Here is a 114246-nt window from a genome sequence, read left to right as displayed (position 1 = left end):
GCGTCCAACTGTTCGGCGGCCTGCCGGGCCAGTGCGTGGACGGTCGTGCCGAGTCCGGCGACATACGTCTCGATCTCCGCGCCGTCGTACGGCATCCCCCGCGCGGCATGACCGGCCCGTACCCGGGACTCGCTCAGCCCGTGGTCGACGGCGATCTCCCGCGGGCTCGCCCCGGCGAGCCGGAGCAGAACGAGGGCGATGATCCCGGTGCGGTCCCGGCCCAGACCGCAGTGGAAGGCGACCCCGCCGGGCGGGGCGTCGGCGATCGTCCGGGCCACGTCGGCGACGCGGTCGGGGAAACGGTCCAGGAAAGGCCGGAAATACGCGGGGGTTCCGAAACCCGGGGTCCCCCACCACACGTCCCAGAAGTCCCGGTGCTCCAGCCCGTCCAGGGGTATCCGCACCGTGGTCAGGAGGTCCGGGCGGGGCGCGCGGTCCACCTCCACCTCGTCGTCATTGCGCAGGTCGACGACGGTCCGCACGCCGTGGGCGACCAGGGTGGTCCAGCCCTGTCCGGTGAGCCCGTCGAGCCGGTCCGCGCGCACGGCCGCCCCCGGCGCGACCTGCCCCACGCCCCCCAGGTCACGCGCGTTGAAGCAGCCGTCCCACTCGAGAAATCGTCCGGCCCCTGCCATGTTCATAGCCCCCCTGTCAGTACACATCGGACAGAAGCTCATGACGCGGCCCTGGCGGCGATCGGTTCCGCGCGTGAAGATCTGCCCATGTCGCCTGAGACCCAGCAGTGGACCCCCACCCATGGCCGTCCCCATCGGCCCGTCCCGTACCGCCCCGCCCGCATGCCGGGCGCGGAATCCCTCGCGCGCGCGGCCGAGTTGCGGGCGCGGATGGACGAGCGGCGCACCGTCCGTCACTTCTCTCCCGACCCGGTGCCCGAGCAGGTCGTGCGGGACGCCGTCGCGTGCGCCGCGACGGCTCCGTCCGGGGCACACCAGCAGCCCTGGACGTTCGTCCTGGTCAAGGATGCCGGGATCCGCCGGCAGATCCGCGCCGCGGCCGAGCAGGAGGAGCAGATCTCCTACGACGGCCGGCTCGGCGACGAATGGCTCGCCGCGCTGCGTCCCCTCGGCACCGACGCGGTCAAGACCCACTTGACCGACGCTCCGGCCCTGATCGTGGTCTTCCAGCAGCGGTACTGGCTGGGGCCGGACGGCACGAAGCGCAAGCACTACTACGTGGACGAGTCGGTCGGCATCGCCGTCGGCATGCTCCTGTCCGCCCTCCACCTGAGCGGGCTCGCCGCGCTGATCCACACGCCGAGCCCGATGCGGTTCCTCAGCCACGTCCTGAACCGCCCGGAGAACGAGAAGGCCTTCGCGGTCATCCCCGTCGGCTACCCGGCCGACGACTGCGAGGTTCCCGATCTGCTGCGCAAGTCCCTGGACCAGGTCATCGTCGAGGTCTGAGACCGGTCCCGGAACCTGGACCGCCCCCGCTCCGGACTTGGGGGTACCGGAGCGGGGGCGGGGTTCGGCAGGGCAGGGAGGTCAGCCCATGTGCGGGTACGCGTAGTCGGTCGGCGGGACCAGGGTCTCCTTGATGGAGCGGGTCGAGGTCCAGCGCAGCAGGTTGGAGGCCGCGCCCGCCTTGTCGTTCGTACCGGACGCGCGGCCGCCGCCGAAGGGCTGCTGGCCGACGACGGCGCCGGTCGACTTGTCGTTGATGTAGAAGTTGCCCGCCGCGAAGCGGAGCTTCTCCATCGCGTCGGCCGCCGCGTAGCGGTCCTGGGCGATGACGGCGCCGGTCAGCGCGTACGCGGACACCGACTCCATCTGCTCCAGCATCGCGTCGAAGTCCGCGTCCTCGTAGACGTGCACGGCGAGGATCGGGCCGAAGTACTCGGTCGTGAAGACCTCGTTCTCCGGGTCGGTGCAGGCGATGACGGTCGGGCGGACGAAGTAGCCCTCCGAGTCGTCGTAGCTGCCGCCGGCGACGATCGTGCAGGTCGGGTCGGCCTTGGCGCGGTCGATCGCGGCCTTGTTCTTCGCGAACGAACGCTCGTCGATGACGGCGCCGATGAAGTTCGACAGGTCGCGGACGTCACCCATGGTGATGCCGTCGACCTCGGCCGCGAAGGCCTCCTTGAAGCCGTCGTTCCAGATCGACGCCGGGACGTAGGCGCGCGAGGAGGCCGAGCACTTCTGGCCCTGGAACTCGAAGGAGCCGCGGGTCAGGGCGGTCTTCAGGATGTCGCGGTCCGCGGACGGGTGGGCGACGACGAAGTCCTTGCCACCGGTCTCGCCGACCAGGCGCGGGTAGGACTTGTACTTCTCGATGTTGTTGCCGACGGTCTTCCACAGGTGCTGGAAGGTCTTGGTCGAGCCGGTGAAGTGGATGCCGGCCAGCTCGGGGTGGTTCAGGGCCACCTCGGAGACGGCGATGCCGTCGCCGGTCACCAGGTTGATGACGCCCTTGGGCAGACCGGCCGCCTCCAGGACCTCCATCAGCAGGACCGCGGAGTGGGTCTGCGTCGGGGACGGCTTCCACACGACCACGTTGCCCATCAGGGCCGGGGCGGTCGGCAGGTTGCCGGCGATGGCCGTGAAGTTGAACGGCGTGATCGCGTAGACGAAGCCCTCCAGCGGGCGGTGGTCGCTGCGGTTCCACACGCCGGCGCTGTTCGCGGCCGGCTGCTCGGCCAGGATCTGGCGGGCGAAGTGGACGTTGAAGCGCCAGAAGTCGACGAGCTCGCAGGGGGTGTCGATCTCCGCCTGCTGGGCGGTCTTCGACTGGCCCAGCATGGTCGACGCGGCCAGCTTCTCGCGCCACGGGCCGGCGAGCAGCTCGGCGGCGCGCAGGATGATCGCGGCGCGGTCGTCGAAGTCCATCGCGCGCCAGGCCGGGGCGGCGGCCAGGGCCGCGTCGACGGCGGCCTGGGCGTCGGCCTCGGTGGCGTTCGCGTAGGTGCCGATGACCGACTTGTGGTCGTGCGGCTGGACGACGTCGAAGCGCTCGCCGCCACCCATCCGCTTGACGCCGTCGATCGTCATCGGAAGGTCGATGGGGTTCTCGGACAGCTGCTTGAGCTGGATTTCGAGACGGGCGCGCTCCGCGCTGCCGGGGGCGTACGAGTGGACCGGCTCGTTGACCGGCGCGGGGACCTGGGTCACAGCATCCATGGGTCTGGCAACTCCTTGAGCTAGTTCTGAACCTGGTTCTGGACCTAGTTCTTGGTGATCATCGAGCGGAGGAAGAAGAGGAGGTTGGCCGGCTTCTCCGCCAGGCGGCGCATGAAGTAGCCGTACCAGTCGGTCCCGTACGCGGTGTAGACGCGCATCCGGTGTCCCTCGGCGGCCAGCCGCAGGTGCTCGTCGCTGCGGATCCCGTACAGCATCTGGAACTCGTACTCGTCGGGCTTGCGGCCGGCCTTGCGGGCCAGTTCCTGGGCGATGGCGATCAGGCGCGGGTCGTGGGACCCGATCATCGGGTACCCCTCGCCCTCCATCAGGATGCGCATGATGCGGACGTACGCCTTGTCGATCTCGGCCTTGTCCTGGTAGGCGACCTCGGCGGGCTCCTTGTAGGCGCCCTTCACGATCCGGACGCGGCTGCCGGCCTCGGCGAGCCGGTGGGCGTCGGCCTCGGTGCGGAAGAGGTAGGCCTGGATCACGCAGCCGGTCTGCGGGAAGTCCCGGCGCAGCTCCTCGTGGATGGCGAACATCGAGTCGAGGGTGGTGTGGTCCTCGGCGTCCAGGGTGACGGTGGTGCCGATGGCCGCGGCGGCCTCGACGACCGGGCGCACGTTGGCGAGGGCCAGCTCGTGGCCGCCTTCGAGGGCCTGGCCGAACATCGAGAGCTTGACCGACATCTCGACGGTCTCTCCCAGACCCAGCTCGGCCAGCCGCTCGATCAGTTCGAGGTAGGCGTCGCGCGCGGCGTGGGACTGCTCCACGGCGGTGATGTCCTCGCCGACCACGTCGAGGGTGACTTCGAGACCCTTGCGCGTGAGGTCCTCGACGATCGGGATGACCTGGCCGACCGTCTCACCGGGGATGAACCGGTTCACCACGGGCTTGGTCACCGGGGCGGCGGAGACGATTCGGCGCAGCTTGTCGCTGCGGGAAGCGGCGAGGATCGCGGGACCCAGCACGGGGCACCTCCAACGGGTGGCAGAAGCAGATTCACGATCGCGCGCCGGCATGGCGTGGACGTAAGAGAAACGCATGTAAAACCACCGTGAAACCTAAGGATCTCCACGATCCTCTGCCATCGACAGCTGTCACGCATCCGTTGTCGACATCTCATACATCTGTCTGAAGAACCGTTCCGCAGGTGGGAGAATGGCCGGGTGAAGGGCGATTACCAGGACCTGGTGGACGAGATCTCGGCGCTGCTCGGCGCCCCGGCGACCCTGGAGAACCGGGACTTCCGCCTCATCGCCTTCGGCGCGCACGACGGCGACGACGACACGGCCATGGACCCGGTCCGCACCCGCTCGATCCTGACCAGGCAGTCCACGGCCGCCGTCCGGTCCTGGTTCGAGGGCTTCGGCATCGCCCGCGCCACCGGTCCGGTGCGCATCCCGGCCGCCCCCGAGGCCGGGGTCGTCCGGGGCCGGCTCTGCCTGCCCGTGCGCTACCGGGGGATCGTCCAGGGGTACGTGTGGCTCCTCGACCCGGAGTCCGGTCCCGACGCGGGGCCCGGTCCGGCGGCGCTCACCGCCGCCATGGAGGTCGCCGAGCGCATGGGGGTGCTGCTCGCCGAGGAGGCCAAGGCCGGGGCGGACCTGTCGCGGGAGTTCCGCGCGGCGCTCACGGCCGACGGCGGCTGGCAGCGGGACATGGCGCTGACCGCCCTGCGTTCCGCCCTGGGACCGGACGGCGACGGGCTCCACGCGGTGGTGTGCGTGGCCCCGTGGGCCGGGGAGGTCCCGGGTTCGATGCCGGGCACGGCCGCGGTGTGCGTGGTGCCGTGGAGCCGGCCGGGCCGGGCGAGCGGTACGGACCCAGGCGGGTCGGGGCGGGCCACGTCGGGGCGGGGCGCTTCGGGCCGGGCCGCCGATCTCCAGGGTGGCCGCCCCGACGCCCGACCGGGTGACCGTTCCGCCGCCGGCGCCGGCGCCGGCGGATCGGACGGGACCGACGGGGACCCGGGTCCCGGTCGGACGGCTCTGGCGGTCCTGGTCAGGCTCCGCTCGGCGGACTCCGTCGCGCCGGCGGAGGCGCTGGCCTCCCGGCTGCTCCCCCGCCCCACGACGCCGCCGGGGCTCCCCGCCGCGACCGTCGGCATCGCCGAGCCCCGGCGCGGGCTGACCACGCTCGGCGACGCGTGGGCCGAGGCCGTGGCGGCGGCCAGGGCGGCGGCGGCGCAGCCCCGGCTCGGGCAGGTGGCACGGTGGTCGGCCATCGGACCGTACCGACTGTTGGCCTCGTTGACGGCGGGTCGGGCACAAGATCCCTCCACCCGGGTCCTGTTGGACGCGGCGCACCGTGAACTGGCCCGTACCGCCGAGGTGTTCCTGGACTGCGCCGGACAGGCGGGCCGGGCGGCGGCCGTCCTGGGGATCCACCGCCAGACGCTGTACTACCGGTTGGGCCGGGTGGAGCAACTGACGGGCCTCGATCTGGACGAGGGCGAGGACCGGCTGTTGCTGCACATGTCCCTCAAGGCCGCCCGCCTCGACTGACCCGCGCGCCCCTCGCCGGCCGTACGGCGGGCACGGCGCGGGCGCGCGGCGCGGCTCAGGCGGCGGGTCCCGCGTCGGGCTCTTCGACCGGCACGTCCCGCGCCGGCGCGTCGACCGGCATCGCCCCGTCGACCGGGGTCCCGGCCGCCTTCCCCGGCGTTCCCGCCCCCGCCCCCTTGCCCATGAGTTCCGCCGCCCGGCGCATCCCCTCGGTCAACTCGGCCGGGGTGCCGGCGCTCTCGGCGTCGAAGAGCCACTGGATCATGAATCCGTTGAGCAGCGCCTGGTAGAAGGTGCCCAGCGTGCGCAGATCCTCCTCCCCCAGCCGGTCCTCCGGTACGCCCGTGAACATGGAGACCAGCCCCCGGCGCCCCTCGTCCTGCGAGGCAGCGAGCAGCCGACGCAGCTCCGGAAGCCCGTCCCGGGTCAGTGCGACCTCCAGGCTCGCGGCCCAGATGGGACCCGACTCCTCGTGGCCGGCGTGCACGCCCTCCCACACCGAGCGGAAGCGTTCGAGCGAGCCGGCCTCCCCCGCGAGGCCGCCGGTGAACGCGTCGCCCCAGTCGGAGACCAGCTCGATGAACGCCTGGGTGAGCAGGGCGTCCTTCGAGCCGTAGTGGTAGCCGATGGAGGCCAGGTTGGCACCGGAGGCCTTGACGACGTCACGCGCGGTGGTGCGCACGAACCCCTTCTCGACCAGGCATTCCTTGGCGCCCCGGAGCAGATCTTCGCGATGTCCCATGCCGACACGGTAGCAAGACAACTGTCCTATACGGAAATTCCATACACTCGTACTAGACAGATGTTTATGACGCTTGTACATTCCTGCTCATGACGAACCCCGCCGCCTCGGCACCCCTCGCCGGCCGCCGCGAATGGACCGCCTTCACCGTCCTGCTGCTGCCGCTGCTCCTGGTCTCGATGGACGTCTCCGTCCTCTACTTCGCCATCCCCGCCATCACCCGGGAGCTGGACCCGAGCGCCACCCAGCAGCTCTGGATCTTCGACAGCTACGCCTTCGCCCTCTCCGGGCTGCTGATCACGATGGGTTCGCTCGGAGACCGCATCGGCCGTCGCAAACTGCTGTTGATCGGCGCGAGCGCCTTCGGCCTCGCCTCCGTCGGAGCCGGGTACGCGACCAGCGCCGAGATGCTGATCGCCTGCCGGATACTGCTCGGCATCGGCGGTGCGACGCTGATGCCGTCCACCCTGGCCCTCGTGCGGAACCTCTTCCAGGACGCCCGGCAGCGCGCCCAGGCCATCGCCATCTGGTCCGGCGCCATGACCGGCGGCATCGCCCTCGGCTCCGTGATGAGCGGTGTGATGCTGAACCACTTCTACTGGGGTTCGGTCTTCCTGATCAACGTTCCCGCCATGCTGCTCCTGCTGGTCCTGGTCCCGGTACTGGTCCCGGAGTTCAAGGACCCCGCCCCGGGCCGCTTCGACCTGCTGAGCGTCCCGCTGTCGATGGCCGCCGTGCTGCCCCTGGTGTACGGCCTCAAGGAGATCGCCGCAGAGGGCCTCGCGCCGCTCCACGCCGCCTGCGTCGCCGTCGGCCTGACCTTCGGATACGTGTTCGTGCGCCGCCAGCGGGGCCGCGACGACGCCATGGTCGGCCGGGCACTCTTCCGCAACCGCGGCTTCGGCGCGGGCATCGGCCTCCAGACCGTCTCCGCCTTCGCCATGATGGGTTCGGCCTACTTCACCACCCAGTACCTCCAATCGGTGCTCGGCCTGGGCACCTTGGAGGCCGCGCTGTGGAGCCTGGCCCCGTCGGTCGCCATCGGCGCCGCCGCTCCCATGGCCGCGGTCCTCGCCCGCACGGTGGACCGGTCCCTCGTCATCGCGGGCGGCTTCGTCCTCGGCGCCGCCGGGTTCGCCCTCATCGGCCGGGTCGGCTCGGACTCCCTGTGGCTGCTCCTCGTCGGCGCCGGGGTGCTGGCCGGCGGGATCGTCGTCGTGATGTCCCTGGTCTCCGACATCGCCCTCGGCGCGGCCCCCGCGGAGAAGGCAGGCTCGGCCGCCTCGCTGCTGGAGACGGGCGCCGAGTTCGGCGGCGCCCTGGGCATGGCCGTCCTGGGCAGCCTCGGCACCGCGGTCTACCGCTCCGACCTGGTGGGCGCCGAGCCCGCCGTCCGGGAGACCCTGGGCGGCGCGGTCGCCACCGCCGGTTCCCTCGGCGGCGACGCCGGGCAGCGGGTACTGGACCTGGCCCGGGAGGCGTTCGTGCACGGCATGCAGGACGCGGCCTGGGGCGGCACCGCCCTGCTGCTCGCGGCGGCGGCCGTCACACCGGTCCTGCTGCGCGGCATCGGCACCACCGCCCCCGCCGGGGCGGTACCGGAGCCGGAGTCGTCCGGGGCCGCCGTCACCACCCCCGTCGCACGCTGAACCACCCGTACGACGCGAAACGCGAAAGGGCCCGGGGTCTCCCCCGGGCCCTTCCCGTGCGTGCCGAAGGGTCAGCCGAGGCTGACCGTGCGCGCCGAGACGGCGCCGATCTCGGCGGCGATGTCCGCGAGGACGTTCACCGGGACCTCGGCGTCGACGGTGAGGACGCCGAGCGCCTCGCCACCCTCCTCGGCGCGGGCGACCTGCATGCCCGCGATGTTCAGACCGGCCTCGCCCAGGATGCGGCCGACGGTGCCGACGACGCCCGGACGGTCGGCGTAGCGCAGGACGACCATCTGCTCGGCGAGTGCCAGGTCCAGGTCGTACTCGCCGATGCCGACGATCTTCTGAAGGTGCTTCGGACCCGCGAGCGTGCCGGAGACCGAGACCTCCTGACCGTCCGAGAGGGTGCCGCGGACGGTGACCACGTTGCGGTGGTCCGGGGACTCCGAGCTGGTGGTCAGGCGGACCTCGACACCGCGTTCCTGCGCGAACAGCGGGGCGTTGACGTAGGAGACCGTCTCGTCGACGACGTCCTCGAAGACACCCTTGAGCGCGGAGAGTTCCAGCACCTTGACGTCGTGCTGGGTGATCTCGCCGCAGACCTCGACATCGAGACGGACCGCGACCTCGCCCGCGAGGGCGGTGAAGATGCGGCCGAGCTTCTCGGCGAGCGGCAGACCCGGTCGCACGTCCTCGGCGATGACGCCGCCCTGGACGTTGACCGCGTCCGGCACCAGTTCACCGGCGAGCGCGAGGCGCACCGACTTGGCGACCGAGACACCGGCCTTCTCCTGGGCCTCGTCCGTGGACGCGCCCAGGTGCGGGGTGCAGACGACCTGGTCGAGCTCGAAGAGCGGGGAGTCCGTGCAGGGCTCCTTCGCGTACACGTCGAGGCCGGCGCCGGCGACGCGGCCCTCCTTGATGGCCGTGTACAGCGCGGCCTCGTCCACGATCCCGCCGCGCGCGGCGTTGACGATGCGGACGGACGGCTTCACCTTGTGCAGCGCCTCGTCCCCGATGAGACCGAGGGTCTCGGGGGTCTTCGGCAGGTGCACGGTGATGAAGTCCGCGACCTCCAGCAGCTCGTCCAGCGTCAGCATCTTGACGCCCATCTGGGCGGCGCGCGCGGGCTGGACGTAGGGGTCGTACGCGACGACCTTCATGCCGAAGGCCGACATGCGCTGGGCCACCAGGACGCCGATGCGGCCGAGGCCCACGACACCGAGGGTCTTCTCGCTGAGTTCGACACCCGTGTACTTGTTCCGCTTCCACTCGCCGTTCTTCAGGGCGGTGTTGGCCTGCGGGATGTTGCGGGCCGTGGCGACGAGCAGGCCACAGGCCAGCTCGGCGGCGGTGACGATGTTGGAGGTCGGCGCGTTGACGACCATCACGCCGGCCTTGGTGGCGGCGGAGACGTCGACGTTGTCGAGGCCGACACCCGCGCGGGCGACCACCCTGAGCTTCTTGGCGGCGGCGATGGCCTCGGCGTCCACCTTGGTGGCGGAGCGGACCAGGATCGCGTCGACGTCGACGATCGCGGGCAGCAGCTCCGCGCGGTCGGCTCCGTTGACGTGCCGGATCTCGAAGTCCGGACCGAGCGCGTCCACCGTGGCGGGCGACAGCTCTTCGGCGATGAGTACGACAGGTTTCGAGCTCACGTGGGTCATCCTCACAAGTCCAGTGCGGACGGCCGTCCCGACGGCCGCAGGCGGTGGAGGGGGTAGCCGCGTGGAAGACGCACGACACTGTGGGCCTGACGCGTTGTGTTGAGCAGTGTAGTGGCGTATCCGCGGCGGATTTCCGCCCGTACGGAAGGATCACCCTTCCGTGATTGGCCGGGGTGGCCAATCCGCGCGGTCGAAGGCCACTGATCCGGCGGGCCGGACGGCCTCCAGCGGCGCGTGCGCGGCGGGGCCGGGACTTGTCGTCCCGGCCCCGCCGCGGCGAGATCAGCTCTCGTCGTTGTCGACCCAGCTCATCAGCTTGCGCAGCTTCTTGCCGGTGGTCTCCAGCAGGTGGGCCTCGTCGGCCTTCTTGTACTCGTTGTACTTCGGCAGACCGGCCTTGTACTCGGCCATCCAGGTGTTGGCGAACTCGCCGCTCTGGATCTCCGCGAGAACCTTCTTCATCTCGGCCTTGGTGGCGTCCGTGATGATGCGCGGGCCGGTGATGTAGTCGCCCCACTCGGCGGTCTCGGAGACCGACCAGCGCATCTTCTCCAGGCCACCCTCGTACATGAGGTCCACGATGAGCTTCAGCTCGTGCAGGCACTCGAAGTACGCGATCTCCGGCTGGTAACCGGCCTCGGTCAGGGTCTCGAAACCGGCCTTGACCAGAGCGGAGGCACCACCGCAGAGGACGGCCTGCTCACCGAACAGGTCGGTCTCGGTCTCCTCGGTGAAGGTGGTCTTGATGACGCCGGCGCGGGTGCCGCCGATGCCGGCCGCGTAGGAGAGCGCGAGGGCGAAGGCGTTGCCGCTGTGGTCCTGCTCGACGGCGGCGATGCAGGGCACGCCGCGGCCTTCCTCGTACTGGCGGCGGACCAGGTGACCCGGGCCCTTCGGGGCGACCAGGGCGACGTCCACGTTGGCCGGGGGCTTGATGAAGCCGTAGCGGACGTTGAAGCCGTGACCGAAGAAGAGCGCGTCGCCGTCCTGGAGGTGGTCCTTGATGGACTCCTCGTAGATCTCGGCCTGGAGCGGGTCCGGGGTCAGGATCATGATGACGTTGGCCCACTCGGCGGCCTCGGACACCGAGACGACCTTCAGGCCCTGCTCCTCGGCCTTGGCCTTGGACTTGGAGCCCTCCTTCAGGCCGACGACGACGTCGACGCCGGAGTCACGGAGCGACAGCGCGTGGGCGTGGCCCTGGCTGCCGTAGCCGATGACCGCGACCTTGCGGCCCGCGATGATGGACAGGTCGGCGTCGTTCTCGTAGAACAGCTCGGCCACTGGGATATCTCCTTGGTGCGCGTGTGTTGCTCCCACCGTACGGCGGGGAACGGAATGTGAGTTTCTCGGTCTCGCCATGCGGGCGGCCCGCCGACGCGCGGCGGGCTGCCCACGGGGGCGAACGGTCGAACGACCGGTGGAGCGGTCGCTCAGGCGCTGCGGTCGAGCGCGCGCAGGCTGCGGTCCGTGATGGACCGTCCGCCACGCCCTATGGCGATCGTGCCGGACTGCACGAGTTCCTTGATGCCGAAGGGCTCCAGCATCTTCAGCATCGCGCCGAGCTTGTCGGTGCCGCCGGTGGCCTCGATGGTGACGGCCTCCGGGGAGACGTCGACCGTCTTGGCGCGGAACAGCTGGACGATCTCGACGATCTGCGAGCGGGTCTCGTTGTCGGCGCGGACCTTCACCAGAACGAGTTCGCGCTCGATGGCGTTGTGCTGCTCCAGCTCGACGATCTTGAGCACGTTGACCAGCTTGTTGAGCTGCTTGGTCACCTGCTCCAGCGGGAGGTCCTCGACGTTCACGACGATGGTGATGCGCGAGATGTCGGGGTGCTCGGTGACACCGACCGCGAGGGAGTCGATGTTGAAGCCGCGGCGGGAGAACAGCGCGGCGATCCGGGCGAGGATGCCGGGCGTGTTCTCGACCAGGACGGAGAGCGTGTGCTTGGACATGTGAGTCGTTCTCTCTCTCAGGCTCTCTCGGCTCAGTCGTCTTCGTTGTCGCCGAAGTCGGGACGGACGCCCCGGGCTGCCAGGACCTCGTCGTTGGAGGTGCCGGCGGCGACCATCGGCCACACCATGGCGTCCTCGTGGACGATGAAGTCGACGACCACCGGGCGGTCGTTGATCGCGTTGGCCTCGGCGATGACCCGGTCCAGGTCGGCGGGGTCCTCGCAGCGCAGTGCGACGCAGCCCATGGCCTCGGACAGTTTCACGAAGTCCGGGACGCGGGTGCCCTTGCGGGGGGCGATGGACTCGCCGAGCTGGGAGCCCACGGTGGCGTGGCCGGTCTCGTCGGCGTGCAGGACCGTGTTGGAGTACCGCTGGTTGTAGAACAGGGTCTGCCACTGGCGGACCATGCCCAGCGCACCGTTGTTGATGATCGCGACCTTGATCGGGATGTTGTTCAGCGCGCAGGTGACCAGCTCCTGATTGGTCATCTGGAAGCAGCCGTCGCCGTCGATCGCCCAGACCGTGCGGTCCGGCATGCCCACCTTGGCGCCCATCGCGGCCGGGACCGCGTAGCCCATGGTTCCGGCGCCGCCGGAGTTCAGCCAGGTGCGTGGCTCCTCGTAGTCGACGAAGTGCGAGGCCCACATCTGGTGCTGGCCGACGCCGGCGGCGTAGATGGTGTGCTCCGGGGCGAGCGCGCCGATCCGCTGGATGACCTGCTGCGGCGAGAGGCTGCCGTCCGCGGGCAGGTCGTAGCCGAGCGGGTACGTCTCGCGCCAGCGGCTGAGGTCCTTCCACCAGGCGGTGTAGTCGCCCGTGTTGCCCTCGGTGTGCTCGGCCTGGACCGCCTGGATCAGGTCGGCGATGACCTCGCGGGCGTCGCCCACGATCGGGACGTCGACCTCGCGGTTCTTGCCGATCTCGGCGGGGTCGATGTCCGCGTGGATGACCTTGGCGAAGGGGGCGAAGCTGTCCAGCTTGCCGGTGACGCGGTCGTCGAATCGGGTGCCGAGCGCGATCAGCAGGTCCGACTTCTGCAGCGAGGTGACGCCGGTGACCGAACCGTGCATGCCGGGCATGCCGACGTGCAGCGGGTGGCTGTCGGGGAAGGAGCCGAGCGCCATCAGGGTGGTACAGACGGGGACGCCGGTCAGTTCCGCGAGGACCTTCAGCTCGGCGGTGGCGCCGGACTTCATGACACCGCCGCCGACGTACAGGACCGGCCGCTTGGCCGCGCAGATGAGCTTGGCGGCCTCCCGGATCTGCTTGGCGTGCGGCTTGGTGACGGGTCGATAGCCCGGCAGGTCGTGGGTCGGCGGCCACGAGAAGGTGGTCTTCGACTGGAGGGCGTCCTTCGCGATGTCCACCAGGACCGGGCCCGGGCGGCCGGTGGAGGCGATGTGGAACGCCTCCGCGATCGTCCGCGGGATGTCCTCGGCCCGCGTGACCAGGAAGTTGTGCTTCGTGATCGGCATGGTGATGCCGACGATGTCCGCCTCCTGGAAGGCGTCGGTGCCGATCGCCTTGGAGGAGACCTGGCCGGTGATCGCGACGAGCGGCACGGAGTCCATGTGCGCGTCGGCGATCGGGGTGACCAGGTTGGTGGCGCCCGGCCCCGAGGTGGCCATGCAGACACCGACCTTCCCGGTGGCCTGTGCGTAGCCGGTCGCGGCGTGGCCCGCACCCTGCTCGTGACGGACCAGGATGTGACGGACCCTCTTGCTGTCCATCATCGGGTCGTAGGCGGGAAGGATGGCGCCACCCGGAATCCCGAACACGGTGTCGCACCCCACCTCTTCGAGAGAGCGGATGAGGGACTGCGCACCCGTGACGTGCTCAACTGCGGCGGACTGGTGTCCACCCGTACGGGGCCGCGGCTGCGGATGGTGGGCCCCGGTGGCCTGCTCGGTCATCGGCATTCTCTTCTCGAAGCTGAGGGTTTTACGAGGAGCGGGGATCCTTCGGAGCAAGCTCCGAAGGCGTGTGCCAGTGCAACAAAAAACCCCTCGTGCCGGGAGGCAAGCGAGGGGAGCGCGTCGGGTGTGTGGAGCGGGGACATGCAGGTCCCAGCTTCAGCCGACGCGCTTTCCAAGTACGAGAATTCGGGTGCGCATGGCACTGACCCTCCCTCCGGCGGGAGGTGGATGTCAAGCGGGTGGGACGGGCGTCTCATCATGTGAGCCTCTACGGATGACCATCAAGCCACTGGACGAGCCTCCGGCCAAGGCCGGCTGGGCCAAACCGCCCGGTACTGGGAACGTACCGCGCACGAGGGCGCGTCGCAGCCTGTATTCGTCGAGTGGCCCGGAGAAGGCCATTCCTTGACCATGGGTGCACCCCATCGCCCGCAGGGCCGACACCTGCTCGGGCAGGTCCACACCGTCGGCCACCGACTGCATCCCCAGGTCGTTTGCGATCCGCAACAATCCTGCGGTGATCTTGTACAGGCGGGCCGATTCCGCCAGGCCCTCCACCAGACCCCGGTCCAGTTTCAGCATGTCCACGGGCAGGCGCCGGAGGGCGCTGATGGCCGCGTAACCGCTGCCGAAGCCGTCGAGGGCGATCAGGACGCCCAGCCTCCGCAAGGCCGCCAGGCGCCGCTCCAGCTCGTCGAAGGGCACCCTGGGGTCGCTGTCCGCCAACTCGATCACCAGCGCACCGGACGGCAGCCCGTGCCGGGTCAGCAGGGCGTCCAGGGAGGCGAGCGGCACGGAGCGGTCCAGCAGCCGCTGGGCTGTCATCCGGACCGCCACCGGCGCGTGATGACCGGCCCGGTGCCGCTCGGCGGCCTGCTCCACGGCCTCCTCCAGCAACCAGCGCCCCAGCTCGGCGGTGCGCGAGGCATCCGGAGCCACGCCATGGGCGGCGCCCTCGCTGTACCCGGCCACCCGCAGGAACTCGGCCGGCGTGAACAGGATCCCCTGGGCCGACCGCCAACGGGCCTGCGCGGCGACGGCCGTGACCTCCCCGGTGGCCAGCGAGACCACGGGCTGGTGCAGCAGGGTGAACTCGCCCTCGTGGAGCGCGGTGCGCAGCCGCCCCGCGAACTCGGCCTTGCGTACGACCTCGGCCTGCATCTGCGGCGCGTACAGCTCGACGCGGTTCTTGCCGCCCGCCTTGGCCCGGTACATCGCGAGATCCGCGTTGCGCATCAGGTCCGAAGGGGTGATGCCGGGGTCCGCGAAGGCCACGCCGATGCTCGCGGCGACCCTGACCTCGGCGCCCCCGATCCGGTACGGCTGGGAGAGTGTGGTGCGCAGTCGGTCGGCGATCTCGCGCACCTGGTACTCGCGGGCGCTCCGGTCGCGGCTGCCGTCGCCCGTGATCAGCGCGGCGAACTCGTCGCCGCCGAGCCGGGCCGCGGTGTCCCCGGCGCGGACGGAGTCCTGGAGTCTGCGGGCGGCCTCGACGAGCAGCTCGTCGCCGGCCTGGTGGCCGATGGTGTCGTTGACGGCCTTGAAGCCGTCGAGGTCGATGAAGAGCACGGCGGTGCCCTGGTCCCCGGCCCGGCGGCCGGTCAGCGCCTGGCGGACCCTGCGGGTGAACAGGGCCCGGTTGGGGAGGTCGGTGAGGGGGTCGTGCTCGGCGCTGTGCTGGAGCTGGGCCTGGAGCCGGACGCGTTCGGTGACGTCGCGGCTGTTGAGGATGAGCCCGCCCTGGTGCCGGTTGACGGTGGACTCGACATTGAGCCAATCACCGTCGCCCGACTCGAACCGGCACTCGATGCGGGTGGTGGGTTCCTCCGAGGGGGGCGCCGCCAGGAAACGGCGCACCTCGTGGACCACGCGGCCGAGGTCGTCGGGGTGGATCAGGGTGGCGAGCTCGGTGCCGACCAGTTCCTCCGCCTCGCGGCCGTAGACCCCGGCGGCGGCGGGACTCACGTAGCGCAGGGTGCCGGTGGGTGCGGCGATCATGATGACGTCGCTGGAACCCTGGACCAGGGAGCGGAAGTGGTTCTCCTTCTGGGCCAGTTCCTGGGTCAGTGCGATGTTGTCGACGAGCATGATGCCCTGCCGGATGACGAGGGCCAGGACGACCGTGCAGCCGGTGAAGACGACCATCCGGTCGACCTTCCGGCCGTCCACGACGTTGTACAGGATGCCGAGGGTGCAGACGGCGGCCGCGAGGTAGGGGGTCAGCGCGGGCAGCGAGCCGGAGATGGGACGGCTGTGCGGGCGCTCCGCCCGCGGGGGCCGCACCGCCTGCTGGGCGGACTCGGCCCTGCGGGCGCCCCAGGGGGCGTACGCGAGCAGCAGCGAGCCCGCGAACCAGCCGGCGTCGAGGATCTCCCCGGAGCGGTAGGTGGTGTTCAGCAACGGGGAGGTGAAGAGCGCGTCGCTCAGGACGGTCAGGGCGAGGGCCGCGATGGCCGTGTTGACGGCGGAGCGGTTGTTCGCCGAGCGGCGGAAGTGCAGGACCAGCACCATCGAGACGAGCGCGATGTCGAGCAGCGGGTACGCGAGGGACAGCGCGGCCCGGGGGACGCTGCCGGGGGCGCCCGACTGCACGGTGCGCGCGGCGTTGGCGAGGGCCAGGCTCCACGACAGCGTCAGCAGCGATCCGCCGATGAGCCAGGAGTCGAGGCCGAGGCAGACCCAGCCGGCCCGGGTGACGGGGCGCTTGGCGAGGACCAGGAGGCCCACGATGGCGGGTGGCGCGAAGCAGAGGAAGGCGAAGTCGGCGAGAGAGGGCTCCGGGACCTCCTGGCCGAGAATGACCTCGTACCAGCCCCAGACGGCGTTCCCGAGGGCCCCCATCAGGGAGGAGAACGCGAACATCAGCCAGGCGGGACGTTCGCGCCGGTCGATGGTGCGCGCGTAGTGGAAGCAGGAGACGGCGGCGAGCAGTCCCGCCGTGCTGAGCCCGAAGTCGCCCATGATCTTGGCGAGTTCGGTCGATCCCCAGCCGAGGGCGGCTCCGACGGCGTAACCACCGCTGACCACCGCGAGGAGGAGCTGCGCCGCCATTCCCTTGCCGGTGCCCGCGGTCGGGGGCCGGGTCAGGAGCGCCGCCCCCGGGGGGCTCACCGGTCCCCCTCGCCTGCCAGCTTCGGCGCACCCCATCGTCGCCTCCGGCGGCTCTGCCGCGTCGGATCCTTCGTCCATTGGCCGTGCATCGCCCGTCGCCCCCAAAGTGTCCGATCACTCCCCGGCGCCGGACGTTCCCGGCGCAGCCCCTTGTTCCGGACGATACACCACTTTCGTCACTCAGCGACATAGCTCCTCTACTCTCCGTCACCGCCTGAGGGGTTGTCGACACCGCGCGCACTCGGGTGAATACGGAACGTGCTCACATCGGGTCACCCCGTGGTCAACACCGTGTTCTCCAGGGGCTCGCCGGCGGCGAACCGGGAGAGCTGCCGGGCCAGGAGTCGCTTGGCCCGCGGCTCGAACGCCGAGCTGCTGCCGCCCACATGGGGCGTGATCAGGACGTTCGGGGCGTGCCACAGCGGATGGCCCGCGGGCAGCGGTTCCGGCTCGGTCACGTCGAGCGCCGCCCGCAACCGTCCGGATTCCAGTTCCGCCACCAGGGCCGCCGTGTCGACGACCGGACCGCGCGCCACGTTCACGAGCAGGGCGCCGTCCTTCATCCGGCCGAGGAAACGGGCGTCGACCAGGCCTCGGGTGGCGTCCGTCAGCGGGGTCGAGAGGATCACCACGTCGGCGTCCGGGAGGAGTCGGGGAAGGTCGGCCAGGGCGTGCACCGGCCCGTGCGCGGTGGTGCGCGCGGAGCGCGCGACCCGTGTGACGCGCGCGCACTCGAAGGGGATCAGCCGGTCCTCGATGGCGGCGCCGACCGACCCGTGGCCGACGATCAGGACCGACTTGTCGGCGAGGGCCGGGTAGAAGCCGCCGCGCCACTCCTCGCGGTCCTGGCCGCGGACCATGCCGGGGATGCCGCGGAGCGAGGCGAGGATCAGGGTGAGGGTCAGTTCGGCGGTGCTGGCCTCGTGCACGCCGCGGGCGTTGCACAGGCGCACGCCGGGCCGCAGTCCGTCGAGGCCGCCGAGTACGTGGTCGATGCCCGCGGTGAGGGTCTGGACGACCTGGAGGTCGGGCATCGCCGGCAGCGGTCGCAGGGTGACGGCCGGGGACTTCATGTACGGGGTGACGTAGAAGGCGCAGTCCCCCGGGTCCGCGGGGAACGCGTCCTCGCCGTCCCACCGTCGGTACCGGAAGCAGTCGGGAAGGCCTTCGATCTCGTCGGCGACGAAGGGGAGCCAGACGTCCGGGGTCGTTGCAGTCATGATCACGAGGCTATGCCAAGGGATCCGGATCAAGCCGTTAGTTTGATGGCCGGACCGGGAGGGGGACGCACAGGTGGAGCGCAGGTCGATCGGGTCGGGGCCGCTGTGGGTGGGCGCCATCGGCCTCGGCTGCATGCCGATGAGCTGGGCGTACGCGCCCTCGCACCGCCGGGGCGAGGAGTCGATGCGGACCCTGCACACGGCGCTCGACCTCGGTGCGAACCTGCTGGACACGGCCGATGTGTACGGGCCGTTCACCAACGAGCTGGTCCTGGGGCGGGTGCTGCGGGAGCGGCGGTCCGAGGCCTTCGTGTCGGCCAAGGTGGGCCTGCGGGCCGGTGAGCAGCACGTGGTGGCGGACGGTCGGCCCGGATACGTGCGGCGGGCCTGCGACGCCTCGCTGCGGCGGCTGCGGACCGACTTCATAGACCTGTACCAGCTGCACCGGGTGGACCCGGACGTGCCGGTGGAGGAGACCTGGGGCGCCATGGCGGAGCTGGTGGCCGCGGGGAAGGTGCGGGCGCTCGGTTTCTGCGCGCTGGGCGCGGGCGCCGGGCCGGGCGCGGGGCGGGGCGGCGACCGGGCGTACCGGTCGACGGTGAGGCTGCTGGAGCGGGCGCAGCAGGTGTTCCCGGTGAGCGCGGTGCAGGCCGAACTGTCGGTGTGGTCGCCGGAGGCGGCGTGGCAGTTGCTGCCGTGGTGTGCGGCGCGCGGGGTGGGGGTGTTGGCGGCGATGCCGTTGGGCAGCGGGTTCCTGACCGGGACGCTGCGGCCGGGCGCCGGCTTCGAGTCGGCGGACGTGCGGGCCCGGCACCCGAGGTTCACGGCGGACGCGATGGCCTCGAACCAGGTGCTGGTGGCGGGCCTGCGGCGGGTGGCCCGGCGGCACGGGCCGGAGGTCACCGCGGCGCAGGTGGCGCTGGCGTGGGTGCTGGCGCAGGGACCGCACGTGGTGCCCGTCCCGGGGGCCGATCGTGCGCATTGGGCGGCGGAGAACGCCCGGGCGGCCGAGGTCCGGCTCACGGCCGGGGACCTGGCCGAGATGGCGGAGCTTCCGGCGGCGGTGGGAGCCTGGGACTGACCCCGGCCGGGGGTCGTGCCCCGCGCGATCGACGACCACCGGCACATCCACTCGATCGAGTGTACGAGTGGTGGAACTTCGGGCGGTGCCGCCGATGTTGAGTCGGTGGGAAGGCACGATCGGAGCACCGGAAGGGACAGCGCGATGCGATACGAACCGCGGGACGGACAGGGCGACGGACGGGGCGACGGACGGGGCGACGGGCGCCCGGGGGTGCGGGCGGCGGTCGGTTCTCCGCACCGCGACGCCCGGCGGGACGGGCGGGGCGACGGGCGGGGCGACGGGCGGTGGGAAGGGCGCCCCGCGCCCTTGGCCGCGTATGACGTCTCGCGCGGTCGGCCCCGGTCGGTCCTGACGGCGCTGGCCCTGGCCGGGTGTGGGGCCCTGCTGGCGGCGGGCTGCTCGCCGCCGGGCGGGGAGGCGGCCCGGCCGGGCGGTTCCCCACCGGGTACGGCGTCACCGGGGGGCGGGTCACCGGGTTCCTCCGGCTCTCCCTCCCCGAGCGGTGCGCCCGCCAAGGGCGCCGTGACGGTGAAGGGCGAGGTCGCCAAGGGGCTGGAGTCCCCGTGGGGTGTGGCGGCGCTGCCGGGCGGGGACCTGCTGGTCGCCTCGCGGGACAAGGGCACCATCAGTCGCGTGCGGGCGGACACGGGCGCGGTCACGCCGATCGGCGAGGTGCCCGGGGTGGCCCCGGGCGGCGAGGGCGGGTTGCTGGGCCTCGCGCTCTCCCCGACCTTCGCCTCGGACCGGCTCGTGTACGTCTACTTCACGACCGAGTCCGACAACAGGATCGCCCGCCTGCGCTATGACGAGCAGAGGCCGGCCGGGCAGCGGTTGGGGGCACCCGACACGGTGTTCCGGGGCATTCCGAAGGGCCTCGTCCACAACGGGGGTCGGATCGCGTTCGGCCCGGACAAGATGCTGTACGTCGGCACCGGGGAGACCGGCGAGACCGGGCTCGCGCAGGACAAGAAGTCCCTCGGCGGCAAGATCCTGCGGATGACCCCGGACGGGGAGCCGGTGCACGGCAATCCGGAGGCGGACTCGGTCGTCTACTCGTACGGCCACCGCAATGTGCAGGGCCTCGCCTGGGACAAGGACAAGCGGCTCTGGGCCGCCGAGTTCGGCCAGAACACGTGGGACGAGCTGAATCTGATCGAGCCCGGTGTGAACTACGGCTGGCCGGAGGCCGAGGGGAAGGCGGGCAGACCCGGCTTCCGCGACCCGGTGGCCGTGTGGAAGACCGACGAGGCGTCGCCGAGCGGCATCGCCTGGGCCCAGGGCTCGATCTGGATGGCGGGGCTGAAGGGCGAGCGGCTGTGGCGGATCCCGCTCGCCGGCGCGACCCCGGTGGCCGAGCCGGAGGCATTCCTCCAGGGCCGGTACGGCCGGCTGCGGACCGTGGTGCCTCTGGGCGGGGACGCGTTGCTGCTGGTCACGAGCGAGACGGACGGGCGTGGGTCGCCGGAGGCCGGCGACGACAGGATCCTGACACTGACGGTGCGATGACCGACGAGGCCCCGGCCGGGGACGAAAGGCGTGGTGGACGGCGTGTTCAACATGTTCGAGGAACTCTTCGCCCCGGGACGCAAGCACACGAACGAGGAGAAGAAGCGACTGGAGCTGTCCCGGACCGACGTCAATGACGGCGATCCGGGAAGGGGCCCGATAGATCTCGAATCCGGCAAGGTGCTCATACGCCCTGCCGAGCGGCCTCCGGCCTGGACCCGGCGCCACGTACCGGGACGGCTCGGGGCGCCTGGGCACCCGGACCCGGCCGGCCGCCCCGGTGGTCCTGACCACCCCCGCGGTCCGGGCGGTCCTGAAGATCGGGGCCGAACAGTCTGAGCCGGTGGGCCAGGGCGGCGGCCTCGCCGCGGCCTGCCACGCCCAGCTTGGCCAGGATGTTCGAGACGTGCACGCTGGCCGTCTTCGGGGAGATGAAGAGTTCCTCCGCGATCCGACGGTTGGTGCTGCCCGTCGCGACCAGCCGCAGGACGTCCCGCTCGCGACTGGTCAGCCCCAGGGCCTCGGCCGGGTCCACTTCCGGTGTCGGCGGAGCCCCGTGCGGGTCCGGGGCGTCGAGCGGGACCCGGGCGCGTTGCGCCAGCAGCGCCAGGTCCTCACACAGCCGCCGGGATCCGAGCCGCTCGGCGGTGGCGTGGGCCTCACGGAGCAGTTCGGCGGCCGTCTCCCGGTCGCCGCCGGCCACGAGCAGCGCCTCGCCGAGTCGGTACCCGGCCCGGGCGAGCAGGTAGGGGCGGGCGAGGGGTCGGATCACGTCGACGACGGCGGTCCAGTCCGCGGTGCTGTCCCGGCCTTCGGCTCGGAGCAGCTCGCTCCGGACGTACTCGGCGTGCGCGGCCCACACCGGCACCGGGGTCGCCAGGGTGCGGGCGGCGGCGCGCAGCGCCTTCAGGGCGGCCTCCCTGCCGGGGTCGGCGATCGGGAGTCCCCGGGCGTCGGCCTCCGCGGTGGCCGCCGCCAGCAACAGCGGCCAGGCGTAGCGGTGTTGTCCGAGGGCGAATCCGTGGGCGATGGCCTCGGTGACGTGGTGGCGGGCCTCGACGATCCGGCCCTCGCCGGCGGCCACGCCGATCTCCAGCCGGTAGAGCGGCAGTCGGTGTTGGGGCTGGGCGTCGTGGGTGCCGAAGTACGCGTGCGCCGTGGCGAGTTGGGTGGCGGCCTCGGAGAGTTCGCCGCGGGCCAGGGCGAGGTAGGAGAGGCGTGCGGCGGCGGAGGCGCGCGGCGCGGCGCTCTGGCCGACGCGGAGGGTCTGCCGCGCCTCCTCGGCGGCTTCCTCCCAGCGGCCGAGGCTGTAGAGGCTCTCCGCCATGTTGCCCCGAACCCAGGCCTCGGAGTCCAACAACCTCGACTTCCCGACCAGTTCAGTGCCCCGCTTGGCCACTTCCACGGCTTCCGCGGAACGGCCCAGCGATTCCAGTTGAGAGGTGAGATTGATATGAGCACGACCGGCCAATGCGGTCAGCCCGAGTTCCGTGGCGCGGTCCTTGATCGCGTGGAGTTCGGCGAGGCCCGTCTCGCTGTCGCCGGAGTCGATGCACAGGGAGGCGACCGTGATCCGCGCGTTGAGTTCGACGTCCTCCGCGCCGACCATCCGCGCGTACTCCACGGCGCGTTCGGCGGCGGCGAGGTTGTCGGGGCCGGGCTTGTGGAGCATGCCCCAGCCCGCGGCCCGGACCAGTACCTCGGCGTGCACCTGGGACGGGGGCAGCCCCCGGACGAGTTCCTGCGCCCTGGCTATCTCCGCCCAGCCGTCGCCGCGGGCGAGGCTCGCGACCAACCGGGAGCGCTCGGTCCAGAACCAGGCGGCCCTGAGCGGGTCCTCGTCCTCCTCCAGCATGCGCAGCGCGGTCTTGGTCAGCTTGAGGGCGCGCTCGCGTTCGCCTCCGTAGCGGGCCGCGACCGTGGCCTCGGCCAGCAGGTCGAGCCGCCGGAGCCCGGTGTTCTCCGGATCGCATCCACAGGGCGGGTACACGTCGGTGTAGTCCGCCGGGCGGAGTCCTTCGCGCGCCCCCTCCGGGACGCTGTCCCAGAGGTCGATGGCCCGTTCGAGGAGGCTCAGCTGCTCGGAGTAGGCGTGTCGGCGGCGGGCGGTCACGGAGGCGGCGAGGACGGCGGGCAGCGCCTTGACCGCGTCGTTGGCGTAGTACCAGTAGCTGGCCAGCCTGATGACCCGTTCGCCGGCGCGGACCAGCGTCTCGTCGGCTTCCATGGCCTCGGCGAAACGCCGGTTGACGCGGGCGCGCTCGCCGGGGAGCAGGTCGTCGCTGACGGCCTCGCGGACCAGGGAGTGACGGAAGCGGTAGCCGTCCCCGTCGGAGGTGGGGAGGAGGATGTTGGCGCCGACGGCGGCCCGCAGGGCCTCGATCAGCTCGTCCTCGCCGAGCCCCGTGACGGCGCGCAGCAGCGGGTACTCGACGGTGGAACCGCCCTCGGCGACGATCCGGACCACGCGCTGTGCGGACTCCGGCAGGACCTCGACCCGGACGAGCAGCAGATCGCGCAGGGATTCGGTGAGTCCCGTACGGCAGCCGTTGGCCCGCGAGGCGACGAGTTCCTCGACGAAGAAGGCATTGCCGTCGGAGCGGTCGAACACCGAGTCCACGAAGGCCTCGTCGGGTCGCGAGGCGAGGATGCCGGCGAGCTGTCGGCGCACCTCGGCCCGGTTGAAGCGGGGCAGCTCGATGCGTTGGACGGTGCGGAGCCGGTCGAGTTCGGCGAGGAGCGGGCGCAGCGGGTGGCGGCGGTGGATGTCGTCGGCGCGATAGGTGGCGACGACGACGAGACGGCCGTTGCCGAGGGTGCGGAAGAGGTAGGCGAGGAGGTGCCGGGTGGAGGTGTCGGCCCAGTGCAGGTCTTCCAGGACGAGCACGATGGTGCGGTCGGCGGCGAGCCGTTCGAGCATGCGGGCCGTCAGCTCGAAGAGGCGCGCGGTGCTCTCCTCGTCGTGCGGGCCCCTGGGGGTGTCGCCGAGTTCGGGGAGGATGCGGGCGAGTTCGTCCTCCTGACCGGCGGTCGCGGCGGCCAGTTCCTCGGGGAGCCGGCGGCTCAGGCTGCGCAGCGCCGTCGAGAAGGGGGCGAAGGGAAGCCCCTCCGCCCCGATCTCCACACAGCCTCCGACGGCCACCACCGCGCCGCGGCGGGCCGCCTCGCCCAGGAACTCCTCCGTGAGGCGGGTCTTGCCGACGCCGGCCTCGCCCCCGATGACCAGGGCTTGCGGCTCCTGGTCCCCGGCGCGTGTCAGTGCATCGACGAGTATGGCCAGTTCGTCGGCTCGGCCGACGAACACCGGGCTCACGGATCTGGTCTCCACGTCGCCGAGCATCGCACAGGGCGGCCGTTCGGCGTCACCGGGTATCGCCGCGCTTCTCCTCACGCGCCGGCTCCCGCTGCTCGCGCCGCGGCTTACGCGGCGCGGGTGAAGCGGCCCCGGTTTCCACTCACCGACCCTTCGGGTTCCTGGCCGCGTGAGGAGCGGCGCGCCTTCCTGGCCGCACGGGCCAGTCGGTACGCGTCGGCCTCGCGGAGGAGTTCGGCGCGGCGGGCGATGGCCATCTCGTACTCGAACATCTCGTACTCCCTGGTTGCTCTCTCGGGCACCTCGTTCGGTGTGATCCAAGATTCGCTTCCCAGAGGGTGCCGGCGCATGGGGCGCTTGCCGCATCTTCGCGCGCCGGAAGCCTTAGTCCCGCTTGCCGACCCCGTGACCGCCCTAAGGCGGTGCCTGGGTCGCCCGGCGTCGCTGCGGACGACAGGCGGTCAGGCGGCGCTCGTCGGCGCGGGGAGGAGGAGATCGAAGTACATGAGGGCGAACAGGAGTACGCCCAGGGCGCCGAGCGCGATGGCGGCCCAGGCCACGGAGCGGATCCACGTCGGGAGGGTGCGGCCGGGGACCCCGAAGGCGGGGCGGGCCAGGACGAAGAGGGCGAGGAGGAGCGCGATGGCGGACAGGACGCCGTTGACGAGGGCGGTCGCGTGCCAGGGAGCGCTGTACAGGGCCGCGATCTTCGCGTTGTTGTCGGCGGTCTGGCTCAGGTCGAGCTGGTTCACGAGGTTCTGCCGCTCGGCGACGACGCGGGAGACCCAGCTCCCGCTGAGGGCGACGACGCTCAGCCCCGCGGCCACGATCGCGGAGGCCGCGGAGGCGACACCGCCGACCTGCTCGACTGCCTCGTCGTCGGCGACGAACTCGTCTTCGAGGTCGTCGTCGGACGCCTCGGGTGCGGTGGATCCGTCGAGCGGCTCCGCCACGGCCTTGTCGGCCGGTTCGACCGTGTCGGACCCCGTGTTCTCGGTCCGGGCCTCGGCCGGGGTGGTCGCTGTCGCCTTGTCTTCGGTGGGGTCCGTCGCGGGGGCCGTCGGGTCGGGGGTCTTCTTGGTGTCCATGCCGGGCACCGTAGGCGGCGTTTCTGAGAGGTTCCTGAGAAGGTCGCGCGACCGCCCGGGGCCATCTCCGCAGGTGGGCCACGGGGCGGGAATCCGGGCGGTGACCGCGCCCCATGGACCGGGCCGCCGTTCGCGAGCGGCCCGGTGGTCCCGGCGGGGGACCACCGGCCCTCCGACCGCGGGGCTCCTATCCGAGCGGCGACGGAACCTGCCGCGACGCGGTCTTGAGTGCCTCTTCGAGCGCCTGGTCCGCCGGAACCGGAACGTCGGGTATGACTCCCACGCCCTCCCAGTTGGTCCCCGTGACGGTGTTGACGGCCCGTGCCGTGGGGACCGTCACCAGGACGTGCTCGGTGACCGCGTAGCGGGTCGTGGGGTGGGCACCGCCCCGCGTGGTCTCGCCGACGACGACGGCCCGGCCGTTGGCCTGAAGGGTGTAGGCGATGTCCTCGCCCGCGGAGAACGTGGTTCCGCTCGTGAGCACCTGGACGGGGCGGTCCAGGTAGCGCGGCGCGGGAAGGTGCGCGGTCGTCCAGAACTGGCGGGTCGTCTCGGTGCGCCGGTCGTGGATGTCGTTCAGGTGCACCTGGTCGTCGGGGAAGAAGTAGCTGCACCACATCGCCGCCCCCTCCGGGGACCCGCCGAGGCACGCCCGCAGGTCCAGTACGAGGGCGGAGCTGTGCGCGACCAGCTGCATGGCCGCGCCGATCGCGCTCGCGCCCTCGGCCGCGGTGGCGACGCGCCGGAGCTCGATGAGCCCGACGTTCCCTTCCAGCCGCTCGACGCGGCGGATCCCCTGGCCCTCCGCCCGGAGCAGCGCGAGGAACGCGGCCCGGCCCCCGTCGGCGTCCGCCGGAGCCGCCGATTGCGGTTCGTCTGTCCAGAGCAGTCGCAGGTGTTTGTCCGGGCACACCTCCTGGAGATGTGCGGTCACCGCCTCGCAGAGAGCCGGACCGTCCAGATCCTCGTAGGCGCCGGCCGCCAGACGGTCCCCGATCGCGGTTCTGATGGCGGGAATCTTCCCGGGGAAGACATAGCCCGCGTCGATTCGCTCGAGGGCCTCTTCGATCATCTGTTCATTGGAAGGCATGACGCGTCATGATAGGGGCCGACTCCCCCCGACGAACAGGGGTTTGTTGTCCCCGCGCGGCCCGAGTCGAACCGGTTCGGGACACACGCGGTCCCCCTTCGGTCCTCGGGTGGCGGGGTCGTGCGTCACCGGGATGCGGTGACGCGCGCGGCCTCGTCCGATTCCCGGCCCTTGTCCTCGCCCTCGCCCTCGTCCTCGCCCTCGCCCTCGCCCTCGTCGCCACCCTCGTCGTTGCCCTGGTCCGGGGCGCTGTCCGTGTCGGGCCGCTGCGCCGGGAGGGTCCCACGGGTGTGGGAGGGCGGGGGTTCGATGCTGATGCGCGGGAGTCCGCGGTCGAGCCATGCGGGCAGCCACCAGTTGGCGCCCCCGAGCAGGTGCATGAGCGCGGGGACCAGCAGGGTGCGCAGGACGAAGGCGTCGAGTGCGACGGCGACGGCGAGGCCGATGCCGAACATCGCGATGATGCGGTCGCCGCTGAGCACGAAGGCCAGGAAAACGGAGATCATGATGACGGCGGCGGAGTTGATCACCCGGCTGGTCTCGGCGAGGCCGATGCGGACGGCCCGCTGGTTGTCCCCCGTCTCCAGCCATTCCTCGTACATCCGGCTGACCAGGAAGACCTGGTAGTCCATGGACAGGCCGAAGAGCACCGAGACCATGATGACGGGCAGGAAGGGCTCGATGGGGCCGGCGCTGCCCAGGCCCATCGTCTCGCTGCCCCAGCCCCATTGGAAGATCGCGACGACCACGCCGAAGGAGGAGGCGACGGCCGCGACGTTCATGACGGCGGCTTTGACGGGGATGCCTATGGACCGGAAGGCGAGCAGCAGGAGCACGCAGCCGAGGGCGATGACCACGCCGACGAAGAGCGGCAGCTTCCCGATGACGACCTCCGCGAAGTCGTCGTAGCCGGCGGTCACTCCGCCCACGTGGACCTCTGTCGAGCCGTCGTTCGCGGCGCGCGGGATGACGTCCCGGCGGAGCGTGTCGACGAGGTCGCTGGTGGCCCGGGACTGAGGGGAGGAGTCCGGTACGACGGTCAGGACGGCGGTGTCCCCGCTGCCGTTGAAGACGGCCGGGCCCGCGGAGGCCACGCCCTCGGTGGTGCGCAGGGCTTCGGTCAGGCGGTCGACGGCCACCCGCCCCCCGGCGCCGTCGAGGCGGGCGACGACCGCGAGCGGCCCGTTCGTTCCCGGTCCGAAGCCTTCGGCCAGCAGGTCGTAGGCCTTGCGTGTGGTGGCGGTGGCCGGGTTGTTGCCCTGGTCGGAGGTGCCGAGGTGGAGGCCGAGGGTCGGCAGGGCCAAGACCACCATCCCGGTGGTGGCGACCGCGCCGAGGAGCTTGGGGTGTCGTTCGACGAAGGCGGACCAGCGGACCGCGAAGCCGGTGGGGAGCTCGGGGCGCGGTCCTTCCCGCGCGAGCGTGCGGCGTTCGCGGCGCGAGAGGGCGCGGGGGCCGATGTACGAGAGGAGGGCGGGGAGCAGTGTCACGGAGGCGGCGACGGTGAGGACCACGGTCAGGGAGGCCGCCAACGCGACGCCGTCGAGGAAGTTCAGTCGCAGCACCAGCATGCCGAGCAGGGCCATGCAGACGGTGGCGCCGGCGAAGACGACGGCCCGACCGGTGGTCGCGACGGCGTCGGCGGCGGCCTGCTCGACCGGGAGGCCGCGGGTGAGGGCCTTGCGGTGCCGGGTGACGATGAACAACGCGTAGTCGATGCCGACGCCGAGGCCGACGAGGGTGCCGAGCATCGGGGCGAAGTCCGCGACCGGCATGGCGTGTCCGAGCAGGGTGATGCCGAAGTAGGCGGTGCCCACGCTGACCAGGGCGGTCGCGATGGGCAGCAGGCTCGCGGCGAGCGAGCCGAAGGCGAGGAAGAGGACCACGGCGGCGATGGCCACGCCGATGGCCTCGGCGAGGTGGGCGCCGGGTGCCTCGGTCAGGCCGATCGCCCGGCCGCCCAGCTCCACTTGGAGGCCGTCGGACTCGGTGGTGGGGTTCTTGGCCGTCGCGACGACGGCTCTGGCCTGGTCCTCGGGCACGGCGTCGGCGGGCCGGTCGAAGGTGACGACGGCGTAGGCGGTGCGTCCGTCGGGGCTGATCCGGGCGGCCTGGTCGGGGGCGGGTCCGTAGGGGCCGGCGACCGATCCGACGCCGGGGAGCGCGGTGATCGCGTCCAGTGCGCGGCGCATGCGTTCTTCGACGACGGGGGTGCGGACGCTCTGGTGGTCCGGGGTCCGCCACACGACGGTGTTCGTGTCGCCGCCCTGGCCGTGGAAGCCTTCGCGCAGCAGGGTGTTGGCCTTGGCGGACTCGGTCCCGGGGACCTCGTAGTCGTTGGTGAAGGCGGATCCGGCGCTCCCCGCCGCCGCGGCGGTGCCGCCGAGGGCGAGCAGCCAGATCAGGACGGTGACCAGTCGGTGTCGCATGCACCAGCGTGCGATTGCTGCCAACGGAGGTGCTCCCTGGTGGTTCGGATCTTTACCGGGGAGGGCCCGTCGCAAAGAACACGTGAACGCGTGCGGGCCGGGGCGGGTGCCCGGGGGGGGGCTCCTCGGCCCGACCGGTCGGTCCACACCTCTGCCTGCTTCACCTGGAACGATCTCAGCGATTGGTGATCGTTGGCCCCTTTCGTGTGCATCGTCACAGGAACTTGGGGAATGCCCGGTACGGGGGGGCCGGAGCCGGAAACGGAGCCAGGGGCAGGTTCAGGGGCGTGGGCTGCCGGGCTGCTCTTCGTCGGCCCGGTAGCCGGGAAGGGACGGCCATCGGACGGTGAGCACCACCGTGTCCTCCTCCGCGTGCCAGGAGTGGTCGACCCCGCGCCCCCAGACCACGTAGTCGCCCTGCTCGGCGAGCACCACGGTACGGCCGGGGAACTCCAGCCGGAAGCGCCCGCTGATCAGTACCTGGAGCGCGGTGCGCTCCTCGCCGGTCACCCATCGCGCCCGCTCGTCACCCTTGGGGTGGACGCCCCATTTGATCTCCACGTCCTCGCTGTGGCGGGGATCGCCGGGTGCCTTGAAGTGACCGAGGAGCCAGCCCCGGTCGGTGGCGGCGTCGGGAGCGGCTTGGCCGGTGTAGACGGAGGAGTCGACGTTCACGGAGCGAGGTTAATGCAGTTGTGGCGCGCGGACTCGGCTGGTGAGCTGGCCGGATGACCATGGATGACGCGGAATTGGTGAAGGTGCGGGCACTGTACGACTCGGAGATGCGTCGAGGCGCGCAGCCCGACTCGGCGTCGGCGCGCGTGGAACGGGTGGGCGCGGTCGTCCGGCAGACCGTGTCCGGTCCCGGCTGGAACGGTGTGGTGTGGTCGGACCTCGACGCCGGGACGGCGGACGCGGAGATCGCCGCGCAGATCGCCCACTACGCGGGGCGGGCGAGGGCCGGCGAGGCGACGGATTTCGAGTGGAAGCTGTACAGCCACGACCGCCCGGCGGATCTCGGGGAGCGGCTGCGCGCGGCCGGGTTCGTGCCGGAGCCGGCCGAGACGCTCCTCGTGGCGCGCACGGCCGACCTCGCGGCGCTGCCGGCCACCCCTCCGGAGGGGATCACCCTGCGGGTGGTGACGGACGAGGCGGGGGTGGATCTGATGATGGAGGCCCACAGAAGGGCGTTCGCCACCGAGCGCCCACGCATCCGTGAGCTGGTGCTCGGCATGCTGCGGGACGCCCCGGACACCGTCGAGGCCGTCGTCGCGATGGCGGGCGACACCCCGGTCTGCGCGGCCCGGATGGAGATGCCGCGGGGGGTCTCGTTCGCGGGCCTGTGGGGCGGTGGCACCGATCCCGAGTGGCGCGGGCGCGGCATCTACCGCCTTCTGGTCGCCCACCGCGCCCGGCTGGCGGCGGCCCGCGGCATCGAGTTCCTCCAGGTGGACGCGACGGAGGACAGCCGACCGATCCTGGAACGGCTGGGTTTCAACGTGCTGGGGGTGACGGTGCCGTACGTGTGGGAGGGCTGAAACGAGTGCCCGCCGAGTCCTTCCGGCCGTCAGGTCGGGCGGGCAGGATCATGCACATGGAACGCATCTCACCACCCGGTACCGGCAGCGAGCGCGAAACGCTCCGCGCCTACCTCGACTTCCACCGCGCCACCCTCGCGATGAAGTGCGAGGGCCTGGACGACGGGCAACTGCGCCGCCGGGCGTCCCCACCGGCCACGTTGTGCCTGATGGGCCTGGTCCGACACATGGCCGAGGTCGAGCGACAGTGGTTCCGCCGCACGATCGGCGGGGCCGAGGCCCCGCACCTGTGGTCCGATCACCAGGACTTCCAGGCGGCCTACGACACCACGGACGCGAGCGGGGCCGAGGCCTTCGCCGCCTGGCACTCCGAGATCGAGCACTCCCGGGAGGTGGAGGCCGCAGCCGCGTCCCTGGAGGTGACGGTGCACGTCCCGAGGTGGAAGGAGGACGTCTCGCTGCGTCTGGTGATGCTGCACATGATCCACGAGTACGCCCGCCACAACGGGCACGCCGACTTCCTGCGCGAGGCCGTGGACGGCACCGTCGGGGCCTGAGCGACTCGGCGGGATGCGTGAGGGACGCACCGTCGACACGTGAGGGACGCGGCGGGCGCGCGCGACGCGGTCGGGCGGAGAGCCGGCCCCGTGCCCCGCCTCCGAGGAGTCCGCCTCGGGGGTGGGCACGGGGCCGCGACCGGACGTCGGCCGCGACCGGACGTCGGCGTCAGGCGGCGCGCCAGTAGCCGAGGCCGTTGACCCGCTGCTTCGGCAGGGCCAGGTCCTTGCGGAGGTACGCGGTCAGCGCGCGGGTGGTCGCGGCGTCGCAGGCCAGCCACACGTACGCCGAGGCGGGGTCGGCGACCAGCTCGGGGAGCTGCGCCTTGACCTGCTCCACCAGGTTCGCCCCGGCGCCCGCGCCGCGCTCGACGCGGCGGATGTCGTGCCGGTCGGGGTCCAGGCGGACGGGGAGCTCGGTGTCGGAGGCGTGCTGGGTCTCGAACCAGATCGTGGCGGGGGTCCTCGGGTAGGCGTCGAGGAGGGAGTTGATGGCCGGGAGGGAGGCCGGGTCGCCGATCACCAGGAGGCGTTCGGGTTCGGGCGCGGGGGCGGTGAATCCGGTGCCCTGGATGCTGGCCTCGATGGTGTCGCCGGGTCGGGCGGCCCGTGCCCAGGCGCTGGCCACTCCGTCGTGGAGGGCGAATTCGAGGGTGAAGGTGCCCGTCGCGGGGTCGGGGTCGACGAGCGTGTAGGCACGCTGGTGCGGCTTGCCCTCGCTCTGGAACCACAGGCGGACCCACATCGTCGGATGAATCGATTCTCCGGCCGCCGCGAGGAGTCCTCCGTCCGACAGCTTCACGCGGCGGTAGTTCGCCGTGACGTCCTCCGCCCCGGTGACGGTGAAGGTGAAGTCCTTCGCCCCCATGAGCTTGAGGACGACGCCCTCCCAGCCCTTGCCAACGGCCATGTGTGGCCACCCCTTCCCCTGAGCTGCCCCTGCCCCTCGGCACCGGCACGCACTTTCAGCCTTATAGTTAGGTCAGCCTAACCTAATGCTTTGGGGAAGAGTGAGCAGTGTGAGCAGCGCAAACCCGTCGGACGACTACGCGGTCTACCGCGACGACTGGGGCGTCCCCCATCTTCGCGCATCCGACGCGCTCCGGCTCTCCCACGCCCAGGGGCGCGTCACCGCCCGGGACCGTGCCTGGCAGTTGGAGGTCGAGCGCCATCGCGCCCAGGGCTCCAGCGCCGCCTTCCTCGGTGCGGACGCCGTGACCTGGGACCGGTTCGCCCGCCAGTCCCGTCTCGACGACACCGCCCGCCGCTGTCACGAGGCGCTCGACCCGCAGACCGCGGCCTGGGTGCGGGCGTACGTGGACGGGGTCAACGAGGGGCTGGCCGAAGGCGCCCTGCGCGACGAGCGGTTCGCGCGCACCGGGCACGTTCCCACCCCGTGGGAGCCGTGGGTCCCGCTCTCCATCTGGATCGCCACCCACATCCTGTTCGCCGGTTTCGCGACCAAGCTCTGGCGCGAGCGCGTCGGTCGGGCCCTGGGCGACGAGGCGGTCACCCTGTTCGCCACCGACGGCCCCGGCACGGCCGGCAGCAACGGCTGGCTGGTCCCCGGCGACCGGACCGCCACCGGTGCGGCGATCATCGCGGGCGATCCGCACCGGTTCATCGAGGACCCGGGCGTCTACCAGCAGATACGTCTCTCCTGCCCCGAGTTCGACGTCCTCGGCCTGGCCGTTCCCGGCATCCCCGGCCTCGGCCACTTCGGGCACACCGGCGGCGTGGCCTGGGCCATCACCAACGCCATGGCCGACTACCAGGACTTGTACGTCGAGCGGCTGCGTCCGGCGCCCGGCGGCGACGGCGTCGAGGCCCTGGGGCCGGACGGCGCCTGGGAGCCCGTGCACCGGCACACCGAGACCATCTCCGTCGCCGGCGGCGACCCGGTGGAGGTCGAGGTCCTGGAGACCGCGCGCGGCCCGGTGATCACCCGTGAGGAGTCGGCGGACCTGACCCTGTCGCTGCGCTACCCGCCCCGGGTCCGTCGCGACCTCGGTTTCGCCGTCCTGCCGGCCCTGCTGCGGGCCCGCACCGTGGCCGATGTCGACCGCGCGCTCGACGGCTGGGCGGAGCCCGTCAACGTCGTGCACGCCGCCGACACCGAGGGCGGTCTGCTGCACCGCGTCGCCGGCGCGGTCCCGTTGCGCGACCCCGCCAACCGGCTGCGCCCCGTGCCCGCCTGGGACGCGCGGTACGCGTGGCGGGGCTGGGCCGAGACTCCCGCCGAGCCGGTGCGCGACTTCGCCGTGATGGCGAACGCGCGCGGCATCGCCACCCCCCTCGGCGTGGAGTTCGCTCCCCCGCACCGGGCCGACCGCATCCGCGAGTTGCTCTCCGGCTCCACCGGCTGGTCCGCGAAGGCGATGGCCGACGTGCACGCGGACACCCGGCTGGCCTCCGCGGCGCCCCTGCTCGACCTGCTGCCGGCTCTCGCGGACCTCTCCCCCGCCGGCGAGGCGCTGCGCGCCCGACTGCTCGCCTGGGACCGGCACATGGCGGCCGACAGCACCGACGCCACCGTCTTCGCCGCCTTCCGGACCGCGACGGTACGCGGCATCGCCGCCGACCCCGCGCTCGCGGGGCTGGCCGACGCCCCGACCGGCCCGGAGGTCTTCCACCCCTGGCTGTACCTGCTCCCGAGGGTGGGCTACGCCCTCGAAGGGCTGTTGGCCACCCCGCTCCTGCCCGCCCTGGACCGGGTCGCGCACGTACGGGCCGCCCTGGAGGAGACCGCCGCCGCGCAGGGCGCCGACACCCCCTGGTCGCAGGTCCACCGGCTCGTGCCGTGGTCGGCGCTCCCGGACCCCGACGCGCGGTGGCCCGGCCTCGGCGGCGACCACGACTGTGTGAACGCCACCTCCTCCGTACCCGGCTTCACCGATCTCACCGCCCGCGCCTCGGCCGCCCGTTACGCCTGGGACCTGGCCCGACGGGAGGACAGCCTGTGGGCGGTTCCCCTGGGCGCGGACGGCGTCACCGGCTCAACCCACCACCGTGACCAGCTCGCCCTGTGGGCGCGGTGCGAACTCGTACCGGTCGTCACCGACTGGGCCCGACTCACCAAGGAAACCCCCGCATGACCAGCGCATCGAGACCGTCCGTCACGTCCACCCGCGAGCCCGTGCACACCCACCCCGTGGCGGGCTTCGGCACAGTCACCATCACCCCCGTCGACCCCGCCGCCGACGCGACGCTGATCCACGGCTGGGTCAGCCAGGAACGCGCCCGCTTCTGGGGCATGGGCGACGCGAGCCGCGAACTCGTTCGGGAGATCTACGAGGACGTGGACCGGCGCACGACGCACCACGCCTTCATCGTCAGCCGCGACGGCACGCCGGTCGCGCTGTTCCAGACGTACGACTGCTCGGCGGACCGGGTCAGCGAGTGCTACGAGGCGCAGCCCGGCGACACGGGTGTGCACCTGCTCATCGCCCCGGACGCGGGCGGTGGCGCCGAGCGCGGATTCACCGCGGCCCTGCTGACCGCGTTCATGGCGTACGTCTTCACCGACGGCCGCACCCGCCGCGTGGTCGCCGAGCCCGACGCCCGCAACGTCAAGGCCATCAGCCGCCTGGAGCGCACCGGCTTCGTGCTCGGCCCGGAGGTCGTGCTCCCGGAGATCGACCTGCCCGAGGTGTATCTGCCCGCGAAGCCGGCGCGGCTGGCTTTCCTGGCGGCGCCGGTGCCGCTGTAGGCTCCGCGGCCGTCGGAGCCGACCGACGAGAACGGCCCGCACCGGTGTTCACCGGTGCGGGCCGTTCTCGTACGGGATCTAGCCCTCGGAGACGCCCAGGCGCTCCAGGATCAGTTCCTTGACGCGCGCCGCGTCGGCCTGACCGCGGGTGGTCTTCATGACCGCCCCGACCAGGGCGCCGACGGCGGCGACCTTGCCGCCGCGGATCTTGTCGGCGATGGCCGCGTTGCCCGCGATGGCCTCGTCCACGGCCGCGCCCAGCGCGCCCTCGTCCGAGACGACCTTCAGACCGCGCTTGTCGACGACCTCGTCCGGGGTGCCCTCGCCGGCGAGGACGCCCTCGATGACCTGGCGGGCCAGCTTGTCGTTCAGGTCGCCCGCGGCCACCAGCGCCGCCACCCGGGCCACCTGGGCCGGGGTGATCGGCAGCTCGTCGACGACGACGCCCTGCTCGTTGGCGTTGCGGGCCAACTCGCCCATCCACCACTTGCGGGCGGCCGCCGAGTCGGCGCCCTCCTCGATGGTGGAGACGATGGAGTCCACCGCGCCCGCGTTGAGGATCGACTGCATGTCGTGCTCGCTGACGCCCCACTCCTCGCGGAGCCGGTTGCGCCGCACGCGCGGCATCTCGGGCAGGCCGGTGCGCAGCTCCTCCACCCAGGCGCGGGCCGGGGCGACGGGCACCAGGTCGGGCTCCGGGAAGTACCGGTAGTCCTCGGCGTTGTCCTTGATGCGGCCGGCGGTGGTGGAGCCGTCCTCCTCGTGGAAGTGCCGGGTCTCCTGCACGATCGTGCCGCCGGAGGACAGCACGGCCGCGTGGCGCTGGATCTCGTAGCGCGCCGCGCGCTCCACGGAGCGGAGCGAGTTGACGTTCTTCGTCTCCGAGCGGGTGCCGAACTTCTCGGTGCCGTTCGGGCGCAGCGACAGGTTCACGTCGCAGCGCATCTGGCCCTTGTCCATCCGGGCCTCGGACACGTCGAGCGCCTTGATGACCTCGCGCAGCTCCGCGACGTACGCCTTGGCGACCTCGGGGGCCCGCTCGCCGGCGCCCTCGATCGGCTTGGTGACGATCTCGATGAGCGGGATGCCGGCGCGGTTGTAGTCCAGCAGGGAGTGGGACGCGCCGTGGATGCGACCGGTGGCGCCGCCGACGTGCAGCGACTTGCCGGTGTCCTCCTCCATGTGGGCGCGCTCGATCTCCACGCGGAAGATCTCGCCGTCCTCCAGCTGGACGTCCAGGAAGCCGTTGAAGGCGATGGGCTCGTCGTACTGGGATGTCTGGAAGTTCTTCGGCATGTCCGGATAGAAGTAGTTCTTCCGGGCGAAGCGGCACCACTCGGCGATGTCGCAGTTCAGCGCGAGGCCGATCTTGATCGCGGACTCGATGCCGATCGCGTTGACGACCGGCAGCGCGCCCGGCAGACCGAGGCAGACCGGGCAGGTCTGCGAGTTGGGCTGTGCACCCAGCTCGGTCGAGCAGCCGCAGAACATCTTGGTCCTGGTGCCGAGCTCGACATGGACCTCCAGGCCCATGACGGGGTCGTACGACGCGAGGGCGTCCTCGTACGACAGCAGTTCAGTGAAGCTCACGGTGGATGTTCCCTCTCAGCCCAGCAGGACGTCGTCGTCGCCGAGGCGCTTCAGCTCGCGGTACAGGATCGCGAGGCCGGTCACGATGGCGGCGGCGGACACGGCGGCGTCGATCAACTTCAGCACGTCGTGGTCGGTGCGGGCCTTCTTGACCTGCTTGATCACGCCGAGGGCGCCGAAGGCGGTGGTGCCGATCGACAGGTAGGTGCCGGTCTTGGACTTCTTGAAGCCCTTGGCCTTGGACAGTGCACTGGTGCTCACAGCGACGGTGCCTCCTCAAGCAGCGGGTGACCCCAGCGCGCGACGAAGGCAGCCTCGACGGCGGCGCCGACCTTGTACAGCCGGTCGTCCTTCATCGCGGGGGCGATGATTTGCAGTCCGACCGGGAGGCCGTCCTCCGGTGCCAGGCCGCAGGGGAGCGACATGGCGGAGTTGCCGGCCAGGTTGGTCGGGATGGTGCACAGGTCCGCGAGGTACATGGCGAGGGGGTCGTCGGTGCGCTCGCCGATCGGGAAGGCGGTGGTCGGGGTCGTCGGGGAGACGATCACGTCGACCTGCTCGAAGGACTTCTCGAAGTCCTTCGTGATGAGCGTGCGGACCTTCTGCGCGGAGCCGTAGTACGCGTCGTAGTAGCCGGAGCTGAGCGCGTACGTGCCGAGGATGATGCGGCGCTTGACCTCGTCGCCGAAGCCGGCCTCGCGGGTCAGGGCGGTGACGTCCTCGGCGGACAGGGTGCCGTCGTCGCCGACGCGCAGGCCGTAGCGCAGACCGTCGAAGCGCGCCAGGTTCGAGGAGGCCTCGGACGGGGCGATCAGGTAGTACGCGGCCATGGCCAGGTCGAAGGACGGGCAGTCCAGCTCGACGATCTCGGCGCCGAGCTCCTTGAGGAGTTCCACCGACTCGTTGAAGCGCTGGACGACGCCGGCCTGGTAGCCCTCGCCGGCGAACTGCTTGACCACGCCGACGCGCAGGCCGGCGACGGAGCCGTTGCGGGCCGCCTCGACGACCGGCGGGACCGGCGCGTCGATGGAGGTCGAGTCCATCGGGTCGTGGCCGGCGATGACCTCGTGCAGGAGCGCGGCGTCCAGGACGGTGCGGGCGCAGGGCCCGCCCTGGTCCAGGGAGGACGAGAACGCGACCATGCCGTAGCGGGACACCGAGCCGTACGTGGGCTTCACGCCGACGGTGGCGGTGACGGCGGCGGGCTGGCGGATGGACCCGCCGGTGTCCGTGCCGATGGCCAGGGGCGCCTGGTACGAGGCGAGGGCCGCGGAGGAGCCGCCGCCGGAGCCGCCGGGGATGCGGGTGAGGTCCCACGGGTTGCCGGTGGGGCCGTAGGCGCTGTTCTCGGTGGAGGACCCCATGGCGAACTCGTCCATGTTGGTCTTGCCGAGGATGACGACGTCGGCTTCCTTCAGCTTGCGCGTCAGGGTCGCGTCGTACGGCGGGATCCAGCCTTCGAGGATCTTCGAACCGACGGTGGTCGGGACCCCGATGGTGGTGAAGATGTCCTTGAGGGCGAGCGGTACGCCGGCCAGCGGGCCGAGCTTCTCGCCCGCGGCGCGCTTCGCGTCGACGGCGCGCGCCTGGGCCAGGGCCCCGTCGCGGTCGACGTGCAGGAAGGCGTGGACCTTCTCGTCGACGGCCTCGATGCGGGCCAGGTGGGCCTCGGTGACCTCGACGGCCGTGAGTTCGCCGGAGGCGATCTTCTCGGCGGTCTCGGCGGCCGTGAGCTTGATGATCTCAGTCATGGTTGTTAGTCCTCCCCCAGGATCTGCGGCACCTTGAAACGCTGCTGCTCCTGGGCGGGAGCGCTGGAGAGCGCCTGCTCGGGGGTGAGCGACGGACGGACCTCGTCCGCGCGCATGACGTTCGTCAGCGGCAGCGGGTGGGAGGTCGGCGGGACGTCTTGGTCGGCGACCTCGGAGACGCGGGCGACCGCGCCGATGATGTCGTCGAGCTGTCCGGCGAAGTGGTCGAGCTCTTCGCTTTTCAGCTCCAGACGTGCCAGCCGAGCGAGGTGGGCGACCTCCTCGCGCGTGATGCCAGGCATGCGTCGATCCTCTGGGGGTGGTGAGCGTGTGGGTTTTCAGGCCCAATCCTATGGGGCCCGCCCCCTGACCCACTAAACGGTTTGCCCCACCGGGTCGCCCGGGTCCCCGTCCGGGACCCGCCCGGGTGGTTTCAGGAGGCCTGGGTCTCCGCCGCCGCGGCGGCCGCGAGTTCGGCGGTGATGTCCGCCGGGCGCCGCCAGCCTCGCTCGCCGCGTGCCAGCAGCCAGGCGGTGGCTTCCTGCGGCGGCATCGCGGCGGCGACCAGCCACCCCTGGACCGCGTCGCAGCCGAGGTCCCGCAGCCGCTCCCAGGTCTCGTCGTCCTCCACGCCCTCGGCGACGACGAGGAGCCCCAGCGAGTGCGCCAGGTCGACCGTGCACCGGACGATCTCCGCGTCCTGCGCGTCGACGGCGAGCCGGGCCACGAACGAGCGGTCGATCTTCAGCTCGCTGACCGGCAGCCGTCTGAGGTGTACGAGGGAGGAGTAGCCGGTGCCGAAGTCGTCCAGCGACATCTTCACCCCGTGCCCGGTCAGCCCGGCCATGGTGTCGGCCGCCCGCTGGGGGTCCTCCAGCAGGACGTGTTCCGTTATCTCCAGCTGGAGGCCGCTCGCCGGGACCCCGTGCCGCGCCAGCCGGGCGGCCACCGCTCCCGCGAAGCCGGGTGTGTGGACGTCGCGGGGCGAGACGTTGACGGCGACCGGCACCTTCAGTCCCTGCGCCCGCCACCGCGCCACCTGCGCGAGGGCGGTCTCCAGCACGTACTCGGTGAGGTGCGGCATCAGCCCGGAGGTCTCGGCGATGGCGATGAACTCGTCGGGCGAGACCCGTCCGCGTTCCGGGTGGACCCAGCGGACGAGTGCCTCCAGTCCGGCCACCTGTCCGTCGAAGCGGACCTTCGGCTGGTAGTGCAGTTCCACCTCGCCCGCGTCGAGGGCGCGCCGGAGGTCGCCGAGGAGGCCGAGCCGGTCGGGCGTGTTGCTGTCGCGTTTGGACTCGTAGACCTCGACGCCCGTCCGGTCCCGTTTGGCCTGGTACATGGCGACGTCGGCGCGGCGCAGCAGTCCTTCGGCGTCCAGCGCGTGGTCGGGGAACACGGCGAGGCCGGCGCTGGCCTCCAGGACCAGCGTGAGCCCGTCCAGGTCGAGGGGGGAGCCGAGTTCGGCCACCAGGTGCCGGGCGACCCGCTGGGCGCTGGTGGTCGAGTCCGCGACGGGCAGCAGTACCGCGAACTCGTCGCCGCCGAGTCGGGCGACCTCCGCGTCCTGGGGCAGGGCCTGGCGCAGCCGGTCGGCGATCTGGAGGAGCAGCCGGTCGCCGGCGAGGTGGCCGAGGGTGTCGTTGACGGCCCGGAAGCGGTCGAGGTCGATCAGCACGAGGGCGGCCCGGGTGCCGAGTCGTTCCGCCTCGTCCAGCGCCGACCAGGCGCGCTCCAGCAGCCATTGCCGGTTGGGCAGCCCCGTCAGCGGGTCGCGCAGTTGCTCCTCGGCGCGGGCGCGGGCGATCCACAGCGTGGAGTCCAGCGCGATGAGCGGTACGGCGAACAAGGGCAGCAGCACGGGCTGCGAGACGGCGACGACGCAGATCAGCGGGGCGATGCCCAGCAGGGCGGCGGCGACGAGCGCCTGTCGGAGCAGGGCGGTGCGGGCGACGGTGGGCAGTCCGCCGCCGCGCGGGGAGAGGGAGGCCCACAGCAGGAGGCGGGTGACGGCCAGGTAGGCGAGGGCGACCAGGATGATCTCCGGGATGGCCCCGGGTCCCCAGGTGGTGGGCTGCCAGGGGATCTCGACCGTCGGATGGTCGCCGAAGGCCCCGAGGACGAGGGCCCCGGCGCCGATGCCGAGGATGTCGACGGATCCGTGGAGCAGGCCCTGCCGCCAGCGGTGCCGGCGTGCGGCCCCGACCAGCGAGACCACGGCGAGGGAGACGAGGCCCGCGGGCACCCATCCGTAGAGGACGAGGACGGCGAGGGTGAGCGCGGCGCCCGAGCCGGTGCCGCCCCACCAGCGGTCGCGGCCCAACGCGACGAGGTGGCCGACGATGATGCCGGTGAGCAGGGCGAGCGCCCAGCCCACCGTGCCGCCGGGGAACAGCGCCTGATGGTCGATCAGGGCCGAGACGATGCCGGCGGCGAGGACCACGACGGACAGGCCGACGAGGAAGAGCGGCAGGGTCGTGCGCACGGGTTGTCGCTTGCCGTCCTGCCCTTTGCCGCCCGCTCCGGTGTCGAGCGGGCGGGTGTCCGGCGTCCTGGCGCCCAGGAACCCGAACCGTCCCGTCCGCTCGGGCGGGGGTTCCCCGCCGAATTCGGGTGACGGGTCGGCGCTTTCGGTGGGTTTCATGCCCGTCCCTCTCACAGCCGGCGATGCCGATGTCACGCGATGGCCCCGATGTCGTGCCGTCACGGCCGGCAGCACGTCACGCAGCCGTGCGCGACTGGCGCACCCCACAACAGTAGGACGCCGGAGGGTCCCAGGGGCAGCGGTCGGCAGTGGTTGCCCGAATGCGACCCAGCCATCCTCATCAGTACGGTATCCGCCGAACGGGTGAGTTTGGACCAGGCTCTTCCGGTCCTCGATCCGATGATCCGACAGGTCACCGCCCTGCCGCCGGCCGTGTACCGGCCGTTTGGCACCGCCGGCCACGCCCGGCGTGCGCCCGCCCGGACGGCCGCACAGCACGCATCCGTTCGCCTTCGCCCGTCCCCCGGAAGGACTTCCCTTCGGGCGTTACTCCGTTTCCGTGGCCCCGTCCACCGGGAGCGCCACCTCGCGCGCGGCGTCCGGCCCCCGCTCCAGGAGCACCTCGAACCCGGCGTCGTCGAGGATGGCGAGCTTCAACTTCACGGCGTTGTCGTACTTGGAGCCGGGGTTCTCGCCGACCACGACGAAGGAGGTCTTCTTCGAGACGGAGCCGGTGACCTTGGCTCCCCGGCTCTGCAGGGCCTCCTTGGCGCCGTCCCGGGTGTGGTTCAGCAGGGTGCCGGTGACGACGACGGTCAGGCCCTCCAGCGGTCTGGGGCCCTCCTCCTCGCCGGAACCCTCCTCCTCCATCCGGACGCCGGCCTCGCGCCACTTGCGCAGGATCTCCTGGTGCCAGTCGACGGCGAACCACTCCTTGAGGGACGCCGCGATGATGGCGCCGACCCCGTCGGTGGCGGCCAGTTCCTCCTCGGTGGCCTGCTCGATGCGCTCGATCGAACGGAACTCCCGGGCCAGCGCCTCGGCTGCGACGGGACCGACATGACGGATCGACAGGCCGTTGATGACGCGGGCCAGCGGGCGGTCCTTGGCGGCGGCGATGTTCTCCAGCATGGCCAGGGCGTTCTTCTTCGGCTCGCCCTTCTGGTTGGCGAAGACCGTGACGATCTTCTCCTCGCCGGTCTTCGGATCCCGTTTGGGCAGTCCGCTGTCCTGGTCGCGGACGTACGCCTTGATGGGCAGGATGTCCTCGATGGTGAGGCCGAACAGGTCGCCCTCGTCGCGCACGGGCGGTTCCGCGGGTTCCAGCGGGTTGGTGAGCGCGGCGGCGGCCACCGCTCCGAAGTTCTCGATGTCCAGGCACTGCCGGCCGCCGAGGTAGAAGAGCCGCTCGCGCAACTGGGCGGGGCAGGTCTGCCCGTTGGGGCAGCGGAGGTCGATGTCCCCCTCCTTCATGGGCCGCAGCGGGGTCCCGCACTCGGGGCACTCGCTCGGCATCACGAACTCCCGCTCGCTGCCGTCCCGCAGGTCGACCACCGGGCCGAGGATCTCGGGGATGACGTCGCCGGCCTTGCGCAGGACCACCGTGTCGCCGATGAAGACGCCCTTGGCCTTGACGACCTCCTGGTTGTGCAGGGTCGCGAACTCGACCTCCGACCCGGCCACCGTCACCGGCTCCACCTGCGCGTACGGGGTCACGCGCCCGGTGCGGCCGACGCCGACCTTGATGTCGATGAGCTTGGTGTTGACCTCTTCGGGGGCGTACTTCCAGGCGATGGCCCAGCGCGGTGCGCGCGCCGTCGACCCGAGCCGGCCCTGGAGCGGGATCTCGTCGAGCTTGACGACGACGCCGTCGATCTCGTGCGCGACGGAGTGCCGGTTCTCGCCGAAGTGGGCGATGAACTGGCGTACTTCCGCCAGGGTGGAGACCACCTTGTTGTGCTCGGCGGTCGGCAGGCCCCACTCGCGGAGCAGGTCGTAGGCGTGCGAGAGGTTGTCGATGTCGAAGCCCTCGCGCGCGCCGATGCCGTGCACGACCATGTGCAGCGGCCGGGTGGCGGTGATCTTCGGGTCCTTCTGGCGGAGCGAACCGGCCGCCGCGTTGCGCGGGTTGGCGAAGGGCTTGCCCTCGGTCTCGACGAGCCGGGCGTTGAGCTCCTCGAACTTGTCCATCGGGAAGTAGACCTCGCCGCGGATCTCCACGAGGGCCGGGATGCGGTCGCCGCTCAGCCGGTCCGGGATCTCGGCGATGGTGCGCACGTTGGGCGTGATGTCCTCACCGGTGCGGCCGTCGCCGCGGGTGGCGGCGCGGGTGAGCCGGCCGTTCTCGTAGGTGAGGTTGACGGCGAGGCCGTCCACCTTCAACTCGCACAGGTAGTGGTAGTCGGAGGTGTTCGCGTCCCGGGCCACCCGCTCGGCCCAGGCCGCGAGTTCCTCGTCGTCGAAGGCGTTGTCGAGGGAGAGCATCCGTTCCCGGTGGACGACGGACGCGAAGTCCGTCTCGTACGCCCCGGCGACCTTCTGGGTCGGCGAGTCGGGGGTGCGCAGCTCCGCGTACTCCTCTTCGAGTGCCTCCAGCGAGCGCAGCAGCGTGTCGAACTCGGCGTCGCTGACGACCGGCTGGTCGTTCACGTAGTACCGGAAGCGGTGCTCCTCGACCTGCTCGGCGAGCAGTGCGTGCTGTTCGCGCACCGCCGCCGGCACCGCCGACTCGCCGCCGGCCTGCTTCTGTTCGGCTGCCATGCCGTGTCCTCCCGTGGCCCGTCTGATCCGTCACTCAGGGTTGTCGGCGAGCGACCTCGCCGCCCTGACGCAGTGGGCCTGCACCGCGCGTGCGTAGGCGGGCGAGGCGCCCGCCAGACCGCACGACGGAGTGACCACGACGGACTCCGCGAGGGTCCCCGGGGCCAGTCCCAGCCTGCGCCAAAGCTTCCTGACACCCATGACGCTACCCCCCGGGTCCGACAACGGGGCGTCGGTGCCGGGCACCACTCCGACGAAGAGTTTCGCACCGTCCTCGACGGCCTCCCCGATGGCGTCGTCCTCGCGCTCGGTGAGCAGGGAGAAATCGAACGACACGCCCGTGGCGCCGGCGCGCCGGAGGAGTCCGAAGGGGACTTCGGGGGCGCAGGAGTGGACGACGACCTCGCCGTCGTGGACGGCGAACAGCTCGCGCAGCGTGCCCTCGACGACCTGCCGGTCGACGGCGCGGTAGGTCCGGTACCCGCTGGCGGAACGCACCCGGCCCAGGAGCACCGAGGTCAGCGAGGGCTCGTCGAACTGGAGCACCACCTCGGCGCCGGGGATGCGCTTTCGTACGTCGGCCAGGTGCTCGCGCAGTCCCTCCGCGAGGGAGCCGGCCAGGTCCCGGCAGGCCCCGGCGTCCTGGAGGACCGCCTCTCCACCGTGCAGTTCCAGCGCGGTGGCCAGGGTCCACGGCCCGACGGCCTGGATCTTCAGCCTGCCGGTGTAGCCCTGGGTGAACTCCTCCAGGGCGTCGAGGTCCTCGCCGAGCCAGGAGCGGGCGCGCTTGCTGTCGCGGCCGGGGCGGTCGCTGATCCGCCAGCCGCTGGGCTCGACGTGCGCGTACATGTCGACGAGCAGCCCCAGCGACCGGCCGATCATGTCCGCGCCCGGTCCGCGCGCGGGCAGTTCGGCGAGGTACGGGAACTCCTCGAAGGAGCCGGTGACGGTCTTGGCGGCCTCGCGGGCGTCGCCGCCGGGCAGCGAGCCGACGCCGGTGGCGTTCGCGCTCATCGGCCGGGCCTGACGCTCAGGTCGTTGACCTCGGCGTCGCGGGGCAGGTCGACGGCCATGACGACGGTCGTCGCCACGGACTCGGGGTCGATCCAGGCGGCGGCGTCGTACTCCTTGCCCTCCTGGGAGTGCACCTTGGCCTGCATGGGGCTCGCGGTGCGGCCCGGGTAGACCGAGGTGACGCGGATGCCGTTGGCCTTCTCCTCCTCGCGCAGGGAGTCGGCGAGGGCCTTCAGCCCGTGCTTGGAGGCGGCGTACGCGCTCCAGTCGGCGTGCGCGTGCAGTCCCGCGCCGGAGTTCACGAAGACGATCGTCGCGTGCGAGGCGCGCAGGGTGGGGAGCAGCAGCCGGGTGACCTCGGCGGGGGCGATCAGGTTGACGTTGAGCTGCTGGTGCCAGGTCTTGGGGCGCAGTTCGCCCACCGGCCCGAGGTCGACGATCCCCGCGATGTGCAGCAGGGAGTCGATCCGCTCGGGGACGGCCTGCTTGGAGAAGGCCCACGAGAGCCGGTCGGGGTCCGCGAGGTCGCCCACGAGCACGCCCGCCCCGGGGAAGCGTTCGACGAGCTGCTTGCCGCGCGCGGCGTCGCGGGCCAGGAGGACGAGGTCGTCGCCGCGCGCGTGCAGGCGGTTCGCGACGGCGGCGCCGATGCCGGATCCGGCACCGGTGATCAGGTGAGTAGCCATGTGGCCATGCTCGCATCCTGATCGCGCCCGGATCGCGCCCCTCGGCCCTCAGAGGCCGAGGGCCTCGCGCCACTGGGCGGCCGTCAGGCGCGCGTCGTAGTCGGGGGCGACTCCGTCCACGAAGATGATCTCGCCGGGGATGTTGTCGGTCCGCAGCGAGAGGATCGCCTGGTAGGCGGGTGAGTCGTACCAGGCGTGGGCGCGGTCCATGTCGGGGAAGGAGATCAGGACCACCGTCCCGGGGAAGGGGCCCTCCTTGACCTCGACCTCTCGGCCGTGGACGAGGAAGCGGCCGCCGAAGGGGTCCATCGTGGCCTGGATCTCCTCGATGTAACGCAGGATCTCGTCGTTCATCGGGACGGGGCGCAGGTGGGCCAGGGCGTACGCGGTCATCGTGTTCTCCTCGGCTGTGCCGTGTCGGACCGGTGCACGGTGTCGGTCCTCCGCATGGGCGCCGGACCGGTCCGCGGGTCGGACCGTTCCGTGGGTTCGATCATGGCAAACGCCGGTCGGGAGCGCGATTACCCCGGGGGTCATGCCTCCGCGAGGGCGGGGCGGAAGGTGCGTCGGTAGGCGATCGGTGAGATGCCGAGCGAGGTCCTCATGTGCTGGCGCAGCGAGTTGCCGGATCCGAAGCCGGCCCGGTGCGCGACCAGGTCCACCGACAGGTCGCTGGATTCCAGCAGGTGGCGGGCGAGTTCGAGGCGCTGGACGGTGAGCCACTGCACCGGCGTCATGCCCACCTCGTCGCGGAACCGTCGGGTGAAGGTGCGCAGGCTCATCCGGGCGTGGTCGGCGAGTTCGGCGAGGGCGATCGGTTCGGACAGCCGCTCCAGGGCCCAGGCGCGGGTGGCGGTGGTGGTGGCGACGGTGGGCTCGGGGACGGGCCGGTCGATGTACTGGGCCTGTCCCCCGTCCCGCCAGGGCGGGACGACGCACAGGCGTGCGGCGCGGTTGGCGACGGCGGTGCCGTGGTCCTGCCGGATCAGGTAGAGGCAGAGGTCGACGCCGGCGGCCACGCCGGCGGAGGTGAGGACGTCTCCGTCGTCGACGAAGAGCACCTCCTCGTCGAGCCGGACCCGCGGGAAGGCCCGCTGGAACTCGGGGGCGTGCAGCCAGTGCGTGGTGGCGGGTCGGCCGTCGAGCAGCCCGGCCGCTGCGAGGACGTAGGAGCCGGTGCAGATCGACACCAGTCGGGTGCCGGGCCGGATCCCGGCGATGGCGGCGGCGAGCGCGGGCGACAGGGGCGCGCCGTGTGCGAGGTCGTCCATGGCGTGGGTGGGCGGGATGACCACGGTGTCGGCGGCGGCGAGCGCCTCGGGGCCTGCGGCGACGCCGACCGTGAAGCCCGCGTCGCTGGTCACGGGCAGGCCGTCGGCGGTGCAGACGGTCACCTCGTAGAGCGGGGCGCCGGCGTCGTCGTGGGCGTTGCCGAAGACGCGGGAGGGGATCCCCAGCTCGAACGGGGGGACGCCTTCGAGGGCGAGTACGGCGATGCGGTGCATGGCCAGATTCTGTCACATGGTGGCCGTACGGCCAGCACCATGCGGGCGCGACGGCCGCCAAGCTGGATGTGTCGGCCGGGGAAACCGTTCGATACCAGTAGAGGCACCACCAAAGGAGACATCCATGCGCGCCGTCGTCGTCAGCCAGTGGGGCGGACCCGAGGTTCTCGTCGAGAGGGAGATCGAGCGTCCGGAGCCCGGCATGGGCGAGGTGCTCGTACGGGTCCGCGCCGCCGGCGTGAACCCGGTGGACTGGAAGACCCGCGAGAGCGGCGGCCTGATCCCCTGGGGGCCGGTGCCGGCCGTCGGCTGGGACGTGTCGGGCACCGTCGAGGCCGTCGGACCGGGCGTGACCCTGTACCGGGTGGGTGACGAGGTGTACGGGATGCCCCGCTTCCCGCAGCAGGCCGGCGCGTACGCCGAGTACGTGACCGCTCCCGCCCGGCACTTCGCCCGCAAGCCCGCCTCGCTGGACCACGTGGAGGCGGCGGCGCTGCCGCTGGCGGCCCTGACCGCCTGGCAGGCGCTGGTCGACACGGCCGGGGTCTCGGCCGGACAGCGGGTCCTGGTGCACGCGGCGGCCGGCGGCGTCGGCCACCTGGCCGTGCAGATCGCCAAGGCCCGCGGCGCGTACGTGATCGGCACCGCGAGCGCCGCCAAGCACGCGCTGTTGCGCGACCTGGGCGCCGACGAGGTGATCGACTACCGCACCGCGGACTTCGAGGACGTCGTCTCCGACATCGACGTGGTGATCGACGCGATGGGCGGGGACCACGGGCAGCGCTCGCTGAAGGTCCTCAAGCCGGGCGGGCACCTGGTGACCCTGCCGGGCCCCGACGGCCTCCCCGCCGACGCCGAGGGCGTGCACGCCACCTGGCTGCTCGTGGAGCCGGACCTCAAGGGCCTGGAGGGCATCGCCGCCCTGGTCGAGCAGGGCCTGCTGAAGCCGCTGGTCGACACGGTGCTGCCGCTGGAGCAGGCCGCGAAGGCCCACGAGATCGGCGAGCGGGGCCGCACCACCGGCAAGATCGTCCTGACGGTGGCCTGAGCCCCGGCCGCCGGGCTCACACGGCGGCGGACGTCCGCTCGGTCGTGGCGATGGTGGCGGAACCGACCACGCGGGTGCCGTCGTACAGCACGATCGCCTGGCCGGGGGCCACGCCGCGGACGGGCTCGCTGAAGGAGACGCGCAGCTCGCCGTCCACGAGTTCGGCGAAGACCTCGGTCTCGCCGCCGTGGGCGCGCAGCTGCGCGGTGTACGTGCCGGGGGCGGCGGCCGTGGATCCGCACCAGCGGGGGCGGATCGCGGTGAGGGCGCCGACGTCGAGGGCCTCGACGGGGCCGACGGTGACGGTGTTGTTCACCGGCGAGATGTCGAGGACGTAGCGCGGCTTGCCGTCGGCGGCGGGGTGGCCGATCCGCAGGCCCTTGCGCTGGCCGATGGTGAAGCCGAAGGCACCCTCGTGGGTGCCGACCTTCTCGCCGCTCTCGTCGACGATGTCGCCCTCGGCCTTGCCCAGACGGTTCGCGAGGAAGCCCTGGGTGTCGCCGTCGGCGATGAAGCAGATGTCGTGGCTGTCGGGCTTCTTCGCGACGGCGAGGCCGCGCAGTTCGGCCTCGGCGCGGATCTCTTCCTTGGTGGTGAGGGTGTCGCCGAGCGGGAAGAGGGCGTGGGCGAGCTGCTTCTCGTCGAGGACGCCGAGCACGTACGACTGGTCCTTGGCCATGTCGGAGGCGCGGTGGAGTTCGCGCGTGCCGTCGTCGTTGAGGACGACGGTGGCGTAGTGGCCCGTGCAGACGGCGTCGAACCCGAGGGCCAGGGCCTTGTCGAGCAGCGCAGCGAACTTGATCTTCTCGTTGCAGCGCAGGCAGGGGTTCGGGGTGCGCCCGGCCTCGTACTCGGAGATGAAGTCCTCGACCACGTCCTCGCGGAATCGCTCGGCGAGGTCCCAGACGTAGAAGGGGATGCCGATGACGTCGGCGGCGCGACGGGCGTCGCGGGAGTCCTCGATGGTGCAACAGCCGCGGGCGCCGGTCCTGAAGGACTGGGGGTTCGCGGAGAGCGCCAGGTGGACGCCCGTGACGTCGTGCCCGGCTTCCACGGCGCGGGCGGCGGCGACGGCGGAGTCCACCCCGCCGGACATGGCGGCGAGGACGCGGAGGGGGCGGGCGGTGCGCGGCAGGTTCTCAGTCATGGCACCGTCCAGAGTACGGGGGGAACCGCGCGGGGTCACAGCGCGTTGTCGGGTCGGGGGTGGATCGCATGGTGCGTGACGGTGGGAAGACACGGGACGCGGCTCCGGGCAAGGCGACCGGCAAGGGGTCGGGCCGGACCCGCAGGGCCGTGCTGTTCGGAGGGCTCGGGGTGATCGCGACGGCCGCCGTCATCGGGCAGGACGAGCTCAGACGCGCCTGGTGGCTGCTGCCCGGGGTGTCCAAGCCGCGCAAGGACGGTGAGCTGGACTACGCGGCCGCGAACTGGACGGCGGCCTCGCCGGCGAACTGGCGGTTGGCGGACCGGCCCGACGACTACCGCGTGGACCGGATTGTCGTGCATGTCACACAGGGCGGGTTCGAATCCTCGGTGGACGCCTTCAAGAACCCGTGGCACAAGGCGTCGGCGCACTACATAGTCCGCCAGGACGGTCACGTCGAGCAGATGGTGCGCGAGCTGGACGTGGCCTTCCACGCCGGGAACCGGTCCATGAACGAGCGCAGTGTCGGCATCGAGCACGTGGGCTTCGTGGACCGGCCGCAGGACTTCACGGACGCGATGTACACGGCCTCGGCCGAGCTGGCCGCCGATGTCTGCCGGAGGTACGACATACCCGCCGACCGCGAGCACCTCGTTGGCCACTCCGAGGTGCCGGGTGCCGATCACACGGACCCGGGTCGCCACTGGGACTGGAACCGCTACGTCCGCATGGTCGGGGAAGCCCTGGCCCGCAAGCCCGCCACCGGCTGATCCGGCGAGCCCTGCCGACCGGTACCCGGCCCGACCGGCCCGACCGGCCCGCGACCGGGGTGCGGGGCGGGCCGGGGCGGCCGAAACCGTGACGGCAGGGCCTAGCTGAGTCCGGCCGTGCGGGCGCGGGCGACGGCGGGGCCGATGGCGGCGGCCACCGCGGCGACGTCCTCCTTGGTGGAGGTGTGGCCGAGGGAGAACCGCAGGGTGCCGCGGGCCAGCAGCGGATCGGTGCCGGTGGCGAGCAGCACGTGACTGGGCTGGGCCACGCCGGCGGTGCACGCGGAGCCGGTGGAGCACTCGATGCCCTGGGCGTCGAGGAGGAGCAGCAGGGAGTCGCCCTCGCAGCCGGGGAAGCTGAAGTGGGCGTTGGCGGGCAGCCGGTCCACGGGGTCTCCGCCGAGCACGGCGTCGGGCACCTCCCGCAGGACGGCGGCGATCAGCTCGTCGCGCAGGGCGCCGATCTCGACGGCGAACCGTTCGCGCCGCTCGGCGGCGAGGACGGCGGCCACCGCGAAGGCCGCGATGGCCGGTACGTCGAGGGTCCCGGACCGGACGTGCCGCTCTTGGCCGCCTCCGTGCAGGACGGGGACGGGGGTCTGGTCCCGGCCGAGCAGCAGGGCGCCGATGCCGTACGGGCCGCCCACCTTGTGGCCGCTGACGGTCATGGCGGCGAGACCGCTGTCGCCGAAGCGGACGTCGAGCTGACCGACGGCCTGGACGGCGTCGGAGTGCAGCGGGATCCCGAACTCCCCGGCGATGTCGGCCAGTTCCCGCACGGGGAAGACCGTGCCGATCTCGTTGTTGGCCCACATCACGGTGGCCAGGGCGACGTCGGAGGGGTTGCGCTCGATCGCCTCCCGGAAGGCGTCGGGGTGCACGCGCCCGTGGTGGTCCACCGGAAGGTACTCGACCCGGGCCCCCTCGTGCTCCGCGAGCCAGTGGACGGCGTCGAGGACGGCGTGGTGCTCGACGGGACTGGTGAGCACGCGGTCACGGGTCGGGTCCTGGTCGCGGCGGGCCCAGTAGAGGCCCTTGACGGCGAGGTTGTCGGCCTCCGTGCCGCCGGCGGTGAAGACCACCTCGCTCGGGCGCGCGCCGAGGGCTTCGGCGAGGGCCTCGCGGGCCTCCTCGACGGTGCGGCGGGCGCGGCGGCCGGCGGCGTGGAGGGAGGACGCGTTACCCGTGGCGGCGAACTGCGCGGTCATCGCCGCAGCGGCCTCCGGCAGCATCGGGGTGGTTGCGGCGTGGTCGAGGTAGGCCATGATCCCCCGATTCTACGAGCCCCCGACGCCCCGGACCCCATGCGGTCCCCCCGCCGGCGCATTCACCGGCGGGGCGCGGTGACGGGGGCCGGACGGGGCCGGGGGTGCACGCCGGACCGCCACGCACGCCGGGCCGCACGCCGGGCCGAGGTGACGGACCGGCCGGGGGCTGGGTGACGGACCGGCCGGGGCGCGCACCGGGCAGGTTCGCACGCCCCGCCGCGCGTGCGCTGCGGGGCGTGCGGGTCAGGACGTCTGGCGCGGGGCGCGGGCCAGTTGGCGGGACTGGGCCACGAGTCGGTCCGTCGAGTCCCAGACCTCGGCGTCCTCTTCCAGGAAGCCCCCGGCCAGGTTGCGGGTGGTGACGGCCACCCGCAGCGGGCCCGGCGCGGGGCGGTGGCGGATGTGGGTGGTGAGTTCGACCGTCGGGGCCCAGCCGATCAGGCCGAGGTCGAAGGCGGTCGGCGGCAGCGCGTCCACCGCCAGGAGCAGCGACAGCGGGTCGGCGTCACGGCCGTCGGCGAGCTCGAACCAGGCCCGCATCTCGCCCTTGCCCGACGGCGCACCGACCGCCCAGCCCGCCGTCGCCGGGTCCAGCCGCAGCCGGAGCCGGTCCACGATGGCGGAGCTTCCGGGGATCGGCGCCGGGCCGGCCTCCGCGCCGAGGCAGTCCTCGTACGCGGGCATGAGGGGCGGCAGCGCGGTGGTGTGTACGGAGTCGGTCAGGGCGGACAGCTCCCCGTACGAGGCGAGGACGCGGATCCGCTCGATCTCGGCGCCGCTCTCGTCGTACTGGAAGAGGGACGCCTGGCCGGTCGACAGGGTGCGCCCGATCCGGACGACCTGCGTGCGGATCACGGCGGGGCCGGGCACGGAGGAGGTCAGGTAGTGGGCGGAGACGGTGAAGGGGTCGGGGTGCGGCAGGGCCGCCGACAGGGCCCGACCGACCAGTGCCAACAGATATCCGCCGTTGACGGCGGTGATGATCGTCCAGCCGGCGCTGAGTTCAGCGTCGTACACCCCGGGCTCGTCCGCGCGGGCGGAGAGGGTGGTGTCGCGGTCGAACTCGCTGTCGCCGATGGATGCCTGGGCCGCTGCATGTGACATGAAAACGACGGTACACCGGCAAGCTACTAAGCGGTAGCTTTCTATTGCTACGTGCGCGTTACGGCTCTTCGGCCACGGCTGACCGGCGGTTCCAGGCCAGCGGCGCCCGCCAGTGGTACCGGATCGCGAGCAGTCGGAGCACGAACGTGGTGATGATCGCGGCGGCGGTGGTGAGCGCGTTGAGCGTGTCGAAGGCGATGAAGAGCGCCACCATCGAGGCGCCGACGACCGCGGGCACCGCGTACATCTCGCGGTCGCGCAGCAGCGAGGGCACCTCGTTGACCAGCACGTCGCGCAGCACGCCTCCCCCGACCGCCGTGGCCAGCCCCAGCGAGGCGGACGCGGTCAGGCCGAGGCCGTACTCGTACGCCTTGGTCGTGCCCGTGACGCAGAACAGTCCGAGGCCGGCCGCGTCGAAGACGTTGATGGCGCGGTTGATCCGCTGGACCTCGGGGTGCAGGAAGAAGACCAGCCCGGCGGCGACCAGCGGGGTCACGAAGAAGCTGAGTTCCCCGAAGGCGGCGGGCGGGACGGCGCCGATGACGAGATCGCGGAAGAGACCTCCGCCGAGGGCGGTGACGAGGGCGAGCACGGCGATGCCGAAGATGTCGAAGTTCTTGCGCACGGCGAGCAGGGCGCCCGCGGTGGCGAAGACAAAAATGCCCGCGAGGTCCAGGGCGTGCTGGATGCCGGGCGGGAAGAGATCGTGGAGCACGCCCCCATTGTGCCGTCCGCCCGCCGGCGGTACGGACGGCGGCGACCGGCGTGGGGCCGCGGCGCACACGGCGGCGGCGCGGCGAACGGCGACCGCGGGTGGCACGCGGCCGGGGAACGCACAGTGGTGCCGGGGTTCCCGGACGCGTACGCCCGGGTGCCCCGGCACCACACCCGACCCCGGCCGCTACTCCGAGGTCGGACACCTGCGGTCGGCGTGACCCGCCACGCCGTCGTCACGACCCGCTACACCGTCGGGGTGTCCACCACTTCGGCGGCGCCCGGCAGGGCCTTGTCGCCCGGCGCCTGGTCCGGCGCGTTCTCCGGGTGGTGGCAGGCGACCTGGTGCCCCGTCTTCAGGGCCACCAGCGGCGGCTCCTGCGTGGTGCACAACTCGGTGGCCTTCCAGCACCGGGTGTGGAACCGGCAGCCGCTCGGCGGCGAGATCGGCGACGGGACGTCTCCCTTGAGCAGGATGCGCCCGCTCTTCGCGCCGCGCCGCCTCGGGTCCGGCACCGGCACCGCCGACATGAGCGCGGTCGTGTAGGGGTGCATGGGCGCCTCGTACAGCGACTTGCGGTCGGCCAGCTCCACGATCTTGCCGAGGTACATCACCGCGATGCGGTCCGAGACGTGCCGGATGACCGACAGGTCGTGCGCGATGATCACGTACGTCAGGCCGAGTTCCTCCTGGAGGTCGTCCAGCAGGTTCACCACCTGGGCCTGGATCGAGACGTCCAGCGCCGACACCGGCTCGTCGGCGACGACGAGCTTCGGCTTGAGGGCCAGGGCCCGCGCGATGCCGATGCGCTGCCGCTGACCGCCGGAGAACTCGTGCGGGTAGCGGTTGTAGTGCTCGGGGTTGAGGCCCACCAGCGAGAGCAGCCGCTGCACCTCGGCCTTCACACCGCCCTCGGGGGTGACCTTCTGGAGCTTGAAGGGCGCTCCGACGATCGTGCCCACCGTGTGGCGGGGGTTCAGCGAACCGTACGGGTCCTGGAAGATCATCTGTACGTCACGGCGCAGCGGGCGCATGCCCGAGACGCCGAGGTGCGTGATGTCCCGGCCCTCGAACTCGACCTTGCCGCCGGTCGGTTCGAGCAGTCGGGTGATCAGCCGGCCCATGGTGGACTTGCCGCAGCCGGACTCGCCGACGATGCCGAGGGTCTCACCCCGCCGAACGTCGAAGTCGATGCCGTCCACGGCCTTGACGGCGCCGGCCTGGCGGCGCAACAGCCCCTTGTTGATGGGGAAGTGCTTGACCAGCCCGGTCACCTTCAGCAGCGGCTCCTCGGCGGTGTCCGCCGCGGCCTGCGCGGAGGAGGCCTCCGCCGCGCCCGTCTCGTTCATGTCGGTCACAGCTTCGGCGCAATCTCTTCGGTCCAGATCCGGGTCCGCTCCTCCTGCGACATGTGGCAGGCGGACCAGTGCCGGCTGTCGTCCTCGGTCAGCTCGGGGCGCTGGGTGCGGGTGATGCCGCCCTTGGGTACGTCGGCGTAGGGGCACCGGGGGTTGAACGCGCAGCCGCTTGGGATGTTGATGAGGCTGGGGGGCGAGCCCTTCACCGGGATCAGCCGCTCGGTCTGGTCGCGGTCGATGCGCGGCATCGAGCCGAGCAGCCCCCAGGTGTAGGGGTGCCGGGGGCCGTAGAAGACCTTCTCGGCGGTGCCGCGCTCCACGCACCGGCCTCCGTACATCACGAGGATGTCGTCGGCCATCTCGGCGACCACGCCGAGGTCGTGCGTGATCATGATGACCGCGGAGCCGAACTCCTTCTGCAGGTCGCGGATGAGGTCCAGGATCTGCGCCTGGACGGTGACGTCCAGGGCGGTCGTGGGCTCGTCCGCGATGAGCAGTTCGGGGTTGTTGACCAGCGCCATGGCGATCATGGCGCGCTGGCGCATGCCGCCGGAGAACTCGTGGGGGTACGCGTCCACGCGCCGGTGGGGCTCCGGGATGCCGACCCGGTCGAGCATCTCGACGGCCCGCTTGCGGGCGGTCTTCTTGTCGACGTCGTGGTGGGTCCGGTAGGCCTCGATGATCTGCTTGCCCACCGAGTAGTACGGGTGCATCGCGGACAGCGGGTCCTGGAAGACCATCGCCATCTTGTGCCCGCGCAGCTTGCGCACGTGGTCGGCGTCGGCCTGGACCAAGTCCTCGCCGTCGAGCACGACCTGCCCGGAGATGTGCGGGCGGCTGCGGGCGTTGCCGGTGCGGTGCAGGCCCATGATGGCCAGCGAGGTCACCGACTTGCCCGAGCCGGACTCGCCGACGATGCCGAGCGTCTTGCCGCGCTCCAGGTCGAAGGAGAGCCCGTCGACGGACTTGACGAGGCCGTCGTCGGTCGGGAAGTGGACCTTCAGGTCGCGTACGGAGAGGAAGGAGTCGCCGGCGCGGGTCTCCCCCTTCGCCTGCTCGGGGACGAACGCGGGCTCGCCGGAGGTGCCGGTCGAAACGGCGGGGTTCTCGGTCACGTCAGCCTCACGCGCGGGTCGATGACGGCGTACAGCAGGTCCACGATCAGGTTGGCCATCACCACGAAGAGCGCGGCGAGGAGGGTGACGCCCATGATCACGGGGAGGTCGCCCTGGCCGATGGCGGCGACGGCCGCCGTTCCCAGACCCTGGAAGTTGAAGGTCGTCTCGGTGAGCACCGCGCCGCCGAGGAGTCCGCCGAGGTCGAGGCCGAACATCGTGACGATCGGGGTGAGGGTGGAGCGCAGGGCGTGCTTGCGGATGACCACGCCCTCCTTGAGTCCCTTGGCGCGGGCGGTGCGGATGTAGTCCTCGCCGAGGACTTCCAGCATGGTCGCCCGGGTGATGCGGGCGTAGGTCGCCGCGAAGAGGAAGGCGAGGGTGACCCAGGGCAGGATCAGGCTGTTGAGCCAGGCCAGTGGATCCTCGGTCAGGGGTTTGTAGTTGGACACGTCCAGCCAGCCGAGGCCGTAGACGAAGACCGCGGGAGCCACCATGCCGGTGAAGAAGATCGGCAGGGAGACGCCGGCGAGGGCTCCGATCATGACGGTCCGGTCGATGGCCGTACGCCGTTTCAGCGCCGAGACCACTCCGGTGGCCACACCCGCGAGCACCCAGATCAAGGCTGCGCCGACGGCGAGCGAGAGGGTGACCGGCATGCGGTCGAGCATGGTCTCCCAGACGGGGGCCTCGCTCTTGAAGGAGTAGCCGAAGCACGGAGCGGCGCAGTGCGTGACCTCGGTGCCGCCGTCGTAGTCGCGGCCGACGAAGATGCCCTTGAGGAACACCCAGTACTGCTCGGAGATGGGCTTGTCGAAGCCCATCTTCACGCGGATGCCCGCCAGGGCGGTCTCGTTGGTCTCTCGACCGGCGTACATGAGCGCGGGATCGCTGCCGGTCAGCTTCGGGACCGCGAAGAAGATGCCGAAGGTGACCACGGAGACCACCAGCAGCGTGGCGGCGACGTTGAACAGCCGCCGTATGAGGTAGACGAGCACTGCAGTCGGCCGCCCGGGGCGGGCGGCTGCCGCCCCTTGTGGGGACGACAGCCGCCGCCTGCGGCCTTCACCTGCCCTTCGGACTAGCGCATGTGCGGTGAAGGCACTTACTTGCGAATTGCTCTGGCCTGCTGGTGCCCGGCGGCCGCCGTGGAGCGGTCGCCGGACGGTGGGACGACTACTTGGCGACGCCCAGGACAGCGAGGTCGATGCGGCCCATCGAGTCGTTGAAGTAGACGTTCGTCAGGCGCGGGTTGTGGTAGATGAGCGCCTTGTCGAAGTTGATCGGGAGGTAGAGCGCCTTCTCCATGATCTTCTTGTTGATGTCCGTGTAGAACGGAGCGGCAGCGTCCGGGGTGGCGGCGTTCGCGGCCTTGTCGAACAGGCCGTTGACCTCGGGGTCGTCCAGCATCGTGTAGTTGTTGTTGCCGTTCGGCAGGATGAACGAGCCGTCGACCAGCGGCTGGAGGAAGCCCGAGCCGGAGTTGTAGTCGGCGCCCCAGCCCATGACGATGATGCCGTAGTTCTTCTTCTTCACGTTCTCGGGCGAACCGATCGTGGAGGAGGAGAGCTTGCCGTCGTACTGGTCGATCGTGGCCTTGATGCCGACCTTGGCGAGCGAGGCCTGGAGGGACTCGGCGGTCTTGACCTCGGGGGCGCGGTTGTTGCGGACCGCGATGGTGGTCTCGAACCCGTCGGGCTTGCCACAGGCCTTGAGCGCGTCCTTGGCCTTCTGCTCCTGCGGCTTGCCGGCGGTCAGGCCCCACGGGTCGTAGGCCTTGTCCGAGCCGGGGATGCCGGGCGGCAGCATGTTCGCGCCGAGGTCACCACTGGTCGGGCCACCGCGGGCGTTCTGCAGCGACTTCGGGTCGGCCGCGTAGATGACGGCCTTGCGGCACTCGATGTTCTCGAACGGCGCGACCGTCTGCGGGAAGGCGAAGTAGCGGATGTAGCCCGTGAACGGGTTGTCCGCGTTCTTCTTGAGGTTCGTGTCCTTGAGGATCTTGTTCTTCGCGGCCTGCTGGACACCGGTGCCGTCGACGGCGAGGTCGATGTCGCCGGAGAGCAGGCGCTGGTCCATGTCGTCCGGGTTGGTCGTGACCGTGAAGCTGACCTTGTCCGGCAGACCCTTGCGGATCGTGTCCGTCTTCGGGTCCCAGTTCTCGTTGCGGACGAAGGTGGCGCCCTTGCCCGCGGTGAAGCTCTCGACCTTGTAAGGACCGGTGGAGACGGGCTTGTTGGTGTAGCCCGCGCCCTGGTCCTTGGCCGCCGGGACGGGCGAGGAGGACGGCATCGCCAGCAGGTAGTTGAAGTCCGAGTTGGCGCTGGCCAGGTTGAAGACGATCGTCTTGTCGTCCGGCGTCTGGACCGACTTCAGACCCATCTTGTTCGGGTCGGTGTCCTTGTACGGGCCCGGGTACTTCTGGCCCTGGTCGAGCAGGTCGACCAGGTACGTCGGGCCGCCGGACAGCACGTCCTGCGCGAAGACGCGCTCGATGCCGTACTTGAAGTCCTTCGAGGTGATCGGCGTGCCGTCCTCGAACTTCACGCCGTCCTTGATCTTGACGGTGTACGTCTTGCCGTCGTTGCTCAGGACCGGCGCGGCCTCGGCGAGGTCCGGGACCAGCTTGGTGCCCGCGGCGCCCGGCTTGCTGTCGTACGCGAAGAGCTGGCGGATGTAGAGGCGCTGCAGGTTCCACACGAAGCCGTAGTAGGCGCGCGCCGGGTCGAGGTAGTCGACGTCCTGGGGCGACCAGAGCTTCAGCTCCCCGCCCTTCTTGTCCGAGGCGTTCACCAGGGCCGTGGAGGCACCGCTGTAGCCCTTGTCGTTCGCGCCCTCGGACTTCTTGCCCTCGTCCTTGCCACCGCCGCACGCGGCGGTCATCGACAAGGCGGCGACCACGGCGGTGATCGCGAGTGCCTGCTTTCTGCGGATCACGGTTGTCCAACCTCCATAGGTGGTGAATCGAAGAAGCGGTTCAGCTGCCCTTGGGGTCGAGTGCGTCGCGCAGCCCGTCCCCGAAGAGGTTGAACGCCAGGACGGTGATGAAGATCGTGAGGCCCGGGACCACCATGTACATGGGGTCGTCCTGGTAGATGGGGACGGCGTCGGACAGCATCTTGCCCCAGGAGGCGGTGGGCGGCTTGACGCCGGCACCGAGGAAGCTGAGGGCCGCCTCCGTCAGGATGTTGGTCGGGATGATCAGCGTCGAGTAGACGAGGATCGGCGCGACCAGGTTGGGCAGCAGCTCCTTGATGAGGATGTAACCGCGGCCCGCCCCGAGGCTGCGCGCGGCCTCGACGTATTCGCGTTCACGCAGCGAGATCGTCTGCCCTCGGACGATGCGACCGATGTACGGCCAGCCGAAGAAGCCGATGACGACGATCAGCACGCCCATTCGGACGCCCGAACCCTCGAACCCCCAGAGGGAGTTGGGGACCACGGACACGAGGGCGATGGTGAACAGCAGCTGCGGGAAGGCCAGCAGCAGGTCCATGGTGCGGCTGATGACGCCGTCGACCCAGCCGCCGAGGAATCCGGCGAGCGCGCCGAGCAGGCTGCCGAGGATCACGGAGACGAAGGCCGCCAGGAAGGCGACGACCAGGGAGATGCGGGCGCCGTAGACGATCCGGCTGAACACGTCGCGCCCGTTGGTCGGTTCGACGCCCAGCAGGAAGTCGGAGCTCATGCCGCCGAACGAACCGAGCGGCGTCCCGAAGTCCGGGTCGAGCATGTCTTCGTGGAACTCGTTGGGCGGATGGCCCAGCAGGCTCACGATCAGCGGCGCGAAGACGGCCACCAGGATCAGGAGGATCACGACCACGCCGCCGGTCAGCGCGACCTTGTCGCGCTTGAGCCGCATCCAGGCGATGCGGCCGGGCGAGCGGCCTTCGATGGCCTTGGCAGGGACGTCGGCTACGGACACGGGTGCGGGTGTTTCCGCGTCCGTGTCATGCAGTGGTGCCGTCATCGTGGTGGGGACCCCTCTCGGCCGACGGGTGTGCCGGCCCATGCCCGCCGCTGTGGCGGCGTTGGTGCGGAGTGGCGCTCGGAGTGCGTGGACACGCGCAACGCGTGTGAGGTGCAGGAAGTGCGGGAAGTGCTGCGAAAGTGCCGTGCGAAACAACAGGTGCAGTCAACGCATCGAACCGCGCCCCGCAGGACTGATCGGCTCTTGGGTGGGGAGTCTTCATCGGGCGCTCGACCAGCCGCCAGACCCGCAGATGAATGGATGCGTAAACGTGATCTGACGTCCCGGTACCCGTTATCCGGACTTCACTCGCGTCTCAGCGGAGCAAGACCGCCTGTTCGGTACGGAACCGGACATGGCGCCCAACTCGCCAGACTCGCATGCCTTTTGGCCCCACAAGACCCATGAAATCAGGACAAGGCGGAGGGCGTGGAGGGGCGGCGGTCGCCGGCGGCCCGGGGTGGCCCGCAGGCTCCGTCCCGGCGTTCGGACACCGGCGGCGTGCGGGCCCCCGGAACACCCCGCGGGGGCGCGGAGGGCCTGACGGGAGGCCTGGGAGGCGCCCGGTGGGGCGCTTTCGCGGGGCGTCCGGGAGGGGGTACGCGGAAGGCCTCCGTCGGCGGTCCGACGGAGGCCCGGGGGGACGCTCTAGTACGAGGCCGCCTGGCCCTCGCGGTCATAGAAGGGGCGGGTCTGCGAACGCAGCCACATCGCGACCGGGTCGTGCTCGTCGGCCAGCGCGACGGTGCACACCGGAACGCCCTCGGGGACCGCCCCCACCGACTGCCGCATCATCTCCCGGACGGACTCCAGCGCGGGCGCGGAGGCGTCGTACAGGTCGAGCCCGACGGCGAGGTACGCCGATCCGAGCGACGGCTGCACCCAGGCCCTGCGGAGCGAGCGGACGGCCGGCGTGCGGTGCGCGTGCTGGGTCAGCAGACCGTAGAACTGCGGGAGCTCCAGGGCGGGCTCCGACAGGCGCAACGGTCCGGCGGGCATCCGGTCGAGGCCCGTCGCGATCCGGCGGAGGTCGGCCCAGGGAAGCCCGAGGCCGCCGCCCTGGGCGTGGGGGTTGAGCCACAGCCCCCAGCGGTCCGGGTAGAGGGCGCGGGCGATGTCCCGGCCGGTGACCACCTCGTAGCCGCGGTTCCAACCGCTGGCGGCCAGTTCCTGCGGGGAGGTCACGCAGGGCGCGTATCCGAGCCCGTCGACCTCCATCCCCCCGTACTGGGCGTCCGGGGAACCCGGCTGCCCCTGCCACAACAACATCCACAGCCGGCCCTCGGCCAGGGCATGCAGAAGCGACTCGTAGCTCTCGTAGCGCCCGGGAGTCACCTGGCGCAGCATGTGCTCGACCTGCCCGGCCGCGGCCGTGCCTGACGCACTCACCCGGTACCCCTCTTCGTCCGCCCGTCGTCCACCCGTTACCCAGGCCACGCGAGCGGCCAGGAGATGTCATCAGCTTAAGCGGCCCTACGGGAGGTGGAAGGGGCGCACACGCTCACGAATCCACTCCGTGACCGGGTCCTCGGCGGCGTCCAGGAGGATCAACTGCACCGGCCAGGGCGACGGCACCCGGGCCAGCGCCCGCCCGAGCGCCTCCATCGGCGCGTTCCGCGACCCGGGATCCCATCCCACCAGTCGGACACCGATGTACAACTCGGGCGCTCCGCCCTCCACGCTGGCCAGGCAGCGGTGCGCCGCGGCCACCACGCCGGTGGCCCGGAACTCCTCGCCGGCCGCGGCGAGGAAGTCCACCGGGTCGTCCTGCCAGTCGGGCTCGTAGAGGCGGACGCGGCCACCGGTGGCCGGGCCGTCGAGCGCGGTCCGCCCCGTGCGGCACAGCTCCGCGACGGCGGCCGGGGGCAGCGGGACGCCGACGGCTCCCTCGGGGTTCACGGCGAGGCCGATCTGCGGCGGCAGGCCGCGGGCGAACTCCACGGCGGGGGCCACGGCGAAGTCCATGCCGGGGCCGACGCAGAAACGGAACTGGGCCTCGGAGCTGTAGACGGGGACGTACGCCTGCCCGCCGATCTGCATCGTCGGGAGGGTCAGGTCGGCGGCGTCGGGCGCGCCACCGGCCGGCAGCGGCACCCAGAGCCGGCTGCGGCCGAGGACTTCCAGGATCCGCGCTCCCGCGTCCGCCGCTCCCAGCGCCGCCCCGAGCACCTGCTCCAGCTCGTTGTCGGGCCACCCGCCGCCGTGCATCCACGCCTCCGCTGCCATCGCCACCGTTGCCGTGCCGAGGTTAGTGGGTCCGCGGGGACCCCCCTCGCCCGGGCCCGCGCGTCAGGCGCCGGGGGCGGGCGCGGGGGCGAAGGTGATGCGGGCGATGCCCGAGGCGGCGGCGCGGTCCAGGAGGACCACCGACGCGCAGCCGTGCGGGAGGCTGCCCGACTCGGCGTCGCGCAGGAGCCGGTCCGCCGCGCCGCGGTGACGGGAGAAGGCGTACGCCGACACCCGCCGGCCCCGCGCCTCCTGCCCGGCCAGGGCCTCCTGCGGGGTGGTGTCGAGGAGCAGCAGGTGCAGGGACCGGTTCCGGCGTCGGGCGAAGCGGGCGAGCAGCCCCCGCACCCAGGTCTGGGTGCCGCAGTCGTGGACCACGACCGATCCCCCGGAGCGCAGGGCCCGCCACAGGCCCCGGTAGTGCGCGACGCGGACCAACGGTCGGTAGGTCGCGTAGGGCAGCGCTTGCGGCATGCGCCGCTCCCAGCGTTCGCGGGTGTCCTGGGAGTCGATGCCGCCGGTCGCGGCCCGCTTGATCAGGGTGCTCTTGCCGCCGCCCGGCAGTCCGGACACCACGACGATGTCCCCGTCGGCGAAGTCGAGCGCGCGCGGTCCGTGTGCGCCCCGGCCGCGCAGGTCGCGCACGGCGGTGCCGCCGGCCCGGGCCGGCCGCTCTCGGGCGGCCCGCTGCGCGGGCACTCCCGCCACGGTCCCCGTCGTCGTCAGCACTCCGAATCTCCGCACCGCCACAGTGATCGCCTCCCCGATTCGGGTCGCGAGGACCCTTGCCCACTGAGTGTAAAGAGACGGTAATCCGGCATGCCCGGTTCCGGTGGGCCCGGCCGGGCCCGGTCACGGTCACGCACGGTCTTTCGGGCCCGCACACCCGCCGCGGGCCGTCGCGTGCAATGATGTGCGCCATCTGGACACCAACTGCATACCGGCCGCTTGAATCCGCGCGGGAGAGTCCCGGCAGGCCGTGAGGTCGTGCCCGGGCGCCGAAGGAGCAAGTACCTCCCTTGAATCTCTCAGGCCCCGTACCGCGTGGATGAGGCAGATCTGAAAAGCGAGCCGCGCCGCCGTCCCCGACGGCATCGGCGTGTGCTCCACCCAAGGTGCAAGTCGACGACGCGCCCCGTTTGCGCGGGAACTCTCGGCGAACCTCTCAGGTTCCGATGACAGATGGGGAGGATCGTCCTCGTCATGTCATGCCCTGGGACCCGGGAGCCACACCCATGAGCACTGCCCCCCGTCTGACCGCCCTCGACGCGCTGCACCGCTCGCTCGGTGCGACCATGACCGACTTCGCGGGCTGGGACATGCCGCTGCGCTACGCCAGTGAGCGCGACGAGCACAACGCCGTGCGCACCAAGGCCGGTCTCTTCGATCTCTCCCACATGGGCGAGATCACCCTGACCGGCCCCGAGGCCGTGAAGGTGCTCGACTACGCGCTGGTCGGCAACATCTCGACCGTCGGCGTGGGCCGGGCCCGCTACACGCACATCTGTCAGGAGGACGGCGGGATCCTGGACGACCTGATCGTCTACCGCCTGGGCGAGACCGAGTACATGGTCGTCGCCAACGCCTCCAACGCCCAGGTCGTCCTGGACGCGATCACCGGGCGGGCCGCCGGCTTCGACGCCGAGGTCCGTGACGACCGCGACGCGTACGCGCTGATCGCCGTGCAGGGCCCGGAGTCCCCCGGCATCCTGAAGTCGCTGACCGACGCCGACCTGGACGGCCTGAAGTACTACGCCGGTCTGCCGGGCACGGTGGCCGGGGTGCCCGCGCTGATCGCGCGGACGGGTTACACCGGCGAGGACGGCTTCGAGCTGTTCGTCTCCCCGGAGCACGCGGTGCAGTTGTGGCAGGCGCTGACCGAGGCGGGCGCGGGCGTCGGCCTGGTCCCGGCCGGTCTGTCCTGCCGCGACACCCTGCGCCTGGAGGCGGGCATGCCGCTGTACGGGCACGAGCTGACCACCTCCCTCACCCCGTTCGACGCGGGTCTGGGTCGGGTCGTGAAGTTCGAGAAGGAGGTGGACTTCGTCGGCCGCAAGGCGCTGGAGGCCGCCGCCGAGCGCGCCGCCGACAACCCGCCGCGCAAGCTGGTCGGCCTGATCGCCGAGGGCCGCCGCGTCCCGCGCGCCGGGTTCCCGGTCGTCGTGGACGGGCAGGTCGTCGGAGAGGTCACCTCGGGCGCCCCGTCGCCGACGCTGGGCAAGCCGATCGCGATGGCGTACGTGGACGCGGCGCACGCCGCGCCCGGCACCTCCGGTGTCGGCGTGGACATTCGCGGTACGCATGAGCCGTACGAGGTCGTGGCGCTGCCGTTCTACAAGCGGCAGAAGTAGTTCCGCCCCTTCCCACGCACGTCGTCGCCGTCCGGAGGTCCGTGCGGCGCCGTCTCGGCATTCAAGACCACCGGTTCACATCCACTCCCCCGCATCCAGGAGAATCAGGCCATGAGCAACCCCCAGCAGCTGCGTTTCAGCAAGGAGCACGAGTGGCTGACGGCCGCCGTGGACGGCGTCTCGACGGTCGGCATCACGGAGTTCGCGGCCAACGCGCTCGGTGACGTCGTCTACGCCCAGCTCCCCGAGGTCGGCGACACGGTGACCGCGGGCGAGACCTGTGGCGAGCTGGAGTCGACCAAGTCGGTCAGCGATCTGTACTCCCCCGTCACCGGTGAGGTCGTCGAGGCCAACCAGGACGTCGTGGACGACCCGTCGCTGGTGAACTCGGCTCCGTTCGAGGGTGGCTGGCTGTTCAAGGTGCGCGTCGCGGAGGAGCCGGGCGACCTGCTCAGCGCCGACGAGTACGCCGCGCTCACCCACTCCGACAACTGACACCCCAGGGGATCTTGATGTCCGCACTGAACACCCCGCTCCACGAGCTCGACCCGGACGTCGCCGCCGCCGTCGACGCCGAGCTCGTACGCCAGCAGTCGACCCTGGAAATGATCGCGTCGGAGAACTTCGCTCCGGTCGCCGTCATGGAGGCCCAGGGCTCGGTCCTGACCAACAAGTACGCCGAGGGCTACCCCGGCCGCCGCTACTACGGCGGCTGTGAGCACGTCGACGTGATCGAGCAGATCGCGATCGACCGCATCAAGGCACTGTTCGGCGCCGAGGCCGCGAACGTCCAGCCGCACTCCGGTGCGCAGGCGAACGCCGCCGCCATGTTCGCGCTGCTCAAGCCGGGCGACACGATCATGGGCCTGAACCTCGCCCACGGTGGTCACCTGACCCACGGCATGAAGATCAACTTCTCCGGCAAGCTCTACAACGTGGTCCCGTACCACGTGGATGCGTCGGGCGAGGTCGACATGGCCGAGGTCGAGCGCCTCGCCAAGGAGTCCAAGCCGCAGCTGATCGTCGCGGGCTGGTCCGCCTACCCGCGTCAGCTGGACTTCGCCGCCTTCCGCCGCATCGCGGACGAGGTCGGCGCGTACCTGATGGTCGACATGGCGCACTTCGCCGGTCTGGTCGCCGCGGGTCTGCACCCGAACCCGGTGCCCCACGCCCACGTCGTGACCACCACCACGCACAAGACCCTCGGCGGTCCGCGCGGCGGTGTCATCCTGTCGACGCAGGAACTGGCGAAGAAGATCAACTCCGCGGTCTTCCCCGGCCAGCAGGGTGGTCCGCTGGAGCACGTGATCGCGGCGAAGGCGGTCTCGTTCAAGGTCGCCGCCTCGCCCGAGTTCAAGGAGCGCCAGGAGCGCACCCTGGAGGGTGCGAAGATCCTCGCCGCCCGTCTGGTCCGGGACGACGTCAAGGCCGTGGGCGTGGACGTCCTCACCGGCGGCACCGACGTGCACCTGGTCCTGGTGGACCTGCGCGACTCGGAGCTGGACGGTCAGCAGGCCGAGGACCGCCTCCACGAGGTCGGCATCACGGTCAACCGCAACGCCATCCCGAACGACCCGCGGCCCCCGATGGTCACCTCGGGTCTGCGGATCGGCACGCCGGCCCTCGCCACCCGCGGTTTCGACGCCGAGGCCTTCACCGAGGTCGCCGAGATCATCGCGGAGGCACTGAAGGCGCCCTCTCCCTTCGCGGAGGCCGACGCCGAGGCCCTCAAGGCGCGCGTCTCGGCGCTCGCCGCGAAGTTCCCGCTGTACCCCACGCTCTGACGTGGTGCGCTAGAACCCCACGGGTCGGGCCCGGTGGCTGTCTTCCGCAGGCACCGGGCCCTTCTCATGACCGCGGACCCGGCCGACCGCGACCGGTGTCCGGCCCGGCCGACCCGTCCGTCCGTCCGTCCGTCCGTCGAGAAGAGGACCGGTGGACCGGGGAAGGTCCGCAGCGGTGCCGCCCCCGGGGCGGACACATGGCCTTGCTCACGTCCGTCCGGCCCGTCGCCCGGCCACCGGGCTCCACCGCGCACGTCCGCACGGCCGGAACCCGGCCCCTGACCGGCCCGAGGGCGGGAACGTCGTACCGGAGCGCGAACCGAGCCGCGCCTGACCGTCACCCGCGCGCCCCGTCCGCCCGCCGGCTTGTTCACGTCCTCGCGTTAAGCTCGGCTGCCGGACAAAATCCGACCAATCCGCCTCTCCTGCCCCCTCCCACCCCACGAGCAGACAAGGGAGTCCGTCACCGTGGCCATCTCCGTCTTCGATCTCTTCTCCATCGGCATCGGCCCGTCCTCCTCCCACACGGTCGGCCCGATGCGGGCGGCGCGCATGTTCGTGACCCGCCTGAAGAAGGACGGTGTCCTCGCCCAGACCGCGTCCGTCCGCGCGGAACTCTTCGGCTCCCTCGGCGCGACCGGCCACGGCCACGGCACGCCCAAGGCCGTCCTGCTGGGACTGGAGGGGCACTCCCCCCGCACGGTGAACGTCGAGACGGCGGACGCCGAGGTGGAGCGCATCCGCCAGAGCGGCCGGCTGCGGCTGCTCGGCGCCGAGATAGGCGAGGCCCACGAGATCGCCTTCGACGAGCCGAACCAGCTGATCCTGCACCGCCGGCGCTCGCTGCCGTACCACGCGAACGGCATGACGCTCTTCGCGTACGACGCCTCCGGCACCCCGCTGCTGGAGAAGACGTACTACTCGGTGGGCGGCGGCTTCGTGGTGGACGAGGACGCGGTCGGCGAGGACCGGATCAAGCTCGACGACACGGTGCTGAAGTACTCCTTCCGCTCCGGTGACGAGATGCTGCGGCTGGCGAACGAGAACGGCCTGTCGATCTCCTCGCTGATGCTGGAGAACGAGAAGGCCTGGCGCACCGAGGAGGAGATCCGCGCGGGCCTCCTGGAGATCTGGCGGGTCATGCAGGCCTGCGTATCGCGCGGCATGTCCCGCGAGGGCATCCTGCCGGGCGGTCTGCGCGTCAAGCGCCGCGCCGCCGGCACCGCCCGTCAGCTGCGCGCCGAGGGCGACCCGCAGGCGCACGCCATGGAGTGGGCGACGTTGTACGCGATGGCCGTCAACGAGGAGAACGCGGCGGGCGGCCGTGTCGTCACCGCCCCCACCAACGGCGCCGCGGGCATCATCCCGGCCGTCCTGCACTACTACATGAACTTCGTGCCGGGGGCCGACGAGGACGGCGTGGTCCGCTTCCTCCTCGCGGCGGGCGCGATCGGCATGCTCTTCAAGGAGAACGCCTCGATCTCCGGCGCCGAGGTCGGCTGCCAGGGCGAGGTCGGCTCGGCCTGCTCCATGGCGGCCGGTGCCCTCGCCGAGGTCCTGGGCGGCACTCCCGAGCAGGTGGAGAACGCCGCCGAGATCGGCATGGAGCACAACCTCGGCCTCACCTGTGACCCGGTCGGCGGGCTGGTGCAGATCCCGTGCATCGAGCGGAACGGCATGGCGGCCGTCAAGGCGGTCACCGCCGCCAAGATGGCGATGCGCGGCGACGGCACCCACAAGGTTTCCCTCGACAAGGTCATCAAGACCATGAAGGAGACCGGCGCCGACATGAAGGTGAAGTACAAGGAGACCGCTCGCGGCGGTCTCGCGGTCAACGTCATCGAGTGCTGACCCGAGTCTCCGCCCGGCGCCGCGCGCGCCGGCCCGTCGAGCCCGCCCTCCGGCCGGAGGGCGGGCTCCCGCGCGTCCGGGGGCCGGCGTCCGCCCCGCGCCGGCGCAAGACGGGCCGAGCGGCCCGTCCGGGTCGGGACCTTGGACCCCCGGATGCGGGGAAGGCGTGGGGTTAGCTTGCCGGAGGGGCAGGAAACACCCCCGCCGACAGAGAGGCGCACCCCCCACCATGACGATCACGGAGCACCGCGTCCTCCCCCTCCGCCTGGAGGCCGCGACCACCCCCATCCCGGTACGGGGGACGTTCGTGTACCGCACCGACCGGCCTTACGAGATCGCCCTCGACTTCGAGGGGGCCGGGGTGCACATCGCGCGCTGGGTGTTCTCCCGGGATCTGTTGCTCGACGGGCAGACCCGCGCCACGGGCGAGGGCGACATACAGGTCTGGCCGCGCTGGAAGGCCACCGAGCCGCGGATCTTCCTGGCGTTCAGCAACGGCGAGCAGGGGTGTGTGATGTCCGCCCGGGCGAAGGACGTCCGGGCCCTGTGCCGCCGGCTCGTGGAGCTGGTGCCGCGCGGGCAGGAACGGCGGCACTACGACCTGGACGCGGAACTGAGCGCGCTGCTGCCCGGCTGACGGCGCGGCTCGCGCCCCCGTGCCGAGCCCCCGCGCGGCTCGTGCCCGATCCGGTGCAACCACGGGCGCCCGGGAAGTGTCTTCTGTTGTGACACCGCTGTCCCCGTCTCTGAAGAATCGGGGGGACGTCATGCGTCCGCCACGTCGCCGTCAGGTCACCGCACTCGTCACGGGCACGCTGCTCGCCGCCGGAATCGGCCTCGCCGCACCGGCCTCGGCCGCCACCCGCACCCTGTCCACCACGCTGGTCACCAATGCCCGCTTCGGCGGTCACTGCACCTTCGACCGGCTCGTCGTCGACCTCCAGGGGTCCGCTCCCCCGGTCACCGTCACACCCGTTTCCCAACTGGTCTACGACGGGTCCGGCAAGCCCGTGCCGCTGGCCGGGAAGTTCTTCCTGGAGATCCGGCTGCACCCGGCGGCCGGGCACACCGACGCCGGCCAGAACGTCTACCAGGGGCCCCGCCTACAGAAGATCAACCTGTCCAAGCTCAAGGGCGTGGCCTACACCGGCGACTACGAGGGGTACGTGACCTTCGGCGCCGCCTTCGACACCAAGCCCACCTTCAAGACCGGCGTGCTGCACGCGCCGGAGCGGCTCGTCGTCGACTTCCCGCACCCGGCGACCTGCTGAACCGTCGCCCGGCACACGGGTCGAACGGTCGAGGGGCCCGGGGCGTGCGTCGCCCCGGGCCCCTCGTGTCCTCCTGCCTAGCGGTGCTCCGGATTGGGGAAGTCGAAGCGGCAGCCGGCGTCCCATTCCGAGCGTTGGTTCCCATGGGCGGGCATGCCGCCGGCCCGCTTGAGCAGGGCGGCCAGGTGCATCAGGTTCCAGGTCATGAACGTGGTGTTCCGGTTGGTGAAGTCGTTCTCCGGGCCGCCCGAACCCGGATCGAGGTACGAGGGTCCGGGCCCGGCCTCGCCGATCCAGCCCGCGTCGGCCTGCGGCGGGATCGCGTAGCCGAGGTGCTGGAGGCTGTAGAGGACGTTCATGGCGCAGTGTTTGACGCCGTCCTCGTTGCCGGTGATCAGCGCACCGCCGACCCTGCCGTAGTAGGCGTACTGGCCCCGGTCGTTCAGGATCGAGGAGCAGGCGTAGAGCCGCTCGATGACCTGCTTCATCACGGAGCTGTTGTCGCCGAGCCAGATCGGCCCGCACAGCACGAGGATGTCGGCGTCCATGATCTGGCTGTAGAGGACCGGCCACTGGTCGCTCTCCCAGCCGTGCTCGGTCATGTCGGGCCAGACACCGGTGGCGATGTCGTGGTCCACGGCGCGGATCAGTGAGGTTCGGGCACCGGCCGCCTCCATCACCGCACGGCTCCTGGAGATCAGCCCCTCGGTGTTGCTGGTCTCGGGCGAGCGCTTGAGCGTGCAGTTCACGTAGACGGCGCTGAGGTCTGAGTAGTCGTGTTCGTCGGCCACTCCCCCACCCTGCGCGGGCCGCCGCGCGTGCGCCAGCGGGCCGCGCCCGTCCGGGGGTCACCCGGATCGGCCCTGGTCGGAACGGGTGGGCGGGGGGGTGCGGGAACGGGGTCGGGTTGTTACGGGTCCGCGCGGCCGACTAGGGTCAGCGGGCCTTGGTGTTCGGGAAACCGGTGGAAAACCGGTGCGGCCCTCGCCACTGTGATCGGGAAGTCCGGCTCCACTCCCTTGCGGGAAGCCACTGGGCCCGCGCGGGAGACCGCACGGCCCCGGGAAGGCGGAGTCAGGGCATCAGTACCCGTGAGCCAGGAGACCGGCCAGGGCACGTCGTCCATCCACGAGGTGCTGGAGAGGTCTCCTTACTCATGCATATAGCCGAGGGGTTTCTGCCCCCCTTGCACGCGGTCGCCTGGGGCGCCGCGTCCGCTCCCTTTGTCGTACACGGTGTGCGCGCCCTCACCCGCGAGGTGAAGGCCAACCCCGAGAGCACGCTGCTGCTCGGCGCGTCCGGTGCGTTCACTTTCGTGTTGTCCGCCCTGAAGATCCCTTCGGTGACGGGCAGTTGTTCCCACCCCACCGGCACCGGGCTCGGGGCGATCCTGTTCCGCCCGCCGATCATGGCGGTGCTCGGCACGATCACCCTGCTCTTCCAGGCGCTGCTGCTGGCGCACGGCGGCCTGACCACGCTCGGCGCGAACGTCTTCTCCATGGCCATCGCCGGGCCCTGGGCGGGTTACGGGGTCTACCGGCTGCTCAAGAGGTTCGATCTGCCGCTGATGGTGACCGTCTTCTTCGGCGCGTTCTTCGCGGACCTCGTCACCTACTGCGTGACCAGTGTCCAGCTGGCGCTGGCCTTCCCCGACCCGGGCACCGGTTTCCTCGGGGCGCTCGCCAAGTTCGGCGGCATCTTCGCCGTCACCCAGATCCCGCTGGCCGTCAGCGAGGGCCTGCTGACCGTCCTCGTCATGCGGCTGCTGATGCAGTCGAGCAAGTCGGACCTGGTCCGGCTGGGCGTCGCGAGGCTGACGGCCCGTACCGGGACCAAGCAGGAGGAGGCGGCGGTCCGATGACCAGGAACGCGAAGATCAACACGGTGCTGCTGCTCCTGGTGGCGGCGCTGGCCGTGCTCCCGCTCGCGCTGGGTCTGGGCGAGGGCAAGGAGGAGCCGTTCGCGGGCGCCGACGCGCAGGCGGAGGCGGCCATCACCGAGCTGAAGCCGGACTACGAACCGTGGTTCTCGCCGCTGTACGAACCCCCGTCCGGGGAGATCGAGTCGGCCCTGTTCGCCCTTCAGGCGGCGCTGGGCGCGGGCGTGCTCGCGTACTACTTCGGCGTTCGCAAGGGCCGACGTCAGGGCCTCGCCCAAGCGGGCGCGACCGGTGGCCCGGCCGGCCACGCGGAGTCGTAGGCGGTGCTGCCGATCGACGTGGCTGCGCACGGCAGTCGCTGGCGCCGCCGCCATCCGCTGGAGAAGGCCCTGTTGGGGCTCGGGCTGACGGTCACGGCCGTGGCCCTGCCGCCCTGGCCCGGGGGGCCGCTCGTCGCGGCGGCCACCCTGGTGGTGCTGCTCGGGCCCGCCGGGGTGGCCGGGCGCCAACTGTGGCGGGCCTTCCGGATCCCGCTCGGTTTCTGCTTCACCGGAGCGCTTCCGCTGCTGTTCGCGGTGGGCGGTCCGGCGGGGCTGGTGTCGTGGGCCCCCGACGGGCCCCGGCACGCGGCCGAGCTGCTGTTGCGCACCTCCGCGGCCTCCCTCGGGGTGCTGCTGTTCGCGTTCACCACCCCGGTGTCGGACGTCCTGCCCCGGCTCGTGCGGGCCGGGGTGCCGGCGCCGGTGGTGGACGTGGCCCTGGTCATGTACCGGATCGGGTTCCTGCTGCTGGACTCGATGGCCCAGGTCCGCCGCGCCCAGGCGGCCCGGCTCGGGCACACGGGCCGGGCCGCGGTGTGGCGTTCGCTGGCCGGGCTGGCTGCGACCTCGTTCGTACGGGCCTTCGACCGCGCCGCGCGGCTCCAGGAGGGGCTGGCGGGGCGTGGTTACGACGGCACGCTGCGGGTGCTGGTGCCGCCGGCCACGCTGTCGTGGCGGTTCCTGGCCGCGTCCGGGGCGCTGTCGGCGGCCCTGGTCACCGTGACTCTCACCCTGAAGGGGCTGTACCTGTGAATCCGTTGGTGGAACTGTCCGGCGCGGGCTACGCGTACGAGGACGGGCCCGAGGTCCTCTCCGGCGTGGACTTCGGCATCGTCGAGGGCCGCGCGCTGGTCCTGCTGGGCCGCAACGGCAGCGGCAAGACCACCCTGATGCGGCTGCTCAGCGGGGGGCTGCGGCCGGGTTCGGGCACGTTGCGGCTCGACGGTGCGGTGGTGACGCACGACCGGGCCGGGCTGACCCGGCTGCGGCGGGCGGTGCAGTTGGTGGTCCAGGACCCGGACGACCAGTTGTTCGCCGCCTCGGTGGAGCAGGACGTGTCCTTCGGCCCGATGAACATGGGCCTGGAGCCCGACGAGGTGCGGGGTCGGGTGGACTCGGCGCTCGCCGCCCTGGACATCACGGCGCTGCGGGACCGGCCGACGCACCTGCTCTCGTACGGGCAGCGCAAGCGCGCGGCCATCGCGGGCGCGGTGGCGATGGCCCCGCGCGTGCTGATCCTGGACGAACCGACGGCCGGGCTGGACCCGGACGGGCAGGAGCGGCTCCTGGACGTCCTGGCGGGGCTGCGCACGGCCGGGACCACGGTGGTGATGGCCACGCACGACGTCGACCTGGCGGTTCGCTGGGCCGACGACGCGGCGGTCCTCACCCCGACCGGTGTCCGCGTCGGTCCGGCGGGGGAACTCCTCTCGGATCCCGCGTTGTTGGCCTCGGCCGGGCTGCGTCAGGCGTGGTCCCCGACGGTCACGGCCCTCCTGCGCGCCCACGGCCTGTTGGCCCCGGACGTTCCCGGCCCGAGGACCCCGGAGGCCTTGGCCGCGCTGCGGTGACGGCGCGGGCGCCCGACCGAGCACCTGCGGCGACCGGCGGCGAGGACGGAGCGCGCCGCCGGGATCGACCCCGAACCTAGGATGGCCGCATGTCGCTGCCGCACGCCATCCTCACCGCCCTGCTGGAGAAGCCTTCGTCGGGGCTGGAGCTGACCCGGCGGTTCGACAGGTCGATCGGGTACTTCTGGTCCGCCACGCACCAGCAGATCTACCGGGAGCTGAGCCGGCTGGAGGAGGCCGGGTTGATCAGGGCGTTGCCCGGCGAGGTCCCGGTGCGCGGGCAGCGCAAGGAGTACGAGGTGTTGCCCGCCGGCAGCGCGGAACTGGCCCGGTGGGTCGGCGAGAGCCAGGACCCGAAGGCCATCCGGGACCCCCTGCTGCTGCGGGTGCGCGCGGCGGGCGTGGTGGGGGCTCGGGGGCTCGGGGCGGAACTGCGCCGACATGTGGAGCTGCACCGGGGGCAGTTGGCGGAGTACGAGGCCATCGAGACACGGGACTTCCCGCCGGGACGGGACTCCGACGAGGACCGGCTGCGCCGGCTGGTGCTGCGCGGCGGGATCGGTCTGGAGACCTTCTGGCTGCAATGGCTGGAGGAGGCCCTGACCGAGGTCGAGGACATGGCTCCCCCGCAGGACGGACCGGGGGCGCCCGAGGGACCCGGGGTCACGGCCTGACCGCCTCCGGTCCCGGCAGGGGGCGGAGGCGGTCGGGACGGGGACTACTTGTTCAGGGCGACCCAGAACTCGTCGAAGCTCAGCAGGCCGTCGCCGTTGCTGTCCTTGGATGCGACCACGGCGTCCGCGACCGCGCCGGTGACGAACGCGTCACCCATGGCCTTCATGGCCGCGCTGTACTCGTCGGCCGTGACGAAGCCGTCGCCGTCCGCGTCGAACTTACGGAACGTCGCCCGCGCGCTCTCGATGTCCGCCACTGGGTCCACCCCTTCTTGGTGCTTGTTGACGGCTCAGGGTAGCGCCCGCCCGGGCGGGGCTCGTCCCCGGGTCCCGTTCGGCCGGCAGAAAGAAAGCCAATTACCGCCCGGTAAGGCGGAAGCAATAATTCCGGCCAATAATTCCGGCCTGCACTTGTCACGCTCCGGCATCGCGGCATAACGTACCGACATTGCCGCCACACCAGGAGCGCAGGGCTCCCAGGGACAAGCGGCAACAAGGGCGATCACACAGGTGACGATCACAGCTGACGCATCATTCGAAGTTCTGCCCTTCACCCGCACCTGCCGCCATATCTGGGAAGACGGCGACCATGTGCTCATCGGAGTGAGTCCCGGAAACAGCTACTTCAGCTCCGAGCGCATCGGCGACCTCGCCCGATGGGCCACGACCCGCTTCGCCCAAGTCGACTTCGTCTACGCGGACCTCCACGTCGACCGGATGTTCGCCGCCTTCGGATACTCCCCGGAGCACGCGGGGAAGCGGGCGGCGAAGGAGATCAAAGCGGTCCGGCGACGCATACTCAAAGGCGTGGAGGAATCAGGACCCCCACTCGCCGAGATTCGCGTGAGGGCGCTTTCGGAGTTCCAATCGAACCCCGTCTACCAACTCTTGCACCGCCGTGTGCTCCATTTCCTGGAGACCGACGAAGAATTCCGAAAGGGCTGCGAGGAAATGGCCCTTCACTTTGTCGGCTCGAAGTTGCCGGAAGGTGAATCGATCACCGACGCACAGTTGCGGGTCTGTTTCGACTACATGGCAGCCGAACTGCCGTTCTTCGTGGACACCCCGAGCATTCTCGACGTCCCGTCGTCGGTGGCGGCCTACCACGTCAAGATGCCCCTGACCGATGTCCTCTTCGCACGGGGCGGGGGCCTGCGTGCCACCCGCAACCAGGCGTACGCCGTCGTGCGCCCCGAGGCCGCGGCGGCCTCGATCCACGCGCCGGCCGAGACGCCGGACACCACCTCGAACCACGCACCGACCGGAGGGACCGTCGATGACCGTCGAGCAGCTTGAGGGTCGGGAGACCGGGGGCGCCGGGGACGCCCTCCTCGACTTCCCGCTCTCGCGGCGCGGTGACGTGCTCCCCCCGGAGTGCGCCTGGCTGCGCGAGAAGGCGCCGGTCGCCAGGGTCCGCACCCTCACCGGGGACCCGGCCTGGCTGGTGAGCGGCTACGCGCCGGCCAGGCAGGTGCTGGAGGACGAGCGCTTCAGCCTCAAGGACACGGCGAACGCCGGCGTCCCCCGCCAATACGCGTTGACGATCCCGCCCGAGGTCGTGAACAACATGGGCAACATCAACGGCGCCGGGCTGCGCAACGCGGTGATGAAGGCGCTCAACCCGCGTCAGGAGGGGCTCCGGGACCTGCTGCGCGCCACGGCCGGGGAACTCGTCGACCGGATGGTGGCCGAGGGCGCCCCCGCCGACCTCCGGGCCGGTTTCGCGGACCCGTTCTCGGCCGCGCTGCACTGCCGGGTGCTGGGGGTGCCCTTCGAGGACTGGCGCCGGCTGATGTCGGGCCTTGACGTGGCGTTCATGACGGCGCGGGAGCCCTTCGCGGACTCGGCGCTCAACTGGTACAAGGACGTCGGCTACTTCGTCGAGCGCCTGGAGGCGCAGCTCGCCCTGCCCGCCGAGGAGCGTACGGGGCTCCTCGGCAGGTTCGCCGGGTTGAAGGAGGCCGACCCCGAGTCGGCGCACCTGACCGACGAGATGTTCGCGACGGTCGCCGTCTCGCTCTTCGGGGCGGGTGCGGTGTCCACGTCCGCCTTCCTGGTGCTCGCCGTCCTCGCGCTGATCCAGAAGCCGGAGCTGATCGGGTATCTGCGCGCGCATCCGGAGCGGATGGGCAAGGCGGTGGACGAACTCCTGCGCTGGAACCTCTCCGTGGGCGACGGCCTGCCTCGCATCGCCCTGGAGGACGTGCGGGTCGGTGACGTGCTGGTCAAGAAGGGCGAGCTGGTCCTGGTCCTGTTGGAGGGGGCCAACTTCGACCCGCTGGCCTTCGAGAACCCGGACGTGTTGGACCTCGAACGCGAGAGCCCCCACCCCCACCTGGCGTTCGGCGCCGGCCGGCACTTCTGCCCGGCGTCCGCCCTGGGGCGGGCCCACGCCGAGATCGCGTTGGAGGTGCTGGTCGAGCGGTTGCCGGAACTGCGCCTCGCGGTCCCGGCCGAGAACCTCGTCTGGCGCACGGGCTTCATCAAGCGCCTGCCGGAGCGGCTTCCCGTCGCCTGGTAGGCCCCGGTCGGGCCCTGCCCGACCGGCCGGACGGCGGCCTCCCGGGAGCCGGGCGAACTCCCGTGGCGCCGTCGTCCCGGCCGGGTCCGAAGGGGAGGGCCGGGACGAGGGCCCTACAGGCGCCACTTCGACGACAGGACCTAGCGGAAGATCCCGGTGTGGCCGAGCGAGTAGCGGCCGGGCTGGGGGTAGACGGCGAGACCGTGCGGGCCGCCGCCGACCGGGATCCGGGCCAGTTCCTTGCCGCTGGTGGTGTCGATGGCGTAGACCTCGGAGTTGTAGCGGCCCGACAGCCACAGCACCTTGCCGTCGGCGGAGACCCCGCCCATGTCGGGGCTGCCGCCGTCCGGCAGTTCCCACTTCTTCGTCAGCTTGTTCTGCGGGAAGTCGAAGACGGAGATGGTGCCCTCGCCGCGGTTGGAGACGTACATCTCCTTGGAGTCACGGCTGACGTACAGGCCGTGGCACCCCTTTCCGGTGGGCAGCAGCTTGGGGATGTCGAACTTGTCCCCGCTGAGCACCCACATGCCGTGCGCCATCATGTCCGCGACGTAGAAGGTCTTCCCGTCCGGGGAGATCTTCACGTCCTGCGGCATCGCGCCCTCGAACGGCAGCTTCTGCTGGCCGACGACCTCCATCTTCTCGGTGTCCACCTTGAGGAGTTCGCCGGAAAACTCGCAGCTCACGATGAAGTAGCGGCCGTCGGCCGAGAAGTCCGCGTGGTTGACGCCGAAGCAGGTCACGGGCACCGTCTTCACCCGGTTCATGGTGTGGGGGTCGCGGAAGACCAGTTCACGGTCCATCGACGCCATCACGATCGCGTACTTCCCGTTGGGCGTGAAGTAGAGGTTGTACGGGTCGTGCACCTCGACGGGTTCGCCGGCCTCGCCGGTGGCCGGGTTGATGGGGGTGAGCGTGTGGCCCCGGTTGTTGTTGACCCACAGGGTCTTCATGTCCCAGGAGGGCACGACGTGTTGGGGCTGGGCGCCGACGGGGATGGTGTCGATGACCTTGTACGTGGCCGGGTCGATGACGGACACCGTGTTGGAGTTGGTGTTCGGTACGTAGACCCGGGACGGGAAGTCCTTGACCACCGGGGAGAGCCGGTTCGGGCGGTCCGCCGCGTACACGTCCTTCGGGTCGAGCACCGGTGGCATTCCCTGCAGTCCGGGCGGCGCCGCCGGCACGGCCTTGACCGGCCGGGCGGGTCCTTGGGAGCCGAGCGCCTCGGTCGCGCCCCCTCCGCCGGAACCGCAGCCGGCCAGGGCAGCGAGAACCAGTCCGGCGAGCAGCGCGGTGGCCTTCCGGGGAAGGCGGTTCGTGGTCATGGGGTCAGCAGCTCCGTGGTGGTCACCGTGCGCAGCTTGCGGCGCGCGAGTTCTTCGAGGAGGGGCGGCATCGCGTCGACCGTGTCCGCGTAGCCGAAGTGCAGGCTCACCACCGATCCGCCGTGGATCGTCCCGGTGACGTTGCGGATGACGGCCGCGGCGCCGGGCGAGGTGAAGTCGAGGGAGTCCACGTCGTACGACAGGACGTGCGGGTAGCCGGCCCGTTGGGCGAGGGTTCGCACGAGTGGGCTCGCGTACTGGGTCTGCGAGGGGCGGAACCAGGTGCCGATCGAGCCGGTGAGGCGTTTGAGGCGCTGCGCGCAGCCGGTGATCTCGGCGAGGGCGTCGGCTTCGGACATGTCGTTGATCGCGAGGTGGCGTTGGGTGTGGTTGCCGAGTTCGTGGCCGCCGTCGAGGATCCGGCGGGCCATGTCCGGGTGGTCGTCGAGCCAGGTGCCGATCGCCAGTACGGTGACGCGCGCCCCGCCCTTCTCGGCCTCGGAGAGCACGGCGCGGGCGACGGCGGGGTCCCCGTTGCCGTGGAAGGTGAGGGCCACCCGGGGGCGGTCGCGGGGGCCGTGGGCGATCTCGACGGGGAGACCGGCGAACCGGCGGGGTGCCGGTGCGACCGCGGCGGCGGGGGCCTTGGCGGGCACGGTGGCGGAGGGGGCGGCGGCCTTGTCGGGGGCGGTCGCCCGGGGCGGGGACGCGGTCCCGCAGGCGGTGGCGAGGGCGCCGACGGCGCCCGCCACCCCGGCGCGAAGGGCGGATCGGCGGTCCGGATAGCAGAGCACTTGCCCATTTAAGGGGTGGATAGCCGAGATGGTAATGATTGACCCAATTCGGGACGTCGGCCACCAGGACGCCATCAGGGGCTCCGTCCGCTAAGTGATCAACGATTCACTCAGAGCGGCCGATACTTATTCATTGATTACGAGGTGAGTGGCCCACCTCACCTAAGATTTAGGTGGAAACTCTTAGGATATGCACACTTATGTCCGTGTTGGGACTTTTGGCATTCGGTCGCTCGTCTGCCATAGTCGGAACCACGACTTCCCTTTGACCCGAGCGAAGTCCCGCCGAGGATCACACCCCCTTCGATCCTCGGCACACCCATGAAACCCCCGCTGCGCCCACATCACGGCGACAGGGGGTTTCTGGCGTTTCCGGGGGCCGAAGCGTGGGAGAGCAAGGCCCTAGCGGTCGGCCACCCGCATCTCGAACCAGGTGATCTTGCCGCGCGGCAGCAGATCGGCGCCCCAGCGGTCGGACAGCTTGTCGACGAGGAAGAGTCCGCGCCCCGTGGTGTCCATCTCGTGGACCGGCATCAGACAGGGCAGCCCGCGCGAGGGGTCACGCACCTCGATCCGGATCCACCCGCGGCGACGCAACATCCGTAAGCCGAAGGAGCGGGCCCCGGTGTGGCGCACCGCGTTGCCGACGAGTTCGGACACCAGCAGGACCGCGTGTTCGGCGATCTGCGGCGAGAGGCCCCAGTAGCGGATCACCACCGACTGGGTGAGCCGACGAGCGGTTCTCGCGGACTCCGGCATGGACGGCAGCGTCACCTCCGCCTCCGCCGGATTCTCGTACGACTCCGGTGCCTTGAGGCCGTGTTCATCCTCAAGAGACACCGTGAGCCGTACGGCGGAAGCGCTGCTGCGCTGCCGCGGCTGTTCCACACCCTCCAGGCCCGCCATGAACCCATCATGGACGGCGCGACCGCCGCTCCGGGTCGTTCCGCGGGAAAACACCCCCCGGAATGGTTGATTCCGAATGAGTGTCCCGGCATATGCAACGGGCAAAAGAGGGGCCTCGACGCGGAGGTGACCTGCAATGACAGACGGCGCGGAGCCGATCACCCTCGGTGCGCCATGAGGTCCCCTTAAGCCTGGCTTAAGGCCTGGCTAATGCACCCGCAGGGAGGACTCCCCGGGAACTCCGACGGGGACTTCCCCCGCGGCTGGACCGCCCCGGCCCGGGCCTAGAGGAACTTGGCCTTGCCGGGGCCCTCCTCCACGAAGCTGCGCATGCCCCGCTCGCGGTCCTCGGTGGCGAACAGGCCCGCGAACCAGTTGCGTTCGATGGTCAGTCCGGTGTCGATGTCCGCCTCCAGGCCGGCGTCGACGCACTCCTTGGCGGCCCGCAGGGCGAGCGCGGGGCCCTGCGCCAGCTTCGCGGCCCAGGCGTGCGCCTGCTCGTACACCTCGGCGGCCGGCACGATCCGGTCGACCAGACCGAGGGCGAGCGCCTCCTCTGCCTTGACCATCCGGCCGGTGAAGATGAGGTCCTTGGCCTTGGACGGCCCGATCAGACGGGACAGCCGCTGGGTGCCGCCGGCGCCCGGGATCAGGCCCAGCAGGATCTCGGGCTGCCCGAGCTTCGCGTTGTCGGCGGCGATCCGGTAGTCGGCGCAGAGCGCGAGTTCACAACCGCCGCCGAGGGCGTAGCCGGTGACGGCCGCGACGACGGGCTTGGGGATCCGGGCCACGGCCGTGAACGCGTCCTGCAGACCGCGGGACCGGGCGACCATCGCCGCGTGGTCCATGGTCTGCATCTCCTTGATGTCCGCGCCGGCGGCGAACACCTTCTCGCCGCCGTAGATGACGACCGCGCGGACGTCGGCCCGGTCGCCGGCTTCGACCGCGAGCTCGCGCAGCCGGTCCTGGGTGGCGATGTCCAGGGCGTTCATGGGCGGCCGGTCCAGGCGGAGGGTGCCGACGCCTTCGGAGACTTCGAGAGAGAGGGTCATACGGGGAAGGTTAGTACCGGTCAACAGCGAGTGGCCCGGTGCCGTGGGTCACAGCGCCGGGCCACTCGATCACGATCGGGGTGGGGTTACTTGACCCACTCCGCCCAGTCCATGTTCCAGCCGTTGAGGCCGTTCTCCGGCGCGATCTCCTTGTCCTTGGAGTTCTTCACGACGACCACGTCACCGATGAGCGACTGGTCGAAGAACCAGGCGGCGGGCTGGTCGGGGTCGCCGGCGCCGCGCGCGTCGCGCAGACCGACACAACCGTGGCTGACGTTCTCCGAACCGAAGGTGGAGGAGGAGGCCCAGTAGTTGCCGTGGACGAAGGTGCCGGAGTTCGACAGGCGCATCGCGTGCGGCACGTCGGAGATGTCGTACTCGCCGCCGAAGCCGACGGTGGCGCCGTTCATCCGGGTCACCTTGTACTTCTCGCTGATGACCATCTGTCCGTTGTAGGTGGTCGTCGACGGGGCGCCCGCGGTGATCGGGAGGTTCTTCAGGACCTGGCCGTCGCGGACGACCTCCATGGTGTGCGCGCTCGCGTCGACCGTGGACACCTGGGAGCGACCGATGGTGAAGGAGAACGTGCGGGTCTGCTTGCCGTAGACGTTCTCCCGGCCCTCGACGCCGTCGAGGGCGAGCTTCACGGTGACCTTGGTGCCCGCGGCCCAGTACTTCTCCGGGCGGAAGTCGAGGCGGTCGTTGCCGAACCAGTGGCCCTCGATCGGTACGGAGGGCTCGGCCGAGACCGTGATGGCCTTCTCCACGGCCTCCGGGTTGGTGATGCCGCGGGTGAAGTTGATGGAGACGGGCATGCCCACGCCGACCGTGGAACCGTCCTCGGGGGTGTAGTGGCCCACGAAGGTGTTCTCCGGGGTCAGGGTGGTGAAGGTGGTGTCCTTGACCGACTCCCGGCCGGCCGTGTCCTTGGCCACCGCGTGCACCTTGTACTCGGTGGCGGAGGCCAGATGACGCTCGGGCTCCCAGTTCGCGCCGTCCGCGGTGAGCTTGCCGGCCACCGCGTTGCCCTTGGTGTCGGCGACCGTCACCGTCGTGAGCTTGCCACCGGTGCTGGATATCTTCAGGATGCCGCTGGTGGCGACCTCCTTGGCCCCGTCGTCCGGCTTGACGTTGACGACAGCCTTCGACGCCTCGGTGCCGGACTTGCCGGCGCCGCCCCCGCCGTTGTCGTCTCCGCCGCTGCCCCCGCCGTTGCCGCCACCGCTGCACGCGGTGGTGAGCAGCAGGGCCGCTCCCAGCAGTAGGGCCGGCAGGCCGGTGCGGACTCGACCGCGAATCGGCTGCAGGTTCACTCGTGTTCTCCCCATGTCCCCCGCGCACGGACAGTCGCGCGCTTGTCGACAGGAAATCACACGGGAAGAACACGAAAAGATACGGTCTTGTCACCGTTCGGTCCCAAGCACGGGGTCCGTGCCGGGGTCAGTCGTCCGTACCGGGTTTGGTCCCCCAGACGTAGACCGCGTCGCCCTCGGCCAGCAGGTTCCACAGGCGTTCGGCGTCGGGCACCGAGAGGTTGACGCAGCCCGCCGAACCGCCGTGCGCGTAGAGGTCGCCGGGGCGGCCGTGCAGGGCCTGCCCCCCGTCGAAGAACTGGGCGTACGGCATGGGCGCGTTGTCGTACAGCGTGGACTCGTGGTCCTTGCTGCGCCAGTACACCTCGTGCCAACCGGGCCGGGTCTCCTGGTCGTCGCGGCCGGTGCGGATGGGCACGGGCGCGAAGACGACGCGCTCCCCGCGCTGTACCCACAGGAGTTGGCGTTCCAGGTCCACACAGGTCACCCGGTGCTCACGGACCGGGCAGGAGCCCTCGGCGTTGGGGTTCTCGCGGGCGTTCACGGCGACCATCGTGCGGTGCGTGACGAGGCCGGCGTAGCCGTCGGCGGGGGTGACGCGGTGGGTCCGCTGGAAGGAGCGGACGGCGACGCAGTCGGCGGTGGACTGCACCCCGTCGACCGCTCGGCCCAGTCCGGCCTCCAACTCGCGCTGGTAGGGGCCGGTACCGGCGGTGCAGGCGGGCTCGGGCTCCGGGACGCGCCGCGCCCCGGCCGCTGCGGCCGGGGCGGCGAGGGTGCCCAGGGTCAGGGCCGCGGCCAGGGCGAGCGCCCCGCGTATCGCGGATGTCCCGCGGGCCGGGCGGCCCGTGGCGGCGATGGTGTCCCCTGTGGGCATGTGGGCCTCCTCGCGCCCGCCGGTCGGGCACTCGCCGCCCAGCCAACCCGGTCCCGCCCGGTACGGCCGCCCGGGTGCGCCGGCGGGGTGAGGAGGTCACTCCGCCGGAGTACCCGGCCGGGGTCGCGCGGGGTTCAGGCGCGCGGGCCCTTCGGGTCCTTGCCGTGGTCGTCCCGCTTGTTGTGCAGGGTGACCACGAGGCGGTGGTTCGGGGTCGTCCCGTCGAGGCGCAGCGGCCCGGTGACCCGGTTCCCCGGCAGGACGTAGCCCTCGGGGACGTCCGTCTCGACCAGGTAGTAGGAGCCCTCGGAGAGCCGGTCGAAGTCGCAGATCCCGTCGCGGTCGGTGGCGCAGCCCGGCTTGACCCTCCGGTCGGCGTTGATGCCGCGGGTCTGGAGGCCCTCGGTGTTGTTGGTCTCCTTCCAGACCTCGAACACGGCGCCGCGCAGCGGTCGCCCGGTCTTGGCGTCCTTCTTCACCACGCGCAGGGTGCCCGGGTCCTCCTCGGGCTCCCTGGTGTTGGGGACGTTGACGACGATCCCCTCCGTCACGTCGCCCTCGTCCGGGGTGAAGGCCACCACCGGGTCCTCGGGCGGGTCGTAGCCGTCGGGGGCCGCGATCTCGCGCCAGTAGTACGTCGGGCCGACGGGCAGGTACACCGTGCAGCTGCCGTCGGCGTCGGTCACGCACTCGCCGGGGAGCCTGGTGTCCGGGTCGGTTCCGCCGGTCTGCAGGCCCGTGCGGCCGTTGCTCTCGCGCCACAGGTCGAAGCGGCCGCCGGGCAGCGCTGCGCCGGTGGCGAGGTCGGACTTCCAGAGCACGACCTTGGCGGTGGGCACGGGCAGCCGCTCGTTGTCGACGGTGACGCGGACGCCGGCGTTGGCGTTGTCCGCGTTCAGCACCAGTGGGAAGACCGGGTTCGGGGCGGGGCGGTAGCCGGTGGGGGCGACGGTCTCGCGCCAGTAGTACCGGCCGAGGTCCGTGGTGCGGGAGCAGATCCCGTTCTCGGGGGTGGTGCACTCGGTGACCCTGGTGTCGGCCTCCGCCCCGGTGGTCTGGAGGCCGGGCGTGTCGTTGGTCTCGCGCCACAGCTCGAACCGCGCGCCGGCGAGCGGGCGGCCCGTCTCGTCCCGCTTGAGCACGGACACCGCGCCGGTCGTCACCGGCGGGGCGCAGTCGGGGAGGTCCCCGTCGAAGGGGTAGGCGTGGAACTCCTGGCCACCGCCACCGCCCTGGATGCCGGTGTGGGTGAGGTTGCCGGTGGTGAAGAAGCGGCCGTTCATGCCGGGCAGGGTGACGGTGGCCTGGGAGCGCTGTTCGCCGATCAGCACGCTGCCCTGGAACTGGCCGCTGCCGTTCAGGTTGACCGTCGTGGCGTCCGGGAAGTTCCACAGCAGCCGGGTGCGCAGGGCGTTGAAGGTGTCGGCGCCGTCGACGATGGTGCCGCTGTAGGTGTTGATCGTCCGGGTCGTGCCGAGGACGTTGACCAGGACGGTGGCGTTCGCCGGGATCCGGGCGAAGCGGATGCCGACGGCCCCTCCGTTGCGGCCGACCAGGTCGGTGTCGAGGTTGAAGACCTGGAGCGGTGACCTGTCGTCGCCGGTGAAGACGAAGGTGCCGTCCTGGTTGGCCACCGTGCCGGTCGCCGGGCGGGGGGCCGCGCCGATCCGGGCGTAGCACTTGCCGGCGGCGGTGAGGTCGTCGCGCAGGCCCGCGTAGGGGGCGGCGGCGTTCGGGTCGGCGCGCAGGGTGCCGGTGACCGTGCCGGCGCCGGGGGCGGTGCCCGCGTGACGGACCACGCCGCCGTCGGAGATCAGTCGTTCCCCGGCGGCGATGTTCACGTTCCGACCGGTGGTGAGGAAGTCCGAGCCCAGCGGTGGCTGGACCAGGGAGCCCGCGCCGACGACCCCGATGTTGTAGACGGAGCTCGCCCCCGCCACCTTGTCCTGGTCGAAGGTGCCGAGGACCACGACCCGGCCCTCGGCCTCCGCCGCGCGCTCGCGGACGAGGAAGTCGCCGCCGACGAAGATGTTCACGGCGTTGTCGGTGCCGACGGGCCGGGTTCCGGTGCCGATCGGGGGGAACGGGTTCGGGCAGGTACCCGGGACGCAGGGACCGAGCCCGCCCGGCAGGGGGGCGCGCAGGGCCCGTACCGGCTGCTCGCCGCCGGGCCCCGCGGCGAGGGCCGCGGGGGCGCCGGCGGTGAGCACGGCCCCGATCGCGAGGCCGAGGGTCCAGTTCCTTGCTGACATGACGCTCCGTCCGTTGCCTGCGCTGTTGGCTGACAGGCTGACGGCAGGCTCCGGCGTGCCGGATCGACGACACGATCCCGCTACGGCCATCCGGTCCGACAATCACTCGATTGATGCGACCGGGGGCCGCCGCTCAGCGGGCGGCCGAACCGGCGACCCAGTCGGCCCAGGTCATGTTCCAGCCGCCCAGCCCGTTGCTGGGGGAGACCGTCTTGTCCTGCGAGTTCTCGACGACCACCACGTCCCCGACCAGGGTCCGGTCGAAGAACCAGCCCGCCGGGGTGTCCGAACCGCCTCCCTTGTCGTCGCGCAGGCCCACGCAGCCGTGACTGACGTTGGTGCTGCCGAAGGTGTCGGGGCTGGCCCAGTAGTTGCCGTGCAGGAAGGTGCCGGAGTTGGTGAGCCGCATGGCGTGGGGCACGTCGGGGATGTCGTACTCGCCGCCGAAGCCGACGGTCTGACCGTTCATCCGGGTCACGTCGAACATCTCCATCACCACCATCTTGCCGTTGTAGGTGGTGTTCTTCGGGGCGCCCGCGGTGATCGGGACGGTGGAGACCAGCTCCCCGCCCCGGCGGACCTCCATGGTGTGCGCGGCCGCGTCCACGGTGGAGATCTGGGAGCGCCCGACCGTGAAGGTGACGGTCTTGTCCTGGATCCCGTACGAACCGGGCGCACCCTCGACGTCGCGGAGGTTCATCTTCACGGTGACCTCGGTTCCCGGCTTCCAGTACTCCTTGGGCCGGAAGTCGAGGCGGCCGTCGCCGAACCAGTGGCCGACGACCTGCACGGCGGGCCTGGAGGTGACGGTGATGGCCCGTTCCACCTCGGCGCGCTGCTTGATGGCGCGGTTGAAGTTGAAGGAGACGATCATGCCGGTGCCCACGGTGGAGCGGTTCTCGGGCTTGAAGTAGCCGATGAACCGCTCCTCGGGAACGTAGGTGGTGAAGGTGGTGTGCCGGGCCTGGCGGCGGTTGTGCCCGTCGAGGGCGACCGCGTCCACGGTGTACTTGGCGGCGAGCGAGAGCCGTCCGGCCGCCGGGTCCGGGCTCCAGCTGAGCCCGTCGGCGGCGATGGTGCCGGGGACCTGTTCCTGTTGGGCGTCCTCCACCTTGGTGACGACGACCCGTTCCAGCCGTCCTTCGGGGACGTTCACGACCAGCGGTCCCTCGGCCGGGACCCCCTTGGCCTCGTCCCCGGGGGTGATCCGGATGGCCTCGTCCGGCGACCGGGGTTTGCCGGGCAGCTGGATCTCGACCGGGGATCCGCCGTCCTTGGTGCAGCCGGTGAGCCCGCCCAGCAGGCCCGCCCATGCCGCCACGGCGGCCAAGCCCGCCCCTGCCCGCCTCGTCAGATGTGTCACGGACTGTCCAACGACCGGCCCCCTCCGGGGGAAACGTGGGCGCGGCCCACGTTCCGGGCGGGGCAGTACGGGCAGAACAGTGGGAAGGACCAGACGGGGGCGGACTCGGCCGGGACGCCGGGACCGCGCACTCCCCACCCCCGCAGGTACCGAGAGCCGTGGAGGCGGGCAGTGTCGAGCGCAGCCGAGCAAGAGGCGGTGGAAGCCGTCGAGGGTGACCTGCGGCGCGGCGGGACCGCGCCCGTACCGCACCTCGACGGGCAGTCGAACGGTCAGGCGAACGGCCGGGCGAACGGCCAGGTCACACCGCGGCCGGGCGCCGCGTCACGGGTGTCCGCGCGCCCGGGGCCGGCGGTCTGGCCCGGGTCCTCGCACCCCCTGGGGGCGCGGTTCCGGACCGGGCCGGACGGGGTCGCGGGGACCAATTTCGCGCTGTGGGCGCAGGGTGCGGAGGCGGTGGAACTGTGCCTGTTCGACGGGTCCGGCACCGAGACCCGGTGCGCCCTGACGGAGCTCACGCACGAGATCTGGCACGGCTTCGTGCCGGGCGTGCGCCCCGGACAGCGGTACGGATTCCGGGTGCACGGGCGCTGGGATCCCTGGACCGGCGCCCGGTACAACCCGGCGAAGCTGCTCCTGGATCCGTACGCGCGGGCCGTGGACGGCGACTTCGGCCTGCCGCCCGAGGTGTACGGCCACGTCCGGGACTGGCCGCAGCAGTACATCGCGGACACCGTGCGCGACGACCGGGACTCGGCGCCGTCCGTGCCGAAGGGGGTCGTCGTCCACGACGACGACGACTGGGCGGACGACGTCCGGCCCAAGACCCCCTGGGCCGATTCGGTGATCTACGAGTTGCACGTGCGGGGCTTCACGATGCGCCATCCGGGCGTCCCCGAGGAACTGCGCGGCACCTACGCCGGCCTGGCCCATCCGGCCGCGATCGAGCACCTGACCCGGCTCGGGGTGACGGCGGTGGAGTTGCTGCCGGTGCACCAGTTCGCGCACGAGGACCACCTGCTGCGCCGGAACCTGCGCAACTACTGGGGCTACAACTCGATCGGCTACTTCGCCCCGCACGCGGGCTACTCGTCGAGCGGGACGACCGGGCAGCAGGTCGGCGAGTTCAAGCGGATGGTGAAGGCGCTGCACGCGGCGGGCATCGAGGTCATCCTCGACGTGGTCTACAACCACACGGCGGAGGCGGGCGAGCTGGGCCCGACGCTGTCCCTGCGCGGAATCGACAACCGGGGCTACTACCGGCTCCAGTCCGACCAGCGGCGGTACGCCGACTACACGGGCTGCGGGAACACCCTGCACGCCGGGCGCCCGCACGTGCTGCGGCTGATCACCGACTCGCTGCGGTACTGGGTGACGGAGATGGGCGTGGACGGCTTCCGCTTCGACCTGGCGGCGGCGTTGGCCCGCTCGATGCACGACGTGGACATGCTCTCGCCGTTCCTCGCGGTGATCGCCCAGGATCCGGTGCTGAGGCGGGTCAAGCTGATCGCCGAGCCGTGGGACGTGGGGTCCGGCGGCTACCAGGTGGGGGCGTTCCCGCCGCTGTGGACGGAGTGGAACGACCGCTACCGGGACGCCGTCCGGGACTTCTGGCGGGGCGCCCTGCCCGACGTGCGGGACCTCGGGTACCGGCTGTCGGGGTCCAGCGACCTGTACGCGTGGGGCGGGCGGCGGCCGTACGCCTCCGTGAACTTCGTGACCGCGCACGACGGGTTCACCCTGCGCGACCTGGTGAGTCACGAGCGCAAGCACAACGAGGCCAACGGCGAGGACGGGCGGGACGGCACCAACGACAACCGGTCGTGGAACTGCGGGGCGGAGGGCGAGTCGGACGACCCCCGGATCGGCGCGTTGCGGCGCCGGCAGTTGCGGAACCTGCTGACCACGCTGTTGTTGTCGACGGGCGTGCCGATGCTGGTCGCCGGTGACGAGTTCGGCCGCACGCAGGGCGGCAACAACAACGCGTACTGCCAGGACAACGAGACGAGCTGGGTGGACTGGTCGCTGTTGGAGGACCCGGTGTGGCGGGAGCTGTTCGCCCTGGCCACGCGGGTGCTGGCGCTGCGCCGGGAGCATCCGGTGCTGCGCCGGCGGGCGTTCTTCTCGGGGCGGGCGCAGGGCGCGGACGGGCTGCGGGACCTGGCCTGGTTCACCCCCGGCGGCAAGGAGATGACGGAGCGGGACTGGTACGCGCCGGCCGCGGCGCTGGGCCTGTACCTGTCGGGGCGCGACATCCCGGGGCGCGACGAGCGGGGTCGCCAGGTGACGGACGACAGTTTCCTGGCGCTGCTGCACGCCGGGGACCGGCCGGTGGAGTGGATGCTGCCGGGCGCGCCGTGGGCGGCGACGTACGAACTGGTGCTGGACACCTCGTGTGAGGACCAGGGCGCGGCGCCCGCGACCCTGCACCGGGGCGGGGAGGCGCTGTCGGTTCCGGCCAGGTCGGTGCTGCTGTTGAGGGTGGTGGGCTGAGGCCGGCGGTGTCCGGGGGCGGCGGGCGGGTCAGCCCGTTTCGGCGTGGAGGAGCATCCGCTTGAGGAGGGCGGCGAGCGCGGCCCGTTCGGCGTCGTCGAGCGGGTCGATCAACCGCGCCTCGGCGATGTCGCGCCGGCGCATGGCGTCGGTCCAGCGGCGGTGTCCCTCGTCGGTGAGTTCGACGTCGACGCGGCGACGGTCCTCGACGACGCGGATCCGCCGGATCAGACCGGACTTCTCCAGGGTGTCCAGGCGGCCGGTCATCCCGGCCGGGGAGAGCAGCATCTCGGCTGCCAGTTCGGAGGAGGGGGCCCGCCAGGGGGCGCCCCGGGAGGCGAGCCGGTGGAGGGTCTCGAACTCGAACTCCTGCAGACCGGTCTCGGCCATCGCCCGTTCCTTGCCGTACTTCACGTGTTTGGCGAGGAGCTGGATGCGGGTGATGACCTCCTCGGTGGGCACGTCGAAGGGGACCTTGCCGCTCCAGCGGGCGATGTGCCGGTCGACGGAGTCCTCGGTGTCCATGGGCGGCAGTATCGCACCCGCCCACCAGTATTTCGTTGACGAATCATTCGCTGGCGAAATACTGTCCGGCGTCATGACCCCGACGATCTGGCGACTGCTCGCCGGGCGCGCCTTCGCCGCCTTCGCCACGGCCCTGATCCCCACCACCCTCACCCTCGCGGTGGTGCGCACCGGTTCGGCCGGCGACCTCGGCCTGGTGCTCGCCGCCGAGCTGCTCCCGATGCTGCTCCTCCTGCCCCTCGCCGGCGTGGTGGCCGACCGCCACCCCGCCCGACGGGTGGTGCTCGTGTCCGACCTCGTACGCGCCGCCGCGCAACTGGGCACCGGCGCGCTGCTGCTGTCCGGCCCCGTACGGATCCCCGAGCTCGCGGCGCTGGCCGCCGTGACCGGGGTCGCCGTGGCCTTCGGCAACCCCTCCGCCCGGACGCTGGTGGCGGGCATCGTGCCCGAGGAGGGCCGGCTGCGGGTCAACGCCCGACTGGGGGTGGCCAACGCCCTCGCCCTGATGGCCGGGCCCGCCGCCGCCGGCGCGATGGTGCTGTTCGTCGGCGCGGGCTGGTCCTCCCTGCTCACCAGCGCCCTGTTCGTCTGCTCCGCGCTCACCCTCGGCGGGCTGCGCACCCCGACGCCCGCCCGGGGCGACGTACGCGCCCGCTTCCTCGCGGAACTGCGGGCCGGCTGGACCGAGACCCGGCGGCACCCGTGGTTTCTGGCCAATGTCGTGGCCCACGGCGTCTGGCACCTCGCGGCCGGTCTGCTGCTCACCCTGGGTCCGCTGATCGCCGTGCGGAGCCTGGGGGGCGAGGGCGCCTGGGTGGTCATCGCGCAACTGGGCACGGCCGGGATGCTCGTCGGGGTCTGGCTCGCCGGTCGGCTGCGCGTGGGACGGCCGCTGGTCTGGGTGGCGGTCGCGTCCTCGCTCCAGGCCCTGCCGCTGACGGCCTTCGCGCTGCGGTCGCCGCTCGCGGTCACGGCGGCGGCCCTCTTCGTCGCCATGTTCGGCGTGGGGCTGCTGAGCCCCTTGTGGGAGACGGAGATCCAGCGCCGTGTCCCGCCGGAGACCCTGGGGCGGGTCGGTTCCTTCGACACCCTGATCTCGTTCGCCGCCCGACCGTTGGGCCTCGCGACGGCGGCGCCGCTCGCGGCGGTCGCGGGGACGACGGTCCCGCTCCTGGTGGCGGCCGCGCTCACCGCCGCGGCCAACCTGTCCGTACTGCTGCTTCAGGACGTCCGGGCACATCCCGGGCGGAAGGCCGCACCGGCCCTGCGATGATGTGCCCTTCATACGTACACACGTTCAAAGGGGCTTGGCCGGATGGCGAGATTCGGGACCGCGTTGCGGGAGCTGCGCGGGGCGCAGAAGTCGGCGAAGGGCGTGTCGCTCTACTCCCGGTACGTCAACCGTCCCGCCGGGCGTTACCTGGCCGCCGGGTCGCACGCCCTCGGCCTCACCCCGAACCAGGTCACTCTGATCAGCGCCGCCTTCAGCTTCGCCGCGGTCGCGGCCGTCGCGCTCGCCGCGCCTTCGTGGGGGCTCGGGATCGTCGTGTGGGCCGCGCTCGCGGTCGGCTTCGCCTTCGACTCCGCCGACGGCCAGCTCGCGCGGCTGCGCGGGGGCGGCAGCGCCTCGGGCGAATGGCTGGACCACGTCGTGGACTGCGCCAAGCTGACGGCCCTGCACACCTGCGTGCTGATCGCCTTCTACCGCTTCCCCGACGCGTACGGGACGGGAGGGGACGGCTGGCTGCTGGTGCCGCTCGGCTTCCAGTTCGCCGCGATCGTCACCTTCTTCGGCGGGCTGCTCACCGAGAAGCTCAAGCCCAGGCCGGCGCCGGGAAGCGCCGCCGCCGCGCCGTCGACCGTGCGCGCGGTCGCACTGCTGCCCGTGGACTACGGGGTGTTCTGTCTGGTGTTCCTGCTGCTCGGCGGCGGGGAGCTGTTCCGCTGGGCGTACGCGGGACTGGGCGCGGTCGCCGTGCTGTTCCTGCTGGCGTTCCTCGCCAAGTGGTACCGGGAGCTCAGCGCCGTTCCGCGCTGAGGCCCTCGCCGAGGTGGGCGACCTGGGGCGGGACGGCCGGCTGCGCCAGGGCGTCGAGGGCCCGACGGAGCTGGGTGCTGGAGGTGTGGACCGTGTAGGGGAAGTAGACGACGTCGACGCCGTGCTCGGCGAAGTCCTTCTCCAGGCGGTCGCCCTTGGGGGTGCCGCGCCAGTCGTCGCCCTTGAAGATGACGTCGAAGCGGACCTGCTTCCAGGTCTCCACCTTGTCCGGGACCGTCTCGACGAAGGCGGCGTCGACGTACTTGACGCTGCGGACGATCTCCAGCCGCTCCACCAGCGGGATCATCGGGCGGCGGCCCTTGGCGAGTTCGGCCATCTCGTCCGACACCACGCCGGCCACCAGGTAGTCGCACTGACTCCGGGCGTGGCGAAGGATATTGAGATGTCCGATATGGAACAGATCGTACGCACCCGGCGCGTAGCCCACTCGATACGGCCTGCGCGCGGACGCACCAAGGTCTGACATGTCCTGCTCCGTCATCGGTTACCCCCCATGGGCCACACCCCCCGGTGTGGCGGATTAGCAGACAATAGCGTGCACGTACCGCGTCACGTCGGTGAACGAATAGGGTGACGTGCGCATCATCCAGGGGAGAAGGGGACCTTCAGTGTCCAGATCCGGTCACCGGCGCCTGCTGCTGGTTTCCACCAATTACGCTCCTGAGCACGCGGGGATCGGGCCGTACGCCACCCAGATCGCCGAGCACTGGGCGGATCTCGGCCACGAGACCCATGTACTGGCGGGCATGCCGCACTACCCGGCCTGGTCTCTTGAGCCGGAGTACAAGGGAGCGCTTCGGCGCACGGAACAGCGCGCGGGGGTCACCGTGCACCGGCGCGCGCACACCGTTCCGCAGCGCCAGACCGCCGTGAAGCGGGCCCTCTTCGAAGGATCGATTCTGCTGCACGGAGCCGCGGCCCCGCCGCGGATGCCGAAGCCGGACGCGATCATGGCCCAGATGCCCAGCCTGGCCGGAGGGGTCCTCGCGGCGCGGCTCGCGGCCAAGTGGAAGGTCCCCTACGTCCCGGTGGTCCAGGACCTGATGGGAGCCGCCGCCGCGCAGAGCGGGATCAGCGGCGGCGACAAGGCGGCCGCGGTCGCCGGCCGCGCCGAGGCGTACGCCCTCAAGCGCGCCACCCTGGTCGGTGTGATCCACGAGACGTTCGTGGACCGGGTCGTCGGCATGGGCGTGGACCCGAAGAAGATCCGCCTGGTGCCCAACTGGTCGCACGTGGCGGTCCCCACGAGGCCCCGCGGCGAGACCCGCCGGCACCTGGGCTGGGCCCCTGGTCAGACGGTGGTCCTGCACTCCGGGAACATGGGCCTGAAGCAGGGTCTGGAAGTGCTCGTCGGCGCCGCGCGACTGGATCCGGACGTCCGCTTTGTCCTCATGGGAGACGGAAGCCAGCGCTCCACTCTCGCCGACCTCGCCGCCGACGTGCCGAATCTGGACATCATCCCCCCTGCCGCTGACGGCGAGTTCCCGGATATCCTCGCGGCGGCGGACGTGCTCGCGGTCACGCAGCACGCGGCCGTGATGGACATGAGCGTGCCGTCCAAGCTCACCTCGTACTTCCAGGCGGGCCGGCCCGTCCTCGCGTCCGTCGCGGCACAGGGCGGAACGGCCCAGGAAGTGGAACGTTCGGGCGCCGGGGTGCTCGTACCGCCGGAGGACCCCGACGCCCTGTTGAAGGCCGTCCGGGCCCTGGCCGAGGATCCCGAAGGCGCGAACGCGCTGGGGGCCGCCGGGCCCGCCCACGTGGCGGCCCACCTGAGCAGGCAGGCGGGCCTCGCCCGCATCGACGCACTGATAGACGAAGCACTTGGGGGTCCCCGGCCGTGATCGAGACGAACCGCCCGGCAGCGGCTCCGGCAGAGGACGAACCCGACCTCCTCCGGGACCAGTTCAAGCAGCTCCTGCGCTACCGCCGACTTCTCCTGGCGGGCGTCGGCGTCGGCCTGCTGGGTGGTGTCTACCTCGGCATATCCACGGCCGACACGTACGTCGCCACCGCCGACGTCGTACTGCGCGCGCCCACCGACGACCCGTTCAACCCGAGCCTCGCGCCCGACAAGGCGATCAACATCGGCTCCGAGCGTCAGGTCGCGCTCTCCAGCTCCATCGCCAACGAGGCCGCGAAGAAGCTCGGCGTCTCCGCGTCCGGCCTCGCCGGTCTGCGCTCGGGCCTCCAGGTCACCAACCCGCCGCAGACGATGGTCCTGCGCTTCACCTACACCTCGTCCTCCCCCCAGGAGGCCGCCAAGCGCGCCAACGCGATGACCGGCGCCTACCTGCTCAAGCGGCAGGAGGCCCTCGACGTCACCCGCGACAAGATGGTCAAGGGCTACCAGGACCAGCGCGACCCGGTCGCCAAGCAGTTGGACGAGCTGGCCAAGGACATCTCCCGGATGCCGGCGGGCGCCACCCGGGACGCGGCCACCTCCAGCAAGACCGACCTGCAGAGCGAGGTCGGCCGCTACAACAACAGCATCACCAAGCTCGAAGCCCTCGACATGACCCCGGGACGCGTCACCAGCCCCGCGACCCCGCCGTCCGAGACCGACGGCCCCGGCATCCCGATGTCGCTGGCGATCGGCGCGGCCGTGGGCCTCGCGCTCGGTCTCCTCGCCGCCTGGGTCCGGCTCGTCTTCGACCCGGCGCCGCGCTCCGAGGGCGACGTCGCCCGCGCCCTGCGCGCGCCCGTGCTGGGGTCCCTGCCGCGGGACAAGACCGGTGGCGGGCCGCTGCTCGCGGCCGGCGAAGAGGATCCGCGGCTGGCCGAGGAGTTCCGCTCGGTGGCGTTCCGACTCGCCTACGACGCCCGGTTCGCCGACCGGCGCCGCCTGTTGGTCGTCGCCCCGCGCGGCTCCAGCGAGACCGCCGCGGCGGTGGCCGTGAACCTGGCCGCCTCCTTCGCCGAGACCGGCAAGGACGTCCTGCTCATCGAGGCGGACCTGCGCACCCCGGTGCTGGCGAGCCAGCTGCCGACCGACGCGGGGGGCCGGCCGCGCTGGAGCCAGATGCCGGGCGGTCCCGCCGCCGGGCAGAGCGGCGACTCCGACTGGCCCGACGGACGGCAGCTCGTCGTGGACGCCGGTGAGTCCGGCGCCTTCGACCTGATCCCGGGCGAGCGGGTCCGCAACGTCGCCCGCGCCCTGACGTCGCCGCGCTCGACCCGGCTGATCTCCGAGGCCGACTCCCCCAACTCCACGGTCGTGGTGCTCGCGCCGCCCGTGCTCTCGTACGCCGACGCCCTCGCGCTCGTCGACCGCGTCGACGGGGTGCTGGTCGTCTGTGACCCGCGCGCCGTGCGGCGCACCGACCTCTCCCGCATCCGCGAACTGATCAGCGGTGCGGGCGGCACGGTGCTCGGCGCGGTGCTGCACACCCCGCTGCCCACCGAGAAGCGCGGACGCGGCAAGGGCAAGGGGGAAACGGCCTCGCAGGACGCGCCGGCCCGCAGGCCTGCCGGCCCGTCCGCGCCTCAGCCGATCCCCTACGAGGTGGCCGAGCCGGAGCAGCACATCCCCGGTGACGGCACCGACACCGTGGCACTGCGCACGGTCCGCATGGGCCGGCGGTGAGTCGGCGGGGACTCGCAGCGGTCGCCTCGGTCCTGGACCAGGCGGCCTCCAGCGCCACCAACATCCTGGTGCTGGTGTTGGCCGCCCGGCTGTCCTCGGCAGCCGGGTTCGCCGACTTCTCGATGGTGTACGTGACGTTCACCGTGCTCCTCGGGCTGAACATGGCCTACGTCGGACAGACCGTGGTCCTGGAGAAGGGCGAGCGGCTCCCGGCCGTGTGCCGCTCGGCCGTCGCCTTCACCGCGTCGGCCGCGACCGCCGTCGGCGTCGTGCTCGTCCTCGTGGGCCTGCTGCTGCCCGGGGCCACCGGGTGGGCCGTCCTCGCGCTGGGTCTGGTCCTGCCGCCGGTGCTCGTACAGGACGGACTGCGGTACTGCTTCTCCGCGCTGCGCGCGCCCGAGCGGGCCCTGGCCGCCGACGCGCTGCGTCTGGTGTGCGTGGTGCCCGCCCTGCTGCTCCAGCCCGAAGGGGCGTCGGCGGGACGGCTCGTCCTGGTGTGGGGGGTCTCCGCGCTGCCCGCCCTGGCCCTCGGGCTGCTCCTGCTGCGACCGGCCGTGCGGGGCGCGGCGACGGATCTGCGTCCGTACCTGCGCCGCGGGCACCTGGGGCAGCGGTTCGTCATCGAGTTCGCGGTGGGCAACGGGTCCAGCCAGCTCGCCGTCCTGGGCCTCGGCGTCTTCGCGACGCCCCTGGCCGTGGGGGCGCTGCGTGGCGCGACGACCCTGTTCGGGCCGCTCAACGTGCTGTTCAACTCCGCGAACGCCTTCGGGCCGCCCGTGGTGGGCCGGGCCTGCGGCAAGCGGGGCGTGGTCCGGCTGACGCTGCTGATGGGCGGCGCGCTGGCCGTCCTCGGCGCCGGCTGGGGGGCGGTGTTGTACGCGCTGCCCGATTCCGTGGGCCGCCAACTGCTGGGCGACACCTGGACGGCGGCCGCCGCGCTGCTGCCGGCGACGGGGGCCCAGTACGCGGTGATGGGGCTGGGCACCTGCGCCCTGCTGACCCTTCGGGTGCTGAACCCGAAGGCGACGCTCTCGCTCCAGGTGGTGTTCTCGCTGCTGTCGGTGGGGCTGCTGCTGGGCGGGTACGCGGCGTGGGGCGTCGCCGGCGCCGCGTGGGGGCTGGCCGTCGGCTCGGCCGCCAAGGCCGCCGCCGGCTGGGTGCGCGTCGTACGGCTGCCCGTACCGACGGCGACCGCGGGCCCGATGCCCGACCCGGTGACCGGGAGCCGCGGCGCCGTCTGACCCCGGCCGGGGCGCGTCGCGCGCCCCGGCGGCGGATCAGCGCAGGGTGCTGTCCTTGTCCGTGCGGTACGTCGCCACGAGGGCCAGGCACATGGCCGCTATCGCGACGCGGCCCGAGGCCTGGAGCAGCGGTCCGCGCAGCAGGATGAAGGAGTAGCCCGCGACCAGCGGGACGACCACCGAGATCAGGCTGCCCGGTGGGGACCTGCGGGTGGCGCGCTTCGCGTACCGCCGGTCGACGCGGGCCGCCGCGTAGCCGGTGCCCAACAGTCCCGCGACCATGCCCAGCGTGCCGAAGTCCAGCCACAGCTCCGCCCAGATCGGGGAGGAGAGGTTGGTGTTGACCGTGCCCATCCACTGGCCGACCATCACGCCCGTGTCGCGGGCCTTGCTCGGCCAGACCGAGCGGGGCACGGCGAAGAACACGGAACCGGCGAGCTGGCGCCCGTAGGAGTGCCCCGGGCCGGAGTCCGCGTACGTGATGGTGTTGGCGAACATGCCGATCTGGTCGTAGTCCTTGAGCGCCATCGGCTCCAGGAACGAGGTCGTCTCGACCGGCTTGTAGTTCTTCTCGTCGTACCGGAAGCGGTCCGCGAACGGGAAGACGAGCAGGGCGATCACCACGGCCATCGACAGCGCCACCCGGTACATCGCGGCGCTCACCGGGAAGACGGTGAACAGCAGCGCGAACATGACGGTGAGGAACCAGTAGCGCGGATTCGAGATCGGGTTGTTGACCACGAGGTTCAGCCCGGCCAGCGCCGCCCAGGTGACGATGATCGACACCTTGCGGCGGGCGAACTTCGAGGTGATCAACCAGCGCGTGTACAGCAGCAGGGCGAGCAGCACCGGTACGGTGCCGAAGCCGCGCAGCAGGGCCTGACCGGCCTGTCCGTCACCGTTGGAGACGCCCGATTCCTCGATGCCGGCGATGATCTCCTGGCGGCTGGAGAAGAAGACGGCGGGACCGCCCAGCTTCATGATGAGGGCGGCGCTGCCCAGGAAGGCGAGGACGGTCAGCAGTTGGAGGCGCCGCCGGTGCGCCATGACCGGCTTGCTCTCCTTGCGGGATCCTCCCGCGAGGCCCGTCGGCCGGTGCCGGGCGAGGAGGACGCCGACGTCGAACGCGAGGCAGCCGAGCAGGACGAGGCCGACGGCGATCGTCAGGTCGGATCGGGGCCCGACCACGGGCGTGGGTACCCGGCCCAGGACGGCCTGGGCGAGCGGGGCCACCCCCATCGCCATGTAGACGAACAGCCAGAACGAGCCCTGGAGCAGCTTGCGGCGGCTGGTCAGCACCATCGCGGACAGGCGGGCGCCCGCGTACATGGTGAGCAGGAGTTGGAGCCAGAAGGCGGCGTCGTGCTGGCCGTCGCCGGACTGGACGGCGACCACGAGCGGCAGGAACACGCTGAAGCCGAGGATGAGCGGGATGGACAACGCGCGCGAGAGCAGGGTGCGCGGGGTGGTGACCCGACCCCATTTCTTCTCGTCGTCCGGGTCGGGCACGCCGGGTATCGGGCGTGTGACGGCGGGCTTGTGTACGTCTGTTGCCACTGCTGCCCCCACCCGGTGTGCCTGGTCCGCGCGCAGTCTAGTCTGAGCGGGCGGCGCCCGGGGAGGCGCGGCCGGGGGAGACGCCCGCCGACGGTGTTCGGGGGCGGACGACGAGGGGCGACAGTTGCGGGATCTTCCTGCCTTCACGCTGGCCGGATACGACAAGGGGCGCGGTCTGCTGACGCAGGCGCTCTGGTTCGCCGTGATGAACACGGTGTTCATGGCCTGGTTCTGCCCGGCCCGGCTGCGCGTCGCGCTGCTGCGGGCCTTCGGGGCGAAGATCGGCGAGGGCGTGCTGATCCGCCACCGGGTGCGGGTGCTGTGGCCGTGGAAACTGACCGTCGGGGACCACACCTGGATCGGTGAGGGCGCCTGGCTGCTGAACCTGGAACCGGTGACCATCGGGGCGAACGTGTGCCTCTCGCAGGAAGCCGTGCTCTGCACCGGCTCGCACGACCACCGGGCCGCGGACTTCCGCTACCGCAACGCCCCGATCGTCGTGGAGGACGGCGCGTGGGTGGCCGTGCGCGCGACGGTGCTGGCCGGCGTGACGATCGGCCGGTGCGCGGTCGCCGGCGCCGGAGCCGTGGTCCACAAGGACCTGCCGGCGTTGACCCTGCAGACCCAGGACGGGCGTCGCCGCCCGGTGGAGGAGCCCAAGTGAGAGTCCTGCACGCCGTTACGCTGCACTCCCCCTCGCACGCCTTCGGCGGGCCGGTACGGGTCGCGCTGAACCTCGCCAAGGGTTTGCGGGCGCGCGGTCACGAGGCCCGGCTGCTGGCCCTGGGCGAGGGTTTCCCCGACCCGTGGCCGACCTCGGTGGAGGGCGTCCCGGCGAAGCTGTTCCCGGCCCGGCGGCTGCTCCCCCTCGGCTTCAGCGGGATGACCTCGCCGGCCCTGCTGGCCTCGGCGGGGCGGCTGGTCCGCGACGCCGACGTCGTCCACGTCCACCTCGCCCGGGACCTGGTCACGCTGCCGGTGGCGCTGGCGGCGCTGCGGGCCCGCAAGCCGCTGGTGCTCCAGACCCACGGGATGGTGGACCCGAGCGGGAAGCTGCTGGCGAAGGTGCTGGACGCGGTGGCGGTGCGCCGACTGCTGCGCGGCGCCGACGCGGTGCTGTACCTGACCCCGCACGAGCGGGAGGGCCTGGACGCCGTGGTGGGTCCGCCCGCGCTCGCGTCGGCGGTCCGTCTCGTCAACGGCACTCCGGCGCAGGACGAGCGGCCCGCGCCGGGCGGGGCGCCGCGCGTGCTGTACTCGGCGCGTCTGCAGGCCCGCAAGCGTCCGGTGGACTTCGTGGACGCGGCCCCGGCGGTCCTGGCCGTCCACCCGGACGCGGAGTTCGTGGTGGCGGGGCCGGACGAAGGGGAGTCGGCCGCGGTCCGGGCGCGGATCGCGGCCCTGGGGCTCGGCGACCGGTTCACCGTGCCGGGGGCGCTGTCCGGCGCCGAGGTGCTGACGGAGCTGCGCCGGGCGCACGTGTACGTGCTGCCGTCGGTGGAGGAACCGTTCCCCATGTCGGTCCTGGAGGCCCTCGCGGTGGGCGTCCCGCCGGTGGTCACCCACTCCAACGGGCTGGCCCGCGACATCGCCGCGGCGGGGGCCGGCCGGGCCGTGGAGCCGGGTCCGTCGGGGGTGGCCGAGGCGATCCTCGCGCTGCTGGACCCGGCCGCCAACGCGGCGGCCTCGGTGGCCGCCCGCAAGCTGGCGACGGAGTCCTTCTCCATGGACGCGGTCCTGGACACCCTGCTGCCGGTCTACGAGGCGGCGGCGGGACGCACCCGCTGACACCTCCCGTCCCGGGCTCCCCGGTCGCCCGGCCGTGTGGCCGGGCCCCGGGGGTGGTCAGATGCCGTCGCGTCGGCCCTCGACCACCGGAACGATCCCGGCCGCGCGCCGGCGCTTGAGGACGCTGGCGTAGACGGCGAGGCCGATGCCGCCGGCCGCCATCATGATGAGGCCGACCAGATCGAGGTTGACGCTCTCCATCTTCCAGTCGCTCGCGAAGGTGAGGATGGCTCCCACCACGATCAGGGCGATGCAACCGCCGATGCCGCGCATACCTACCGCCTTCACAGTCATGGTCGTGTGACACGCGGATGCCCGGCAACGGGACGTGAAAACGCCGCCGCCGCCCGGTGGTTCGGGCGGCGGCGGCGTTGCGGTGCGGGGTGGGCGCGGTTCCTAGGCGCGGATCCAGGCGTAGCAGCCCGCGGAGTTGAACTCCGCGGCGCCGGCCGGGATGGTGGCCGTCACCTTGTCGCCCGCCTTGAGGGGGGCCGCCGGACCCGACGCGAGGACGGCGCCGTCCTTGCCCTTCGCCTCCCAGGTGCAGGTGGTGCTCTGGGTCAGCGCGCGGTAGTTGCCCGCCGCGGGCGACTTCCGGGGGCCTTCGGGGAAGCCCTTCTCCGAGGCCGCCAGGATCGGCTTCTGCTCCGGGCACAGCAGGTTGATGGCGTCCTTCGCTCCCGGGATCTCCCCGGTGATGATGGCCCCGGTCGCCGCGTCCTTGTCGCGCTTCGCGGTGCGCTCCACGCGCTGGCAGGACTCCTGACCGGTCTGGAGGACGGCCGCCGGGTCCATCTTCTCCGGCACCCGGCCGCTCAGGAACTTCTTCTCCTTGTCGGTGAAGTTGCCCGTCTTCGGGGTCAGCTTCGCGTCGGGGAGGACCGGGCCCGTCGGCTTCGTCCCGGTCGACGGGGTCGCCGAGGCCGGCGGGGCGTCCGCCGGGTCGGGGACCGACGACGAGGCCGGCGGCTTCGGCTTCGCGGCCTCGGAGTCGGCCTTGCCGTCGCCCGAACTGCAGGCGGTCAGCGTCAGGGCGGCGGCCAGCAGAACAGCGGCCGCCGCGGGGCGTCGGTACATCAGGGGCTCCCGTACTTGCCGGTGGTGAGACAGGAGTACGGGGCCCGCCTGCTGAGGCGGGCCCCGTACTCCGTCAAGCGGTTGTTACTTCGGGCCGAAGGTGAGGATCAGCTGCGGAGCGGCGTCCGCGGCCGTCGACTCCGAGGACCAGAGCCACAGCGGGTCGGTACCCGTGCTGGTCAGCGCGAGGCTGGTGTTGTCGCCCAGCAGGGCGGTGACCGCCGCGGTGTCCAGGTCGATGCCGTGGATGGCCGAGCCGTCCGCGGCGCCCGCGAGGGTGCCGAGCGCGGGGGTGCCCAGCGCCGGCTTGGTGTTGAACGTGGTGGCCGCGCCGGTCCAGGAACCGGTGACCGGGACCACGGACACGGTGTCGGTCGTGCCGGCGCCCGCCTGGGTCGTGGTCTTGACCTGGAGCGAGGCCGCCTTCAGGACCTGCCCGGCCGGGGCGGCCGGGAGGGTGAAGCGCAGGTACGTCTGGTAGGCCGACGTGCCGCGGACCGCGAGCGAGGTGGCCGCGCCGTTGGCGGCGTTGGGGGCGCCCTGGTTGACGTAGGTGTCCTCGGTCGTGACGACCTTGGAGACCGTGTCGGTGGGGGCCTTCGCCAGGTCGTAGTGCGCCTTGACCTGGGCCTGGGTGAGGGCCGTCGGGTAGACGGCGGTCTCGTCGATCTGACCGGCGAAGAAGTTGCTGGTCGGACGGGTCGGCCAACCGCTGAGGTTGTCGCCGCCCACGTGCCAGAAGCCCTCGTACGCGGTGGAGGTCGAGGCGTTGTTCGTGCCCTTGTTCTGACCGTCCACGTACAGGGTCATGCCACCGGGGCCCTGCGTGCCGACCACGTGGTGCCACTTGTTGTCGTTGTACGAGGAGTCGAACAGACCGGTGGAGATGGTCCGGGCCGAGCCGTTGTAGACACCGAAGACCAGGCGACCGGTGTTGGTCATGTACAGGTGCTTGTCGTTCGACCCGCTGCTGCTCGTCGTGTTGTTGCCGAAGCCGATCAGCTTGCCGCCGCGCGAGGAGTTCGTCTTGAACCAGGTCTCGACGGTGAAGCTGGAGCCGACGCTCTGGCGGTGGTCGCTGTAGACCTGCTGGCTGGTGCCGTTGAAGCCCATGGCCGTGCCGGTGCCGCTGACGGCGCCGGGGGTCTGGCGCAGCGCCGGCGCGTTGACCTGGACGCCGCTGGTGTTGCCGGAGACCGACGAGTCGGCGACGTACGGGCTGACCGCGTCGTCGTAGCGCCAGTACAGGTTGGCGCCGTCCGAGCGGACCTTGTCCGGGTAGGACTGCACCGAGCTGGGGATGGTGACCGAGCTGGTGGCCGACAGCGCGCTGGTGTTGCCCGCTCCGTCGGTCGCGGTCACGCGGTAGGTGTAGGACTGCCCGGCCTTGACCGTGGTGTCGGTCCAGGAGGCCTGCGGGCGCTCCCACTCCAGGGACTCCGCCGCCACGGTGGCGATCGGGGTGCCCGAGCCGTTGCGGTAGATGCGGTACGTCAGCTTGCTGTCGTCCTGGTCGTAGCTGGTGCGCCAGCGGACCTGGGCCTCGCCGGGCTTGACGCTGCCCGCGCTGGCCACCGGGGTGGTCGGCGCGCCGACGTCGCCCTTGGACGAGAAGCGGGTGAGCGCCTGCTGCGACCGGCCGTTGATCAGGGTGAACTCACCGCCGACCCACATGAACTTGGTGTCGTTCTTCTCCGCGATGGCCATGACGCGCGGGCCGATGCCCTCGCCGAGGCCGTCGTTCGCGGTGGGGTGCCAGCCGAGCTTGCGCGGGCTGCGGACGAAGCCGTCCACGGGCGCGGGGGCGGCGCCTTCGTGGTCGGTGAGCTGCGCCAGCAGGAAGTTGCGCTTGCCGTCGGGGAACTGGCCCTCCAGCGAGCAGTCGTGCGCGTGCGAGGAGCTGTAGAGGACTCCGTCGTACGGCAGGACGAACTGGGTCGCGCCGAGGCAGCGGTCGCGCCACTTCTCGTTGAAGTTGGTGCCGAGACCGATGCGGCCGTCGAAGACGCCGCCACCGGAGCCCTCGTTGCCCGTGTAGTAGCCGGTCGCGTCGGCCGAGATGTGCTTGACGACCGAGTTCGACGGGATGTTGTTGTAGGTCTTGGCGACGGCACCCGTGGTGGCGTTGACGACGGCCAGCGCGTGGGTGTTGGAGCCGTTGACCGAGAAGAAGTCGCCACCCAGCAGGACGTTCTTGCCGTCGTTGCTGAGCGCGATGGCGCGGCCGGGCTCGTCGGCGTTGGCGACGAAGGGCTTGATCGCACCGGAGCCGGCGTCGACCGCGGCGAACCGCTCGCGGGTCTGGCCCTCGACGGTGCCGAAGTCGCCGGCCGCGTACAGGGTGTCGTCCGTGACCGCGAGCGCGCGCACGGTGGCGGGGAAGCTCGGGTGGAACGACGCCTTGGGGGTGCAGGTCGCGATGTCGATCGCCGCGACGCTGGAGACCGGGGTGCCGTTGACGGCCCCGAAGTATCCGGCCGCGTACAGCGTCTTGTTGTCCTTCGAGACGACCAGCGAACGAACGGTCGCGCTGCCGTCGCCCGTGGTGAAGGCGAGCTTGCAGGACGTCGGGGTGCCCGTCGCCGCGTCGAGCGCGACGAAGTTCACGGCTTCCTGCTCGGTGCCGCTGCCGGCGTTGTCCGGCGGGCGGACCGCCGAGAAGGTACCGCCGGCGAACACGGTGCCGTTGGCCTGGGCCATGGCAAAGACGATGCCGTTCGGCTGCCAGGTCGGCAGGTCGTCGGCCGTGAATGCCACCGGCTGCGTGATGGCCGACGCCTCGGGCATCAGCACCAGGCCTATACCGGTGCCGGCACCGGCCAGTGACAGGACGAGGGCAGCAGTCAGCCCTCTGGATCTACGCATGAGCCCCCCAGGGCAATTGCCCGGTTTGATGGCTGGAACTAGACGAACAGCCATATGTACAGGCGCAGACTAGGGCTCGCGTGAGGGCCCGGTCACCTCACTTGACCCATTGCATACCAACTTGGAATCAACAGGGTTCAGCATGGAGGGTGCACTACGGACATACGGCAGGTTTACCCCGGCCACACCCACAGAGACCTGCGGAGCATGGCCGGGACACGGCAAAGCGTAGGGGAAATATAAGCCCTCAGCGGTCAATCCGTACCGTCACGCCCGCCAGTTGGTCCTCGACCTGGCGAATGTCGGCGTCGACCATGATGCGGGCCAGCTCCGCCACCAGGACCGACGGCTTCCAGCCAAGCAGGTCGTTCGCCTTGGAGGCGTCGCCGATGAGGGCGTCGACCTCGCTGGGGCGCTCGTACTTGGCGTCGTAGCGCACGTGGTCGTTCCAGTCGAGCCCGGCGTGGGTGAAGGAGGACTCGACGAACTCGCGGACGGTCGCGGCCACACCGGTGGCGACCACGTAGTCGGTCGCCTCGTCCTGCTGGAGCATCCGCCACATGGCGTCGACGTACTCCGGGGCGTAGCCCCAGTCGCGGACGGCGTCGAGGTTGCCCAGGTAGAGGTGGTCCTGGAGGCCGGCCTTGATCCGGGCGACCGCGCGGGTGATCTTGCGGGTCACGAAGGTCTCGCCGCGGCGCGGGGACTCGTGGTTGAACAGGATCCCGTTGACGGCGAACATGTCGTACGCCTCGCGGTAGTTCACCGTGGTCCAGTACGCGAAGACCTTCGCGGCGCCGTAGGGGCTGCGCGGGTGGAACGGGGTGCCCTCGTTCTGCGGCGGCGGGGTGGCGCCGAACATCTCGGAGGACGAGGCCTGGTAGATGCGGGTGTCGATGCCGCTCGCCCGGATCGCCTCCAGCAGGCGCAGGGCGCCGAGGCCGGTCACGTCGCCGGTGTAGAGCGGGGCGTCGAAGGACACCCGTACATGCGACTGCGCGCCCAGGTTGTAGACCTCGTCGGGGCGTATGTCGCGCAGCAGGTTCACCAGGGCGACGCCGTCGGACAGGTCCGCGTGGTGCAGGACGAGGGAGCGGTTCTCCGTGTGCGGGTCCTGGTAGATGTGGTCGATCCGCTCCGTGTTGAAGCTGGAGGACCGCCGCACGAGCCCGTGCACCGTGTAGCCCTTGGAGAGCAGGAGCTCGGCCAGGTACGAGCCGTCCTGTCCGGTGACTCCGGTGATCAGTGCGGTCTTGCCCATGTGGGGTCCCCCTGTGAATCGTTGCGGTCTGTTCTGACGTGCGGGGCGTGCCCCACCGTGCCGGGACGGCGCCCCGGCGGTTCGAGGCCGTGCCTCGGGGTTCGTGACGGGCCTGTCGGCCCGTGGCGGTGCCGCGCCGTGCGGGGGCGCGGGTCCCGGTCGGGGGGCGCTCCGTCCGCGCGGGCGCGGGCGCGGGGGCTGGATGGGTACCGTACACGGCCGAACCGGAGCAGCGCCCTCCGGATTCCGGCCGTCCCGACCCGTCGCGGGCCGGCCACCTCGGCGTCGACCCGTGTCCGGGGGCCGGCATCATCGGCGGTATGACAAGTTCGCTGCCGCTCCTGCCCCCGCACGCCCGCGTCTTCGTCGCCGGCCATCGCGGCCTCGTGGGGTCCGCGGTCGTCCGGCGCCTCACCGCCGACGGCCACGAGGTGCTCACCCGCGGTCGCGCGGAGCTCGACCTGCGCGACGCCGCCGCCACCGAGGCGTACCTGAAGGACGTCCGCCCGGACGCGGTCGTGCTGGCCGCCGCCAAGGTCGGCGGCATCATGGCCAACAGCACCTACCCGGTGCAGTTCCTGGAGGACAACCTCAAGATCCAGCTCAGCGTCATCGCCGGCTCGCACGCCGCCGGGGTGAACCGCCTGCTGTTCCTGGGCTCCTCCTGCATCTACCCGAAGCTGGCCCCGCAGCCGATCAGCGAGGACGCCCTGCTGACCGGCCCGCTGGAGCCGACCAACGAGGCGTACGCCCTGGCGAAGATCGCCGGCATCGTCCAGGTCCAGTCGTACCGCAAGCAGTACGGGGCCTCGTACATCTCGGCCATGCCGACGAACCTCTACGGTCCGGGCGACAACTTCGACCTGCAGTCCTCGCACGTGCTGCCCGCGCTGATCCGCCGCTTCCACGAGGCCGCGGCCGAGGGGCGCGACGAGGTCACCCTGTGGGGCTCGGGCACCCCCCGCCGCGAGTTCCTGCACGTGGACGACCTCGCGGCGGCCTGCGCGGTGCTGTTGAACGGCTACGACGGGGACGAGCCCGTCAACATCGGCTGCGGCGAGGACCTGACCATCAAGGCCCTGGCCGAGACCGTCGCCGAGGTGACCGGCTTCGAGGGCCGACTCGCCTGGGACACCACCAAGCCGGACGGGACGCCGCGCAAGCTGCTGGACGTGACCCGTCTGACCTCGCTGGGCTGGAAGCCGGGCATCCCGCTGCGGGACGGCATCGCCTCCACGTACGCCTGGTGGTTGGGGCAGGGCTGATCGCACGGGCCTCGGCCCCTCAGTACGCTCCGCGACCGTCGACGACGGCGCGGAGGGTACGGCCCATGACGTCGACATCGCTGGTGAAGGACCAGTTGTCGACGTACTGCAGATCAAGCTGAATCGTTTCGTCCCAGGACAGGTCCGAGCGCCCGCTGATCTGCCACAGGCCGGTCATGCCGGGCCGCACGGTGAGCCGGCGCAGCTCGACCTCGTCGTACCGCGCCACCTCCTCCGGCAGCGGCGGCCTCGGGCCGACCAGCGACATGCTGCCGGTCAGCACGTTCACCAGCTGGGGCAGTTCGTCCATGGACGTCCGGCGCAGCAGCCGGCCCACCCGGGTGACCCGGGGGTCCCGGCGCATCTTGAACATCAGGCCGTCGTTCTCGTTGGATCCCGACAGGTCGGCCTTGAGCTTGTCGGCGTCGACCACCATCGTGCGGAACTTCCACATGACGAAGGGCTCGCCGTCACGGCCGATGCGGCGCTGGCTGTAGAAGGCCGGGCCGCGGGAGCCGAACCGTATCGCCAGGACGACCGCGAGGAACATCGGCGACAGCATCAGCAGCCCGACCGCGGCCCCCACCCGGTCCAGCACCGACTTCAACAGGGTCTGGACGCCCCTCCGCACGGGCGGCGCGATCCGCAGCACGGCGAGCCCGCCCGCAGACAGGGTCTCCAGTCGCTTGACGGAGATCTCCACCAGTCCGGGGAAGACGGCGAGTTCCAGGCCCGCGTCGTGCAGGGCCCAGGCGACCCGGCGCAGCCGCTCCCCGGCGATGCGCACGCCCGGGGCGACCAGGACCAGGTCGGCGTGGTGGCCGGCGACGGCGCCGAGCACGGCGGCCGAGTCGCCGTTCGGGGTGTCCGGCATCCCGGCGTCGAGCCGGGCCGCCACGGGCACTCCGCTGGAGAGCGGTCCGGCGCCCACCGGGATCACCCCGACGACCACGTACGGGTGGTCGGTGCGGGCGGCCAGGTGCGCGATGACGCCCTCGGCGGCCTCGGGTTCGCCGACGACCAGCACCCGGCTGACGGCCTGTGCCTCGCGACGGGCGGCCGAGAGGTGGCGGTAGGTGAGCTTGTGGACGGCGACGGTGATCAGCAGGGCGGGCAACAGCGCCCCGAGCGCGGCCAGTCGGGGGGTGCTTTCGCCGGTCACCACGCGGGCGACGGCGAGTACCCCGATGAGAATCAGCCAGTCGTGCACGACCGGCAGCACTCCGCGCGATTCGCCGAGCTGCCGGGCCGCGTAGCGCCGGCGCACGGCCTGCACCCCGGTCCACGCGAGGGCGGCGCCGACGGCGCAGTAGGCGGGCCGGACCTGCTGCGCGGCCTCGAAGACGAGCCCCACGGGCACGGCGGCACCGAGGAAGTCGGCGGCCACGGCGACCGGCAGGTACCAACCGGCCTTGTCCCCGAGCCGTCGAGCGGGCGCGGTGGCCGCCCCGACCGTATCGGCGACGGTCCTGGCCACTCTTTGCGCAGGAAAATGGACATGCCTCATGGGCCCCCCTGGCACGTGGTCATATGACAGTGGCGAGCGCCCGTGGCTTCCCCTGGCAACGGGCAACAGTCGCACCGGGAAACAGTACGACAAACACCCGTACGGTAAATGCCGTTTGCGTTAACGGTGCCTCTCGTTGCTCAAGCGTTAGCAACCGGTACCTCCTGTTCCGCATCCCGAACTCCCCCTTCCCACACAAAGGTGAATGGTTCGGATACCGGATACGTATCTTCGGACAACGAACCGTTTCCAGCCAACCTTTTGACGCGGCCCTGACATCAGCGCCCACAGATGGCACTCTTCGACCGTTCATCGCACCAGCCCTGATCTGCCCGGAGGCCCACCCAGCCATCCGGAACCCCCCTTGCAGAAGGAGTCTGCGTTGAGTCCCACCCCCCAGCGGCGTGCCACTGCGGCCGGCGCTCTCGTAGCCGCGGCAGCCCTGCTCGCCGTAGGTATACAGGCCGGAACAGCCACCGCCGACGCCACCGCGTCCCAGGCCCGCACGGCGGCCCAGCCCAACCCGGGCTCGGCCAACCGCGCACTCAGCGCTTCGGAGCGTGCGACGCTCCTCTCCGACGCCAACTCGACCACCGTGCAGGCGGCGAAGGCCCTCGGGCTCGGCGGCCAGGAGAAGCTCGTCGTCCGCGATGTAGTCCAGGATGCGGACGGCACCACGCACACGACCTACGAACGCACCTACGCCGGCCTGCCCGTGCTCGGTGGTGACCTGACGGTCCACGCCAAGAGCGGTGTCACCAAGAGCGTGACCAAGGCCACCAACCACGAGATCAAGGTCGCGGACACCAGCGCCTCGGTCACCCCGGCCTCGGCGGAGCAGCAGGCCCTCGGTCTGGCCAAGACCCAGGGTGCCAAGGACGCGAAGGCCTCCAAGAACGCCCGCAAGGTGATCTGGGCCGCCGAAGGCGCCCCGGTCCTCGCGTTCGAGACCGTCGTGGGCGGCCTCCAGCACGACGGCACCCCGAGCGAGCTGCACGTGGTCACCAACGCCAAGACCGGCGCCAAGATCACCGAGTGGCAGGCCATCGAGACCGGCACCGGCAACACGATGTACAGCGGTCAGGTGACGCTGGGCAGCTCGCAGTCGGGCAGCAACTACACGCTGACCGATGCCGGCCGCGGCAACCACAAGACCTACAACCTGAACAAGGGCTCGTCCGGCACCGGCACCCTGTTCTCCGGCCCGGACGACGTCTGGGGCAACGGTCAGGCGTCCAACGCCGAGACGGCCGGCGCGGACGCCCACTACGGCGCCCAGGTGACGTGGGACTACTACAAGAACGTGCACGGCCGCAACGGCCTGCGCAACGACGGCGTGGCCCCGTACACCCGGGTCCACTACGGCAACGCCTACGTCAACGCGTTCTGGGACGACGGCTGCTTCTGCATGACGTACGGCGACGGCGAGGGCAACGCCAAGCCCCTCACCTCGACGGACGTCGCGGCGCACGAGATGACCCACGGCCTCACCTCGGTCACCGGCAACATGACCTACAGCGGTGAGCCCGGCGGTCTGAACGAGGCCACCTCCGACATCATGGCCGCCGCGGTCGAGTTCTACGCCAACAACCCCCAGGACGTCGGTGACTACCTGGTCGGCGAGAAGATCGACATCAACGGCGACGGCTCCCCGCTGCGCTACATGGACAAGCCGAGCAAGGACGGCTCGTCCAAGGACTCCTGGTACTCGGGTCTGGGCGGCATCGACGTCCACTACTCCTCGGGTCCGGCCAACCACTGGTACTACCTGGCCTCCGAGGGCTCCGGCGCCAAGGTCGTCAACGGCGTGAGCTACAACTCGCCCACCGCCGACAACCTGCCCGTCACGGCGATCGGCCGGGACGCCGCCTCGAAGATCTGGTTCCGCGCGCTGACGGTCGGCTACTTCAAGTCGAACACCAACTACGCCGCCGCGCGCACGGCCACCCTGCAGGCCGCCGCCGACCTGTACGGCCAGGGCTCGACCACGTACAACAACGTGGCCAACGCCTGGGCGGGCATCGCGGTCGGCGCCCGCATCACGACCGGTGTCACGGTCACCCCGATCGCCAACCAGAACACCCAGGTGGGTGGCGCCGTCAGCCTGCAGGTCCAGGCCACCAGCACCAACCCGGGTGCGCTGAGCTACGCGGCGACCGGCCTGCCGGCCGGCCTGTCGATCAACTCCTCCACCGGCCTGATCTCGGGCACGGCCACCACCGCCGCCACGTCCAACGTGACCGTCACGGTGACCGACTCGCAGAGCAAGACCGGTACGGCCTCCTTCACCTGGACGGTCGGCACCTCGCAGCCGAGCGTCTTCGAGAACACGGCCGACTACCAGATCACGGACAACGCGACCGTCGAGTCCCCGATCACGGTGAACCGCACGGGCAACGCCCCGAGCACCCTCAAGGTGGACGTGAACATCGTCCACACCTACGTCGGTGACCTGAAGGTCGACCTGGTCGCCCCCGACGGCAGCGTCTACAACCTGCGCAACCGCACCGGCGGCAGCGCGGACAACATCGTCCAGTCCTTCACCGTGAACGCCTCCTCCGAGGTCGCCAACGGCGTCTGGAAGCTCCGGGTCGCCGACCTGGCCAGCGCGGACACCGGCTACATCAACAGCTGGAAGCTCACCTTCTGATCCCCACAAGGGATTGACCGCACCACCGTTCGATCGCGGGGCCGCTCGGGAGAAGACCACCCCGGGCGGCCCTGTTCCATGTCCGGGGTCCCGCCGACGGCGGGAGCCGGCGCCCCGCGCGAAAGGCCCGGCACCCACGGGGTGGTTCCCAGGGGTGTCGGGCCCTTCCGGTCGGCCTGAGCCGGTGTCAGCGCCGGGGTGGGTCAGCCGATGGCGCGGAAGACGGTGTCCAGGACGCCGTACTCCTCTTCCTCGTCGCCGTCCTGACCGCGCTCGTCGCGCTGCCCGTCCTCGTCGCGCGCCTCGTCCTCGTCGGCCTGGCCGCGCTCGTCACGCGCCCCGTCCTCGTCGCGCGCCTCGTCCTCGTCGCGCGCCCCGTCCTCGTCGGCCTGGCCGCGCTCGTCACGCGCCCCGTCCTCCTCGCGCTGTCCGTTCTCGTCCTCGGCCTGGTCGTCGCCCGGACGGCCGGCCTCGTCGCGCTGCCCGTCCTCCCGCGACTGCTCGTCGGTGGACTCGTCGAAGGCCGGCTCGTCGTCGGCCGGGCGCGGGGCGGGGGCCGCCGCGGGGGCGGCGACGGCGGCCACGGCGGGCTTGACGAGGTTCGCCTGACGACCCTGCTCGGGACGGGCGTCGCGGCGGACGCGGCGGTCCTCGTCGTCGTTCCAGCCGCCGTCGTGGTGGCCGTGGCCGTTCCCGCCGGTGGGCCGGAAGTAGACCGAGAGGGCCTCCACGTCGTGCGCCCCGCCGCCCGGCGGCAGGGTGCGCACCGCCCGGCCGTTGCAGCCGCGGCCCTCGAAGAGCACCGCCAGCGACTCGGTGCGGTTGTAGGCCTCGGTGGCCGGCTGGTTCCGGGAGGTCCCGGTCAGCTCGTAGCAGGTGTCGTTGTCCGCGGGGCTGATGTGTCGGGTGTACTCGTCGCCGTCCTCGTCCTCGACGACGTAGTAGAGGCGGCCGAGCGTGTGATGACCGTCGTAGTCGTCGTCGGCCATGGCCTGGCCGGAGGCCGGCAGGACGAGCGCGAGGGCGCCTAGGAAGGCCGCGGCGGTGGTGCGAGCACGCATGAGCAGTCCGTTTCTCTGGTCGCTGGATGCCGGATCCGGAGACATCCAGCGGGCAGCGTAGGAGCGGGCCGATCGGCAGAAACGATTCAGCATGCGCAGCGCGTTCGAAGGTTCACCCTCCCGGGCCGGGCACCCGGGCCGGACGGCGGTCGCACGCCCGTCCGTCCCCCGGACGTGAGCCCGCCCGCCCGGACGTACGCGACCCGCGCACCCGGGGTTCGGATGCGCGGGTCGCCGTACGGGCTCGGCGGCTCAGGCGGAGGCCCGCTCGGTGGTCGAGCCCTTGGCGGCCGGGGCCTGGTCCGGGACCGACGCCCCGGTCCCGCCGGCGGGACGGATCAGCAGGACCACCACCAGCGCGCCCACCAGACCCATCACCCCGGAGGCCACGAAGGTGTCCCGGAGCCCGCTCGCGAAGGCGGCCTCCACCCACTCCCGGGCCTGCGGGCCGGCCGCGAGGAACCGCCCCGCCCCGCCCGAGGCCAGCGCCTCGGCGGTGTCGTGCGGCTGCCCGCTGCCGGCGAGCCCGCTCGTCAGACCGGCCTGGAAGAGCGCGCCGAGCACCGCGATGCCGAGGGCGTTGCCCAACTGACGGGCGGTGTTCAGGGCGCCGCCGGCCATCCCGGCCCGGGCCGGGGCCACGGTCCCCATCGCGGCGGCGGCCAGCGGCGGTGTGGCCATCCCGACGCCCACGCCGGTCAGCACCAGCCCGGGCACCAGGGCCGTCCAGCCGTCACCCGCGTCCAGCATCCAGGCCTGGAGCAGCGCGCCCGCCCCGATCAGCAGCAGCCCGCCGCCGATGGACAGTCGGGCGGGGGCGCCGTGCAGCAGTCGGCCGGCCACCGCGGAGACGAGGAACGCTGCCAGGCTCAACGGCACCAGGACCAGTCCCGCCTGGACCGGGCCCATCCCCTCGGCGGACTGGAGCCAGAGCGAGACGTACATGAGGTACGAGAACGCGGCCCCGGACAGCAGCAGTCCGCCGGCCATCACCGCCACGAAGGTGGGGCTGCGGAAGAGGGAGAGGTCGAGCATCGGGTGCGCGGTGCGCAGTTCGACGAGGACGAAGGCGGCGAAGCAGGCCGCGCCGAGGCCGAGCAGGCCGAGGGTGGCGGCGGAGGTCCAGCCGTTCTCCGCGACCCGGATGAGGGCGTAGGTGACGACGCCCGCGCCCGCCGTGAAGGTGGCCATGCCGGGCAGGTCGAGGCCCTTGGCGTGCGGGTTGCGGGACTCGGCGACGGCCTTGAGGGTGACCCAGACGGCCAGGGCGCAGACGGGCAGGTTGATGAAGAAGATCCAGCGCCACCCGAAGTGCTCGGTCAGCAGCCCGCCGATGATCGGTCCGGCCGCGGCGGCCGCGCCGTTGACCGCGCCCCAGACGCCGAAGGCGATCCCCCGGTCGCGGCCCTGGTAGGCGCTGCTGAGCAGGGCCATGGTGGTGGCGAACATCGCCGCGCCGCCGATGCCCTGCACGGCGCGGAAGGCGATCAGCAGGCCGGGGCCGGTGGCCAGGCCGCACGCCAGGGAGGCGGCGGCGAAGACGGCGAGCCCGCCGAGGTAGACGCGGCGGCGGCCGATCCGGTCGGCGAGGGAGCCCGCGCCGAGCAGCAGTGCGGCGAGCGCCAGGGCGTAGATGTCCATCACCCACTGGAGTCCGGCGAATCCGGTGTTCATGTCGGTGGCCATGTCCGGGAGCGCGACGGTCACGATGGTGACGTCGACCAGGAGCATGAAGGCTCCGAGGCTCACGGCCGTCAAGGGCAGCCATTTACGCATGGGGGTTCTCCGGATCAAGAGCAGACGAGGTGTGCCACCAGAGTCGCGGTCACCCGCCCGGAGCAACCATCCAGCTGCCCTCCGCTGCCGGATTTGCCTCGTCGGACGCTCTGCGATGATGGAAACCATGCAGACCCTGGCCGGCCCCGCCGAGATGGACCACCTCGACCTGGCCCTCGTGCAGGCCCTCATGATCGACGGGCGGGCCTCTTTCAGCCGGCTCGCCGAGGTGCTGGAGGTCTCCGACCAGACGGTGGTGCGCCGCTACCGCCGGATGCGCAGCACGGGCCTGGTCCGGGTGGTCGGGCTGCCGCTGGGCAGCCGCGTCGGGCTGTTCGAGTCCTGGCTGCGGGTGCAGTGCACGCCGGACGCCGCGCTCGCCGTGGCGGAGGCACTGGCCCGCCGGCCGGACATCGCCTGGGTCACCCTCAACTCCGGCGGCACCGAGATCCACTGCATGACCAAGGCCCGGACCCGCCAGGACCGCGACGTCCTGCTGTTGGAGAAGCTGCCGCGCACCCGCCGGGTGACCGGGGTGAGCGCCCACACCATCCTGCGGATGTTCACGGGCGGGCCCGAACGCTGGTTCGGCATCGACGCGCTGCGCCCGGACCAGGTGGTGGCGCTGGAGCGGCAGCCGCCACTGCCGGAGCAGGACCGGTACGCGCTGGACGAGGCGGAGCTGGCGATGCTGGCCGTGCTGGGGCAGGACGGCCGCGCCGGCTATCCGGAACTGGCCCGCGCCACCGGGCTGTCGGAGTCCACCGCCCGGCGCCGGCTCGACCGGCTGCGGGACATGGGGGCGGTCTACTTCGACGTGGAGATCGTGCCGGCGACGCTCGGGTACGAGGCGGAGGCGGCGATGCTCCTGACGGTGGACCCGGCCCGACTGGCCGAGGTGGGCGCGGCGATAGGCGAGCACCCCGAGGTGCCGTTCGCGGCGGCGGTCACCGGCTCGGCGAATCTGCTCGCGGTGGTGGTGTGCCGGGACACCGACGCGCTGTACACGTACCTCACCGAGCGGATCGGCGCGGTCGACGGCATCCGGCAGGTGGAGCTGGTACCGATCCTGCGCACCGTGAAGCGGGCCGGGATGCTGGTGGAGGACGGGCGGCTGGTCGATCCGCCGCCCGCCCCCTGAACGCGGTCAGCGCATCAGCACGCCGCCCCCCGCGTCGGTGTCCGCCGGCCCGGCGACCAGGCCCAGTTCGGCCGGGGTCGCCAGCAGCGGGTGCGCGGGCAGGATCCGCACCGTGTAGCCGAAGGGCCCCGTCCGGTCGAGCGCGAGCGGGCCCTCGTACACCCAGCGGCCCTCCAGGTCCGGTCCGGCGGCGGCCTTGAGCGGGAAGGACCGGCCGCCCTGGATGACGTCCTGGGCGTCGACCCGGCCCGCGACCGCCTGGACCTCGACGTCCTCGGGCGCGAGGGAGTCGAGGGCCACCCGTACCCGGAGGGTGAGCGTGGCCCCGAGTTCGGCGGTGCCGCCGACGGGCGCGGCGGCCAGGGCCTCCACGTGCTCGACGCCGACCCTCGGCCAGGAGCTGCGGACCCGGCCCTTCCAGGCGGCGAGGTCGCGGGCGGTCTCCGGGGTGAGGGCGCGGTGGGAGAGCGCGGCCGGTGCGTAGAGCCGTTCCACGTACTCGCGGACCATGCGTCCCGCGAGCACCTTCGGCCCCAGCGACACCAGGGTGCGCCGGACCATCTCGATCCAGCGCGCCGGGAGGCCGGTGTGCCCGGACCGGTCGTAGAAGCGGGGCGCGACCCGGCTCTCGATCAACTCGTAGAGGGCGTTGGCCTCCAGGTCGTCACGGCGCTCCTCGTCCGTCCCGATCCCGTCGGCGGTGGGGATCGCCCAGCCGAAGTCGGGCTCGAACCACTCGTCCCACCAGCCGTCCAGCACGGAGAGGTTGAGGCAGCCGTTCAGGGCGGCCTTCATCCCGCTCGTGCCGCAGGCCTCCAGGGGGCGCAGCGGGTTGTTCAGCCAGACGTCGCAGCCCGGGTAGAGCTTCTGGGCCATGGCCATGCCGTAGTCGGGCAGGAAGACGATGCGGTGGCGCACGCGGGGGTCGTCGGAGAACCGCACCAGTTCCTGGACGAGCCGCTTCCCGCCGTCGTCGGCCGGGTGCGCCTTGCCCGCGACGACGATCTGCACGGGCCGCTCCGGGTCCAGCAGCAGCCTGCGCAGCCGCTCGGGGTCGCGGAGCATCAGCGTGAGCCGCTTGTAGGAGGGCACCCGGCGGGCGAAGCCGATGGTCAGCACGTCCGGGTCGAGGACGGAGTCCACCCAGCCCAGTTCGGCGTCGGCGGCGCCGCGCTGCTTCCAGGAGGCGCGCAGCCGGTCGCGGACCTCTTGGACCAGTTGCTCGCGCAGCACCCGGCGCAGGTCCCAGACCTCCTGGTCCCCGATCCCGGCGACGGCGTCCCAGCGCGGTGAGCCGCCGACCGACAGCGCGTCCTCGGTGCGGCCGGCGCCGATCTGCCGGGCGCCGAGCCGGATGACCTCGGGGGCCACCCAGGTCGGGGCGTGCACCCCGTTGGTGACGGAGGTGATGGGGACGTCGGCGGGGTCGAAGCCCGGCCACAGGCCGGCGAACATGCCCCGGCTGACGGCCCCGTGCAGGGTGGAGACGCCGTTGGCGCGCTGGGCCAGGCGCAGCCCCATGACGGCCATGTTGAACACCCCGGGGTCGCC

General features: G+C 71.7%; 95 protein-coding genes, 1 pseudogene and 2 riboswitches (2 of these 98 running past the window's edge). Of the genes and pseudogenes, 36 read left to right on the top strand and 60 right to left on the bottom strand.

All coding sequences use genetic code 11. The annotated features are described in order from the left end of the window. On the bottom strand, window positions 1-641 hold the 5' portion of the coding sequence (locus ACQEVM_RS07950) for a tyrosine-protein phosphatase (protein WP_433076391.1). Its footprint begins 91 nt before the window's first position; the window shows 641 of its 732 coding nt (coding positions 1-641); it begins with the start codon at window positions 639-641; its stop codon lies beyond the left edge, outside the window. 81 nt (window positions 642-722) lie between these two features. Between ACQEVM_RS07950 and ACQEVM_RS07945 the strand changes: the two genes are divergently transcribed. Then, a complete protein-coding gene (locus ACQEVM_RS07945; RefSeq protein ID WP_433076389.1) occupies window positions 723-1424 on the top strand; it encodes a nitroreductase family protein in 702 nt (233 codons plus the stop codon). 81 nt (window positions 1425-1505) lie between these two features. Here the strand turns inward: ACQEVM_RS07945 and pruA are convergent, their stop codons facing one another. Then, entirely contained in the window at window positions 1506-3137 is a 1632-nt protein-coding gene (gene pruA, locus ACQEVM_RS07940; RefSeq protein ID WP_433076387.1) for an L-glutamate gamma-semialdehyde dehydrogenase, read from the bottom strand. Window positions 3138-3181: 44 nt separating this feature from the next. Then, window positions 3182-4108 carry a proline dehydrogenase family protein gene (locus tag ACQEVM_RS07935; protein WP_053677681.1) on the bottom strand — a complete coding sequence of 309 codons (927 nt, stop codon included), beginning with the start codon at window positions 4106-4108 and terminating at the stop codon, window positions 3182-3184. A 198-nt stretch (window positions 4109-4306) separates the two neighbouring features. On the opposite strand from ACQEVM_RS07935, the gene ACQEVM_RS07930 reads away from it, so the two are divergent. Further along, window positions 4307-5644: a PucR family transcriptional regulator gene (locus tag ACQEVM_RS07930; RefSeq protein WP_433076385.1), complete on the top strand. Its 1338-nt coding sequence runs from the start codon at window positions 4307-4309 to the stop codon at window positions 5642-5644. Between the two features lie 55 nt (window positions 5645-5699). On the opposite strand, the gene ACQEVM_RS07925 is transcribed toward ACQEVM_RS07930, so the two are convergent. Next, window positions 5700-6386, bottom strand: a complete 687-nt coding sequence (locus ACQEVM_RS07925) for a TetR/AcrR family transcriptional regulator (RefSeq protein WP_433076383.1) — start codon at window positions 6384-6386, stop codon at window positions 5700-5702. Window positions 6387-6475: 89 nt separating this feature from the next. Between ACQEVM_RS07925 and ACQEVM_RS07920 the strand changes: the two genes are divergently transcribed. After that, the gene (locus ACQEVM_RS07920) at window positions 6476-8035 is read left to right on the top strand and encodes an MFS transporter (RefSeq protein WP_433076381.1); all 1560 of its coding nucleotides are present in this window, start codon (window positions 6476-6478) and stop codon (window positions 8033-8035) included. Window positions 8036-8106: 71 nt separating this feature from the next. Here the strand turns inward: ACQEVM_RS07920 and serA are convergent, their stop codons facing one another. From serA to ACQEVM_RS07890, 6 genes are all read right to left on the bottom strand, one after another. Further along, complete coding sequence (gene serA, locus ACQEVM_RS07915; RefSeq protein ID WP_053677675.1) at window positions 8107-9696, bottom strand: phosphoglycerate dehydrogenase; 1590 nt, start codon at window positions 9694-9696, stop codon at window positions 8107-8109. Between the two features lie 291 nt (window positions 9697-9987). Then, window positions 9988-10989, bottom strand: a complete 1002-nt coding sequence (ilvC, locus tag ACQEVM_RS07910) for a ketol-acid reductoisomerase (protein ID WP_053677673.1) — start codon at window positions 10987-10989, stop codon at window positions 9988-9990. A 149-nt stretch (window positions 10990-11138) separates the two neighbouring features. Then, window positions 11139-11663 carry an acetolactate synthase small subunit gene (ilvN, locus tag ACQEVM_RS07905; RefSeq protein ID WP_053677671.1) on the bottom strand — a complete coding sequence of 175 codons (525 nt, stop codon included), beginning with the start codon at window positions 11661-11663 and terminating at the stop codon, window positions 11139-11141. A gap of 32 nt (window positions 11664-11695) precedes the next feature. Next, a complete protein-coding gene (locus ACQEVM_RS07900; protein ID WP_433076378.1) occupies window positions 11696-13582 on the bottom strand; it encodes an acetolactate synthase large subunit in 1887 nt (628 codons plus the stop codon). A 228-nt stretch (window positions 13583-13810) separates the two neighbouring features. Continuing rightward, the gene (locus ACQEVM_RS07895; RefSeq protein WP_433076376.1) at window positions 13811-16690 is read right to left on the bottom strand and encodes a putative bifunctional diguanylate cyclase/phosphodiesterase; all 2880 of its coding nucleotides are present in this window, start codon (window positions 16688-16690) and stop codon (window positions 13811-13813) included. 272 nt (window positions 16691-16962) lie between these two features. Beyond that, window positions 16963-17910, bottom strand: coding sequence for a 2-hydroxyacid dehydrogenase (locus ACQEVM_RS07890; RefSeq protein ID WP_433076374.1), 948 nt, complete (start codon window positions 17908-17910; stop codon window positions 16963-16965). Window positions 17911-17983: 73 nt separating this feature from the next. Here ACQEVM_RS07890 and ACQEVM_RS07885 point away from each other — a divergent pair, with 73 nt between their 5' ends. The 3 genes and pseudogenes from ACQEVM_RS07885 to ACQEVM_RS07875 form a co-directional block, all read left to right on the top strand. Then, window positions 17984-18991: an aldo/keto reductase gene (locus tag ACQEVM_RS07885; protein ID WP_433076372.1), complete on the top strand. Its 1008-nt coding sequence runs from the start codon at window positions 17984-17986 to the stop codon at window positions 18989-18991. A gap of 351 nt (window positions 18992-19342) precedes the next feature. After that, entirely contained in the window at window positions 19343-20500 is a 1158-nt protein-coding gene (locus ACQEVM_RS07880) for a PQQ-dependent sugar dehydrogenase (protein WP_433079879.1), read from the top strand. A 51-nt stretch (window positions 20501-20551) separates the two neighbouring features. Next, window positions 20552-20629 (top strand): annotated as a pseudogene (locus ACQEVM_RS07875) (DUF6191 domain-containing protein); the annotation flags it as partial. 55 nt (window positions 20630-20684) lie between these two features. Here the strand turns inward: ACQEVM_RS07875 and ACQEVM_RS07870 are convergent. The 6 genes from ACQEVM_RS07870 to ACQEVM_RS07845 form a co-directional block, all read right to left on the bottom strand. Then, window positions 20685-23840 carry a helix-turn-helix transcriptional regulator gene (locus ACQEVM_RS07870; RefSeq protein WP_433079877.1) on the bottom strand — a complete coding sequence of 1052 codons (3156 nt, stop codon included), beginning with the start codon at window positions 23838-23840 and terminating at the stop codon, window positions 20685-20687. An 80-nt stretch (window positions 23841-23920) separates the two neighbouring features. After that, window positions 23921-24115 carry a hypothetical protein gene (locus tag ACQEVM_RS07865; RefSeq protein WP_433076370.1) on the bottom strand — a complete coding sequence of 65 codons (195 nt, stop codon included), beginning with the start codon at window positions 24113-24115 and terminating at the stop codon, window positions 23921-23923. Between the two features lie 159 nt (window positions 24116-24274). Beyond that, window positions 24275-24901 carry a hypothetical protein gene (locus ACQEVM_RS07860; RefSeq protein ID WP_433076368.1) on the bottom strand — a complete coding sequence of 209 codons (627 nt, stop codon included), beginning with the start codon at window positions 24899-24901 and terminating at the stop codon, window positions 24275-24277. Window positions 24902-25088: 187 nt separating this feature from the next. Continuing rightward, window positions 25089-25991, bottom strand: a complete 903-nt coding sequence (locus tag ACQEVM_RS07855) for a S41 family peptidase (RefSeq protein ID WP_433076366.1) — start codon at window positions 25989-25991, stop codon at window positions 25089-25091. Between the two features lie 125 nt (window positions 25992-26116). Then, window positions 26117-28444: an MMPL family transporter gene (locus tag ACQEVM_RS07850; RefSeq protein WP_433076364.1), complete on the bottom strand. Its 2328-nt coding sequence runs from the start codon at window positions 28442-28444 to the stop codon at window positions 26117-26119. Between the two features lie 255 nt (window positions 28445-28699). Next, a complete protein-coding gene (locus ACQEVM_RS07845) occupies window positions 28700-29095 on the bottom strand; it encodes a signal peptidase I (RefSeq protein WP_433076362.1) in 396 nt (131 codons plus the stop codon). A 59-nt stretch (window positions 29096-29154) separates the two neighbouring features. On the opposite strand from ACQEVM_RS07845, the gene ACQEVM_RS07840 reads away from it, so the two are divergent. Further along, window positions 29155-29958, top strand: a complete 804-nt coding sequence (locus tag ACQEVM_RS07840; protein WP_433079875.1) for a GNAT family N-acetyltransferase — start codon at window positions 29155-29157, stop codon at window positions 29956-29958. Between the two features lie 50 nt (window positions 29959-30008). After that, window positions 30009-30515 (top strand): DinB family protein, encoded by a 507-nt coding sequence (locus ACQEVM_RS07835; RefSeq protein WP_433076360.1) that lies wholly within the window; start codon window positions 30009-30011, stop codon window positions 30513-30515. A 169-nt stretch (window positions 30516-30684) separates the two neighbouring features. Here ACQEVM_RS07835 and ACQEVM_RS07830 read toward each other — a convergent pair whose 3' ends face one another. After that, window positions 30685-31425 carry a siderophore-interacting protein gene (locus ACQEVM_RS07830; RefSeq protein ID WP_433076358.1) on the bottom strand — a complete coding sequence of 247 codons (741 nt, stop codon included), beginning with the start codon at window positions 31423-31425 and terminating at the stop codon, window positions 30685-30687. An 85-nt stretch (window positions 31426-31510) separates the two neighbouring features. Here ACQEVM_RS07830 and ACQEVM_RS07825 point away from each other — a divergent pair, with 85 nt between their 5' ends. Both ACQEVM_RS07825 and ACQEVM_RS07820 read left to right on the top strand, forming a co-directional pair. Next, window positions 31511-33610 carry a penicillin acylase family protein gene (locus ACQEVM_RS07825; RefSeq protein WP_433076356.1) on the top strand — a complete coding sequence of 700 codons (2100 nt, stop codon included), beginning with the start codon at window positions 31511-31513 and terminating at the stop codon, window positions 33608-33610. Further along, the gene (locus tag ACQEVM_RS07820; protein WP_433076354.1) at window positions 33607-34224 is read left to right on the top strand and encodes a GNAT family N-acetyltransferase; all 618 of its coding nucleotides are present in this window, start codon (window positions 33607-33609) and stop codon (window positions 34222-34224) included. The genes ACQEVM_RS07825 and ACQEVM_RS07820 overlap by 4 nt, the downstream gene beginning before the upstream one ends. Window positions 34225-34302: 78 nt before the next feature. Here ACQEVM_RS07820 and gatB read toward each other — a convergent pair whose 3' ends face one another. The 10 genes from gatB to ACQEVM_RS07770 form a co-directional block, all read right to left on the bottom strand. Continuing rightward, window positions 34303-35757 carry an Asp-tRNA(Asn)/Glu-tRNA(Gln) amidotransferase subunit GatB gene (gene gatB, locus ACQEVM_RS07815; RefSeq protein ID WP_433079873.1) on the bottom strand — a complete coding sequence of 485 codons (1455 nt, stop codon included), beginning with the start codon at window positions 35755-35757 and terminating at the stop codon, window positions 34303-34305. Window positions 35758-35829: 72 nt separating this feature from the next. Further along, window positions 35830-36075, bottom strand: a complete 246-nt coding sequence (locus tag ACQEVM_RS07810; protein WP_433076353.1) for a hypothetical protein — start codon at window positions 36073-36075, stop codon at window positions 35830-35832. Continuing rightward, the gene (gatA, locus tag ACQEVM_RS07805; protein WP_351750548.1) at window positions 36072-37565 is read right to left on the bottom strand and encodes an Asp-tRNA(Asn)/Glu-tRNA(Gln) amidotransferase subunit GatA; all 1494 of its coding nucleotides are present in this window, start codon (window positions 37563-37565) and stop codon (window positions 36072-36074) included. Before gatA ends, ACQEVM_RS07810 begins: the two co-directional genes overlap by 4 nt. A 5-nt stretch (window positions 37566-37570) precedes the next feature. Continuing rightward, window positions 37571-37867 (bottom strand): Asp-tRNA(Asn)/Glu-tRNA(Gln) amidotransferase subunit GatC, encoded by a 297-nt coding sequence (gene gatC / locus ACQEVM_RS07800; RefSeq protein WP_433076350.1) that lies wholly within the window; start codon window positions 37865-37867, stop codon window positions 37571-37573. A 131-nt stretch (window positions 37868-37998) separates the two neighbouring features. Continuing rightward, entirely contained in the window at window positions 37999-40050 is a 2052-nt protein-coding gene (locus ACQEVM_RS07795; protein WP_433079870.1) for a putative bifunctional diguanylate cyclase/phosphodiesterase, read from the bottom strand. A gap of 546 nt (window positions 40051-40596) precedes the next feature. Then, entirely contained in the window at window positions 40597-42810 is a 2214-nt protein-coding gene (gene ligA, locus ACQEVM_RS07790; protein ID WP_433076348.1) for an NAD-dependent DNA ligase LigA, read from the bottom strand. A gap of 30 nt (window positions 42811-42840) precedes the next feature. Next, a complete protein-coding gene (locus ACQEVM_RS07785) occupies window positions 42841-43824 on the bottom strand; it encodes a methionine synthase (protein WP_433076346.1) in 984 nt (327 codons plus the stop codon). Further along, complete coding sequence (locus tag ACQEVM_RS07780) at window positions 43821-44510, bottom strand: SDR family oxidoreductase (RefSeq protein WP_433076344.1); 690 nt, start codon at window positions 44508-44510, stop codon at window positions 43821-43823. Before ACQEVM_RS07780 ends, ACQEVM_RS07785 begins: the two co-directional genes overlap by 4 nt. A gap of 48 nt (window positions 44511-44558) precedes the next feature. Further along, a complete protein-coding gene (locus tag ACQEVM_RS07775; protein ID WP_433076342.1) occupies window positions 44559-44903 on the bottom strand; it encodes a DUF1330 domain-containing protein in 345 nt (114 codons plus the stop codon). A gap of 140 nt (window positions 44904-45043) precedes the next feature. Further along, the gene (locus ACQEVM_RS07770) at window positions 45044-46015 is read right to left on the bottom strand and encodes a GlxA family transcriptional regulator (protein WP_267800499.1); all 972 of its coding nucleotides are present in this window, start codon (window positions 46013-46015) and stop codon (window positions 45044-45046) included. Between the two features lie 124 nt (window positions 46016-46139). On the opposite strand from ACQEVM_RS07770, the gene ACQEVM_RS07765 reads away from it, so the two are divergent. Next, window positions 46140-47063 (top strand): NADP-dependent oxidoreductase, encoded by a 924-nt coding sequence (locus tag ACQEVM_RS07765; protein WP_351384783.1) that lies wholly within the window; start codon window positions 46140-46142, stop codon window positions 47061-47063. 16 nt (window positions 47064-47079) lie between these two features. Here ACQEVM_RS07765 and mnmA read toward each other — a convergent pair whose 3' ends face one another. Continuing rightward, the gene (gene mnmA, locus ACQEVM_RS07760; RefSeq protein ID WP_433076339.1) at window positions 47080-48210 is read right to left on the bottom strand and encodes a tRNA 2-thiouridine(34) synthase MnmA; all 1131 of its coding nucleotides are present in this window, start codon (window positions 48208-48210) and stop codon (window positions 47080-47082) included. 68 nt (window positions 48211-48278) lie between these two features. Between mnmA and ACQEVM_RS07755 the strand changes: the two genes are divergently transcribed. Next, entirely contained in the window at window positions 48279-48980 is a 702-nt protein-coding gene (locus ACQEVM_RS07755; RefSeq protein ID WP_433076337.1) for an N-acetylmuramoyl-L-alanine amidase, read from the top strand. A gap of 101 nt (window positions 48981-49081) precedes the next feature. Here the strand turns inward: ACQEVM_RS07755 and ACQEVM_RS07750 are convergent, their stop codons facing one another. The 11 genes from ACQEVM_RS07750 to ACQEVM_RS07700 all read right to left on the bottom strand — a co-directional run bounded on the left by ACQEVM_RS07750 (window position 49082) and on the right by ACQEVM_RS07700 (window position 61465). Beyond that, window positions 49082-50245 carry a cysteine desulfurase family protein gene (locus tag ACQEVM_RS07750; RefSeq protein WP_433076335.1) on the bottom strand — a complete coding sequence of 388 codons (1164 nt, stop codon included), beginning with the start codon at window positions 50243-50245 and terminating at the stop codon, window positions 49082-49084. A 246-nt stretch (window positions 50246-50491) separates the two neighbouring features. Further along, a complete protein-coding gene (locus ACQEVM_RS07745; protein ID WP_433076333.1) occupies window positions 50492-51352 on the bottom strand; it encodes a thioesterase family protein in 861 nt (286 codons plus the stop codon). 58 nt (window positions 51353-51410) lie between these two features. Further along, window positions 51411-52067, bottom strand: a complete 657-nt coding sequence (locus ACQEVM_RS07740; protein ID WP_267800490.1) for a trimeric intracellular cation channel family protein — start codon at window positions 52065-52067, stop codon at window positions 51411-51413. 245 nt (window positions 52068-52312) lie between these two features. After that, window positions 52313-53416 carry an ABC transporter ATP-binding protein gene (locus ACQEVM_RS07735; protein WP_433076331.1) on the bottom strand — a complete coding sequence of 368 codons (1104 nt, stop codon included), beginning with the start codon at window positions 53414-53416 and terminating at the stop codon, window positions 52313-52315. A gap of 5 nt (window positions 53417-53421) precedes the next feature. After that, window positions 53422-54540, bottom strand: a complete 1119-nt coding sequence (locus ACQEVM_RS07730) for an ABC transporter ATP-binding protein (RefSeq protein ID WP_266950028.1) — start codon at window positions 54538-54540, stop codon at window positions 53422-53424. Further along, window positions 54537-55538 (bottom strand): ABC transporter permease, encoded by a 1002-nt coding sequence (locus tag ACQEVM_RS07725; RefSeq protein WP_053677612.1) that lies wholly within the window; start codon window positions 55536-55538, stop codon window positions 54537-54539. The genes ACQEVM_RS07730 and ACQEVM_RS07725 overlap by 4 nt, the downstream gene beginning before the upstream one ends. Window positions 55539-55716: 178 nt before the next feature. Then, window positions 55717-57423 (bottom strand): ABC transporter substrate-binding protein, encoded by a 1707-nt coding sequence (locus ACQEVM_RS07720; protein ID WP_433079868.1) that lies wholly within the window; start codon window positions 57421-57423, stop codon window positions 55717-55719. Window positions 57424-57517: 94 nt separating this feature from the next. Then, window positions 57518-58510, bottom strand: coding sequence for an ABC transporter permease (locus ACQEVM_RS07715; RefSeq protein ID WP_053677608.1), 993 nt, complete (start codon window positions 58508-58510; stop codon window positions 57518-57520). A 648-nt stretch (window positions 58511-59158) separates the two neighbouring features. Then, window positions 59159-59899 (bottom strand): enhanced serine sensitivity protein SseB C-terminal domain-containing protein, encoded by a 741-nt coding sequence (locus ACQEVM_RS07710; RefSeq protein ID WP_433076328.1) that lies wholly within the window; start codon window positions 59897-59899, stop codon window positions 59159-59161. 84 nt (window positions 59900-59983) lie between these two features. Continuing rightward, window positions 59984-60736, bottom strand: a complete 753-nt coding sequence (locus ACQEVM_RS07705; protein WP_433079866.1) for an enhanced serine sensitivity protein SseB — start codon at window positions 60734-60736, stop codon at window positions 59984-59986. Between the two features lie 63 nt (window positions 60737-60799). After that, entirely contained in the window at window positions 60800-61465 is a 666-nt protein-coding gene (locus tag ACQEVM_RS07700; protein ID WP_433076326.1) for an AAA family ATPase, read from the bottom strand. 220 nt (window positions 61466-61685) lie between these two features. Further along, window positions 61686-61789, top strand: a riboswitch (glycine riboswitch). 182 nt (window positions 61790-61971) lie between these two features. Between ACQEVM_RS07700 and gcvT the strand changes: the two genes are divergently transcribed. The 6 genes from gcvT to ACQEVM_RS07670 all read left to right on the top strand — a co-directional run bounded on the left by gcvT (window position 61972) and on the right by ACQEVM_RS07670 (window position 67993). Next, a complete protein-coding gene (gene gcvT, locus ACQEVM_RS07695) occupies window positions 61972-63087 on the top strand; it encodes a glycine cleavage system aminomethyltransferase GcvT (protein ID WP_433076324.1) in 1116 nt (371 codons plus the stop codon). A 111-nt stretch (window positions 63088-63198) separates the two neighbouring features. Next, the gene (gene gcvH / locus ACQEVM_RS07690; protein WP_351384807.1) at window positions 63199-63582 is read left to right on the top strand and encodes a glycine cleavage system protein GcvH; all 384 of its coding nucleotides are present in this window, start codon (window positions 63199-63201) and stop codon (window positions 63580-63582) included. A gap of 17 nt (window positions 63583-63599) precedes the next feature. After that, window positions 63600-64871 (top strand): serine hydroxymethyltransferase, encoded by a 1272-nt coding sequence (gene glyA / locus ACQEVM_RS07685; RefSeq protein WP_433076321.1) that lies wholly within the window; start codon window positions 63600-63602, stop codon window positions 64869-64871. A gap of 468 nt (window positions 64872-65339) precedes the next feature. Further along, window positions 65340-66722, top strand: coding sequence for an L-serine ammonia-lyase (locus ACQEVM_RS07680; RefSeq protein WP_267800482.1), 1383 nt, complete (start codon window positions 65340-65342; stop codon window positions 66720-66722). 229 nt (window positions 66723-66951) lie between these two features. Further along, window positions 66952-67359 carry an SsgA family sporulation/cell division regulator gene (locus ACQEVM_RS07675; RefSeq protein WP_433076319.1) on the top strand — a complete coding sequence of 136 codons (408 nt, stop codon included), beginning with the start codon at window positions 66952-66954 and terminating at the stop codon, window positions 67357-67359. Window positions 67360-67489: 130 nt separating this feature from the next. Further along, the gene (locus ACQEVM_RS07670) at window positions 67490-67993 is read left to right on the top strand and encodes an AMIN-like domain-containing (lipo)protein (protein WP_433076317.1); all 504 of its coding nucleotides are present in this window, start codon (window positions 67490-67492) and stop codon (window positions 67991-67993) included. Window positions 67994-68070: 77 nt separating this feature from the next. Here ACQEVM_RS07670 and ACQEVM_RS07665 read toward each other — a convergent pair whose 3' ends face one another. Then, complete coding sequence (locus tag ACQEVM_RS07665; protein WP_329442273.1) at window positions 68071-68784, bottom strand: flavodoxin family protein; 714 nt, start codon at window positions 68782-68784, stop codon at window positions 68071-68073. 139 nt (window positions 68785-68923) lie between these two features. After that, a riboswitch (cobalamin riboswitch) is annotated at window positions 68924-69120 on the top strand. A gap of 29 nt (window positions 69121-69149) precedes the next feature. Here ACQEVM_RS07665 and ACQEVM_RS07660 point away from each other — a divergent pair. The 5 genes from ACQEVM_RS07660 (at window position 69150) to ACQEVM_RS07640 (ending at window position 72437) form a co-directional block, all read left to right on the top strand. After that, window positions 69150-69854: an energy-coupling factor ABC transporter permease gene (locus ACQEVM_RS07660; RefSeq protein ID WP_351750581.1), complete on the top strand. Its 705-nt coding sequence runs from the start codon at window positions 69150-69152 to the stop codon at window positions 69852-69854. Then, window positions 69851-70192 carry an energy-coupling factor ABC transporter substrate-binding protein gene (locus ACQEVM_RS07655; RefSeq protein ID WP_433076314.1) on the top strand — a complete coding sequence of 114 codons (342 nt, stop codon included), beginning with the start codon at window positions 69851-69853 and terminating at the stop codon, window positions 70190-70192. The genes ACQEVM_RS07660 and ACQEVM_RS07655 overlap by 4 nt, the downstream gene beginning before the upstream one ends. 3 nt (window positions 70193-70195) lie before the next feature. Next, window positions 70196-70945: a cobalt ECF transporter T component CbiQ gene (gene cbiQ, locus ACQEVM_RS07650; RefSeq protein WP_433076312.1), complete on the top strand. Its 750-nt coding sequence runs from the start codon at window positions 70196-70198 to the stop codon at window positions 70943-70945. Further along, window positions 70942-71763 carry an energy-coupling factor ABC transporter ATP-binding protein gene (locus ACQEVM_RS07645; RefSeq protein ID WP_433076310.1) on the top strand — a complete coding sequence of 274 codons (822 nt, stop codon included), beginning with the start codon at window positions 70942-70944 and terminating at the stop codon, window positions 71761-71763. The genes cbiQ and ACQEVM_RS07645 overlap by 4 nt, the downstream gene beginning before the upstream one ends. Before the next feature lie 89 nt (window positions 71764-71852). After that, entirely contained in the window at window positions 71853-72437 is a 585-nt protein-coding gene (locus tag ACQEVM_RS07640) for a PadR family transcriptional regulator (RefSeq protein WP_433076308.1), read from the top strand. Window positions 72438-72481: 44 nt separating this feature from the next. Here the strand turns inward: ACQEVM_RS07640 and ACQEVM_RS07635 are convergent, their stop codons facing one another. Next, entirely contained in the window at window positions 72482-72694 is a 213-nt protein-coding gene (locus ACQEVM_RS07635) for an EF-hand domain-containing protein (RefSeq protein ID WP_053677573.1), read from the bottom strand. Between the two features lie 253 nt (window positions 72695-72947). Between ACQEVM_RS07635 and ACQEVM_RS07630 the strand changes: the two genes are divergently transcribed. Beyond that, window positions 72948-73733, top strand: coding sequence for a tRNA-dependent cyclodipeptide synthase (locus tag ACQEVM_RS07630; RefSeq protein ID WP_433076305.1), 786 nt, complete (start codon window positions 72948-72950; stop codon window positions 73731-73733). Further along, the gene (locus ACQEVM_RS07625; protein ID WP_433076303.1) at window positions 73714-74958 is read left to right on the top strand and encodes a cytochrome P450; all 1245 of its coding nucleotides are present in this window, start codon (window positions 73714-73716) and stop codon (window positions 74956-74958) included. Before ACQEVM_RS07630 ends, ACQEVM_RS07625 begins: the two co-directional genes overlap by 20 nt. A gap of 140 nt (window positions 74959-75098) precedes the next feature. On the opposite strand, the gene ACQEVM_RS07620 is transcribed toward ACQEVM_RS07625, so the two are convergent. The 8 genes from ACQEVM_RS07620 to ACQEVM_RS07585 form a co-directional block, all read right to left on the bottom strand. Further along, window positions 75099-76286: a YncE family protein gene (locus ACQEVM_RS07620; protein ID WP_433076301.1), complete on the bottom strand. Its 1188-nt coding sequence runs from the start codon at window positions 76284-76286 to the stop codon at window positions 75099-75101. Next, on the bottom strand, window positions 76283-77080 hold the full coding sequence (locus ACQEVM_RS07615) for a polysaccharide deacetylase family protein (RefSeq protein WP_433076299.1): 798 nt from the start codon (window positions 77078-77080) through the stop codon (window positions 76283-76285). Before ACQEVM_RS07615 ends, ACQEVM_RS07620 begins: the two co-directional genes overlap by 4 nt. A gap of 402 nt (window positions 77081-77482) precedes the next feature. Beyond that, entirely contained in the window at window positions 77483-78091 is a 609-nt protein-coding gene (locus tag ACQEVM_RS07610; RefSeq protein ID WP_433079864.1) for an ATP-binding protein, read from the bottom strand. Between the two features lie 179 nt (window positions 78092-78270). Beyond that, window positions 78271-79038, bottom strand: coding sequence for an enoyl-CoA hydratase/isomerase family protein (locus tag ACQEVM_RS07605; RefSeq protein ID WP_053677564.1), 768 nt, complete (start codon window positions 79036-79038; stop codon window positions 78271-78273). Window positions 79039-79124: 86 nt separating this feature from the next. Beyond that, window positions 79125-80366 carry a L,D-transpeptidase gene (locus tag ACQEVM_RS07600; RefSeq protein ID WP_433076297.1) on the bottom strand — a complete coding sequence of 414 codons (1242 nt, stop codon included), beginning with the start codon at window positions 80364-80366 and terminating at the stop codon, window positions 79125-79127. Between the two features lie 112 nt (window positions 80367-80478). Next, window positions 80479-81228, bottom strand: coding sequence for a L,D-transpeptidase (locus ACQEVM_RS07595; RefSeq protein WP_433076295.1), 750 nt, complete (start codon window positions 81226-81228; stop codon window positions 80479-80481). 134 nt (window positions 81229-81362) lie between these two features. Next, complete coding sequence (locus tag ACQEVM_RS07590; protein WP_433076293.1) at window positions 81363-83480, bottom strand: choice-of-anchor A family protein; 2118 nt, start codon at window positions 83478-83480, stop codon at window positions 81363-81365. A gap of 133 nt (window positions 83481-83613) precedes the next feature. Further along, window positions 83614-84810 carry an Ig-like domain-containing protein gene (locus ACQEVM_RS07585; protein WP_433076291.1) on the bottom strand — a complete coding sequence of 399 codons (1197 nt, stop codon included), beginning with the start codon at window positions 84808-84810 and terminating at the stop codon, window positions 83614-83616. A 363-nt stretch (window positions 84811-85173) separates the two neighbouring features. Between ACQEVM_RS07585 and glgX the strand changes: the two genes are divergently transcribed. Next, window positions 85174-87336 carry a glycogen debranching protein GlgX gene (glgX, locus tag ACQEVM_RS07580; protein WP_433079862.1) on the top strand — a complete coding sequence of 721 codons (2163 nt, stop codon included), beginning with the start codon at window positions 85174-85176 and terminating at the stop codon, window positions 87334-87336. A 30-nt stretch (window positions 87337-87366) separates the two neighbouring features. Here the strand turns inward: glgX and ACQEVM_RS07575 are convergent, their stop codons facing one another. Beyond that, entirely contained in the window at window positions 87367-87861 is a 495-nt protein-coding gene (locus ACQEVM_RS07575; protein WP_433076289.1) for a MarR family winged helix-turn-helix transcriptional regulator, read from the bottom strand. Between the two features lie 73 nt (window positions 87862-87934). Between ACQEVM_RS07575 and ACQEVM_RS07570 the strand changes: the two genes are divergently transcribed. After that, window positions 87935-89134, top strand: a complete 1200-nt coding sequence (locus ACQEVM_RS07570) for an MFS transporter (RefSeq protein ID WP_433076287.1) — start codon at window positions 87935-87937, stop codon at window positions 89132-89134. A gap of 42 nt (window positions 89135-89176) precedes the next feature. Next, entirely contained in the window at window positions 89177-89899 is a 723-nt protein-coding gene (locus ACQEVM_RS07565) for a CDP-alcohol phosphatidyltransferase family protein (protein ID WP_053677551.1), read from the top strand. Here the strand turns inward: ACQEVM_RS07565 and ACQEVM_RS07560 are convergent. Beyond that, window positions 89880-90386: an adenylyltransferase/cytidyltransferase family protein gene (locus ACQEVM_RS07560; RefSeq protein WP_433076285.1), complete on the bottom strand. Its 507-nt coding sequence runs from the start codon at window positions 90384-90386 to the stop codon at window positions 89880-89882. The two genes, ACQEVM_RS07565 and ACQEVM_RS07560, sit on opposite strands and share 20 nt — an antisense overlap. Before the next feature lie 172 nt (window positions 90387-90558). Between ACQEVM_RS07560 and ACQEVM_RS07555 the strand changes: the two genes are divergently transcribed. Genes ACQEVM_RS07555 through ACQEVM_RS07545 form a run of 3 tightly spaced genes read left to right on the top strand, consistent with a single transcriptional unit; the run spans window position 90559 to window position 94747 of the window. Then, entirely contained in the window at window positions 90559-91764 is a 1206-nt protein-coding gene (locus ACQEVM_RS07555; RefSeq protein WP_433079860.1) for a glycosyltransferase family 4 protein, read from the top strand. Continuing rightward, window positions 91761-93506, top strand: coding sequence for a lipopolysaccharide biosynthesis protein (locus ACQEVM_RS07550; RefSeq protein WP_433076283.1), 1746 nt, complete (start codon window positions 91761-91763; stop codon window positions 93504-93506). The genes ACQEVM_RS07555 and ACQEVM_RS07550 overlap by 4 nt, the downstream gene beginning before the upstream one ends. After that, a complete protein-coding gene (locus ACQEVM_RS07545) occupies window positions 93503-94747 on the top strand; it encodes a hypothetical protein (RefSeq protein ID WP_433076281.1) in 1245 nt (414 codons plus the stop codon). The genes ACQEVM_RS07550 and ACQEVM_RS07545 overlap by 4 nt, the downstream gene beginning before the upstream one ends. Before the next feature lie 36 nt (window positions 94748-94783). Here the strand turns inward: ACQEVM_RS07545 and ACQEVM_RS07540 are convergent, their stop codons facing one another. Continuing rightward, window positions 94784-96304, bottom strand: a complete 1521-nt coding sequence (locus tag ACQEVM_RS07540; RefSeq protein ID WP_433076279.1) for a hypothetical protein — start codon at window positions 96302-96304, stop codon at window positions 94784-94786. A gap of 124 nt (window positions 96305-96428) precedes the next feature. Between ACQEVM_RS07540 and ACQEVM_RS07535 the strand changes: the two genes are divergently transcribed. Further along, window positions 96429-96968, top strand: a complete 540-nt coding sequence (locus tag ACQEVM_RS07535) for a WcaF family extracellular polysaccharide biosynthesis acetyltransferase (RefSeq protein WP_433076277.1) — start codon at window positions 96429-96431, stop codon at window positions 96966-96968. Further along, a complete protein-coding gene (locus ACQEVM_RS07530; protein ID WP_433076275.1) occupies window positions 96965-98092 on the top strand; it encodes a glycosyltransferase in 1128 nt (375 codons plus the stop codon). Before ACQEVM_RS07535 ends, ACQEVM_RS07530 begins: the two co-directional genes overlap by 4 nt. Before the next feature lie 57 nt (window positions 98093-98149). On the opposite strand, the gene ACQEVM_RS07525 is transcribed toward ACQEVM_RS07530, so the two are convergent. The 4 genes from ACQEVM_RS07525 to gmd all read right to left on the bottom strand — a co-directional run bounded on the left by ACQEVM_RS07525 (window position 98150) and on the right by gmd (window position 103295). Further along, window positions 98150-98386 carry a hypothetical protein gene (locus ACQEVM_RS07525; RefSeq protein WP_433076273.1) on the bottom strand — a complete coding sequence of 79 codons (237 nt, stop codon included), beginning with the start codon at window positions 98384-98386 and terminating at the stop codon, window positions 98150-98152. 102 nt (window positions 98387-98488) lie between these two features. Beyond that, the gene (locus ACQEVM_RS07520) at window positions 98489-99169 is read right to left on the bottom strand and encodes a hypothetical protein (RefSeq protein ID WP_433076271.1); all 681 of its coding nucleotides are present in this window, start codon (window positions 99167-99169) and stop codon (window positions 98489-98491) included. An 84-nt stretch (window positions 99170-99253) separates the two neighbouring features. Continuing rightward, the gene (locus ACQEVM_RS07515) at window positions 99254-102034 is read right to left on the bottom strand and encodes a LamG-like jellyroll fold domain-containing protein (RefSeq protein ID WP_433076269.1); all 2781 of its coding nucleotides are present in this window, start codon (window positions 102032-102034) and stop codon (window positions 99254-99256) included. A gap of 247 nt (window positions 102035-102281) precedes the next feature. Then, the gene (gmd, locus tag ACQEVM_RS07510; protein WP_384615898.1) at window positions 102282-103295 is read right to left on the bottom strand and encodes a GDP-mannose 4,6-dehydratase; all 1014 of its coding nucleotides are present in this window, start codon (window positions 103293-103295) and stop codon (window positions 102282-102284) included. 320 nt (window positions 103296-103615) lie between these two features. Between gmd and ACQEVM_RS07505 the strand changes: the two genes are divergently transcribed. Beyond that, window positions 103616-104560: a GDP-L-fucose synthase family protein gene (locus tag ACQEVM_RS07505; protein WP_053677734.1), complete on the top strand. Its 945-nt coding sequence runs from the start codon at window positions 103616-103618 to the stop codon at window positions 104558-104560. Window positions 104561-104579: 19 nt separating this feature from the next. Here the strand turns inward: ACQEVM_RS07505 and ACQEVM_RS07500 are convergent, their stop codons facing one another. Further along, window positions 104580-106067, bottom strand: coding sequence for a sugar transferase (locus ACQEVM_RS07500; RefSeq protein WP_433076267.1), 1488 nt, complete (start codon window positions 106065-106067; stop codon window positions 104580-104582). Window positions 106068-106449: 382 nt separating this feature from the next. On the opposite strand from ACQEVM_RS07500, the gene ACQEVM_RS07495 reads away from it, so the two are divergent. Continuing rightward, complete coding sequence (locus ACQEVM_RS07495; protein WP_433076265.1) at window positions 106450-108717, top strand: M4 family metallopeptidase; 2268 nt, start codon at window positions 106450-106452, stop codon at window positions 108715-108717. A 203-nt stretch (window positions 108718-108920) separates the two neighbouring features. Here ACQEVM_RS07495 and ACQEVM_RS07490 read toward each other — a convergent pair whose 3' ends face one another. Together ACQEVM_RS07490 and ACQEVM_RS07485 are read right to left on the bottom strand one after the other, a co-directional pair. Continuing rightward, the gene (locus ACQEVM_RS07490) at window positions 108921-109778 is read right to left on the bottom strand and encodes a hypothetical protein (protein WP_433076263.1); all 858 of its coding nucleotides are present in this window, start codon (window positions 109776-109778) and stop codon (window positions 108921-108923) included. 252 nt (window positions 109779-110030) lie between these two features. Beyond that, a complete protein-coding gene (locus ACQEVM_RS07485; RefSeq protein WP_433076261.1) occupies window positions 110031-111554 on the bottom strand; it encodes a DHA2 family efflux MFS transporter permease subunit in 1524 nt (507 codons plus the stop codon). 127 nt (window positions 111555-111681) lie between these two features. On the opposite strand from ACQEVM_RS07485, the gene ACQEVM_RS07480 reads away from it, so the two are divergent. After that, window positions 111682-112695, top strand: coding sequence for an Lrp/AsnC family transcriptional regulator (locus ACQEVM_RS07480; protein ID WP_433076259.1), 1014 nt, complete (start codon window positions 111682-111684; stop codon window positions 112693-112695). Window positions 112696-112701: 6 nt separating this feature from the next. Here ACQEVM_RS07480 and glgP read toward each other — a convergent pair whose 3' ends face one another. Further along, window positions 112702-114246 carry the 3' portion of an alpha-glucan family phosphorylase gene (glgP, locus tag ACQEVM_RS07475; protein ID WP_433076257.1) on the bottom strand. The gene runs 1092 nt beyond the window's last position, so only the last 1545 of its 2637 coding nucleotides appear in the window; its start codon lies beyond the right edge, outside the window; the stop codon is at window positions 112702-112704.

Origin of the sequence: Streptomyces sp. CA-243310 (assembly GCF_050936775.1) — a bacterium.
Lineage (GTDB): Bacteria > Actinomycetota > Actinomycetes > Streptomycetales > Streptomycetaceae > Streptomyces.
Note: the sequence above shows the minus strand (reverse complement) of the source record. Positions and strands in the feature narration are given on the sequence as shown.

Bases quoted from the DNA above. Each gene is read 5' to 3' on its own strand.
- ACQEVM_RS07945 (WP_433076389.1), top strand. From the start codon at position 723: ATGTCGCCTGAGACCCAGCAGTGGACCCCCACCCATGGCCGTCCCCAT.
- pruA (WP_433076387.1), bottom strand. From the start codon at position 3,137: ATGGATGCTGTGACCCAGGTCCCCGCGCCGGTCAACGAGCCGGTCCAC.
- ACQEVM_RS07925 (WP_433076383.1), bottom strand. From the start codon at position 6,386: ATGGGACATCGCGAAGATCTGCTCCGGGGCGCCAAGGAATGCCTGGTC.
- ACQEVM_RS07920 (WP_433076381.1), top strand. From the start codon at position 6,476: ATGACGAACCCCGCCGCCTCGGCACCCCTCGCCGGCCGCCGCGAATGG.
- ilvN (WP_053677671.1), bottom strand. From the start codon at position 11,663: ATGTCCAAGCACACGCTCTCCGTCCTGGTCGAGAACACGCCCGGCATC.
- ACQEVM_RS07900 (WP_433076378.1), bottom strand. From the start codon at position 13,582: ATGCCGATGACCGAGCAGGCCACCGGGGCCCACCATCCGCAGCCGCGG.
- ACQEVM_RS07890 (WP_433076374.1), bottom strand. From the start codon at position 17,910: ATGACTGCAACGACCCCGGACGTCTGGCTCCCCTTCGTCGCCGACGAG.
- ACQEVM_RS07870 (WP_433079877.1), bottom strand. From the start codon at position 23,840: ATGCTCGGCGACGTGGAGACCAGATCCGTGAGCCCGGTGTTCGTCGGC.
- ACQEVM_RS07860 (WP_433076368.1), bottom strand. From the start codon at position 24,901: ATGGACACCAAGAAGACCCCCGACCCGACGGCCCCCGCGACGGACCCC.
- ACQEVM_RS07855 (WP_433076366.1), bottom strand. From the start codon at position 25,991: ATGCCTTCCAATGAACAGATGATCGAAGAGGCCCTCGAGCGAATCGAC.
- ACQEVM_RS07840 (WP_433079875.1), top strand. From the start codon at position 29,155: ATGGATGACGCGGAATTGGTGAAGGTGCGGGCACTGTACGACTCGGAG.
- ACQEVM_RS07835 (WP_433076360.1), top strand. From the start codon at position 30,009: ATGCACATGGAACGCATCTCACCACCCGGTACCGGCAGCGAGCGCGAA.
- ACQEVM_RS07830 (WP_433076358.1), bottom strand. From the start codon at position 31,425: ATGGCCGTTGGCAAGGGCTGGGAGGGCGTCGTCCTCAAGCTCATGGGG.
- ACQEVM_RS07825 (WP_433076356.1), top strand. From the start codon at position 31,511: ATGCTTTGGGGAAGAGTGAGCAGTGTGAGCAGCGCAAACCCGTCGGAC.
- ACQEVM_RS07820 (WP_433076354.1), top strand. From the start codon at position 33,607: ATGACCAGCGCATCGAGACCGTCCGTCACGTCCACCCGCGAGCCCGTG.
- gatB (WP_433079873.1), bottom strand. From the start codon at position 35,757: ATGGGCCTGGAGGTCCATGTCGAGCTCGGCACCAGGACCAAGATGTTC.
- gatA (WP_351750548.1), bottom strand. From the start codon at position 37,565: ATGACTGAGATCATCAAGCTCACGGCCGCCGAGACCGCCGAGAAGATC.
- gatC (WP_433076350.1), bottom strand. From the start codon at position 37,867: ATGCCTGGCATCACGCGCGAGGAGGTCGCCCACCTCGCTCGGCTGGCA.
- ligA (WP_433076348.1), bottom strand. From the start codon at position 42,810: ATGGCAGCCGAACAGAAGCAGGCCGGCGGCGAGTCGGCGGTGCCGGCG.
- ACQEVM_RS07785 (WP_433076346.1), bottom strand. From the start codon at position 43,824: ATGAGCGCGAACGCCACCGGCGTCGGCTCGCTGCCCGGCGGCGACGCC.
- ACQEVM_RS07780 (WP_433076344.1), bottom strand. From the start codon at position 44,510: ATGGCTACTCACCTGATCACCGGTGCCGGATCCGGCATCGGCGCCGCC.
- ACQEVM_RS07775 (WP_433076342.1), bottom strand. From the start codon at position 44,903: ATGACCGCGTACGCCCTGGCCCACCTGCGCCCCGTCCCGATGAACGAC.
- ACQEVM_RS07770 (WP_267800499.1), bottom strand. From the start codon at position 46,015: ATGCACCGCATCGCCGTACTCGCCCTCGAAGGCGTCCCCCCGTTCGAG.
- ACQEVM_RS07765 (WP_351384783.1), top strand. From the start codon at position 46,140: ATGCGCGCCGTCGTCGTCAGCCAGTGGGGCGGACCCGAGGTTCTCGTC.
- mnmA (WP_433076339.1), bottom strand. From the start codon at position 48,210: ATGACTGAGAACCTGCCGCGCACCGCCCGCCCCCTCCGCGTCCTCGCC.
- ACQEVM_RS07755 (WP_433076337.1), top strand. From the start codon at position 48,279: ATGGTGCGTGACGGTGGGAAGACACGGGACGCGGCTCCGGGCAAGGCG.
- ACQEVM_RS07750 (WP_433076335.1), bottom strand. From the start codon at position 50,245: ATGGCCTACCTCGACCACGCCGCAACCACCCCGATGCTGCCGGAGGCC.
- ACQEVM_RS07745 (WP_433076333.1), bottom strand. From the start codon at position 51,352: ATGTCACATGCAGCGGCCCAGGCATCCATCGGCGACAGCGAGTTCGAC.
- ACQEVM_RS07735 (WP_433076331.1), bottom strand. From the start codon at position 53,416: ATGAACGAGACGGGCGCGGCGGAGGCCTCCTCCGCGCAGGCCGCGGCG.
- ACQEVM_RS07720 (WP_433079868.1), bottom strand. From the start codon at position 57,423: ATGACCGCCGCGTGCGGCGGTGGCAAGGACGAGGGCAAGAAGTCCGAG.
- ACQEVM_RS07715 (WP_053677608.1), bottom strand. From the start codon at position 58,510: ATGACGGCACCACTGCATGACACGGACGCGGAAACACCCGCACCCGTG.
- ACQEVM_RS07705 (WP_433079866.1), bottom strand. From the start codon at position 60,736: ATGGCAGCGGAGGCGTGGATGCACGGCGGCGGGTGGCCCGACAACGAG.
- gcvT (WP_433076324.1), top strand. From the start codon at position 61,972: ATGAGCACTGCCCCCCGTCTGACCGCCCTCGACGCGCTGCACCGCTCG.
- gcvH (WP_351384807.1), top strand. From the start codon at position 63,199: ATGAGCAACCCCCAGCAGCTGCGTTTCAGCAAGGAGCACGAGTGGCTG.
- glyA (WP_433076321.1), top strand. From the start codon at position 63,600: ATGTCCGCACTGAACACCCCGCTCCACGAGCTCGACCCGGACGTCGCC.
- ACQEVM_RS07675 (WP_433076319.1), top strand. From the start codon at position 66,952: ATGACGATCACGGAGCACCGCGTCCTCCCCCTCCGCCTGGAGGCCGCG.
- ACQEVM_RS07670 (WP_433076317.1), top strand. From the start codon at position 67,490: ATGCGTCCGCCACGTCGCCGTCAGGTCACCGCACTCGTCACGGGCACG.
- ACQEVM_RS07660 (WP_351750581.1), top strand. From the start codon at position 69,150: ATGCATATAGCCGAGGGGTTTCTGCCCCCCTTGCACGCGGTCGCCTGG.
- ACQEVM_RS07655 (WP_433076314.1), top strand. From the start codon at position 69,851: ATGACCAGGAACGCGAAGATCAACACGGTGCTGCTGCTCCTGGTGGCG.
- ACQEVM_RS07640 (WP_433076308.1), top strand. From the start codon at position 71,853: ATGTCGCTGCCGCACGCCATCCTCACCGCCCTGCTGGAGAAGCCTTCG.
- ACQEVM_RS07625 (WP_433076303.1), top strand. From the start codon at position 73,714: ATGACCGTCGAGCAGCTTGAGGGTCGGGAGACCGGGGGCGCCGGGGAC.
- ACQEVM_RS07620 (WP_433076301.1), bottom strand. From the start codon at position 76,286: ATGACCACGAACCGCCTTCCCCGGAAGGCCACCGCGCTGCTCGCCGGA.
- ACQEVM_RS07605 (WP_053677564.1), bottom strand. From the start codon at position 79,038: ATGACCCTCTCTCTCGAAGTCTCCGAAGGCGTCGGCACCCTCCGCCTG.
- ACQEVM_RS07600 (WP_433076297.1), bottom strand. From the start codon at position 80,366: ATGGGGAGAACACGAGTGAACCTGCAGCCGATTCGCGGTCGAGTCCGC.
- ACQEVM_RS07595 (WP_433076295.1), bottom strand. From the start codon at position 81,228: ATGCCCACAGGGGACACCATCGCCGCCACGGGCCGCCCGGCCCGCGGG.
- ACQEVM_RS07590 (WP_433076293.1), bottom strand. From the start codon at position 83,480: ATGTCAGCAAGGAACTGGACCCTCGGCCTCGCGATCGGGGCCGTGCTC.
- ACQEVM_RS07575 (WP_433076289.1), bottom strand. From the start codon at position 87,861: ATGGACACCGAGGACTCCGTCGACCGGCACATCGCCCGCTGGAGCGGC.
- ACQEVM_RS07570 (WP_433076287.1), top strand. From the start codon at position 87,935: ATGACCCCGACGATCTGGCGACTGCTCGCCGGGCGCGCCTTCGCCGCC.
- ACQEVM_RS07565 (WP_053677551.1), top strand. From the start codon at position 89,177: ATGGCGAGATTCGGGACCGCGTTGCGGGAGCTGCGCGGGGCGCAGAAG.
- ACQEVM_RS07560 (WP_433076285.1), bottom strand. From the start codon at position 90,386: ATGTCAGACCTTGGTGCGTCCGCGCGCAGGCCGTATCGAGTGGGCTAC.
- ACQEVM_RS07525 (WP_433076273.1), bottom strand. From the start codon at position 98,386: ATGACTGTGAAGGCGGTAGGTATGCGCGGCATCGGCGGTTGCATCGCC.
- ACQEVM_RS07520 (WP_433076271.1), bottom strand. From the start codon at position 99,169: ATGTACCGACGCCCCGCGGCGGCCGCTGTTCTGCTGGCCGCCGCCCTG.
- ACQEVM_RS07515 (WP_433076269.1), bottom strand. From the start codon at position 102,034: ATGCGTAGATCCAGAGGGCTGACTGCTGCCCTCGTCCTGTCACTGGCC.
- gmd (WP_384615898.1), bottom strand. From the start codon at position 103,295: ATGGGCAAGACCGCACTGATCACCGGAGTCACCGGACAGGACGGCTCG.
- ACQEVM_RS07505 (WP_053677734.1), top strand. From the start codon at position 103,616: ATGACAAGTTCGCTGCCGCTCCTGCCCCCGCACGCCCGCGTCTTCGTC.
- ACQEVM_RS07500 (WP_433076267.1), bottom strand. From the start codon at position 106,067: ATGAGGCATGTCCATTTTCCTGCGCAAAGAGTGGCCAGGACCGTCGCC.
- ACQEVM_RS07490 (WP_433076263.1), bottom strand. From the start codon at position 109,778: ATGCGTGCTCGCACCACCGCCGCGGCCTTCCTAGGCGCCCTCGCGCTC.
- ACQEVM_RS07485 (WP_433076261.1), bottom strand. From the start codon at position 111,554: ATGCGTAAATGGCTGCCCTTGACGGCCGTGAGCCTCGGAGCCTTCATG.
- ACQEVM_RS07480 (WP_433076259.1), top strand. From the start codon at position 111,682: ATGCAGACCCTGGCCGGCCCCGCCGAGATGGACCACCTCGACCTGGCC.